The following is a 104200-nucleotide window of genomic DNA, read 5'->3' as shown; positions in this document are numbered from 1 at the left end:
CAATGCAAGTATTACTACCCCAAAAATTGGTTTCGATCAGGTTACACGAGATCAAATAAATCCCAATGTCGCAGGTACCGGTCTTACTCAAGCATCAGACGGTTCATTAGAAGTAGACCCTACAAATATTATTGGAGATAGTAATATTACCTCACCAAATAGTACCATTGATGTGGGAGGTGACGCAAACGCAATACTTGCTAATGTTCAATTGGATGTTGCCGATAATGCTATCACCCCAGCTAAAATAGTTTCGGGAGGTAACGATAAAGTATTAACCACTGATACAAGCGGCACAGTTACCTGGATTGATAAATCAGATTTCAATGCGGATGGATCGGAAACAAAAATTAATGACGGATCCAATACAACAGTCTCTGGAAACGGAACAACTGCAACGCCTTATTCAATTCAAGTTATAGCAAATGGCATTACAACAGTAGAACTTGCCGATAATGCTGTTACTACATCGAAAATCGTTAATGCCAATATAACCACTGAAAAAATTGGTAACGATCAAATTACTGCAACTAAGATTAATGCTGATGTTGCGGGTACTGGACTTATTCAAAATGCTACTACAGGGGCTTTAGAGGTGGACCCTACAACAATAACTGGAGATGGAAATATTACTTCTTCTGACCTTACTGTTACAGGTGGTACGGATGCTGCTTTTAACAATGTTACTCTTGAAATTACCGCCGGTGCCGTAGGTACTACTGAACTAGCTGATAACGCTGTTTCTACTGCTAAAATTGCTGACAACGGAGTAAACTCTATTAAAATCCAAGACGGAACTGTTGCTCCTGCTGACCTTGCTGATGGAACTGCTGCTGGACAATTATTACAATGGAATGGTACAAACTGGTACTTGTTGATGAAAGTGCTTTAAGCATTACTGAAGTTGATGGCGATGTAACCAACGAACTAGGTTCATATACTGATATGACAGCATCGGGTGCACAAAATAAAATTGGAGAGTATAAATCCTCTTCTAGCGCAACAGCTGTAGTCGTTAATGAAACTTTAACTAACATTACCCAAGCATCTGGTAACGAAACTTCAGATGTAACTGCTGGCGATGCTAGAACAATTGGTACTTATAAATCTGAAGATGGTACCGATGCAACTATAAACGAAACCGTAACCACGTTGTCGCAAGACACAGCATCAGGACAAATCACCTACACTAACGAAAGCAATACCACACAAACTGCTAATGTAGTAGCAGGGGAAACTGATAATAAGTTAACCGTGGGTGCAAATGGCGGTGCTTACTTTGCAGGACCAACTGTTACAGCTGCTGGTAAGGTAACTATGTCCTACAATAATGATACCTTTACAACATATGCTAGTCATACTGTAGCAAAAGAATACAACATAGCTACTGTAACAAGAATAGACGAAGGTGATTATGAAATTACATTCACAAATGCCATGGATGATATGAACTATATCATTCAACTAACTGTAAAAGACTGTGGTGGTAATTGTCCCGGAAATAGTAATTCCAATTATGACGATCCTGGTATTACTTATTACGATCAAACAGAAACAGGTTTCAAAGTTAATATTGGAGATAGTGATAATGGAACAAATCAAAAAGATGATATCGATTTAGAATTTATGTTTACCGTTATTGATTTTTAAGGATAAATAACATATGAAATATTTAAAATTATTCCTACTATTTTTTACAGCAACTAGTTTTGCCCAACTAGATGCAAATAGTTATACAATTGGTTTACCAAAGGTAGCTACAACTGCTGAAATGAATTCTATGACTGGAGTGCAAGAGGGTGCTATGCTGTATAATGAAGAACTAAAGGGAATATATATTTTTAACGGATCCAACTGGGGCTCTGCTAGTAAAACCAACTGGTTAATTACAGGTAACCTGGACGCTGATGACACTAACTTTTTAGGTACTATCAATGATGTAAAAATGCAGATAAGGTCTAATAACCTTCCCATGCTAGAATTTGGAAGACGTCAAACTCTTGGCTTAACACAAAATTACCCAGGCTATGAAAATAATGACCAACCTTTAGTTCATTTAAATGGTAATGGAGTAACCTCTGCTTTGCAATTTGCATCCCAAGGAGCAAACTTTTACAAGCCTATGTTTTTCACAACCGCCAATGGTAGTTTTCGTTTAAAAGGGAGTTCGGGTGGAACAGATCTTTTCGAAATTGGATCTGCTGGACCAAACAATGATGGTAGTTTAGAATTTATTATTGGTGACGATGGTGGAGAACCTATTATATTTAAAAGATACGATTACCGTCTAAGTGAGTTTTACACGGAGTTATTTCGAGTACAAGGAAGTAACAACACTGTAGATGCTAAACCACGATTTGGTATAAATATAAATCCACAACGTGAGACACTAGATCCAGACTATGATAATTCCGCTACCACTGGTGATTTTAAAATGGCTAACTCTACCCTTCAGGTTGGAGGGTCGATTTCCACGGCTATTATTCGTACAACTGGAAATTTAACTTTAACGGAAGAACATTACACGGTAATCATAACTGGTGCTCATAATATCACCCTACCAAGTGCCAATACATGTACCGGAAGAATCTATGTTATTAAAAATATTTCAGGGGGAAATAGAACTATCTCACCACCTTTTAAGAATTTAAACAATAATAATAATTCTGTATTGAATGAATCAAGTGTAAGATGGCTTCAAAGCGATGGTTTTGATTGGCAACAAATCAAATAAAAAACAACTAAAATTACATGAATAAAGCAATTGCTATCATAATTGTATTCCTTTTAACCATCAGTTCAAATGGGCAAACCCTTGACAAAAATTCGCTTATTGGATTACCCAAGGCTACTACAAACGAATTAGAAGCTTTACAAAACTTAACAGATACGGCTTCCAGGCCAGAACTTGGTAGCTTAGCATTTGACACGGATAAGGATAGAGTAATGCAATACACTACTGCTGGATGGAAGGAAGTGGTTACTGCTAGAAATATATACATGGATAGTTTTATCATTTCTAAAGCGGATGAAAACACCAATAAGGTAATCAATAGTCTTCCTTTTGTACCTACCCTTATTAAATTTGTGGCGTATACTAATGTGGAAAGTTTTGGTACCGATGATGATAATGGCGTCATAGAAAACGACGGAAACAATAACTTCGGCGTAAATAATACCTTTGGTTCACTTACCGGCTTTGCAAGACTAGATAATGACCCTGATACAATTGTGCAACAAGTTATTTACATCTCGGGTCACGGTAATTCTATTAATGATATTTCAAGATTTGCCAGTAATACCCATTGTATTGGCGCAAGGTATGGCGATCAAAACGGTAATAACTTAGGAAAAATTACAGCTTCCCTAGTTGCTTTTACGAACGACGGATTTACCTTAGATGTAGAATATAGCGATGGAACTGTTACCAATAATACCATTGGTAATATAGTAAGACCTTAGGATATCGATACTGAAAATCTCATCGTTATCTTTACTGCATTTAAGTAGTTAAAACAAGTACAGAAATAAAAAAAGAAAAGAAAATGAAAAAACTTACACTGCTTACTATATTTTTAAGTTTTCATGTATTTGGTCAAATAGATGCCAATTCCTTAATGGGAATTCCTCATACTACAGACACTGCGGAGATGAATGCTATTGAAAATGTTTCCGAGGGATCGATGATATACAATAAGGCTACGAAAAGCATGTATCTTTATGACGGTGAAAAATGGGTGCGTGGTAATAAAAATACTATAGGAGATATTAAATACAGTGCACAAACACAAGACCACAATGGTTGGTATTTACTTGATGGAAGAGCTACAACCTCCCTTTCTAATGAAGCAAAATTAAATGCCGAAAATATAGGTTTTTTAAGTAATCTACCAAATGCCGAAGATCGAGTACTGAAGCATCCTGCTTCGGGAGAAAGTATTGGAGATACCGGTGGGCAAGCAAGCACAGTTATATCTCAAGACAACCTACCAAACGTAACATTTTCAGGAATAACTGCTACGGCAGGAGCACATTCTCACACTATTAATAAATCACTAGATGATCAAAGAATATTTAATAATGTTGATGCCTCAAGAAATTTTTTTGGTGGTAATGGTACTTCTAATACAAGTGAAGATGGAGAGCATACACACACAGTAACAGTACAAAGCGGTGGAAATGATGAACCTATTGAGAACTACCAACCCTATTTGGTTTTTAATGTCTTTATTTATCTTGGGCTATGAGAATATTATTAATTATCATAACCATAATATTCTCAGTGAAAAGAGCGTTTACACAAGTTGAGGCTAATTCGCTACTCGGAGTACCAAGTTCTGCTAATATAACAGAATTAAACAATATTGCTGATGCGATGGAAGGGTCTATTGCCTTCAATAAAAGCGAAAAGAAACTTTATTTTTTTAATGGTTCCAGCTGGAATGCCATAGATTTAGATAAAAATAGTATTGGAGCCATCAAATACAGTGTAAAAGACAACGACCACGATGGATGGTATAAACTTAATGGAAGAAGTATAAATTCTCTTCCAAATACTGTAAAAAACAATGCAATATCCATTGGTTTTAACCCAGTGCTACCAAATGGAAGTAATAGAGTCCTAAAACATCCTTCTACAGCTGAAAATAACGGAGATACAGGTGGAGAGACAAATACAATTATACGACAAGAAAATCTTCCAAATATTGAGTTTAGTGGGATTACATCGGAAGATGGAAGACATAGCCACACAATAGCTAAATCTACAACCAATATTAAAATTCGATATTTTAGAGATGAGTTTATCAACTTTTTCGTAGATAATGGGAACTCAACTACAAATCAAAATGGTGCACACCAACACACTGTTGAAGTTAGTAGTGGAGGAAGTGGCACCCCTATTGAAAGATACCAACCCTATTTGGTGGTGAATACATTTGTTTATTTAGGAGAGTAAGCCATACTAAGAATTCCAAATTATTTTTTACTTAGATTCAAGACATTAAAATATGGATACAGCAAACAATGGCCACCTAAAAAGGTAGAACAATAATTAAAATATTTCAAAATCGAGAACAACGCAATAATTTTTTGGGGTCTGTAAAATAGTACAACAAGAATTATCATCGATAGATAAATGTCTTTTATCGAATAATTTATGCCTATTGTGGGTAAATAAAATACTTTTATCGTAGAATTAATTTAGGATAAAGTATACATTTAAGTTGCTTTTTTTTGCAGACTTTAAAAGAAAAAAACCAGTAGAATAATTAAAAAAAATATCACTACATTTGTAACCTTAAAATATAGTAAATTATTGATTATTAAATTTCTATAATACAATAATTACGATTAGAAACATTAGTAAAAATTACGAAGCAATACGGGGGTATTATGAAGAATTTTTTGTCTATGTTGGCTATGTGTATGTCTTTGTTCGCATACGCACAGACAGCTGTAAATAACTTTGGGAACTTCAAAATGCATGAAGATGCAAGCGTTGGATTTCACACCGATATAATAAATAACGGATCTTTAGATAACGATAACCAAGGATTTGCGGGTATCTACAGTACTAACGAGTTGAGAAGTATATCAGGGAATAACAGAGCTGTATTTTACAACGTAGAAATAGACGCTATTAATGACCTAGAATTGTATACCTCTTTAGGGGTTACCAATGAATTAAATTTTGAAAACGGCACAGTATACACTCCGAGAGATGGAGTAAACGTCTCCCTAAACTTTTTGAACGACAACGTTTATTTTGGAGCAAACAATACCAATCACGTAGACGGTTACGCTTCTGTATCACAATCGTATCAGTACACCTTTCCGGTTGGAGACAATAATTATTTGCGTCCTCTAGAAATCTTATGTGATGATAATACAATTACCTATCATGCTTCTTATAATTTCTACGACCCTAATACTCCTCCCTCTAACTTTAGCCAAGCATTTACTACTACAGACAAACAAATTTTTATTAACAAAATAAGTTCTGTTGAATTTTGGACACTTATAGGAACAGGAGAGGTACAAGCAACACTCACCTGGAATCCTAACAGTAAAATTGATGAACTAACTTCTGACCTAGAAACACTTCGCGTTGTAGGATGGAGTATTAGTGATAATAAATGGGTAGATTTAGGAGGTGTAGCATATGATGGCGATATGTTTAATGGAAAAGTTACCTCCGATTTGTTCATTCCAAATGCTTATGAGGTAATTACACTTGCATCAGGTTTCGGTGATGGAGACCTATCTAATGTCAATATCATTTTTACACCAAACAATGGTGACGATAAAAATGACACCTTGGTTTTTGAAGGTTTAGAAAAATATCAGAATAATAACTTAGTCATCTACAACAGGTGGGGAAGTGTCGTTTATACAGCTACCGACTATACAAATAATTGGCGAGGTAATTCTGAAGGAAAAATGACCATCAATGAAGACGATGATTTACCAGTAGGCACCTATTTTTACACCTTAGAATTACGCAATGACAACGTAGAATTATCAAGAAAAGGTTGGATATACATCCACCGATAAAAATAACATCTACCTATTTACTTCTTCTTGTAACTTTATACGTGGTGAGGTTGGATTGTAGCCAAAATCTTTATCGGGTAAAGCAATTCCTAACTGATGTATTATAAAACCAATGGTAGCAAAGTGATGAATGGCATGACTATTTGCCTGCGCTAGTGTAGCCTCTAGGGTATACTTCATAGTAACTTTACCCAATCCTAAATCATCAATTACATAAACCAATTGGTTTAAGTCTTTATCTTTTATGGCCTCTAGTTTCTGTAAGGTTATTTCAAAATAGTGAAGCCCATCTGCTATGTATTTTTCTGCATGCTCATTTCTCTTTCTATTTGTAAAATCAATAGTCAGATCATCCATACCATCAAAAATGCAAGTAAACATATCAAGAACATGACGCATATGTGTTCCTATACTTGAATAGTATGGTGGAATACTTTGGTCTTTATATTGCATCTCTGTAATGCTATTTAAAAGTTGTATACCACGCTGAAGATTTTTAGCAATTGCGGCAATCATATATTTTCATAATTATTATAGTCAAGGCTAAATATAGTATTTTTTTTAAGTTAGAAGCAAAAAAAAACCACTTTATAAGCTACTAAATAACAAGTGTTTGATACTTTTAAAAACCTTAGAATCATCTTCAAATATTTTTTGGCATACAATTTGAAATCTTGAATTGTATAATTTGAGCCTCGAATATCAAATAAGTAGTAACCTAAACCCAAAAAAGATGAAAACAAAAGTATTATTTCTAGTAGTCGCACTATCGGTGTTTGCAACCTCAGCGAATAGTGTAAATAACGAATATGCAAATACAACTGCGACATATCGCAATTCTAACGCTATAACATTTGTGGAAAGAGGAATTAAATTTTATGTTTTTACCAATGGAAACTTTGACTTCAATTCTCGTTATAGAAACAATAAATATGATGCATATAATGAAAGAAGAACAAACGGTAACCGTGGCATTCGTATTGTTAGAGATTATAATGGAAAAATAAGAAGAGTTGGGAATGTTTTTATAAATTATGATTACCGAGGAAATGTAACCCGAATTGGAAATATTTTCATGAGGTACAGAAGAGGGAAATTAGTGAGAATAGGAAACATGAATGTTCGCTATGATCGATGGGGTGATTTTTATTGCAATGGAAACATACGAAACAATAATCCTTTCGGAAATCCTTTTTATACCGATATAAATTTGCATTTTGGTCCTGTTTATAACTACGATAATAGTTTATTTTACAGCAATGACTTTACACGAAAGTATCGCAAATACAGAGAGGATAAAGATTATTACTATTATAAATCAAAAACAGCTAATAAAAATAAAGAACAAATAATTCGTAGAAAAAAAAACAAAGAGAGCGATACAAATAGAGCCAATACCTCTAGAAGATAAAACAAGAATATTCTACATAAAAAACAAAAGCGATGCGCTTTTGTTTTTATGTTAAATTGAAATAAGGGTATGCTTGTCTTACTTCGCTACATTAACCGATCTTGTTTCCCTAATAACCGTAACTTTTACTTGTCCTGGATAGGTCATATCATTTTGGATTTTTTGTGAGATATTAAAAGATAACTCGGCAGCTTTTGTATCATTAACCTTAGTACTTTCTACCATGACACGTAACTCTCTACCAGCCTGAATCGCATATGCTTTTTGCACACCACTAAAGCCAAATGCTATATCTTCTAAATCTTTCAGACGTTGAATATAGCTATCTAGTACTTGTCGTCTTGCTCCAGGACGTGCTCCTGAAATAGCATCACATACTTGAACAATGGGAGCAATCATACTTTTCATCTCTATTTCATCGTGGTGTGCACCAATAGCATTACAAACATTTCCTTTTTCACCATACTTTTCGGCCCATTGCATCCCAAGTAAGGCGTGTGGTAATTCACTTTCTGTCTCTGGCACTTTACCAATATCGTGGAGTAATCCTGCTCGCTTGGCAGCTTTCACATTAAGCCCCATTTCTGCAGCCATAATACCACATAAATTGGCAACCTCTCTAGAGTGCTGTAGTAAATTCTGACCATAAGACGAACGGTATTTCATTCTACCAACGGTTTTGATTAATTCAGGATGTAGACCATGAATACCTAAATCAATAACAGTTCGCTTCCCTACTTCAATTATTTCTTGGGTAATTTGTTTTTCTGTTTTACGAACAATTTCTTCAATTCTTGCAGGGTGAATTCTACCATCGGTCACTAATTTGTGCATGGAAAGCCTGGCAATTTCTCTACGAACTGGATCAAAGCAAGATAAAATAATAGCTTCAGGAGTATCGTCTACGATGATCTCAACACCAGTTGCAGCCTCTAAAGCTCTAATATTACGCCCCTCTCTACCAATAATTCTTCCTTTAACATCATCCGACTCTAAATTGAATACAGAAACACAATTCTCTACAGCTTGCTCTACTCCAACTCTTTGTATAGTGTTTAAAACAACTTTTCGAGCTTCTTGCTGGGCAGTCATTTTCGCTTCTTCAATGGTAGTTTGCACAAAACTCATAGCATCTGCTTTTGCTTCTTCCTTTAAGGATGCAACTAACTCTGTTTTTGCCTCATCGGCAGAAAGACCAGAGATTTGCTCTAACATATCCACGTGGCGTAAGTGTAACTTTTCCACTTCAGCCTGTTTCTTCTCCACAAATTGAAGTTTGTAATCAAAATCCGATTCTTTCTTCTGAATTTCTCTATTGAGTTTTTTGTTCCTATCTAACTCAGAAGACACCTGACTCTCCTTATCGCGAACTCTTTTTTCAATATCCGATACTTTCTTTTCTCTAGATAAAATTACTTTTTCGTGCTGTGCTTTTAGCTCGATAAACTTCTCTTTTGCTTGTAATATCTTATCTTTCTTGATCGCATCGGCCTCTACTTTTGCTTCTTTAAGTATCGCTTTTGCTTCTTTTTGTGTTTCTTGAATTAACTTATTTGCCTTCGTTTTTTCCAGCATTTTAGCAATAATAAATCCAATTGCTAAACCTATAATTCCTGCTAAAACAGGAAATAATACTCCTTCCATAATTTTTATTTGGTTGTATAAAAAACCTACATTAATAAGGTTTTATAAACTCCTGTTAAACAGGTTTAGGACTAACTGATTCCTCAAGGATCCAGAACAGAGCTGGCACACTTTACTAATCAAGACTTATCCTTTTTAATCTAATAGTGTTGAGTTTATTAAACAATGTACTAATGTAGGCAGTATATTAATAATTAAATTTTAAAGAACGTTATAATTGAGCGTCTAACAAATCGTTTAGCTCTTGTATTTTTTGTAATGCTTCATTTTCTTGCACCGCTTTTTTCATGCTTATAATTTCTAGTTTTGAAGCAAATTGCAATGCACTCATCGCCAAAACATCTTGTTTATCTGCTACCGCATAGTTTTGTTCAAATTCAGCAATTAATTCGTTAATATTTTTAGCTGCTTTGCGCATACCTTCCTCTTCTTCCGTATCGTTAACACTTAAGGGATACGTCCTACCAGCTATTACCACATTAACTTTTAATTTTGTCATGTTAAAGAACGATTATGTGCTCAAGAGTTTGACACAGTTATCAATTTCTCTAATTAAAGCATTTATTTTTAATTTTGTGTCTTTTGTGTTTTCGCTACTGCCATTAATAGTTTTCGCAATTTTAAGTAATTTGTATTCTTGCTCCTTAATTACTAACTGTTGCTCCTTCTCCGCTACTAAATGCAATAATCTTGAATTATCTTGAAACAAAATCTTATTTTCTTCTTGTAAGAATTCGTATTTGGAAAGTAACTCTTTAAGTTTAACTTCCAGCAATTCAATTGCTTCCTTAGTATTATTCATCTAGAATGGAGAATGTAACTATTTCCACAAAGTTATCAATATAGATGAAGTAAACAAAATTTTTAATAGTTTTTAGTTGTATTTGCACAACAGACTTCAAAAGCATTATGAAATATTTTAGTAGTTTTGTTAAAAACTATTGCCATTTTGAAATTTTACACACTAACCTTTCTTCTTTTATGTAATTTAATTTGTTCTGCCCAAGAAAAGTATCCACGCGATTATTTTGCTCCACCTCTAAAAATACCAATCGTGCTATCGGGAACTTTTGGAGAATTACGAAGCAACCACTTTCATTCCGGAATTGATATTAAAACGCAAGGAAAAGAGGGAATTCCGATCTACGCTCCTGCTGACGGATTCGTTTCAAGAATAAAAATAGGACAGTACGGCTTTGGTAAAGCATTGTATATGAAACACCCAAATGGATATACTACTGTATATGCACATCTTCAAAAATTTGAACCATCCCTGGAGGAATATATTAAAGCAGCACAATACAAAAAACAAAAATACGCTGTTGGTAATCTCTTTCCAGACACGTTACAATTCGCATTTAAGAAAGGAGAACTACTAGGATATACCGGTGATACTGGTAGTTCCGGTGGTCCACATCTTCATTACGAAATACGAGACTCTAAAACAGAGCACATTATCAACCCACTACTTTTTGGAATTACGCCAAAAGACAACCTAAAACCAACGATGCGTAAGGTAATTGTTTACCCACTGTCTGCAGATGCTACAATAAACAATACACATCAAAAAACAAGTTTAGAATTAAAGGAAATTAGTACTGGGAATTTTATCACCAACAGAATAGAGGCTGCGGGAACAATTGGTTTTGGGGTTAGTGTCTTTGACCAACTAAATGGGGCTGCAAATAAAAATGGAATTTTTAGCCTAGAAATGAAGGTAAACGGAAGTAGGGTGTATTATCATGATGTTGAAACCTTCTCCTTTAGTGAAAGTAAATACATTAATTTGCTAATTGACTATGCCCATTATAAAAGATACAAACAACGATTCCAAAAAACACACAAGTTCGACAACAATAAACTCAGTTTATACAAAGATTTAATCAACGATGGAAAACTGGAGGCGGTAGCGCAAACATCCTACAACGTTGAAATTATTGCGAAAGATATCAATGGTAATGAAGCGCGCATCAAAATACCTATTAAGGGAGTTACTAGCAAGCAAAATTTCCAGGCTAATGACAGTACAAATTACAAAATTATCGCTACCAAATTTGCTAAATTTTCGAAGGAAAATGTCACAATTGCATTTCCTAAAAACACATTTTATGAAGATCAGTATATCGATTTCAAAGTTAATAATGGTCTAATTCAAGTGCATAATACCACTATTCCTTTAGACAAGCGATATACCTTAACCATTGGCACTGAAAGGTTAAACGCTGCGCAAAAAAACCACGTCTACATTGCTAATGTAACCAACGCAAAATATCCAAGGTATGTAGCTACGAAAAAAAAGGAAAATAAGGTCTATACCTCCACCAAAGCATTAGGGGATTACAAATTAATGTTTGATTACGAAGCCCCCGAAATAGCATTGCTTAATTTTTATGACGGACAATGGATTTCTAACAACAAGACCCTGAAAGTGAAAATTAAAGATAGCGAATCAGGAATAAAAAATTACCGAGCAACCCTTGATAATAAGTGGATATTGATGGAGTTAAATCACAAAAAAGGAATATTAACCTATAACTTTAAAGATAAACCCTTGGTAGGCAGCAAACATATTTTTAACATTGTAGTTTCTGACAATGCAGGAAATACCAAAACGTTAAAAGCGACGTTTTACAAAAAGTAAACAAATCTATTTTGAAACAACTAATCATACTACTTTTATTTCCGGCGTTTCTCCTTGCGCAAAATAAAGCGGTTATAAAAGGGACGATAACCAATAAAGACAAAACCCCAATAGTAGGTGTGGCTATTACCTATCTAGGAAAAGGTACCGCTACGGACGAAAATGGATCGTACCAACTTATAATCCCAATAAAAAAACAGTATTGGTAACTTTTAGTCATATTTCTTATAAAAAAGTGTCTAAACAGTTCACTGCAAGAGGTAAAAAAACATTTACTTTCTCTCCAGTTCTTGAAAGTATTAGTGAAAATTTAGAAGAGGTTACCGTTAAAAATTATAAAAATGAAGCGGAGGGAATTACTAAAATAAAACCGCAAAAGATCCAAAATATTATTGGAGCAAATGCAGGGGTTGAAAATATTTTGATGACACTTCCTGGAGTGAGTAACAACAACGAACTAAGCACTCAGTACAATGTAAGAGGTGGTAATTTTGACGAAAACTTAGTGTATGTTAACGGCATCGAAATTTATCGCCCTTTTTTGATCCGTTCAGGACAACAAGAAGGACTTAGTTTCGTGAATTCTCACATGGTTAAAAACATAAATTTTTCAGCAGGTGGTTTTCAAGCGAAGTACGGCGACAAATTATCCTCTGTTTTAGATATTACCTACCGAACGCCGAAAACTTTTGCTGCGCAAGTAGACCTTAGTCTCTTAGGAGGGAGTATTACTGTAGAAGACACCTTTGCCAAAAACAAGTTACGCGCAATACTCGGGATTCGATACAGGGATAATAGCTTATTTGTTAATAGCAAACAAACTGAAGTAAATTTCCGTCCACAGTTTACCGATGCACAAACTTTTATTTCTTACGAAGCTAGTGAAAAATTCACTTTAAATTTTTTGGGAAATTTTTCATTAAACAATTACAACTACAAGCCATTAACCAGAAAAACCAGATTTGGAACTATTGCTAACCCTTTGGAATTAATTGTTTTTTACCAAGGACAAGAACAAGATCAATTTTTAACTTTATTCGGAGCATTTTCTGGAACTTACAAGGTAAATGAAGACTTTACAATTACCACTACCATTTCTTCCTTCAACACCCAAGAAGAAGAATATTTTGATATTGCTGCGAGTTATAATCTTGGAGAAGTAGATGCTAGCATTGGATCTGAAAACTTTGGAGAGGTTGCATTTTCGCAGGGAATAGGTGCACAAATAAACCATGCTAGAAACGATTTAGACGCCCTTATAAGTGCCGCACAAATTAGGGCTACACATAGAGATGGAAACAACGAATGGAAAGCTGGTATGAAGTTCCAAACAGAAAACATAAAAGATCGCATTAACGAATGGGAGGTTATTGATTCTTTAGGCTTTTCGGTAAGACCTCCTTTTCACAGTTCGAACAACCAACCTTACGAACCATTTACTGGCGAAATTGAACCCTATCAAAACGTCAGAGCAAAAAACAATATAGACATACAAAGACTTAGTGGATTTGTTCAATTTTCAAGAAAAACAAATTGGAAAGAACACCAAATTTGGTTTAACATGGGAATTCGAGGCCATTGGTGGAATGTGGCAACCCAAGAGCAAGGCTCCCAAAGTCATTTTGTTTTTAGCCCAAGAGCGCAATTTGCAATAAAACCAAATTGGGAAAAAGACATGCTTTTTAGAATATCCGGAGGCTGGTATGCCCAACCCCCGTTTTACAAAGAACTTCGTGACTATGACGGTGTAATTCATCCGGAGGTTAGCGCGCAAAAATCAATTCATGCAGTAGCTGGAAATGATTACAGTTTTACACTCTGGAATCGTCCTTTTAAACTCACTACGGAGGTATACTACAAAAATATCACGGACGTAAATGCGTATTCGGTAGATAACGTTCGAATTCGCTACAGAGCAGATAATGTAACCAAGGCCTATGCCTATGGTGCAGATATTCGTATTAATGGTGAATTTGTACCAGGTAGTGATAGTTGGTTTAGTTTTGGGTATCTAAAAACGGAGGAAAATATTGCAAATCAAGGGTATATCGCGAGACCTACAGACCAACGTTTAAAATTTGGTGTATTGTTTCAAGATTACGTACCGAATCTACCAGATTTAAAAGCATATTTAAATATCGTTTACAATACTGGCTTCCTGGAGGAGCTCCTGCCTATGCCGATGTTTATGCCTACCAAAGTAGACTTAATGATTATCGAAGAGCAGATTTAGGAGTATCTTATATACTTCAGGATGCCAATAAGAAAAGTCCGAACAGGTTTTTAAAAAACTTTAAAGAGTTAACCCTAGGATTGGAGTTGTTTAATGTATTTGATATAAGAAATTCTATCACGAATACCTGGGTTAGAGATGCCTACAGTAAAGTTCAGTATGGTATACCCAATTACATGACAGGAAGAGTTTTAAACTTTAAGGTAAATATGAAACTGTAATTAAAACACAATTAGAAACACCATTTATTGTCCTTTTTAACTTTACAAGAGTATCACCCTTGAATCCTTTCCGGTAATCGATTTAAACTTCCCTACAATTTTAGAAGCTTGATTATTATAATAATTCTCATAATAATTAAATTTATAAGAACCTATATTTTGTAATTTCCCCTCAAATCCTCTCGTTGAATTTGTTTTATCGTAGTAACCAATCGCTACCCCACCAATCGATCTAAATTTGCCGTAATAACTTGCCAATTCTGAGTTCGTATATTTGTTGTAATAGACAATTTTAGTATCCGAAATAGCCGAAATTTTACCCTGATATCCTGCTCTAACATTAGAATCGTAATTTATATGATAACTAATATTAATACCATTTATACTTTTTAATTTCCCAACAATACCTATAGTACTATTATTCCCTATGCGTAAATTATATTCAATTTTAACACCATCAACACCACAAACCTCACCTACTATTCCTGCCCGAGAATAATTAGAATAGTTTTTACAATATTCAATATTGGAGTAGTCACGGACGTATAACTGTACCCCTCCTGCAAGTTGTACTGCTTTAAAGTTAAAGTTCGAATTTTGAGGATTTTGCATAAAATATTTAGCCTTATCAGCAGACTGGAACACGTATACTTTTTCAATACTACCGGAAGAATGACCTACCTTAAATACCGTACTACCTTTTTTGATATAGACCGATCCAAGTATTCCATTATCTTTATCTACATTTACAGATAAATCTTGACTAAAACTCAGTAAAGGAAATAAAAAAATGATTCCTAAAAGATTGAAAAATTTCATGATAACAGTAATTTAAATTAAAAAATATAACGAACGAAAAACAACATAATGCCTTTGTTTAATATAAGTAGAAACAAAAACAATGCCATTAAAAAAAAGACTAGAGCTTTCTTTCGAAAGTATTGTCTTTGGTATAATCGTTAAGGAACTGACCAGGATCAGACTCCATAATATCTGCTTTTCGATTGTTGTAAAATTTATTGTTAGATACTTTTAGATTTGCGCCATCCCAAGAAGAAAGACCATAAGTACAATTGTAAAATTCATTATTCTCAATAATTGCATTTGTTACTCTTACTAGGCTTAAACCAAAATATCCAGAACCATCAAACTTAACATCACGGATAATTAAATCAGAAGCGTCATAAAACTCGATACAATTTTGTGAACACCACTCGCCAATTTCATGAACAACTAAAATATTAGATAACTGTACATTGGTAACATTTCTAAACTGCACAACTGGTATATCCAACAATGCTACTAAAGCGGTGTTGTTTCCGATTATTTTAATGTTATTCAAATTCGAAACAAGGAGCGAACTTGTTAACTCTACTTTTCCGGAGGAAACATATAATGTTTCATTATTTTGAAGCAAACCAAATGCCTCTTGTAATCCCATAATAGCGCTAAAGCTTCCATCGGAAGACTGAATTATGGCCTGACCTGGTGGTGCATTAGAAAGTAAAGAGGTAATAGACACACTACATGATTGCGTCAAGAAAATGAGAATAGTAATGAGGCATGCCTTTAATTTCATAATCGTAATATTAATCTAAATGCTATCCATATAACGGTTAATACTTTGTTACTTCTAAAAATACAAAAGCATAGAACTAGAAGTTGAATTAAAAGGTAAACACCAAAAAACCCAAGCTGAATGGCTTGGGTTTTACTTTATTCTGTAATGGTATTCTTACTTCGCAATACTAACCAAATGCCAATTCCCACAAGCGGAATACTCAGAACTTGCCCAGTATTTAGGGAATTAAATACCCAATCCTCTCTGCCGGCAACCTGTGGTTCTTTTAAGAACTCGATAAAAAATCGTAGCGACCACAAAACAATCATAAATACACCAAACAAAAAACCGGATTGGTGTTTTTTATCGGTCTTCCAGTAATAATACCACAATACGAAGAACAAGGCCAGATAACTAAAAGCCTCAAATAATTGGGTTGGGTAACGAGCTACAGTCTCCCCTGCTCTTTTAAAGATAACACCGAAACTTGTTCCTGTTGGTTTCCCATAAATCTCAGAGTTAAAAAAATTACCAGTTCTTATAAAAAACCAGCAAGCGCAACCATAATAGCAAGTCTATCTAGAATAAACAGCCAAGGCTTCTGTAAATGTTTTTTGGCATAAAAATACAATGCAATAGGAATTGCAATGGCGGCTCCATGGGAAGCAAAACCCGTAAAACCAGTAAATTTCCATCCTTTTAGCATGCCAAAAAGTGCGGTTGCACCCTCTTGTTTTTTAATAGGCAAAAATATTTCTAACAGATGATTTTGGTAATAATCCCAACTGTAAAAGAAAACATCTCCAAGACGCATTCCCACTAACATCGAAATAAAAACATACATAAAAAGTGGATCGAGTTTTTCTACCGATATCTTATCTTCTATGAAAATCTTTTTCATAAAATGAAGTCCAAGAAGGAATGCTAAAACAAACATTAAACTATACCATCGGATACCAAAACTACCTATTTTAAAAATTTCAGGATCTTGATCCCAAACTATGGATAAAAAAGTCATATATACTATTTATTTTTTTAGTGAAACTAACCAAAATTAGGTTAATGTTTTTATTTGTTATTGTTTTTTTTATCTCTTTTTTCGGGTACAGGATCATAGCCACATCCGCCCCATGGGTGACAACTAAAAATACGTTTTATTGCTAACCAACCTCCATAAAACAACCCGTGCCTTTGTAAAGCCTCTATTGTATACTGCGAGCACGTTGGTGAATACCTACATGTTGATGGGGTATACGGCGATATTGCGAGTTGGTAAAATCGAACCAATAAAACAAATGGATATATTAAAATTTGTCTCATTTACTGTATCGTAAAAGTTGTCCCTTCTCTTCCGTCTTTTAATTGAATTCCTAAGGCAAGTAATTCATCTCTAATTTTATCAGAAAGTGCCCAGTCTTTATTTTCTCTCGCTTCTTTTCTAAGTTTAATTAACAATGTTACCACCCCATCAATTTTAGTAGAAGCTGATTGTTCTTCTCCTTTAACTAAACCTAAAATATCAAAAACAAAGGCGTGCAAGGTTTCTTGCAATAGAAGCTTATCTTCAGAAGTGATATCTGCTTTATTATCTTTTAAAAGATTTATATACTTAACTGCTTCAAACAAATGAGAAATCAAAACAGGAGTGTTAAAATCATCGTTCATAGCATCATAACACTTTTTTCTCCAATCGTGTACATTGAAAGAAGATGCTTTCCCTGTGGAAATATTTTTAAGGGAACGAATGGCCTCCATTAATTTATTATATCCCTTTTCGGAAGCTAATAAAGCGTCGTTTGAAAAATCTAAAATACTTCGGTAATGTGCTTGCATATTAAAAAAGCGAACCACTCCTGCAGTAAATGCTTTTGGTAAAATTTCATTATTTCCCGTTAATATCTCTTCCGGCAATATAAAATTACCTGTAGACTTCGCCATTTTCTGTCCATTGAGCAGCAACATATTGGCGTGCATCCAGTAGTTTACTGGCTGTACTCCAGAACAAGTATGTGATTGGGCTATTTCACATTCATGATGTGGGAATTTTAAATCCATACCACCGCCGTGAATATCAATTTGATCCCCTAAATATTTAGAGCTCATAGCAGAACACTCTAAATGCCACCCAGGAAAACCATCACTCCAAGGAGAAGGCCACCGCATAATATGACGTTCATCTGCTTTTTTCCACAAAGCAAAATCTTGTGGATTCTTTTTATCCGATTGGCCGTCAAGAGCTCTAGTATTGTGAATTGCGTCCTCTACCGTTCTTCCAGACAAAACACCGTAATTGTGGTCTTCGTTATATTTTAATACGTCGAAGTATACCGAGCCATTTACTTCATAGGCAAATCCTTTATCCAAGATCTCCTTAATCATTTCAATTTGCTCTACAATATGACCGGTTGCAGTAGGTTCAATACTCGGTGGTAAAAAATTATATTTTGCAGCTACTGTATGAAAGTCTACAGTATAGCGCTGCACAACCTCCATGGGCTCTATTTGTTCTAATCTTGCTTTTTTTGCTATTCTATCCTCTCCTTCATCTGCATCATTTTCTAAGTGACCAGCATCGGTAATATTTCGTACATAGCGTACTTTATACCCTAAATGCAATAAATAACGAAAGACCATGTCAAAAGACATAAAGGTTCTAATATTACCAAGATGAACGTTACTATATACCGTAGGACCACATACATACATTCCAACGCTACCCTCTGTTATGGGTTTAAAAACCTCTTTACTTTTTGATAATGAGTTGTATATCTTTAACTGATTCTCTTCGAATAATTCCATAAAAAACTAGTAATTACAAGCGATAAAGATAGCTACTTTATAAGAAATAAAGAAATGGATATTGATATATGTTAGGTAAAAAAACTAAAAATTAGACTTAGGTTTTTTTCAAATATAATTGCAACCCTAACTAATAATACCATGCAAAATCGAAATCTTTTAAAAAGGAATACAATCCTACAGTTTTTATTTCTAAATTTACCATAAGAATAGGTTCTTACGTATGAGGAAAGACACAAAAAAATCGGCATTATCAGAAAAAAAGGAGTTTCGCAACCCGAAACCACCAGTAAAACTTCTGCACAAAAAATTATGCTGAAACGAAGAAAGAGCGCTTCTATATCAGAATTTACCGAAAAAATACTTGCGGGTGACATTCCTTTTTTAAGTAGAGCAATTACACTTATTGAAAGTACCAATACTAAACATCAAGCTAAAGCAACCAGAATATTGGAGGCATGTATGCCACATGCGAACAATTCTATTCGAATAGGAATTACTGGAGTTCCTGGGGTTGGAAAAAGCACTTTTATCGAAGCTTTTGGGAAACATTTAACTGGTGCAGGAAGAAAAGTAGCAGTACTAGCTGTAGATCCTAGTAGTTCGGTTAACAAAGGGAGCATACTTGGTGATAAAACCAGAATGGAACAATTAGTAACTGATAAAAATGCTTACATTCGACCATCGCCATCGGGTGAATCTTTAGGAGGAGTCGCACAAAAAACTAGAGAGAGTATCATTTTGTGTGAGGCTGCTGGGTTTGATACTATTATTATAGAAACGGTAGGCGTAGGACAATCGGAAACTGCAGTGCATTCTATGGTAGATTTTTTTCTTTTACTGAAGCTTGCTGGTGCTGGTGATGAATTACAAGGGATAAAAAGAGGAATTATCGAGATGGCAGATGCCATTGTGATTAATAAAGCAGATGGAGACACAATTCAAAGTGCAAAACTAGCAAAAGTAGAATTCAATAGAGCTTTACACCTATACCCTCCAAAAGATAATGGCTGGACCCCTAAAGTTCTTACGGCTAGCGCATTAAAAAATATTGGCATTGCAGAAACTTATGAAATGATAACTTCTTACATAGAAAAAAGTAAAAAGAACGATTATTTTGTGACAAAACGAAACGTTCAAAATAAATATTGGCTTTTAGAAACCATTAACCACCAATTAAAAACGAATTTCTACACCAATCCAAAGGTTAAAAAATCGTTGTCTATGGAAATAGAAAAACTTGAAAACGGAGAAACAACGCCGTTTAACGCTGCGAAACGATTACTAAATACAAATTAACACAAAGAAACTATGAAATCTATTGGTAATTCCGATTTAACTTGGCGTGAATTTCTAAGAGTAGAAATGAGAGTTGGAACCATACTTTCCGCAGAAATTTTTAAAGAAGCCAAAAAACCAGCCTATAAAATTCAAGTAGATTTTGGGGAATTTGGCATCCGAAAAACATCTGCACAAATAACCAAGTTATACAATACCGAGGAAATTATTGGAAGACAAGTAGTTGCAGTAATTAACTTTCCAAAAAAACAAATTGCTAACATCATGAGTGAATGCCTCATTCTTGGAGGATTGGGTTCCGAAAATGATGTAGTACTTCTAACTACGGAAAGAACAATTAAAAACGGTACTAGAATAGGGTAATATAATCTAGTAGAAATAGGAACATATTTGCAAGTATCTGTTCCTTTTGTGTTGCTCGATGAGCTACATGTATCTAAAAATTAAACAAGTATGCTCTAAAAAATAATTATAAAAATTGTAACATTTTGATCTTTTGTAGTCAAAGGGTAAAATCAATTTATAAAATTATCATGAAGCAACTAGTATTACGTTTTCTTTTCATTAGCATGTTTTTTTATGCTTTACCTACTTCGGCAGAACAACTTCAAGCAAATACAAATTCAAAAATACCAAGTAATGCAATTCAGGTTAAAACTATGGGAGAAGGGGATCCTATTTTGTGCTTTCCAGGATTTACCGTTTCCGGAGATATTTGGGAAAACACAATTAAAACACTACATTTAAATAAGAAAGCACACCTTTTTTCCTATGCAGGATTTAATGGAATTCCGGCTATAAATACACCGTGGTACGAACAAATTAAAACGGCGATTATCGCCTATGTTAAAGACAACTCTTTAAACAACATAACACTTATAGGACACAGTATGGGTGGTAATTTAGCCATAGATATCGCAACAATATTCCCCAACAAAGTGATAAAAATGATTCTTATTGACACCCTGCCTTGTATGCGTGAAGTTATGCTACCGAACGTTCCTATAGAAGCGCTAACTTACGACAGCCCGTACAACAAAAAAATGCTTGAAATGAATACTGAAACCTATGAAAATACTGCTAAAATGATGGCTTCGAACATGACGTATACAGAGAAAAAAACACAACAAATAGCAAGTTGGATACTTGCCGCTGATCGAAAAACATGGGTGTATGGATATACCGATTTGTTACACTTAGACCAAAGACCAATATTAAATAAGGTTTCTTGTAAAACTCTAATTTTAGCTGCTTCTTTTCCAAACCCTAATACGGTAAAACAAACCTTTGAAAAACAGTACAAAAACCTACGAAATAGTACTTTAAAACAGGCAAATAACAGCAAACATTTTATCATGTATGATGCACCAGAATGGATGCATTCTGAAATACAAAAATTCATCGAAAATGAAGAAAAATAAACGAGCTTTATTTGAAAGAATCTATTCCGAAAACTACGCCATGGTTATGCAAATGTGTCTAGGATATGTGAAAGGAAATCGAGCAATGGCAAAGGATTTATCGCAAGAGGTCTTCCTAAAAGTATGGAATAATTTAGATAAGTTTAGAGGAGACGCATCTCCCAAAACATGGATTTACAGAATCACAATTAACACCTGTATCCAACAAGTCAAAAAAGAACAAAAAAGAGAGTTAAAATTAACCGAAGGAATGCCACTCCAAAGCCAGTCTTATGAATCGGATGTCGCAGAAGAATTAGAAGAAAACATCTCCGAATTATACAATGCTATCGGTAGCCTCAAAGAAATAGATCGCTTAATAATCATTATGGTTTTAGAGAACGAAACCTATGAATCCATAGCAAAAATAATTGGAATATCTAGTACCAATGTGCGGGTTAAAATACACAGAATAAAAAAACGTTTGGAAAAAATTTTAAAAAATAGCAACGATGGGAAATAATTTTAAAGAGCTCCAAGAGCACTGGCAAAAAAACAAATCAAAACTCACCTCATCTACTCAGGATTTGAATGAAGTTTATGACACAATTGCAAGTAAAGAAAGAAGTAATTTCTTTTTCTATTATGGCACAATTGCCACTTTAACCTGTACGTTATTGGCATTAGCTTTATTTTTCTATTTTGTAGCTCCAGTTAGAGAGATAATGAGTAGAATCGGTGCAGGACTAATGCTTATTGGATTACTTGTGAGGATAGGGTTTGAAATTAAAAGTATCTATAAAGCAAAACAAATTAAGAATATTGATGACACCTTGAAAACAATCTCTAATACAGAAGACTTTCATAATTTCAGAAAAAAAATACACCAAATAGTAGCCCCAACAATTTTATTCTTGTATACCATTGGTTTTTATATGATAACCCCTGAGTTTAGTAATTATATAAGTTTTTGGAACCTAGTTCTTATTGACATTTCCTACCTTGTTATAGGGATAGTTTTATTTATTATAATTAGAAAAGGTGTATTAAAAGAAATGAAGATACTTCAGGAGATAATATCCTTAAAAAATGACATTATCCAAGAACAATAGCCAATATTAATACACAAATACTGCGGAGAAGCGGCGGTAACCACTACAGAATAGAAAGGGCAATAGGTAAACTGTACATTATGAATTAGTTTGGCAGACTTGACTAAAAAAGTACTGTGAAGGGAAATATTTTCTTGCAATAACGATAAATGATACTTCAATAATACTTCATCGTTAAAATCTTTCAAACATCTATCTATCTTTACCTCGAATCCGTCATATTAATGAAGATTTATGTGTCTTCTCAAAGGCACTATGACGTGGGAAAATTGCTATAGACAGAATCTCCTAGAGATTCTGTTTTTCTTTTAAATACTTTTGATACTGAGGTTGGGAAAATTGCCAACAAACAATACGCGTCACTTTATTACCTTGCTGTAATGGAATAATTCTAAATTCAGTAACCCCTAGTTTTTTTGCAGAGGCTTGTAAGCTCTGTACATTTTCTTTTTTAGAAACTAAACTAGTAAACCACCTGCTAGCATTTGGAAATAAAGAACTCTCATAAAGATAGGTGTGTAAAAAAGCCTTCTCCCCACCTTTATACCAAAGTTCATTAGAGTTCCCTGAAAAATTACGAACAGGATTATTATTTAAATTCCGAGACTTTCTTCGATTTGCTCCTCTTGCCTCTTCCTCAGATTTATAAAAAGGAGGATTACACATAGTTACTGAAAACGCATCTTCTGGTTGTATGATATTTTTTAAAATAGAACTTTCCTCTTTTTGATAGCGAAATTCTATTGCATCTTCTAACTTATTATGTCGCACTATTTGTTGCGCGTTTGCCAACGCATTTGGGTCAATATCTGTAGCCACAAAATGCCAATCGTAAACTGCATTGCCTAAAAGTGGATATATGCATGTAGCTCCGGTGCCTATATCTAAAACAGTCACTTTATCTTGTTCTGGTAATAGATCGTGAAGGTGATGTATATAATCTACTCTTCCCGGTATCGGCGGACATAAATGACTATCGGGAAACTTCCACCTAACAATTTTGTAATATACCGCTAAAAGAGCAGTATTAAGAACTTTTACAGCAGCAGGATCGGAAAAATCTATAGTTGTATGCTGGTGTTTCTCGATTAAGAAATTAGTAATTTTTGGATATTCTTTTTTTAATAAAGAAAAATCATAGCCTTTGTTATGTTTATTTTCAGTATGCAGTGTTTTCATAAAAAACAAGTTACGCGTTATGTAATTACAGTAACAAAAATTATCAACTGGCGCACTAGCACCATTACGGGAATTTTTAGCACAAATGTAAGACCAATACCCTTACCAATTGGCATGTCTAACTAAAACTATAAAACTAATGTGATAAATTGAGAATCTAATGGATGTAAACTCTCTTTTAATGCATCGATAAAATTAGGGCCATATTCTAAATAATATTCGGAGAAATTTCGTTGACGTTCTTCCAATCCTTGATTTGGTAATACATCATTTTGAAGTGCTACTATACGAGCTACAACATCTTTATGTTTTCGTTTTTCTGCTTTAAGAAGCCTTTTTTCAAGATTGATTAATCCTTTATTTTGTTTTACTTCTTGCGCGTTAACCGCTCCTAGAAAAGATACATCTGTTTTTGTTGCAACTTCTCTTAAAGTATTAAACTGGCTGTGTAAAACCTTTTTTTGCTCCGTAAAATCAACAGTAATTTTAGAAAGTTCTTTGATTTTTTTCTTGACAAGATCGTTTTGCTTAAGAAATAATTCTTCTAAACTAATATGGAGCTTTTGTGCTTTATGCAATTGTTTTTGAGAAAGAATTTGCACTGAATTACGAAGTAACAAAATAGGAAACGGGATGGATACCTCCTTAAAATAAGCTTGTAATTCGAACCAATATGCTAGTTCCCCTCCTCCACCAATATAACATAAATTGGGCAATATAACTTCTTGGTACAAAGGCCTCATTATTACATTTGGTGAAAATCGCTCTGGAAATAATCTTACATGGGCCATTAACTCTTCCTTATTCCAGGATATATCTTTGTTTTTTACCTTGTAAACCCCATTCTCTACAATAATTCTTTCTCGAAATGACTCGGTTAAGTAAAAGAGATTGATTTCACGAGGATTAACTTGGATTTTGTAGGATTTTTCCAAGGCATTAATGGTAGAAGAAACTTGCTTGTAAGATGTTTGATCATCTAATTCTTTTAGTACATAAGGAACGAATTGTCTTTTTAAATTCACATCATCTCCATCAATAACCACCAAACCATAAGCTCCAAAAAGTTCATTTGCTATGTATCTTGTTGCTGCGGCTAAATTGGTATGTTTCACATAGGCCTTTTCAAATAATTGGTGCAGAAACTCTGCATTCTTTGAGGTTCCTATATACTTTTCAAAAACCGATAAAACTTCCGATAATCCCTCTGTATTAAATCTGCCAACACCCCCCGTTTGTTGTGAGTTCCACTGGAACTTCACTCCTTTAAAATTAAAGAATTTAATTTCCTCAAAATCATGATCTTCCGAAGCCATCCAATATATGGGAACAAAATTAAACGCTGGAAAATTACGTTTTAATTCTTCACATAAATTTATAGTACTGATAATTTTATACAGAAAATACAGTGGTCCTGTAAATAGATTTAATTGATGCCCTGTCGTGATCGTGAAGGTATTTTCGGCAGCCAAGGACTCCAAATTACCCAGAGTTTGTTCACTAACAATTACATCGGCATATTGTTCGTTTAGTGCAGCTATCAAAACCTCTCTTGCGGTACTCGAAAAACTTTTATTTTTTTCGTCTATCTGTTTTCTAAATCCTGTTAGATCTGGAAAATTACCATAATAGGGCTGTAAACTCTTCGCTTTGTCTAAATAATCTGTAATAAGATCAGAGAAAAATCCAGTTTTCTGAAAAGGTGTTTTAAATACTTTCATTACTTATGTTTTCTTTGGAATAACGTGTAAATATAAGGTCGTTCACTATTGTATGGATTTACAAAAACATGCTCAAAACTTGTTAGTAATTCAAAATCATCCCCTAGTTTACGTTGTAGCATTGCAGCATTATAACGCTGTAAAGAAAGACCACAACACTTCTCTGCTCCGTGAAGGGCAAAAACAGCTAAAATTACAAATCCACCCTTCTTTACTACTTTTTTAAGGGTTTCAAAATAGGTGTTTTGATCCTTTTCCTCCGTAAAAAAATGCAGTACTGCTCTATCGTTCCAAAGAGCAACTTCTCTTAGGTTTAGTAGTTTTTCTGGGTTCGACAAATCGTCTAAGAGATAGGTTACTTTATTAGAATTTTGAGGTAATCGATTGGCAAGTACCGATAGTGCTTTCTCTGAAAAATCATGTGCAATAATATTGCTGTAACCATCGCTTAATAATTCGTCTACAACAAAAGAAGAACCGACACCAACGTTTAAAATCGGCGCATCTTTTGCTATTTTTGTTTTGTGAATCAGGTCGATTGTTTCTTTACAAGATGCCTCAAACCAACCTAGTTTTTGGGTTTCTGTTTTCGTATACGCTTCGTTCCAATGTGCTTTTAAAGGACTCTCCATTGGAATTTCACCATCACTTTCATTTATTGCCATTCTTCAAAAGTAAGAAAATTTAATTGTTGGTCGGAAAATGTCATCTGTTCTAACATATTTTTAACTTGTTTGTCTTATCCGATTCATTTTACTTATTTTTACGATAGCTTTTAAAAAAATATGCAATTTAAACATCCCGAAGTCCTTTATCTTTTAGCTTTATTAATTGTACCAATATTGGTGCATCTTTTTCAGTTACAAAAGTTTGTTAAAGTACCTTTTACAAACGTAGACTTTCTGCAAAAACTAGTACAAGAAACTCGCAAAAGCTCTCGGATTAAAAAATGGTTAATCTTAGGGACGAGAATGTTGTTACTAACGTGCTTGATTTTTGCTTTTTCGCAACCTTATTTTGGATCAAAAAAAGAAAATGACAGGAAACAAGCCTACATATACTTAGACAACTCATTGAGTACAAACACCAAAGGTAAAAAGGGAAATTTACTACAAGTAGCTGCCCGAGAACTTATCGAAAACTCTACCGATAATACAACTTATACACTAGAGACAAACAATAATGTGCACAAAGATATTAGTGCAAAAGAATTAAAAGATGTATTATTTAAAATAGAGAATACAGCAGAAACAAAAAATATAAAAGATATCTTATTAAAAGTAAAGGAAAACCAAAGAAATGTGAGTGCAAAAAATCACGAAAATATTCTTGTAAGCGACTTTCAAAATACTTCTGAAAAAACTTTTAATACTTTCGATGCAAGCACAGTACTCGTGCCACTATCAGCCGAATTACGAGAAAACCTTTCTATAGACAGTATTTATGTTCGAAAAGAAACTCCGGAAGGTCCAATTATTGCAATACGCGTAAAAAATCAAGGTGCAGCGAAAAAAAATATACCAATTGCTCTTTACAGCAAAGAGAATCTTGTTAATAAACAAACTTTTGATATTTCAAAAGACGCCGAAAAAACGGTAACTTTTCCGATGGGAAAATCCAATGATTTTTTCGGAAAGATTACCCTATCTTATGAGGATGCCTTCAGATTCGATAACACTTCCTTTTTTATTCTGAACAAAAACCCAAGAATTAAAATTCTTTCCATAGGAAAAGAAGCTGATTTTTTAACGAAAATTTTTACTGCAGAAGAATTTGATTACCAACATACCACCCTACAAAATTTAAATTACAATACAATTAATAATCAAAATCTAATTATTACAAACGAATTGGTTCGTATACCAAAACCACTTCAAAACAGCCTCGTTGAATTTACTAAGAATGGCGGTAATTTGACGGTCATCCCCTCCGTTACATCTGATGTAGCTTCTTACAATACGCTTTTTAATGAATTTAAGATTGGAAGTATAACAACCAAAAAAACAGACAGTATAAAAATAACCGATATCAACTTTAACCATCCCATTTTTAGGAACGTTTTCAAGGAGAAAATAACCAATTTTCAATACCCTTTAAGTTACTCCTATTTCGAAACTAATTTTCCCATGAGATCGAATATTTTGGCTTTAGAAAACAAGCAGCCTTTTATTTGTGATTGTACACTTTCTGGTGCGAAACTTTTCTGGGTCGCTGGTGCTTTAGACAAAGAAAACAGTAATTTTATTACTTCTCCTATTGTTGTTCCTATATTCTATAACATGGCAAAAGAGAGTATGAAAAGATCGGAACTCTATTACACAATAGGAATTAAAAATACGATAGACTTGCAGAGAAATATAGATACGGATAAAGTAGTGTCTATACGTAACTCACAACGTAATTTTATTCCACTACAGCAAAATTTTCAAAACAAAACGAGAATTACAACTATTGAGCGTCCTGTAGAGGCTGGTTTTAATGCAATAGTCTTTAAAGAAGACACCATACAAACAGTAGCATATAATTACGATAAAAAAGAAAGCCTATTGGCATTTTTAGACACGGAGAAAGTTACAAAAGACAAAAAAAATCTCGTCGTGAAAAATTCTGTAGAAAATGCGATGCAAAGCATAAATGAAAAAAATGAAGTTCAATGGCTTTGGAAATGGTTTTTAATTCTTTCCATTGTATCTTTGTTTCTTGAAATTTTGATCTTAAAATTCTTCAAACCATGAGAACGTTGCTAAAATCGGCCACAATTATTGACACTTCAAGTCCATTTCACAAGCAAAAAAAAGATATTCTAATTATAGATGGTAAGATTAAGAGCATAGCGGATGAAATAACTCCAAAAGAAAATCACAACCGTATTGAATTAGAAAACCTACACGTTTGTCAGGGTTGGTTCGACACAAGTGTCTCACTTGGTGAACCTGGTTATGAAGAAAGGGAAACCATAAAAAACGGACTAGCTGTAGCAGCAAAAAGTGGGTTTACAGATATAGCTGTAAATCCGAATACGCTCCCGATTACAGACAACAAAGCTTCCGTAGAGTTTCTTCGAAATAAAGCGCTCCACCATGCTACAAATCTACATCCAATTGGAGCTCTTACGCAAAAGAGTAAAGGGATAGAGATGGCAGAAATGTATGATATGCAAAAATCCGGAGCTATAGCCTTCGGAGACTATAAAAAACCTATTTGCAACGATAATCTCTTAAAAATTTCACTCTTATATGCCCAAAATTTTGATGGTTTAGTATTGAGTTTCCCAAAAAACGAGGCCATCGCCGGAGACGGTGTAGCCAATGAAGGTGTACAAAGTACTATTTTAGGATTGAAAGGCATACCTGCATTAGCGGAAGAATTACAAATAGCAAGGGATTTATTTTTATTGGAATACACTGGTGGTAAATTACACATTCCGACTATTTCGACAAAAAAATCTGTAGAGTTATTGAAAGAAGCCAAGAATAAGGGGCTAAATGTAAGCTGCAGTGTTGCGGTTCACAACTTATTACTAACCGATAAAGAATTAGAGAATTTTGACGGCAATAAAAAAGTTTCTCCACCATTGCGCACCGACTCAGATGTAAGTGCTTTAATCGCCGGTATTAATGAAGGTATTATAGATATTATTACCACCGACCACAACCCTGTAGATATCGAAAATAAAAAAGTTGAATTTTCTACTGCTATGGATGGAACAATAGGCTTCGAAAGCGCTTTTGGCGTACTAAACTCTATTTTTGACATAGAAACTATTGTAAAGTGTTTATGTACGAATCCAAAAAAAATATTCGGTGTTCCAATTCAAAGCATTCAAGAAAAAGAAAATGCATCGCTTACGCTTTTCAACCCTGATACAGCCTACAAATTCTCTCTAGAACATATACATTCTAGTTCCAAAAACAGTGCCTTTCTTGGCCTCCCTTTACATGGAGCCACCTACGGGGTATACAATAACAAGCAGTTATTATTACGAAAATGAAAAAATATCCAGTTAAAGTAAAAAGAAATTTTATTGCAATTCTCAGTTATCTCACCATAATTGGAACCGTAATAGCAATTGTTTTAAACAATACACAAAAAAACTCTTTCGTAAGTTTTCACATTCGTCAAAATCTTGGAATTAATATTTTTTATTTCGCAAACCAATGGATTTTATATACTTTTTTTGGGTGGTTAATAGCATTTAGTGTAGGTATTGCAATATTGGCTTTATGGGGTATTGGGTTTTTAGGTGTTCTCCAAGGAGAAACAAAACTTGTGCCAGTGGTAGGAACATATTTTCAAAAATGGTTTAAAACATTATAGTATGAGTTTAGAGTATATCGTCAGAGAACCCAAAACAAAAGTAGAAAATCCGTCTTTATTGGTGCTCCTGCACGGCTACGGGAGTAATGAAAACGATTTGTTTTCTTTTGCGGATGAGCTACCAGAAGAATTAATTATTGTAAGTGCTCGAGCCCCTTATGAAATGGGTTATGGCGGTTATGCATGGTACGCGATCAATTTTGATGCAAATAATGCAAAATTTTCAGATATTACACAAGCAAATACTTCGGTTACCATTATTGCGGATTTTATTGATACAATGCAAAGAAAATATCAAATAAATGAGGGTAAAACCTTTTTGCTTGGGTTTAGTCAAGGCGCTATTTTAAGTTATGCTTTTAGTTTAAAATACCCAAATAAAGTACAACATGTAATTGCCTTAAGTGGATATATCAATGCCGAATTACTACCGGAAAAAGTGAGTGAAGATATAAAAACAGATTACTATATATCCCACGGAACCATGGACCAAGTACTTCCTGTAACTTGGGGTAACAAAGCTCCTCAAATTTTATCGGCATACAACGTAAAAACAGACTACCACGAATACCCTATTGGGCATGGAGTATCGCCACAAAATTTTTATAGTTTTAAAAGTTGGATAGAAAACAGGCTGGAATAAAAATCTAAAAAATGTTTGATATTTTAAACCAAGATACGCTTTACATTTGGAGTGCACCGTTTTTTATAACGGTTATTCTAATTGAAATGTATTTTAGTTACAAAGCAAAAACTAAAAACTACGACTTCAAAGATACTGCAACAAATGTGTATTTTGCACTTGCAAACTTCGGATTAGACATAGTTATGAAAGCTTTCTCCTTCTTGGTAATGGGGTTTTGCTTTCAACACCGATTTGTTACTTGGGACAATGCCGTATTATATTGGATCATCGCTTTTGTAGGACAAGATTTCTTGTATTACATTCATCACTATGTAGACCACCACTCTCGTTTTTTTGGGCAGTGCACGTCACGCATCACAACTCGCAATTTTACAATATTTCTACAGGTTTTAGGTCTCCTGTTTTACAGCCACTATTTCGTTATATATTCTTTTTACCACTTGCTTTTGCTGGTGTAGCACCGTTACATATAATGTTTGCCTATGCTATGAATCAAAATTACGGTACCTTATGTCACACTAACTTTATAAATAGTAAATTAGGTTGGTGGGGATATATTTTCGTAACACCCTCACACCATAGAGTTCATCACGCCTCGAATACAAAATATTTAGATAAAAATATGGGGATGGTTTTAATTATATGGGATAGAATTTTTGGAACTTTTCAAGAGGAAAAAGAAGAAATGGAATACGAAAAATTAAAATTCGGACTCACCAAAGATGTGGAGGATAAAAATCCCGTCAATATAATTTTTCACGAATGGAAAGAAATTTACAAAGACTTTTTTATAAGAAAAAAAGACTTGCCACTTTCCACAAGGTTAAAATATATATTTCTGCCACCAGGTTGGAGTCATGACGGAAGTAGTAAAACTAGTCGACAACTGCAAAAATTAGTAAAACAAGAGGAAAACGCAGTAAAATTATAACAAAATTTAACGTAAAAAAAGGAGTGAAAAATCACTCCCTTTTTATTTAAGTATTTGACTAGCGTGCTCTTTGGTTTTAACTTTTGCGATAACCTCTTCAATTACTCCATTTTCGTCTATAACAAAAGTTGTTCTATGAATTCCATCATATTCTTTTCCCATAAATTTCTTTGGACCCCATACCCCAAACTGCGAAATAACTTCTTTATCTTCATCAGCTAGAAGTGGGAATGGTAAATCGTGTTTCGCAATCCAATTTTGCTGTCTCTTAGCACTATCTGCGCTAACGCCTAAAATTTCATACCCCTGATTCACAAAAGTCTCATAATTATCTCGAAGGTTACATGCCTCCGCGGTACAACCAGGTGTACTTGCCTTAGGATAGAAAAAAACAACTAATTTTTTTCCAGCATAATCTGCTAATTTTCTCGTATTTCCTTTTTCGTCTTTGGCTTCAAAAGCTGGAGCCTTATCTCCTATTTTTAGTGTGGTCATTAGTAAAATAAATTTAAATTATCAGTATCAAATTTACGAATTCAAAAAGAAAACCTACTATTTATAAGAACTTTGTAACTTTGTTTTTAAAATGAAATCTTTATGACCAAAGCTGAAAAAGTATCTTTTGTAATTAACACTTTAGAGAAACTATATCCAGAAACACCCGTGCCTCTTGACCATAAAGACCCTTATACCCTTTTGATAGCAGTACTTATGTCTGCCCAAAGTACAGATGCACGAGTAAATACCATAACACCCTTGCTCTTTGAAAAAGCCGATAACCCGTATGACATGATTAAATTAAGCGTAGAAGAAATTCGGGAGATTATTAAGCCTGTTGGCTTATCTCCGATGAAATCTAAAGGAATTCATGGTCTTTCTAAAATCTTAATTGAAAAACATAACGGAGAAGTCCCTGCGAATTTCGAGGATCTAGAAGAGTTACCTGCTGTAGGACATAAAACTGCTGGTGTAGTTATGGCACAAGCCTTTAACGTTCCAGCATTTCCTGTAGACACACATATCCTACGATTAATGTATCGTTGGAATTTATCGAATGGAAAAAGCGTTGCTCAAACAGAAAAAGACGCAAAACGACTGTTTCCAGAGGAATTGTGGAATAAACTACATTTACAAATTATCTTTTATGGAAGAGAATATTCTCCCGCAAGAGGTTGGGATATTGAAAAGGATATCATTACCAAAACAATTGGAAGAAAATCAATCCTAAATAAATTATAATTAAAAAGTCTCAATAATAATATTGAGACTTTTCCCTTATTTAATTCAAATTTAATTCAATGAATTGATCTGATTTGGTCTTTACAACCTGTAAGGCTTTAGAAAAACTTATCAAAAAATCAACTGTTTCTTTTTTCGGATTCATGGTAACGTCGTATGACGTATCAAGGTAGTTTTTAATCATATAAATTACTTTTTATATAGGAAACGCCTTGTTTTTCAAAATATTGTCTACTCTACCAAAATTATATTGTTTTTTTCAACTATTTTACGAAGATTGATCAATGCATAACGCATTCTACCCAAGGCTGTATTTATACTAACGCCTGTATTTTCTGAAATCTCATTAAAGCTCATATCGTTATAAATACGCATCACCAAAACCTCCTTCTGCTCCTCAGGTAATTCTTCTATTAATACTTTAACATCATTGTAAATTTGATTTTTAATAATTTTACCTTCTGCATTTATGGTTTCGTCACGAATCACAGAAAAAATATCAAACTCTTCAGAAGTATTAAATTTCGGCAACCTATTGCTTTTTCGAAAATAATCAATTACTAAGTTATGTGCTATTCGCATCACCCAAGGTAAAAACTTACCCTCCTCGTTATACTTACCTTTTTTTAATGTACGTATAACTTTGATAAACGTATCTTGAAAAATGTCTTCCGTAATATCTCTATTAGGAATTTTACTGTAAATAAAACTGTAAAGCTTATGCTGATGCCTTTTAATGAGTATTTCTAATGAATTTTGGTTACCATCCATATAGCTTTTAACCAAAATACTGTCTGCGTGGATACTTTTTTTCATAATATTACTTTAGTCGGAAAGAAGCTTTGCGTTCTATCCTTTTGTTAGGGGAATAATGTGTAAAAGTAATTTTATGAAATAGGCAAAAATTTTAAATTTAGATATACAAATATGAGTTTTTAAATGAAGAAATACAAATAATTCCCAATAGAATTACAATTTTAGAGCATAATAATTAAAATAAAAAATCAAATTACATTGTAATAATCCATACCTATTTTAAAAAAACACTAATTAGATATCCATCTATAAATAGCCATTTTTATACTTTATTTTACATCTTTCCTTTTAGTGTAAAAACCTTTGGTTACTAATGCTTACAGCGTAAACTAATCCTTGTATGCTTTGCCATTATTTTTTTCGAATAAAAAATACAGCTACTTTTCCGCTGAAAAGTGGTTTAAAAAATTTCGTAGACAGATTTAAACCTTTTACATTACATCTTTAAAAGATTGCGTATTAGGCAGGTATCACCTTAAATTCTCCACTACCATTACCAATAGGTAAAATTTCTTAAATCTCATTAAATATCGTAATTTTATAGCTTATTTTATGAGCAAATGAAAGAAGATATTTCTAAAGTTAATCCTAAAGAAAACATAATTATTAAAGGAGCAAAACTGCATAATTTAAAAGATATTGATGTAGTACTTCCTAGAAATAAACTAATTGTAATCACAGGACTTTCAGGTTCTGGAAAATCTTCTTTGGCATTTGACACATTATATGCCGAAGGACAGAGAAGGTATGTAGAAAGCCTATCTTCGTACGCAAGACAATTTTTAGGAAAATTACACAAACCAAAGGTAGACTATATTAAGGGAATCGCTCCTGCTATTGCTATTGAACAGAAAGTAAATGCAACAAATCCAAGATCTACCGTAGGAACCTCAACAGAAATATACGATTACATTAAACTCTTATATGCTCGAATCGGTAAAACCTTTTCTCCGATTTCTGGCGGCGAGGTAAAAAAACATACGGTTTCGGACGTCATAAATTTCATTTCAAATTTTGAAGAAAAAACAAAGCTTTTATTGCTAGCCCCTATAACAGTATCTGCTGAAAGAAAAATCGAAACCATTTTACAAGTCTTAAAACAGCAGGGTTATGCACGATTAAAATACGAGGATACCGTATATAGAATTGAAGATTTCCCTAGTTCTTCATTCACAGGAAATAAATTATTTTTAGTAGTGGATCGAATTGTGGTGCGACACGAAGATGATTTTTATAACAGGTTGGCAGATGCAACACAAACAGCATTTTTTGAAGGAAAAGGTGTTTGCATTATAGACAATATGGCGTCTGGTAAAACACATTCCTTTAGTAATAAATTTGAATTAGACGGTATTACATTTTTAGAGCCGAATACGCATTTATTTAGCTTTAACAATCCATATGGTGCGTGTCCTGTTTGTGAAGGTTATGGCAATGTCATAGGAATCGATGAAGAGTTAGTAATTCCAAATACTGGTCTTTCTATATACGAGAATGCAATTTTCCCCTACAAAACGGATAGTTATAAAAAATATAAAAATGACCTCATTTTACATGCAGAAGCATTCGGAATTTCGATACATAAACCGTGGTTTGAACTTTCAGAGGAACAAAAAGAGTTAGTTTGGAACGGTACACAAAAATTTAAAGGCATACACGATTTATTCCATAAACTAGAGGCAAAGAGTTATAAAATTCAAAACAGGGTTATGCTGTCTAGGTACCGAGGTAAAACGACGTGTACCTCATGCAACGGAACACGATTAAGAAAAGAAGCAAATTATGTAAAAATAGATGGAAAAACAATTTCAGAGCTCATCAACATACCTCTCGATGAATTAGCGGACTTTTTCAATACATTAACACTGCACAAACACGAGCGAAAAATTGGGGAACGCTTGCTGCAAGAAATAAGCAATAGACTGCAATTTTTAAAAGATGTAGGTTTACACTATTTAACATTAAACAGGACCTCAAACACCTTGTCTGGGGGAGAAAGCCAACGCATTAATTTAGCGACTTCTTTAGGTAGTAGTTTAGTTGGATCGATGTATATACTCGATGAACCTAGTATAGGGTTACACCCCAAAGACACAACAAGGCTAATTAAAGTATTGAAAAATCTTCGAAACTTAGGAAATACTGTAATTGTTGTCGAGCATGATGAAGATATTATGCGAGAGGCAGATTATATCATTGATATTGGTCCCGAAGCAGGTACTTATGGTGGAAAAGTGGTTGCAGAAGGGAATTTTAATGAAATTTTAAAATCTAATTCTTTAACGGCAAAATACCTATCCGAAAAACTTCAAATTAAAGTTCCAAAAACTAGAAGAGTTTCAAAAAACACCATTCAAATAAAAGGCGCAAGAGAGCATAATTTAAAAAATATTGATGTTACTTTCCCATTACATAGTCTTACTGTGATAACTGGTGTTTCAGGAAGTGGAAAAAGCACCTTGGTTAAAAAAATATTATATCCGGCTTTACAAAAAAAACTAACAGGACACGGTGCAAAACTAGGACAATTCACAGACATATCTGGGAATTTTGACACCCTAAAACACGTCGAGTTCATTGATCAGAATCCCATAGGTAGATCCTCACGATCAAATCCTGTAACATATATTAAAGCCTATGATGATATTCGTAAATTATTTGCAGCACAGAAAATATCCAAAATAAGAAACTACCAACCGAAACATTTTTCTTTTAATGTTGAAGGAGGACGATGTGAGGTATGTAAAGGAGAGGGAGAGGTAACTATTGAAATGCAGTTTATGGCAGATGTGCATTTAGAATGTGATACTTGTAAAGGAAAACGCTTTAAAAAAGAAGTTTTGGAAGTGAACTTCGAGGAGAAAGATATTGATGCTATTTTACGGTTAACCATAGACGATGCCATTGCTTTTTTTAAGGATAACCACCAAGAAAAAATAGCTAAAAAACTAAAACCTCTCCAAGATGTAGGATTGGGCTATGTGCAATTAGGTCAATCCTCCTCTACCCTGTCGGGTGGTGAAGCACAACGAATAAAGTTAGCATCATTTTTAATGAAAGGAACAACAAAAGATAAAACCTTATTTATTTTTGACGAGCCTACAACCGGATTACACTTTCACGATATAAAAAAGCTCATAAACTCCTTTAATGCGCTACTTGAAAAAGGACACTCTATCGTAGTTATCGAACACAACATAGAATTAATTAAATGTGCTGATTATATTATAGACCTAGGAATGGAGGGTGGAAAAAATGGTGGAAATCTTATTTTTGAGGGAACGCCAGAAGAATTATGTAAAAACAAAAATTCGCATACTGCCAAATATCTCGCAGAAAAGCTACTACCTTAACTATCAGTATTACCAAATAGCACAAATGAGATAGTAAAAAAGAACAGCCTAATTCTACAAGGAATTAAGCTGTTCAACGTAACAAAAACTAACAAAATTCAATAAATATATTTACTGAAGATTTTTATCCCCCGTATTGGGGTTGTATACATAATCAAATGTGTAATATCTCGCGTTTTCTCTAACAGATGGGTCGTTGTCTTTGTAATAGCTTTTTATACTCATTTTAGCGTAATTACCATCCATGGTTTTTATCACAAATACCTTTCCAGCAATTCTAGAAATTACACCATTTTCATAAGTGTACCAGCCATTACCCGATCCGTGTGGAAGCGCAAAAGTACCTGATGCGTCTTGCGCAAAGTCAGTGTCTATTGGTGCTTCGATTACATTTGCAAAAGTATCGTTAACAATAGCTAAAGAACCATCTCCAGAACGTTGTGGCTCATCCGTTAGGCCAATCATTCCTCCACCGTTTACTAAAATCATAGTTCCTCTAAAAGCAATATCCCAATCTTCACCAGTAACACTTGTCCCTTCTTTGAAGCTAAACTTAGTAAATTCACCACTGATAACCGGAGGGTTTTGGGTGTAATCCGATACCTGAGGAGCGTATAAATTACTAATCGTTACCGATTCAACAGGATCTGATGGTGTTGTTTCTTCATCGCTACACGACGTAAAAATCATTGCTGTTATCGCGAATAATGTTAAGGTTATTTTTTTCATTTTGTTTTGATTTTTATTTTGATATTATAGTTAAAAATTAAAGGTTACACGTCCATAAAAGGTTCTCCCTAATAATAGCACAGCATCGTTGACAACTCCTCCAACTTGAAAAGCATCAACATCAGCATTAGAGGAACCTGTTTCGTTACCGATATTGTCTACACCAAATTGAAGCTTGAACAGAGAGTACAATTCTTTTTCTACAACAGCATTTATTTGTAAATTACCCGATACAAACGTATCGTATTTATCGATAATACCCCTGCTATTATTGGTATCAGCTATCGCGTACTTACTTCGGTATAAAGCACGTACATTAGCAGAAAATTTATGTTCATAATTGTCGTAGAACAGCTTTATATTTCCTGTATGCTTTGATCGATTTCGCAATCCAAAGTAATCGAAAAGCGTGAGTTTAACATCAGACACATCGGTCTCTACAAAAACAGTTCCTGATTCTATTAATTTCTCCTCTTCTTTATCTCCAGTATCCAAATATTGATACCCTCCAAGGATTTTGAAATTATCATTAATTTTATAATTTACTTTTACTTCTACCCCTTGAGTATATACCTTGTTTATATTTCTGTAAGAAAAAATACGTGTTCCCTTACCCAAACCAATTTCTTCTGCATGTAATTCTGTGACATATGCGTCTTTTAAAAATTCATTCACTTCATAAGTATCTATGAGGTTTTGAATATCATTTCTAAATACATTAAGATTAAGAGAGAGATTGTTTAGTGGTTGTATTTGAAAACCAAAATTATATCCTATAGAGCTTTCCGGTTTTAGCTGCTTCTGAAGATACTCTATGCTTTCATTCCCTGCATACAAATCATGTATCGTTTCTGTGCCAAACACCACATAACCACTAGACGTGTTTCTAAAGTTAAAATACAACTGTCTAAAATCAGGTGCTTTGAATCCATACCCAACAGATCCACGTGTGCTAAGCCAATCGGTAATTTCATAGCGTGTAGAGAGCTTTGGGGAAAAGGCAGATTCATAGGCATTATGGCTATCAAATCTTGCACCGATAACAACATTTAATTTTTCTAGAGGATTAAAGTCATATTGCCCGAAAACATAATATGCCTCGTAGTTTTTTTCACTTTCAAAAGAGGTTCTCGCTAAAGCGTCATAATTTGCACCTAAACCTGCAATTAGCGTAGCGCGATCAGAAACCGACAAAGTTGTTTTAATCTCCGGTCGCAACAAACTCCTATTATACAATGCCGTTTCACCATTGAATACACTCTCCGTTTTATTTCTGGTAGCGTAAAATGTATAATCAAAGCTCCAAGTATCAGAAATAGTATGTTTGAACATCGTATTCCAATTCCAATCTGTTTCTAAGTTATCCGAAAACGGTGTATTCTGTTCTTGATGGTATAATCTTCCAGAAACAAACGCCTCTAAATGTTGCGAGAAAGTATATCCTAATCGTAGATTTCCAGTATAGTTTTGATACGGATACATTGTTCTATTTTCTGGAGTTTCTGTTGTTAAATCAAAACCTCCACTAGAATTCAAATTAATTCCTGCTACAAAACTAAGCCTATCTAATTTAGCCATAGTATTGGCATTAATATCTAGCTCGTTCATAGCTCCTCCTCTTGTTAGTATACTGAAGGAACTTTTTATCCTATCTGTAGTAGGTTGCTCTGTGATTATATTGATAACTCCTCCCATAGCCTCGGAACCGTATAAGGATGACGCAGGGCCCTTTACAATTTCAATTTGTTTTATGTTATTAACCGTTAGTTTATTTAAATCAATGTTTCCTGCAGTTCGCCCTACAATTGGTAGACCATCTATCAAAATAAGGATATAATCGGCAGCAATACCTTGCATTTGAACTCCCTCTGAATTCCCATTATCTTTTACCATTACGATACCTGCCTGTTCTAATAAAATATCTCGCAAGCGAACAGAACCTGCTTGCTGTAGTTGTTTTTTAGAAATTAAGGTAACTGGCATTGGTAGAGAAGACAATTGCCTTGGTGACCTTGTGGCGGTAACAACTACTTCGTCTAAAGATGTATTGCTAATGGTATCGTTAGCTATTCTATCTTTTTTCTTGTGAAAAAAGACAAACGTTAACCAACCCAACAACAAAAAGCAAACTTCTATTTAGAAACATTCTTAATAATTTTCGGCAAATATATAGTATTATTTTTATTCATTCTTAATAAAATTTATATTTTTGTAAAAAATTTAAAACTTAAATAAATACAGAATGAAAAAAGCACTTTTATTAGGCTTGGTAGCAATGGGTCTTATCCATGTATCCTACGGACAAAGCAAGAAGAAAAAAGATAGAGAAGCCATCAAGCAAATGTGTGGTTGTTTTGAAGTAACTTTTAACTTTACCGAAACTTTCAATTACAGTAAAGATTCGCTATACCAACCTTCCAAAACGAAAACAGATAAAGGCTTGGAGTGGGCACAATTAGTAACAGATGAAAATAACAAAATTTCAATTCAGCATTTATTACAAGTAGGAAGCCCGGATAACCCATACATCGTAAAACATTGGAGACAAGATTGGATATTTCAAAACGAAGACTTTTATATGTACAATGGAGATAACAATTGGAAGTTTGAGCACAAACCAAAATCAGCTGTAAAAAAACAATGGACCCAAAAAGTATTCCAAGTAGACGATAGCCCCAGATATGAAGGCTCTGGATCTTGGGTGCATGTAGATGGAAAAAGTTATTGGGAAAACACTACCGACGCTCCGTTACCTCGAAGAGAATACACCAAAAGAAGCGACTACAACATAACCGTTAGGGGAAACAGACAAGAAATTACAGCGTATGGTTGGTTGCATGACCAAGACAATAAAAAAGTTATTCGAAAACCCGGGGAAAAAGATTTTGTATTAGCGGTTGAAAAAGGGTATAACACCTATGTTAGAGTACCAGATAGTAGATGTAAAGGAGCTGCAGACTGGTGGGTAAAAAATGAAAAAAAGTGGGAAATTGTTAGAAATAAATGGGATAAAGTTTACGGTAGAAATACTGACCTTTCACTAGAGAAAAAAGTTGAAAATAAACCTCTATACAAGTACTTGTTCTCGGATAAAATTGAAAAAGAAGAGGAAATAAATGAAATTATAGAATCTTTTGTTAAGAAATAAATGATTAAATGTTGATGTTTCCACAAATTGAAAATTTTATGTATACTAAAAAGTTACTTTTTGTTTTGCCCCTTCTTTTTTTAATGAAATTGAATGCACAGGATAAAAATATTTTTCTAGACCGAGCATTCTGGAAAACAGCCCCGTCTATTGCAACGATAAAAACAAAAATCTCTGAAGGAAATGATCCAACAGCATTAAATAGATATGCCTTCGATGCAGTTGGATATGCAATATTAGAAGAAGCACCGAATAGTTCGATTCATTATTTGTTATCCTTAGAAGGGAATCCAATTGATAAAATTACGCATGATAAAAGAACTTATGTATTCTGGGCAGCCTACAAGGGTAATGTTGCCCTTATGGAATATTTAATTGGAAAAAATGCGAGAATGGACCTTAAAGATTCCCATGGGTATTCGGTACTTACTTTTGCTGCTGCAACAGGACAGAAAAACACAAAAGTATACGATTTATGTTTGGAAAATGGAAGCAGCATAACCGAAACAGATGATCATGGTGCGAACGCTCTTTTACTTATAATGCCGCATTTAAATGATCTCAAAATGCTCGACTATTTTACCGAAAAAGGCCTGCGCTTATCCAGCAAAGACAATGACGGTAACGGAGCTTTTAATTACGGTACTAAAAATGGAAACAGTGCCATACTTAAAGAATTAATTGCAGCAGGAGTTCCTTACAAAGGCCTAAATAACAATGGAGGAAATGCTATGTTTATGGCAACACAACGCGCAAGAAAAGGATACAATCTATTGTCTTTTTATAAAGAACTAGAAGCACTTGGTGTAGCACCTAATATCGTAAACAAGCAAGGTAAAACACCGTTGCACAATATAGCATATGCAAATAAAGATAAAGAGACTATTGCCTATTTCATAGAGAAAGGTACAAATATTAATCAAGAAGATATCGATGGAAACACTCCATTGTTAAATGCCTCAAGCGTAAACTCTTTAGAGGTCATAACCTTATTAATAGATGACAATACCGATATTAATCACCAAAACAAACAGGGAAAAACTGCCATATCAAACGCTATCGAGCGAAATAGTATGGATGTGGTTTCTTATCTATTAAAACAAGGTGCTAAAACAAACGTAAAGGACCAGAAAGGAAATTCTCTCGCGTACTATCTTGTGCACGGCTACAATGCTCAAAAACCAAAGGATTTTCAGGATAAAAAATCAGCTTTGATAGCGAAAGGTGTTCCAATGAAAGAAGTTCAGCATAATGCAAATACACTTTTTCATATCGGATTAGAAAAAAACAGTATCGCCTTATTAAAAGAAATTCATGCAATGGGGATCGATGTAAATGCGATAAATAGTGACGGATTAACGGTTTTGCATAAAGCAGTCATGCAAGCAAAAGATCTTACTGTTGTAAACTATCTTTTAAGTATCGGTGCTGACAAAACAATGGTAACTAGTTTTGGTGAAAACGTATTCGATTTAGCAAAAGAAAATGAGCAATTAAATGCTCAAAATATAGACCTAACATTTTTAAAATAAATATGAAAGCAAACAATGTAATAAAAACTATTTTTTTAGTTTGTATATTGGTTTTGGGTCTCTGCAGTTTCAATACCATTACCGAAAGTAAAACGTTTAAGTGTATGATTCAGATGAAGAATTATACGGGTGAAGGAGCTTATGTTGTCATATCTTTAATTAAAGATGGAAAATATGTAGAAACGCTTTATGTGCAAGGGGATGACGATGAGTGGTATTCAGACATCACAGAATGGTGGAACTTTTATGGAAAAAAACGAACAGATATTGACGCTATTACAGGAGCTACAATTAGTGGGGGTAACCGAACTATTAGCATACTTTCTATCGATGAAAATAAAATAGACGCTGGATATCGTATTCGTTTTGAATCTGCAGTTGAAGATCAAGAATACTATAAAGACGATATTGAATTTGAGTTAACCTCAGAAAACATTAAGAATAAAGTGGAAGGAAAAGGCTTTATTCGTTACATACGATTATTACCACAATAAGATTGTACGTATATGACACTTTCAATATGGAGATATAGCCACCTAACTTTGGCTATATCTTCTTTCCTTTTTATAACTATTGCTGCTATAACTGGAATAATTCTAGCGCTAGAACCTATTTCTAAAGAAGTATCTCCGTATGCAATAGATAATTTAGAGACTATTACTATTGGAGAAACTATTGCCAAATTAGAGAAAAATTATGATGAAATCATAACTTTAGAGCTGGCAAAAAACAACACCGTAAAAGCTTCTGCTGTAGATGCTAATGAAGGCAATACTTCTTTTTACATAAATCCTTTTACCGGAGAAAAAATAGGCGAATTAGAAAAAAGAAAATCGATTTTTAAATTTGCCACAACACTGCATCGTTCATTATTTTTAAAATCAACTGGAAGAATTATTGTTGGAGTTGTTTCTTTTTTACTATTACTCTTAACATGTACAGGTTTTATGCTTATTTGCAAAAGGCAAGGCGGTATACGATATCTTTTCTCTACAGTAGTAAAAGAGAAAAACGAACAATATTATCACGTAACGATAGGAAGAATCACAAGTATTCCTATTGTGATACTAACCGTTACTGGAATCTACCTATCCTTAGATAAATTTGCAGTACTCCCAAAAGACCAAAAACGCCATAAAATAGTAACTAAGACGCCCCCAAGCAGCAGCGATAAACAAAGAAAAGATTTTACTATTTTCCAAACAACAGCAATGCAACAGCTGCAGCGTTTAGAGTTTCCTTTTTCAGAGGATCCTGAAGATTATTTCACCCTAAAACTACGCGATAAAGAAGTATTAATACAACAAAATTCTGGAATAGAAATAAGCAGCTTACCAAAGACAACAATTGAAAAATTAATAGATTGGAGTTTCGTTCTTCATACTGGAGATGGCACATTAGTCTGGGCATTAATATTACTTCTCTCGTGTTTCGCCATACTCTATTTTATCTATTCTGGCTTTGTAATGACGATCGATAGAATAAAAAAAAGAGTTTCTATTAAAAACACCTACTCAAAAGAGGAGGCCAACTATATACTACTGGTAGGATCAGAAACTGGAAGTACATTTACCTTTGCCAAGTCGCTGTATAATGCTTTGATAGCGACAGAACAAAAGCCCTTTATGGATAGCTTAAATAATTACACTACGTATAAAACTGCCAAATATGTTTTTGTTTTAACCGCCACCTATGGGGATGGAGATGCACCTTCTAATGCTAATACAGCAATTGAAAAGATGAATCTTGTACCACAAAATCACACCATTAAATTTGCTGTAGTTGGCTTCGGTTCGCTTGCATACCCTAAATATTGTGCTTTTGCTTTGGAAATTGACAACGTGCTAGCGAAAAACAAAAACTTCTCTCGTATTCTACCATTGCACAAAGTAAACAACCAATCGTTTGCGAGTTTTACAGCATGGAATACTGCTATCAATACAGCAACAGACACTACATTTACTGTACAACCAATGGTAGAAAAAAAACCTAAGGAATATAGTTTTAAGGTAGTATCCAAAACAGAAATTAACACCGATAAAAGTTTTATAATTCGTTTCAAACCCGAGAGGAAATTAAAATTTCAATCAGGAGACTTATTAGGAATTCGACCAAAAAAAGATGGCGTAGAGCGGCTTTATTCTATTGCCAAAATAGGTAAGGATATACTATTGAGTATTAAAAAGCATGAGTATGGTATATGCTCTACCTATTTATCAGAATTACAAAAATCCAGTTCTGTAAAAGCCTATATTAAAAAGAATACGGCTTTTCATTTCCCACAAAATTCCAAAGAAGTTATTTTGATTTCTAATGGTACTGGAATAGCCCTTTTATTGATGATACATGCGGCGAAACCAAGCACTAAAATACATTTATTTTGGGGAGGAAGAACTAAAGAGTCATTTAACCTGTACAGAGAAACGATAGAAAAGGCGCTAGAGATACAACAACTAAATTCGTTACATATTGCGTATTCACGTGAAAATGCTAAAAAAGAATACGTACAGGATTCTGTACTTAAAAATAAAGATCTAATAATTTCCACACTACAAAAAAAAGGAAATATTATGATTTGTGGGTCTGTAAAAATGCAAAACGAAATTCTTAAAGTATTACACGAGATAACTACAAAAGAACTGAATACTTCCATAGAAAGCCTACAAAAAAATAATAAAATCCTTACCGACTGTTACTAAAATATAGGGTTAAATAGTGCCCTAATAATTTTCAAATTTTAAGACTTATATAGTATCGACAACGAATTCTAAATTAATCGTGACGAATTCTAAATATCTGAAAATTTAACCATTTTCCATTTCTACATTTAGGGTATCAAAACTACTATATTATGTATTTAGAAAATAGATTTATGAAAGTTGTATTACTGTATCTACAAAAATATTCTCAAATAAAAATACACATTAACCAAAACGGTAAAATCACTAAAACAGAAACAGAATTAAACAGCACTTGGATACTAAATAGAAACTTGAGAAAAATACTAAATAAAATACAACAAATAGAAACAAAGAAAGCAATAGTAATAACCTTAAAAAAGTAAATTATGAAAACACCTACAAAACAATTCGTAATGGCAATTGGATTGGCATTACTATCAGTAAACTTTACTTCATGTAAAAACGAGAAAGAAAACACAGGTAAACATGAGGCAAACAATAGTGTAAAAAAAGTAGTAAAACCAATAGTAAAAGAGGTACACAAACCTATTGTATTTATTACGGGCCATGATCGTGACGCGACTACATTTTATTCGGATGCAACAGAGTACTTCACGAATAAAAATTACAAAATTGTACAAGGTGTGTATTCTTTGGAAGAAATGCTTACTTGGTTAAACAATAACGCTTACCATAAGACCTACGGAGAGATACATATTGTGAATAATAACAGTCCATGGCTAGGAATGGATTTAGAAACAAGAATTAATGGAACAAGGGTAAACAGTACTTCTTTAGAAAAATGTTTAGACAATGAAAAATTACCTGTTTTAGAGAATCATTTTAATGCAAACTCTAAAATTATTTTCCACAGTAACGCATTAGCCGAAGACACAAAGTTAATTCAAGCATTACAAAGAGTATTTACCACAGAAAATAACGCTGAGATAATAGCCTCTCCGTATTTTAATGTTTTTGGGGGAGAGTTTTCAGCACATTATTTAGCAAAACCATACTATGTCTTTTATCCTACTGCTAAATCACCAGGAAAGGTAGATCTCTCTAAAGAGATTGCAAAAAAATATCCTGAAGAGGAGTTCGAATGGTACGATGCATTAAACAATGAAAGAGAGAGATATGTCGGCGAACCCTACACTATTCAGCAAAATATCCCAATAGTTTTTGAAATAGATTACCACAACTCTGATGACGAAATACCAGATTTCACCTCTTCTGAAGAAATAATGCAATGGGTTATCAATGATGAAGATATGACACAAAAAGTAAAATCCCTTAACATACCAATAGAAAAGTTAGATGGAGTTATACGGTAAAAAATAGTAAAGTAACAATTAAAGGCATAACAACTGTTCTATGTGTGCTAAAACCATTAGTAAAACCCTATGGAGATTTAGAACATATTACCCCAGACGTTTCCAATAAAAGACTCTATGCAATGCAATAAAAATAGACCGGTAGAAACACAAAACTCTACCGGTTTTGTAATTTGCAGTACAATACAGTAGAATGAAGTGTGCTATAATTTAAGTATGTTTGTTTTATGAATTCTTTAAAAGTCCTATTTTCTCTATTATTTTTAATTTGTTTACAAGTTTTCAAAAGCTTAGGGCAAAATAGCGACACATTAAACAACTATACTATTGCAAAAGGCAAAGAAGAAGAAATCTTTTTAAAGACCAAATTATATAACAAAGCAAATGGCCTTTTAAGTAATTATATTACTGCAATTCGACAAGACCCAAGTGGATACCTTTGGTTTGCTTCCAATATGGGTATCTCGAGATTTGACGGCAATACCTTCACAGAATATACAATCAACAGTAAACATGACCCAACCTTTATATCTGAGATATATCCAACTTTAGATAGTCTTTTGATAGGAACTCCAACTTCCTTTATTTTACAAAGTGCAAAAGACTTGAAACAAATTGATGATAAGGGAATACATTGCATATCTAAAATAGCAGAAACTTTTTATCTCGGAACCAACAAGGGCATCTATAAGATGAAAGATGGCTTTATTGCCGCATTGCGTTTGCATTACAAAATTGATTTGGCACAAATAAACGATATCAAATACGATGAAAAACACTACTGGATTGCAACGCAAGAAGCCCTATGGAAGATAGACAATATCGAAGAACCGAGTACCATTAAAAAAATTAAAGATGGGGTTTTCACCGATATTCTAATCACTAAAAATAAAATTCTTGCAACAAGTAAAAACAGCGGACTGATTATTTATAAAGACGAAAAATTATTTACGGTTCCTGTTACGACAAAAAATATATTAGGAATACGAGAAATTAATAAAAGATTTTGGCTTTTTTCAAATACAAACGGCATTGAAATTTTAAATAATAATCTTTCCTTTCATCGAAAAATCACGAAATACAATACCAGAATATCAAATGCAATTACAGATGTTTTTCAAGACATGCAAAAAAATATTTGGATTGGGACTAAAAATAATGGAATCTTAAAATACGAAAATAAAAATGAAGCTATTCCCCAAAGACCTATAGTTCGCTTCGAAAATATAGAGGTAGTATTCGAAAGCTTAGACAGTATCAATATTAATACCTACCAAAACACTTTACAACTACCATACGACAAAAACCACTTGGCATTTTCATTTAATTCTATAGACATAAATCACCCCGAAACAATCCTATATCGCTATGGATTTGGAAAAGAATACAGTCCGTGGTCAAGTAAAAAAATGGTAAATCTGATAGATTTAAAACCCGGAGACTACACTTTTAGTGTGCAATCTAAAACCTCGTTTACCAAAAATAGCAAGCCGTTACAATTCCATTTTGTTATAGCGCAGCCTTGGTATGACAGGTGGTGGGTTCGCATGCTATTTATACTACTGTTAGCTAGTGTGATCCTAATAGTTATAGCGAGGTACGCCAAAAATATACGAACTAAAAATCGCAAAGAAATAGAGCAATTAAAACTGAAAAACAAACTTCTAACTTTAGAGCAAAAAGCCCTACAGTTACAGATGAATCCTCACTTTATATTTAATATTTTAAACAGTATAAAAGCCCAAGGGAAATTGGGAAAAACAAAGGATTTAGAAAGTACAATTACAACTTTTTCTTCGTTATTAAGAGGTATTTTACACAGCTCAAGGAAAGAAGAAGTTGCATTGCAAACAGAATTAAAAACTCTAGAAAACTATATTATCTTAGAACAACAGATAAGTGCAATTCCATTTAAGTATACTATTGAAACAAATCTATCAATAGCAAGTGAAGAAATAATAGTCCCGCCAATGTTATTACAACCGTTTGTGGAGAATAGTATTAAACATGGGATTAATGGAACTAGTGGTTCTATTCGCATATATGTTTACGATAAGGACAACTATTTACATTGTGAGATTTATGATAATGGTATCGGCATTGTTACCGCCCAGAAAAAAAAGAAAGGCAACGATCATAACTCCATAGCAATAGAAGTTACTAAAACACGTATTGAAAGTCTCGGTAGCACCGCAACTTTACATCTAAATGAAATTATCGAAAATGGCATTGTAAAAGGAACCAAGGTTTGGTTTAAAATACCATTAAAAACAGATTTTTAAAATGGAAAAACTAACAGCAGTACTTGTAGATGATATCCCAACAGCACTAGAAATGTTAAAGAATGATTTGGAAATAGACTATCCTGAAATCTCTATACTCGGAACTGCTTCTAGTGTAGTTGAGGCTTCCAAGCTACTGAGGAGTAAACAACCCGATATCTTATTCTTAGATATTATGCTCGGAGATGGAACTGGATTTGATATACTTGAAATTCATCCGGATATCAGTTCAAAAGTAATTTTCGTGACTGCCAGTGATGAATTTGCAATAAAAGCCTTTAAATTTGCTGCAATAGACTACCTTTTAAAACCCTACAGTTCTTCAGAATTAGAACAAGCGATTCGGAAAGTTAAACAGCATTTACCACCGTCTACAGAACAATTAAACATCTTGCACAACTCTTTCCTACAACCGAATAAAAAACCTACAAAAATATCGTTACATACCGGAAATAAAATACTCGTAATAGATATTGAGACGATTATGTATTGTAAATCTGATAATAATTACACGGAATTTTACACGACTAATAAAGAAAAAATTTTGGTAGCTAAAACGCTAAAGTACTTTACAGACATTCTACAAGCATGTCAATTTTTGAGAGTACACCAAAGCTACCTTGTTAATTTACAGTGTCTTAAAGAATTCCATAAGACCGATGGCGGCTATATTGTTTTAGATAACAACCAAACAATTCCGGTTTCTGTTCGAAAAAAAGCCGAAGTAATACAAGCAATTGACAACTTATAAATCTATATATTTCGCTAATTATGTTAAATTTTTATTAAATTTTTATATATTAGTATTCTAAATATGTTTTTTATGGGTGCGAGTGTTATTGAACTAGAAAAAGGAAAATTACTTATTGCGGAGCCGTCCATTTTAAATGATAAAACATTTAATAGGTCTATCATTTTACTAACAGAACACTCTAAAACTAGCTCTGTGGGATTTATATTGAATCGTCCATTATCGTATACGCTAAAAGATTTAATTCCTGATATTGATTGTGATTTTAGAATCTATGAAGGAGGCCCTGTAGAACAAGACAATTTATATTTTATACACAAAACTCCAGATTTGCTTCCAAATAGTATCGAGGTAACCAATGGAATTTATTGGGGTGGTAATTTTAGTTTTTTAAAAGAACATTTAAACAACCAAACCATTAAAGCCAGTGACATAAGATTCTTTCTTGGTTATTCGGGATGGGAACCTAAACAACTAGCCAATGAGGTAAAAACCAATTCATGGTTTGTTTCGAAAAATCAATATGATAATATATTTAGCATTGACAACAAAACCTTATGGAAAAATCAATTACTCAATAGAGGTGGTGAATATAGGTTTTGGGCCAATGCACCTGATGACATTTCAATGAATTAGCTTTCTGTAATACTCTTTACTCTTAAACTACTTTTTAACTTATTGGTAATGGTTTTTTGAAATGTTTTTTTGCGATAATTCGTTACCGATTGAATCCCTGTTATTGCATTAGTTATAAATACCTCATCTGCTTTTTGAATTTCAAATGGAGATATAGCTGTTTCTTCAATAGTATATTCAGGGTGTTTTTCTAGAATTTCGATTATTTTCTTTCTAGTAACTCCTTTTATACACCCCTCTGACAAAGCAGGAGTTTTCACCAGATTTCCTTTAATAATAAAGATATTACCATTAGCAGCCTCAACAACTCCCTTTCTTTCGTTTAATAAAATACAGGTATCCAAGTCATTGTCATCTGCAAAAACAGAAGCCAAAACATTTAGCATTCTATTGGTTGTTTTTACGGTAGATAATAAGCTAGAATAGTTATAAAAATCTTTAAACAAATCAATGCTGTATACTTCTTTTTCTTGAACGTTGACCTTTTTTGCCTCTATGAGATAGTCCACTTCATTAGATGTTGGTGCATATAAACCACCGTCTTTTCGAAATACAGTTATTCGAACTCGGAATATATCATTTTGTGGCTGCTCTAATTGTAGTGTTTTTAAGATTTCCTCTTGTAAAAATTCAAGGGTAAATTTCATTGGTATTTTCATACGTAGCATGCGCATGGAAGCCATCAATCTAAAATAATGATCTTCTAAAAAGATTATTTTATTGTTGGATACTTTGATGGTTTCAAAGACACCATCTCCGTATTTAAAGGCTCTATTTGCAGAGGAGATAGAAACGATTTCAGCAGTACTAAGTACGCCATTAAAATTTACCATTGTTTGTTTTTTTACATTTGCAAAATTACTAATTTCACACAGTTATAAAAACAAAAACACTCGACAAAATAGCCGAGTGTTTTTGTTTTATTTTTTCACAAAATACTATGCTCCAATAGTGTGTTTTAGTTCATCTATTTGATTTTCCCACAACATTTTTGCTTCCTCTACCTCGTCTTCTCCATCGGCAAAATCGGTAACCAGTACTACTACATCTTTGGTTAACGGATCTTTTTGGATACGAAATTCAAAATAACTTTCATCGCCTTCGCTCTCGGTCCACTTAAACTTTATCCGTTCATCTGATTTACTAGTAATAATCTTTGCTTCTTCCTCAGAATCATCCCATTCAAAGGTTATCAGCTTCCCTCGAGAATTTACTCTATCCGCAAACCACTCCTCTAAACCTGCTGGTGTAGCTAAGTATTGGTACAACATGCTCGGAGAAGCATGGATTGGAAACTCTAATTCAAATTTTACTTTACTCATGTAATTTCAGATTTGCACGCCAAGATATATATTTTTTATTTAAAAAAAAAATCATTTTTTTTATCCTTGAAATAAAAAAACATATATATTTGCACCCGCAATCAGGCGAGGTAGCTCAGTTGGTTAGAGCGCAGGATTCATAACCCTGAGGTCGGCAGTTCAAATCTGCTCCTCGCTACATAGTGGAAATACCAATAAAAATGCGCTTTACGGCGCATTTTTTTATAGTAAAAACCTAATTTATTGAAATCCATTTTAAAAAGGCAATAAAAAATCCACAACCAATTAAGTACCTAAATTATGTGATCGTTAAATTGAAGAAAAAACAATTTCAGTTCGTTTATCTATGGCTTAAAAAATTGTGGATATTTTGTAAAACTAGATTCATTTTATTTTTTATAGAAGTAGTTTTCATACACTAACATACAGTAGTTCTTACACTAAAATCCTAGGTGACCCTAATAATTACTCGAATAAAATAGCTATGCTATAACTAAGATTCTTCGCCTTTGCATTTTTCAATAAACTAAAAGAACCAATGGTACTAAAATTTGAAAACACCAAAAATACCAATAAAAATATCCTTTATTGTGAAGATCACCTAAAGTTAATTTTTTTAAGCCATAACAATTATTGCAATACGAATGAAATCTTAAAAAAATCACAAATCAAATACCTAAACTAGAAAACATAAAAAAAACACGCAACCTTTTTATATATTTAAAATCTTTAAATAAAAATTCTAAAAACCTAAAAAAAAATCACAATTATGAAGAAGACATTATTGCTCACGGTACTTTTCACAAGCCTTATAGTTAATGCACAAGACAGGCAAGAAAGTACTGAAACTGAAAGTCAAAAACGAATTACCGAATTCTCAGAGAGAAAAAGACACAATCTTAGTTTGGATGTAATTGCTGCCCTTACCTTTCCGGCATTTAACCCTAGGTATGAATATGTTTTAAACAAACACAGTAGTATTGGAGCAGATTTAAACATCAACTTTGATGATAATAATGGGACGGAAATATTAGAAAAGTTTTCGTTTTCACCATTTTATCGTCAATACTTTTTTTCCAAGGAAGATTACGGTGCAAAAGGGTTCTACGGAGAAGGCTTTTTAAAGTTTTATACCTATGAAGACGATATTAGTTATGATGTTTATTCTAATGAAATTGCCAGTTCTAAAAATTACTTTGAAACAGCTATTGGTGTTGGTATCGGTTGGAAATGGGTAAGTAACTCTGGATTTTTTATCGACATAAGCGGTGGTTTAGGTCGTAATCTTGGTTTTGCAGATGGCCCTAGTGAACGAGAATTAGCTGGGAAATTTGGCCTGAATTTTGGATGGCAGTTTTAGACCAATACTAAGCGGAAATTAATTGACGAAATCTGTGAAATTATATTATAATAATTTCGGTATTTTTTTCGAAAAATAATGCATTTTGTTTCTCTAATAGGACATTATGATTTAACTCTATCAAAATTAAATTTTTATTAAAAACTTTTTTTCCATATTTTGGCAGTTAATAAATTTAAATAAATACATTATGAAAAAATTTTTATTATTAGCTTCCTTTCTCGCTTTGGGCTTTACTGCTAATGCACAATTTAGTGCGGGCGCAACTTTTGGTTTACCTGTAGGTGATGCAGATAATGGTTACACATTTGCACTTGGATTAGATGCAAATTATATGTTTGAATCCGATTCAGCGTTTAAATATGGTGTGGCGGCAGGCTTTTTAACCTATTTTGGTGATGAAATTGCCGGATTCGAAATTGACAATGCTTCCTTTTTACCAATTGCAGCAGCCGGAAGGTACGGTATTTCAGATAAATTCACATTAGGAGCTGATATTGGATATGCTATAGGTTTGTCTCCAGACGGCAACGACGGTGGTTTTTATTACAGACCTATGCTTATTTATGGTTTGAATGAAAGAATATCCTTTAACCTTTCATATTCAGGAGTTAGTGTTGACGGAGGCACATTTTCGAATATTGGTTTGGGCGTAATGTTTAATCTTTAACGATAAGAAACTAACACAAAAAGGAGCTTTATGCTCCTTTTTTTATTTAACACAAATCGTATTTGCAAAAACAATATAAAAAATGAGAGAACTCTTATTATTTTTATTATTACATACAGGATTCACTGCTTCCTAAAAATCAAGCAATTTTCTCTATACAAATTCTACTATTTATTTATATATTTTTTATTCATAAACTCTAAAGAATAATATGTATTTAAACTACTTAGATTTATGTTCCATACAATGCTTTCAAAAACAGTCCATATCTTAATGATAACTTACCTTTTTTTGATGTTGGATCTAATACAAGCAACACATTTTTAACATTTTTTTTGTATTTTAAGCAATACTCAAAATGCTTTTTTATAAACTCGTAATGCTTGTAACTTATACCTCTTTTCAAATATCATACCCATTGCCCCTTCTCAGACAAAAGAAAACTAATACTGTAGAGCAGTATTCAATTTAATAGTTGGTAATCAAGTTGTTTTATTTTAGTATATGTTGTAATTTACCTCCAACTATAGTACCCTAAATCATTAGGTAACATAGCATAAAATCATTTTAATTATAAGAAAAACTTAAAGGAAAATTATGAAAAAATTAGTAGCAGAATTTATTGGAACTATGTGGTTAGTTCTCGGTGGTTGTGGAAGCGCAGTTATAGCCTCAGGAATACCTGATATTGGCATAGGACTTGTTGGGGTATCGCTTGCCTTTGGTTTAACCGTTTTAACAGGAGCTTATGCTCTAGGACATATCTCCGGAGGACATTTTAACCCAGCTGTATCTGTAGGCTTATGGATTGGAGGAAGGTTTGACAAAAAAGAAGTTGCCCCATACATAGGGGCGCAAGTATTGGGAGGGACTCTTGGAGCAGCCATTTTATTTCTAATTGTTCGTAGTGCTACAGATTTTTCTGGTGTGGGTTCCTCTCCTGGTGCTTTTGCTACCAATTTTTATGACGCAAATGTTTATGGTGTAAACTATGGTTTGATAGGAGCACTTGTCACCGAAGTAATAATGACATTCATGTTCTTAATTGTCATTTTGGGTGCGACTCACAAAAATGCTTCTCCCGGATTCGGTGGCATTGCTATTGGACTCGCGCTAACCTTGATTCATCTGATAAGCATACCTGTTACCAATACCTCGGTTAACCCTGCAAGAAGTACTGCTGTTGCTATTTTTGCAGAAGCAAATGCCATGGGGCAACTATGGTTGTTTTGGGTCGCTCCTATTATTGGGGCTTCTTTAGCTGGATTAGTGTACAAATTCCTTACTACTGAGAAATAATCAAACTAGAATTGGGTATTGCTATTCATTTTGTTTGTTAATAACAATAACTAAAGATCATTGATACAAAAAAGGCTGCATCTAAATGCAGCCTTTTTCTTCAAAGGATTCAAACTACTACTACTATAATTAAAATCAATATCAAAAGTACGAGATGTATTCACATCTAGTATGCATGTAGTACATATGAAGTATAAAAACTCATAAATTAGAACTAGTAATAAAAAAAAAGAGTAGAAACTAAACTTAAAAAAACCAAACAGATATATTACATAGCGTATTTTACCACTTGTACAACTGCAAAAAAGCGAGACAATACATCGCAAATTGTATCGGCACAAAACTAATCTACAATATCGAACCATTTACCGAAAAAAAATGACTAATTATCGAATGAGTAAAAGAATCGGAAAATATTAAAACTAACTTTAAGAAAAGTTTCAGAGCTTTTACATTGTTTAGTTAGTTTGAATAGATGAGTATTTTTTTAGTAATAGAAAAATACTCATTATTTTTTAAAGCTTCATTATAAGTTCCCAGATATAATTGCAAAATTGTGTTGTAAAATTTATCAAAACAGTAGCCAAATAATAAAAATAGGAGATGATTTTATACCTTAAAAAGAATAACGCGACAATATTCAGTACGCTACCATAATTTTAGGGTATTTAAAATACAAATATGAAAAAAATGTTTTGTAAATTTAGGAATGTTATCGATACAGACACTTAAAAATAATAAGTAGAATTTAAGGGGCTTTGGTATATATTTTAGTACCATTGTTAAAAATAAAAAAATAAACACATCGTAATAAAAGAATAATTGATAGTTTAAATACGCAATAAAACACAACGCAAATTATATTTCTTTTAAAATTATGGCATAATATTTGATATTTTTTTCAAAACAATTAAAACTTCATATTATGAATCACTACATAATGAATGAAAGACACAAGAGGGGATAATTGTTATTGAAAAAGACCAAAAAGCTGAAGAATAATACCTTCAGCTTTTTATTTTTTCAAATACCCTGCGTCACAACCAATTACTTCAGAATACTTCACTTAAAGACACCAAAATGGACAAGTATTATAAAAAAAATAGTATTTTCTTTGAAAAAATGATGAAATAAATTACTTTCGGAATTTATAACTCGACCCACTTAAATATTCAAAAATGAAAAAATTAGTACTTTTAACCCTAATAGGAGCTACAATGTTTTCATGTAAGAACGAACCTGAGAAAGATTATTTAGTTTTATCTGGTGACATTCAAAATTACAAGAAAAGAGATATCAAATTAGAAGCATTTCGATTAGAAGATAAAATAAAATTTGATAGAAAAGCAAATACCTTTTCAGACACTCTAAAAATTGAAAAAGACGGATTCTACACTATTACTTTCAATAAAAGAAAATTCAACCTGTACCTATCTCCCAAGGAAGATTTAAAAATAATTATGGATTATAAAAATCCAGACTCTATTAAGTTTGAAGGGAAAAATGCTGTCATTAATGATTATTTTGTAAAAAAGTCAAAGGTATTTAAAGATGAAATAGGAAATCTAAGAGACTTATTATCGTTAGAAGAAGAGGAGTTCCTTGAAAAATTAGGAGATTATAAAAATGCTTTAACAGATTTAGCCTTAGACAGCCAACTACCAGAGAATTTCTTAAAAAAAGAAATCAAAAATATTGATTATGAATATCGAAGAGATTTAAATTATTACCCGGCATACTATCCTGTTTTAAGCGGTGAGAAAGATTTTGTTGTTTCTGAGAATTTTCCAAATGTCATAGAGCAAACTAGTTTAAACAACGGAACTGATTATGCGGACTTTGATTATTACAGAACTATTTTGGTGGATAATTTAAAGAAAAAAGTAAACGATAAAACCACAGAAGAAGATAATTTCTATTTAACCTACCTGGAAACCATACAGACAGAGATTTCGGATACACTAATCAAAAATGATTTACTATTTCACGAAACTGGTAAAAATGGAATTACGTATGCAGATGATTTGGATGAGTATTACAGAAAATTTATGGCTTACTCGTCAAATAATGCACATAAATCAAGAATAACTGAAATATACAATTCCTTAAAGTTAACTGCTAAAGGAAATCCTTCCCCTAAATTCAATAATTACGAAAATTATGAAGGAGGAACTACTTCACTAGATGACCTAACAGGACACGGAAAATACCTTTACATTGACGTATGGGCTACTTGGTGCGGCTTTTGTAAACGGGAAACACCACTATTAAAACGATTAGAACAACAATACCAGGATAAAGACATCGAATTCGTAAGCATTAGCGTGGATAATGTAAATCTAAAAGATAAATGGAAAGAAACAATAGCCCAAAAAGAAATGGGGGGTGTGCAGTTATTTGCTGACAAATCGTTTGGTTCTGATTTCATCAAAAAGTTTGCCATTAAAGGACTACCTCGCTTTATATTAGTTGACCCAGAAGGAAATATTGTTAGCCCTAACGCACCGAGACCTTCAGACGGAGAAAAACTAACGAACCTCTTTGCTGAATTAGGAATTTAAACAAAACGTATAATAAAAACCGCTGCTAGCGGTTTTTTATTTTAATTATAAAATTTATTAAAAAATTCAGAAAGTATTATCGCCGTCTAATATATTTCCTAAACCTCCCAAAACACTTCCTTCACCTTTTCCACCCATTCCTCGCTGGGGAGCACTAGACAAAACCCTTCCTGCTAACCTACTAAAAGGAAGCGATTGAATATAAACTTCGCCAGGACCTTTAAGGGTGGCGAAAAATAATCCTTCCCCTCCAAATACAGAATTCTTAATACCTCCAACAAACTCGATATCATATTGCACGTTTTGCGTAAACCCAATAATACACCCTGTATCCACTTTCAAAACTTCGCCTGGTTGTAAAATTTTTTTTGCTAGAGTTCCACCAGCATGAATAAACCCCATTCCATCACCTTCCATTTTTTGCATTATAAAACCTTCGCCACCGAAGAGACCTCGTGCCATTTTTTTTGAGAATTCAATACCAATTGAAACACCTTTAGCAGCGCATAAAAAAGCGTCTTTTTGACAAATAAACTTCCCCCTACTTCAGACAAATCAATTGGGATTATTTTCCCTGGATACGGAGAGGCAAAGGAAACTTGCTTTTTACCATGATCAGTGTTTGTGAAAACCGTCATAAACAAATTTTCTCCGGTTAGAATTCTTTTTCCAGCGGAAAAGATTTTGCCGAGCAATCCTGTTTCATGATTAGATCCGTCTCCAAATATGGTATTCATGGTTATTCCAGAGCTCATCATCATAAAACTTCCACTTTCAGCAACAATACTCTCTTGAGGATCTAATTCAATTTCAACATATTGCATTTCTTCCCCAAAAATTTTATAATCTATTTCATGTGCATTCATAAAATTATCGTTTTTTAATAGGACGCTAAGAAGATAATTTTGTTACGATTTCACCTTTAAACTCCATTCGAAAGTAAAACTAGAAACGGTGTCTCCATTCGAATCAATACCAGAAGCTTTTGCAATTACAGTTTGACCATCCCCCGTTGCAATAGCGGTTTTAATTGCTTCTTTGATTACAACACCATCAAAGCATGAAAATACAATAGTTCCTTTTGCTTTTTTAGCAAAGGTTGCACTCATATTGGTTACTAACATCGAAATATTAGTATTTGATGCTGCAATGGCATGCATCACTAAAATCCCAGTGGCTAGTTCCGCTGCCATTCCTTGTACGGCCCAAAACATAGATCGGAATGGATTCTGATTGACCCATCTAAACTTTACTGCAACAGTAGCCTCTGTGGTAGAAAACTGTTTTACTCTTACTCCAACTATATATGCAGAAGGTAACTTAAAAAGAAGATAGGTGTTTATTTTAGACGGTGTTAATTTCATTATATATGGTTTTTTGCAAAATACAACAACGGCAACAATAAAAACAAGAAGAGTAATTGTTAAAAAAATGTTAATTACAGTACTATGTATTGCACAATACCTTTTTAAAGACATATATTTGCATAGTAAAGTATTATATAAAACAAAATAACATGCAAAAGAATACCGATAACACCAATGCTTTTCTCCTTCATATTTCATCCTTTGCCGGATATTTATTCCCGCTTGGAAGTATTATAACGCCTTTAATAATTTGGCAAACATTAAAAGATAAGAGTCCAATATTAGACGAGCATGGAAAAGAAGCTGTTAATTTCAATATTAGTTTTGGTATCTATATATTTATTTTAAGTGCTTCCTTTTTTACATTTATCTTCAGAAATCTTTTTGATATTATTGATGGAGTAAATGTTGATTTTGGAAATCACCACTCCTACCACGGAATATTTAATTTCTTTGGAGTTGCCTCAGTTGTAGCCATAATAGGACTTATTAAGGTAGCTCTTGTTATTATTGCTGCAATGAAGGCAAGTAATGGAGAAGTTTATAAATATCCATTAACCATAAATTTTATTAAATAAAACACACCACTATTTATGAAAATAGAAAATACAAAAGCGCAAATGCGTAAGGGTGTGCTAGAATATTGTATACTCTCAATTTTAAATAAAGGAGACGCCTATACCTCTGAAATTCTATCCACACTAAAAAACGCCCATATGATAGTGGTAGAAGGTACTATCTACCCATTATTAACGCGATTAAAAAACGCAGGATTATTATCCTACAGATGGGAGGAGTCTACCTCCGGACCACCACGAAAATATTATGTTTTAACTGAAAACGGCCAGTTATTCCTAAAGGAACTAGATAAAACCTGGGAAAATTTAGTAAATGCAGTAAACCAAGTCACTACCATAAAATCAACGGAAAATGAATAAGACACTCAACATAAATTTAGGCGGATTTTTCTTCCACATCGATGAAAATGCCTACCAAAAATTAAAACGATATTTAGATGCCATCGCAAAATCTTTAGGAGACGATCCACAGGGTAAAAGTGAAATTATAGCGGATATAGAAACACGTATTAGCGAACTTTTATCAGAAAGAATCACTGATGTGAGACAGGTAGTAAATGAAAGTGATATAGAGGAAATTATTGCTATAATGGGACAGCCAGAAGATTATGCCGAGGCAGAGGAAGGATATACCGAAACTACGAGTTCCTATTCATCGAAAAAAAGAAATACAAAAAAATTATTTCGAGACGGAGACGATAAGTTCCTCGGAGGAGTTTGTTCTGGTTTAGGACATTTTATCGGAATCGATTCTATATGGATCCGCCTGACTTTTATACTGTTAACCTTCAGTGGTTTTTCGCCATTGGTTTACATCATTTTATGGATTCTGCTTCCAGAGGCTAAGACAACCTCAGAAAAATTACAAATGGAAGGAGAAGCTGTAAATATTGATAACATAGAAAAAAAAATTCGTAACGAGTTTGAAAACCTGTCTACGAAATTAAAAGATGGTGCTAGTGAAATTGGAGACAAAATCTCCAATACAGATTTTTCAGAAATGCGCAACAAATCAAAATCAGGCATACAAGATCTCCTAGATACCGTAGGTAAGATTTTACTTGCTGTTTTTAAAGTACTGGGTAAGTTCATTGGAGTTGTGTTAATAATAACCTCTGCAATAACTTTAATTTCACTCGTGTTTGGTTTGTTTTCCTTTGGGAGTATTGAAGTATTAACCCTAGATAATGATATTACTATTTATCCACCTTTTATCTATGATGCTACCATACCAAAATGGATTTTAGCCATCGTTCTTTTTATCTTAATTGGAATTCCTTTCGTGATCTTACTAATTTTAGGTTTACGAATTTTATCCCCAAATATCAAGAGAATAAGTACAACAACTGCGATAACATTGTTTGGAATATGGTTAATTAGTTTGTTTACAATAATATTTACTGCGATTGAGCAAGAGTACCAAAATGCCTATGATGGTACAAAGATTGAAAAACACAGTTTGGGTTTCGATCAAAACGAACCTTTAAAAATTAAAGTAATTAATGATGATGAATTACATTACCTAGAAAATCTATATCAAAAAAGTAATGCTATTAGGGTATTTGAGAACGACAAAGAGGTTAAATATTCAAACGACATTAGAATAGATGTAAGAAAAAGTGAATCAGAAGAAGCATACATACGAGTTAAAAAAATGTCGGAAGGTAAAAAAAGAATAAAAGCAAATAATAATGCTGCTGCCATCAAATATAATTTCAAACAAAACAATAACACCATAACTTTCGATGCATTTTTCCTAAGCGACCTCAACAATTTATGGAAAGATGAAGAGATAAAAGTAATTGTATACGTTCCGGAAAATACAGTACTCTATTTTGAAAATTCATCTAAATATTTCCTAGATAGAAATATTAACACGGTAAATGATAGGTACTACAGAGATATAGTAAATCATAAATTTAAAATGACAGAAAAAGGACTTGAGTGTGAAGATTGTGAGGCGAAAGAATCTTCAGGATCTGATGATAATGAGAAGGTCTCAGTAAATACAACCAACAATAGCTTCTTATACGACAGTACTATAAATGATTACAAAGCAGAATTAATTATTACAAAAGAAACAACAAGAAGCCAACTACAAAAGCTTGCGAGGTGGTTTAAAGAACGAAAAAACATTAGCATAGATTATTCTGATTCTGAATTTTATCCAAATGGTAAAATAAAGAACTACAATTTAAAAGTAAATTGTAACGATGGATTCGAGGGAACCTCTTCTTCAAAAGGGATAAGTATCGGCAATAAAACGCATGGTTTTATTAGAATTTATGACAGTGAAGATGATAAAACACCATTTAAAATCTGGTAAAATTGATAGAAAAATAATAAAATGGACGCAATATTCGACTTCTTTTTTAAAGGTAATGTTTTTATAAAAATAGCAATGTTTTTATGGGCGATACTAGTTATGTGTGCAGCGGGTGAAGAAATAGAAAGTTTCTCTGCATCAGAAATCTTTGATAGAATAAACCAACAAGAAATTGTTGCCACCAACAAGATGCACGACATCAATAACACTAGTACAATAGATAGGAAATAAAAAAATTAGGACATTAGTTAGCTAACACCTGATGTCACTAATACTTGGTTTTATTAGTTTACAAGCCGAAGCTTTTTGCTTCGGTTTTTTTTATAAATAGTCTAGAACAAACCAGTAGTTAAAATTGATAATTTGTCTGATCAATTACAATAAATTCTTATTATTTAATTTATTTTAGCAAATTTAAATACTATGGCAGATGCATAAAAAGTATATTTATCTTAGTTTTGGACTGGTTTTAATAGTTACTATTGCTGGTTTATTTTTAGATATCATGGCACCAGATGGTGCTCTTTATGCCTCTATTGCTAAAACGATGTCTCTTAATAACGATTTTATTAATTTATACTCGTTAGGTAATGATTGGTTAGACAAACCTCATTTTCCGTTTTGGATTACCGCGTTAACATTTCAAATTTTAGGCATAAGTAGTTTTACGTATAAACTTCCAGCAGTTATATTTTTCTTTTTTGCTGTTTGGATCACCTATAAATTTACCAAAGAAAACTACACTAAAGAAACGGCAGTATATGCGGCAATTATTTTAGCAACTTCTTTGCATAGTGTTATCTCAAATTTCGATGTAAGAGCAGAACCATTTTTAACCGCAACTATTATAGCGGCAGTTTATTATTTTCATTTGTACATTCGACAAAAGAAACTATTATTTTTAATTTTAGGTAGCGCATTTGCTGCCTTCTCACTAATGACAAAGGGAATGTTTACGCTCATTCCAATAATCGCTGCATTAGTAGGGGAATTGACATTAAAAAGAAACTGGAAAACATTATTCTCTCCTTATTGGCTTTTGGCCATAGTGTTGGTGTTTATTTTTACAATACCAGAACTATATTCCTTGTACCAACAGTTTGATAGTCACCCAGAAAAAATAGTTTTTGGAAGAAACAATGTATCCGGAATAAAATTTTTCTTTTGGGACAGTCAATTCGGACGTTTTTTTAACAACGGCCCTATTGTAAAAAGCAAGGGTGATATTTTTTTCTTTTTACACACCATACTTTGGGCGTTTTTACCCTGGAGTATCTTATTTTATTTGGCTACATTTTTGAAGATAAAAAGAAATGTAAAAAAGGTCTCTAAAACAGAGGAATACTATAGTCTTTTTGGAAGTTTAGCCACTATCTTAGTATTTTCTTTAAGTAAATTTCAATTAGCACATTACACCAATATTGTCTTTCCATTCATGGCGATTATAACAGCTGATTTTATTGTAAAACTCAAAGAACAATACAAAAACTACATTCGGTCCTACACCGTTATTCAATTTTTTATTATTGCAGTTGGAATAGTAGTAATTCCAATCTTAGCAATTTATATGTTTGGTTCGGTTAGCGTATACTTTATTACAGGATTACTAGTCATAGCAGGTGTTTCCTATATGGTCTTTAAAGATCAAAAATTAAGTCAAATCAATAAAACTTTTTTATACAGCACACTTTCATATATTTTGCTGTACTGGTTTATGATGACTGATTTTTACCCAAATCTTTTACCGTATCAAGGGGGAGTTAAAGCGGCTCGATATGTAAATAAAAATTTACCTGAAATAAATGTTATTAAAAAGGAATTGAATAGTGATTTGGTGTACAAATTATACAACAGTAAAGGATTTGAATTTTATACCGATAAGAAGATAAATAGAGTCCCTGTAAAAGAAATTAAAAATCATAAAAACGAGATATTTTTCATCAATGAGGGGCAGTTTGAATGGCTGCAAAAAAAGGCAGTTCCTATGGAAATTGTGGAGAAAATTGACTATTACCCAATCACCCGATTGAATATTAAGTTCATTGACAAAAACACAAGAGAAACCCAATTATCTAACAATTACATAGTAAAAATTAAATAGATGATAAAACGTTTTATTTTTCTTTTAGGATATCTCTATTTTTCATCACCAATATTTAGCCAACTACCTCCAGGCTTCTCTTATGTGAAAGATATTGCACCAACCATTGCAACGGATTTAAGATACCTTGGAAGTACTAATTTTGTTGGAATGAAGATAGACGGTTACGAGGAAGACGTTCTTATTACCTCTACGGCAACGGCTAAAGCCTTAAAAAATGTACAAAGCGAGCTTTTAAAAAAAGGATTCAGTTTAAAAGTATTTGACGCTTACCGCCCGCAACAAGCTGTGAATCATTTTGTTCGATGGGCAAGAGTAGTCGATGACACACTAATGAAAAGGGTGTATTACCCAAATGTAGAAAAAAAAAACCTTTTTAAACTAGGCTATATTGCCTCAAAATCAGGGCATTCAAGAGGGAGTTCAGTAGATGTAACCATCATAGACTTCGTAACTAAACAAGATTTAGACATGGGTAGTCCCTTTGATTTTTTTGGAGAAATTTCACACATAAGTAATGAAAATTTAACTGCGCAGCAGATAGAAAATCGGTCCTTATTGCAAAAGGTGATGCAAAAGTATGGTTTTAGACCATATAAAAATGAATGGTGGCATTTTACACTCCGAAAAGAACCTTTCCCGAACACCTACTTTGATTTTAAAATAAAATGAGTTTTTAACGGTTCCTTTAGATAAAAAAAGAAAATCCGTAGTATCTTTGTTAGGGTAATAATTGTAATTTTGAATTTGTTTAGAATTTTACTTTGTGTTTTTTGCTTTTGCTTTTCTTTATCGGGTAAAGCACAATTAGATAATCCATCCAATGGTACTAAAAAGGGAAATGTACCTTCAGGGTCTTTCTCCGTTTCTGCAAAACCATTAGAAAAACCAAAAACCTTAGACTTTGAGAATGACAATGGATTTAAAACCGCTCATCAAGAGGAACAAAAAAGACTAAAAAAGCAACAGAAAGAAAACCAATATCTAAACCAGGGAATACTTACAAAAGCTAAAGTCGCAGAAGAACAATATTTGAAATCTTTTCAAAAGATAAATGGTCAATTTCAATACCCGGTTGTAGACCAAGATTTAGGTAGCTTTTCTACCAAATCTGGTAGTGTAAATATCATTTGTAGAGATTTTCAATATCCGGATGGAGATAAAGTAACTATCTTCATAAATGGCATTCCAGTTGTTTCTAATATAGTTTTAAAACAAAGCTTTCAATCCTTTAATATTCCATTAGATGATGGTATAAATACCATAGAAATTTTAGCGTTAAATCAAGGGACCTCTGGCCCAAACACAGCAGCCTTTAAAATATTTAATGATGCTGGAATGCTGCTATCCTCTAACCAATGGAATTTAGCTACAGGCGCTAAAGCATCTATTATTATTGCAAAGGAAAAGTAAACCACATATTTCTAGCGTAATCGTTAAAAGTTTTATTGCAACTTTTTTTTTAGTTATCAAAAACTACTATTTTTGTAGCTTAGTTTTGAAACATTCAGGACAAACAATAAATAAACAACTAATATATAATGAAAGAAATCACCAAGGAAACCTATATCAATTGGTATAGAGACATGTTATTTTGGAGGAAATTTGAAGATAAACTAGCAGCGGTTTACATCCAACAAAAAGTAAGAGGTTTTTTACACTTATATAACGGTCAGGAGGCTGTTTTAGCAGGGTCATTACACGCGATGGATTTATCCAAAGACAAAATGATTACTGCGTACCGTAATCACGTACAACCTATCGGTATGGGAGAGGACCCTAAAAGAGTTATGGCCGAACTATACGGAAAAGCTACCGGTACTTCACACGGAATGGGAGGTTCCATGCACATATTCTCAAAAGAACATCGTTTTTACGGAGGACATGGAATTGTTGGCGGACAGATTCCTCTAGGAGCTGGTATTGCTTTTGGTGATAAATACAAAGGAAATGACGCAGTAACTTTATGTTATTTTGGAGATGGAGCGTCCAGACAAGGGTCTTTACACGAGACGTTCAATATGGCAATGAATTGGAAATTACCAGTTGTTTTTATAGTGGAAAACAATGGGTATGCCATGGGAACATCGGTAGAGAGAACCGCAAATCACACCGATATTTGGAAACTTGGTTTAGGGTACGAAATGCCTTGTGGCCCCGTAGATGGAATGAATCCGATTAAAGTAGCAGAGGCAGTTGATGAGGCGATTCAGAGGGCACGAAGAGGAGAAGGACCTACCTTCTTAGAAATGAAAACCTACCGATATAGAGGTCATTCTATGTCGGATGCACAGCATTACAGAACGAAAGAAGAGGTGGAAGAATACAAAAAAATTGACCCGATTACGCAGGTATTAGACATCATTAAAGAAAACAAATATGCTTCAGAAGAAGATATAGACGCCATAAATAAAGAAGTAAAAGAATTGGTAAAGGAGTGTGAGAAATTCGCAGAAGAATCACCTTATCCAGATGCGAACCTTTTACATGACATGGTTTACGAACAAGAAGACTATCCTTTCATCAAATAATTAATCCAACAAAAGAAAAATTATATGGCAACAGTTATTAATATGCCTCGTTTAAGTGACACAATGGAAGAGGGTGTTGTGGCACAATGGTTAAAGAGTGTTGGAGATAAGGTAGAGGAAGGAGATATTTTAGCAGAAATTGAGACCGATAAAGCTACAATGGAATTTGAATCCTTTTATGAAGGAACATTGCTTCATATTGGTGTACAGGAAGGAGAAACAGCACCAGTAGACAGTCTATTAGCTATCATTGGTGAAGAAGGAGAAGACTATGCTGCCCTACTTAATGCTACGAATAATACCAAAGAGGAATCTGAAGTTCCCAATACTGAAGAAGTGGTTTCGGCTCCAAAAAATCATGAAACAATAGCGATTCCAGAAGGAGTTCAAATTGTTACCATGCCACGTCTCAGTGATACAATGACAGAAGGTACAGTTGCTTCGTGGTTAAAAGCCATAGGGGATAAAATAGAAGAAGGTGATATATTGGCTGAAATTGAAACTGATAAAGCTACTATGGAGTTTGAATCTTTTTACGAGGGTACATTACTACATATTGGAGTCCAAGAAGGAGATGCAGCACCTGTAGATAGCCTACTGGCTATTATTGGAGCGGAAGGAACCGATGTTGCTCCAATCTTAGCGGCGCATCAAACTGGTGATTTAAATACAAACGAGTCTACTACTACAGAAAGCAATACAAATGATACAAAAGACTCGACTGTAGCTGCAACTGAACAAAGTAATAGTGTTTCTGATGCAAAGATTACAACCAACAATGGTGGTAGAATTCTAGCCTCTCCTTTGGCAAAAAAAATAGCGAAAGACAAAGGTATTAATCTTGCGGCTATTACTGGTACCGGAGAAAATGGTAGAATCATAAAAAAAGATGTTGAAAATTACACTCCTTCCTTTGTAAAAACAGAAACCGAGAGTGCACCAACCAGTGTTTCACCAGTGTCTAATTTTTCGATTGCAGGAGAAGAAGGTTTTGAAGAAATAAAGAATTCATCCATGCGAAAAGCAATCGCAAAGTCATTGGGGAATTCAAAATTCAGTGCGCCTCATTTCTACTTGAATATTGAAGTAGATATGGACAATGCAATAGCTTCAAGAAAAACCATTAATGAGATGCCAGATGTAAAAGTTTCTTTTAATGATATGGTGGTAAAAGCCTGTGCTATGGCATTACGAAAACATCCACAAGTTAATACTACCTGGAACGAAACCGCGATCAAAGTGCATAAGGCAATAAATATAGGTGTAGCTGTTGCTGTACCTGATGGATTGGTAGTTCCTGTGCTTAGACATACAGATTACATGAATGTTAATGAAATTGATATTCAAGTTAAAGATCTAGCCACACGTGCAAGAAATAAAAAATTAACGCCTAACGAAATGCAAGGTAGCACGTTCACTGTATCCAATTTAGGTATGTTTGGTATAGAGAGTTTTACATCCATTATAAACCAACCAAACTCTGCAATACTATCTGTTGGTGCCATTGTGGAGAAACCTGTAGTAAAAAATGGTGCTATTGTAGTCGGTAATACCATGAAATTAACTTTAGCATGCGATCATAGAACTGTAGATGGTGCCATTGGTGCACAATTTTTACAAACACTTAAAACGTACATAGAGAATCCCGTTACGATGCTAGCATAAAGTATTATCATTAGAATAAAAAAGCCAGAGAATTTAAATCTCTGGCTTTTTTATTTTCATAAAAGGTATTCGCATTATATAAATACCTACTAAATTATATGTACCTCTTAATAATTAGCACCATGAAAAGCATGATACTAGTTTAACTTTCGCGTTTTATGAAGTAACCAAAAGTCGGCTAAAACAAGTGCAGCCATAGCTTCAACAATAGGTACAGCTCTCGGCACAACACAAGGATCGTGTCTTCCTTTACCTTGTATTTCTGTACTTTTTCCTTCCGCGTCTATGGTAGGCTGGTTTTGCATAATAGTTGCAACCGGCTTGAAGGCAACTCTAAAATAAATATCCATACCATTAGATATTCCTCCTGTATACCACCAGATAAATTAGATTCGGTAGAACCATCTTTATTAAAAATATCGTTGTGCTCTGAACCAGTCATTTTAGCACCACAAAAGCCACTCCCGAACTCAAATCCTTTAACTGCATTAATAGATAACATCGCTCTACCTAATTCTGCATGTAATTTCGAAAAGATTGGTTCTCCAAGACCTAATGGAACATTTTGTACCACACAAGTAATAGTTCCACCAATAGTATCGCCTTGTTTTCTTATATCCTTTATTTTATCAATCATCTTAGTCGCAAACTCCACATCAGGACAACGAACTATATTCTCTTCAATTTTTGAAAAATCAAGGGATTGATAAGGCTTTTCTAAAAAAATATCTCCGACAGAGGAAGTATAAGCATTGATTGAAATATGCGCAATTAATTGCTTTGCAAGAGCTCCAGCAACAACCCAATTGGCAGTTTCTCTAGCAGAAGTTCTACCTCCCCCACGATAATCTCTCACACCAAACTTTTTATCGTAAGTATAATCTGCATGGGAGGGGCGGTAAACATTCGTATTGTGGTTATAATCTTTACTTTTCTGATTTGTATTCTTAATTATAAAACCAATCGAGGTACCGGTGGTAACACCATCAAAGATACCGGACAGAAATTCTACTTGATCTGGTTCTTTTCGCTGCGTTACAATTTTAGATTGACCTGGCTTCCGCCTGTTTAACTCTTGTTGAATAGCTTCAAAGTTCACCTTTAATCCTGCAGGAAAACCGTCAATTACGCCGCCAATAGCAACACCATGTGACTCACCAAATGTGGTTAGTTTTAAAATATTTCCAAACGTGTTAAACATATCTACTAAATTTAAAACGAAAGTAGAATTATTTATGATAATAACATCACTAAATAGTAAAAAAAAGAGTGCAAAGTGGAATATCTATGCTAATATAATAAAACAAGAAAAGAGTAATTAATAAGTAAAAAGACTAAATCTATTGATATTAAAATACTTAACGATGAAAGAAAAAATAAGTAAAAAAAAAGCATTTAAAATTTGTTGTTATCTAAAAAAAGGTTCTATATTTGCATCCGCATTAGGGAAATAACTAATGTATGTCTAAGGAGAAATGGCAGAGTGGTCGAATGCGGCGGTCTTGAAAACCGTTGTCTGTAACAGGACCGGGGGTTCGAATCCCTCTTTCTCCGCAAATCCGGAGCTATTGCTTCGGATTTTTTTAGGGGATTAAAGAAAACTTGCACACGCAAGTTTTTTTTTGTCTTTACCGTAAAGAATTTTTTTTATACTTATAGAATTTCACAGGTACTTATTTTTCAATAGGTAATAAAAACACAATTAGTAATTCAAAATAGAATATCTGAATGTATTTTTTTTTATAAATTACACCGAACAAAACAATAACTAATGAAGGAACTCAAAGCCAAATTTCAAAAACAAACAGGCAGCAACATTGCAACAGACTTCACTAATTCATCCTATGAAAAATGGCTGGAAACAGAACTAATACAATACCAAAAAAAAGAGAACTATTACAAAAGAGAATTCTTAAAAGAAGTAGCTAACGAACTGCATAGCGCAGAAAAAAAACACCCGAAATATCCAAAATGTGATTTTAAAAAACTTGCTATTTTATCTGAAGAAGCAGGTGAGGTAGCAAAAGCAGTGCTTCATTACCATTATGAAAATGGTTCGCTAGAGGATATTAAAACTGAATTAACCCAAACCGCTGCTATGTGCATGAGAATGTATAACAGTCTACTGTAAAAAAATAGGTTTCAAAAAAAACCCACTCAAAAAATTGAGTGGGAAAATTGCTATGAAAAAGAACTTAGGACGTCTCCTAAGTAAAACAAATATACGTAAATATTTAAAAATAAATCTACTTTTAAAAAATAAAATGCTTTCAATATTAAGCAACTATAACAATCTAGCTTTATTACTAGAGAAAAAATATAACCGTAGCCATTATACAAAATAGCACTTGGGGAAATAATCGAAAGGCATAATAATACAAATCACTAGAATAGTTATTTATGATCCACAGTAAAAAAGCGTTTATACTGTATTAATAGCTTATAAAAATTGGCTCAAAATTTAATACAATTCAATTGAAAAAAAGTTCTATAGAGAATTATACTATATACATTCATCTCCAAATTAACTAATAGTTTTCTTGAATAAAATTTTACAAGAAGGACAAAATAATTTCTTATTTATTTACATGTAACTAACCTTCTAAAATAAATTTTATTAACATTTTCTTTAACAAAAAATTAACAATAAAGAATGAAATTTTGTATCTTGCAAAACTTCTTAAAGTAGAAGAAGAAAGGAAATAATAAAAAATTAGTTAAAAAACTTAATTATGAAAAACACTTTATTGAGTGCTGCGCTACTAATGTTTGGCGGTGTAGCTTTTGCACAAGATTTACCTGAAAATCCAGAACCTGGAAAATGTTATGTTCGGTGTAAAACTCCTGAAGTATGGAAAAACGAAGATGTTACTATTGAGGTAGCTCCAGCCTACAAAAAAATCGTTACCTATCCGGCAGAATACAAAACTGTGACCGAAAGGGTAATAGTTAAAGAAGCAGGACAACGTCTTGAAATTGTACCACCAGTTTGGGAAACAAAAACTGTTTCTTATACCGCAAAAGAAGATGCTAATGCATTGCGTGTAATAAAAGCCACTTTTTCACCAGATACTGAAACGATAGAAACTAAAGCCGCATCTGCAAACTGGGAAATGAGTGAAAAAGCTCCCGATTGTGAATCTAGTGATCCTAACGATTGTAGATATTGGTGCTACAAGCCTGTTCCTGCTAAATATGTAACCATACCGTTATCTAAGTTAGCACAAGATGCATCTACTACTTCTTCTCCAGTTCCTGGATACGAAAAGACCTATACTAAAAGGGTAATGGTAACACCTCCAACTACAAGAACCGTAGAAATTCCTGCGGAATATGGAACTATTAAAAAAATCGTTCTTGTAAAAGATGCGTGGCAAGAAGAAGTTACTGTTCCTGCTGTTTACAAAACAGTTACGAAAGAGGTTCTTGTTAACAAGGGTGGATTAACTACATGGAAAGAGGTAGAATGTACTCTTGTAGATAACACTTTGTTACCGATAACCTGGAACTTAGGAAGTTCTACCTTAACCTCTGAAGCAAAAACAATAATTGACGGTACCTTACTACCGATCCTTAAAGATGGTGTTGCAGTAGCAATTGAATCGCATACCGACTCTAGAGCTCCGCTGAATTCAACCAAGAGTTATCGGAAAAAAGAGCGCAAGCAGTTTCCAATTATTTAATCTCGAAAGGTGTTAACCCTAGTCAAATAACGGCAAATGGTTATGGTGAGTCTAGATTAACTAACAGATGTTCGGATGGTGTTTCATGTACAGAGGCAGAACACAGAAAAAACAGAAGAACGACATTTAGAGTTATTAACCAATAGTTACTGTTTTTAGTGACAGAAATAAAAACCGAAGTAGATACTTCGGTTTTTTATATGTTGTATTTTTAATAGTTTTCGATAACAGACTGGATAAATGGATAGTAATATTCTGTTAAGATTAATCCTTTTTTAGAATCGATCATCTTACCGCGATGATTCACAAAAACAAGAGCTGGATAAGAACTTATCTTATACTTCTTTTTTAAATTATTATTAACTTTTAATTTATCGGGTGTCACTAAATTTTTATTTCTTGGGTTGTCTGCTTCATAAAGTATTAGATCTTTGTCTGCAATAGTTTTAAATTTTTCAGTATGAAATAACTTTTTATCTAAAACCATACAAGGACCACACCAATCCGAACCAGTAAAATAAATTAGCACCGGTTTATTTTCCTTTTTAGACTTTTTTATAGCTTCTTTAAAAGTAGGAGCCCAATTTAAATGAATTTCTTCTGTTACTGCTAAATCAGAGCTATCTTTCTTTTCTTGGCTAAAAATAGTTCCGTTTAAAACAAAAAGAGCTAAAAGAAATACAATATTATTTTTCATAAATACTAGTTTTCTCAAAAATATCAAAAAAACAATACATTATGAAATGTAATTTTACAAGAAAAATCTCCTGTTAGATTAACGATATTATAATTCCACAAAAAATAGAAAACAAAACATATTCTAAAATAGGATAACTTTAATTCTATATGTGAAGGAATTTTAAAGCTGATAACTCGCCTACCTTTCATTATGTATCCTTCGCTCTTTGTAAAGGACTTATATTTGACTAACTTAACGAATTAACTTCTTATATTTTATTCGTTTTGGCATTAAATCGCCTCCTAAACGTTTCTTTTTATTTTCTTCATACTCCGAAAAAGAGCCTTCAAAGAAATACACCTGACTATCTCCCTCAAAAGCAAGAATATGCGTACAAATCCTATCTAAAAACCATCGGTCATGGGAAATAACAACCGCACATCCAGCAAAATTCTCAAGTCCTTCTTCCAATGCTCGAAGCGTATTAACATCTAAATCGTTTGTAGGCTCATCCAACAACAATACATTTCCTTCCTCCTTTAGGGTCATGGCCAAATGCAGTCTATTGCGCTCTCCTCCAGACAAAGTAGCCACTTTCTTATTCTGTTCGTTTCCAGAAAAATTAAATCTGCTCAAATAGGCTCTTGAATTTACCTGTTTTCCACCCATCATTACAAGGTCTTGACTATCCGAAAAATTCTCCCAAATAGTCTTATTGGGATCTATATTAGAATGGCTTTGATCTACATAAGCTATTTTGGCAGTATCTCCTACCGAAAAAGTTCCAGAATCTGGTTTCTCCTCTCCCATTATCATCCGGAAAATAGTAGTTTTTCCAGCTCCATTAGGTCCAATAACTCCAACAATACCTGCTTGCGGTAAATTAAACTCTAACTTTTCATATAGTAATTTATCCCCATAGGCCTTTGCTACTTGTGTTGCCTCGATGACATTGGTACCTAATCGAGGTCCATTGGGAATAAATATTTCTAGTTTTTCTTCTGCTTGTTTCTGGTCTTGATTTAATAATTTGTCGTAGTTCTTTAATCTAGCCTTAGATTTTGCTTGACGCCCTTTTGCCCCTTGTCGAACCCATTCCAACTCTCGTTCTAATGTTTTTTGTCTTTTAGAGGCAGTTTTACTTTCTTGTGCCAAACGCTTTGACTTTTGATCTAACCAAGAAGAATAATTACCTTTCCAAGGAATTCCTTCTCCTCTATCTAATTCGAGTATCCACCCTGCTACATTATCCAAGAAATAACGATCGTGTGTTACAGCAATCACGGTACCCTTGTATTGCGCCAGATGATGCTCTAACCAATGTACCGATTCCGCATCCAAATGGTTTGTTGGCTCATCTAGAAGTAAGATCTCTGGTTCTTGCAATAACAATCTACACAGTGCAACCCTTCTTCTCTCCCCTCCGGATAGAACTCCAATCTTTTTATCCGGTTCTGGAGTTCTAAGTGCATCCATGGCTATTTCTAATTTGGTGTCTAATTCCCAAGCGTTTGAGGCATCAATTTTATCTTGAAGCTCTGCTTGCCTGTCCATTAGTTTTTGCATCTTATCTGCATCAGAGTATACTTCCTCCAAACCAAACATGTCATTAATTTTATTGTATTCGTCCAAAACTGCTACCACATCTGCAACCCCCTCTTTTACAATCTCTAATACTGTTTTATCTTCATCTAGTTTTGGTTCTTGTTCTAAATAACCCACTTTATAACCTGGAGAAAAAACTACATCTCCTTGAAAGTTTTTTTCAACTCCTGCAATGATCTTTAGTAGAGTTGATTTACCAGAACCATTTAGTCCTAAAATCCCAATTTTAGCTCCGTAAAAAAAGCTTAAATAAATATCCTTTAAAACTTGCTTTCCCGTACTTTGATAGGTCTTTGAAACCTTATTCATGGAAAAGATAACTTTTTTATCGTCGCTCATAATATTTATATTTGTTATATGTTATTTAGACTCTTCCTTTTAGCGCATTGAAAACCCATGCATTCGCAAAAAAACCAAGACCCACAGCCCCAAAACCATATCCTGCAATTTCGTCATATTTAAAGACTGCTAAAGCAACTAATAAAACCCCCATAAAAATCATTATAAAAGTTGCCCATCCGAGCACTGTATTTTTATTCATACTCATAATACTAAATTTTATTTTCTATCGCGAAAAGGTAAAATTACCCAGCTATATATTGAAAGTAAAAACAAATATCGTAATTATTTAAAAAATAAAATAGAAAAGAAGAATATATGTTACAATTGGCAGCTATTTTAGCTTGGAAATTTACTTTTAACAGGTACGCATAATAGAACTTTATTCGAACAAAAAACCATGCGTAATTGCAATCACATGGTTGTTTTATGTTAAAAAGTAATTTATATTTTAGAGTATTGCACCCAACCTACTGCCTTGATTAATAGCCTCCTTTGCATCTAACTCTGCAGCGACATGTGCTCCACCAATCACATGCACTGTTGCTCCTTTTGCTACCAATGGGTCGTGTAATTCTTTGAAAGGAAGCTGCCCTGCACAAACAATAATGTGATCTACTTCCAGCAATTGCTCTTGCTCATCTTTTATATAATGTAATCCTCTATCATCAATTTTAGTATACTGTACTTCATTGATAAATTGTACTTTTTTCTTTTTCAAAGTAGCGCGATGAATCCAACCGGTTGTTTTTCCGAGGTTTCCTCCAAACTTACCTTTACTTCTTTTGAACATAAAAATTTCTCTCGGCGATGGATGTACTTCAGGCGAAACACCCTCGATACCACTTCGTGCCTGTAAAGATTTATCTATTCCCCACTCTTGAAGCCAAGCATCGATATTCTGACTTGTACTTTCTCCTTTGTGGGATAAATATTCTGAAACGTCAAAACCTATCCCTCCTGCACCAATGACAGCAACTCTTTTACCAACCTCTTTTTTATGCTTAATTACATCAATATAACTCAGCACTTTTTCATGGTCGATTCCAGCAATCGGGGGTTTTCTTGGTACAATTCCGGTAGCCAGTACAATTTCGTCATAACCTGCCGCTAACAATTCTTGGGAGGTAACTTTAGTATTTAAATGAACCGTTACATTATGAAGCTCTATCTGTTTGTTAAAATATCGAATAGTCTCGTAGAATTCTTCTTTCCCTGGAATTTGTTTGGCAATGTTAAATTGCCCTCCTATTTCACTTTCTGCATCGTATAAAGTAACATCATGTCCACGCATTGCTGCGATAGTAGATGCTGCTAGACCAGCAGGGCCAGCCCCAACTACAGCGATTCGCTTCTTTTCTGTCGTTGGATTATAATTTAATTCTGTTTCATGACATGCTCTTGGATTTACGAGACAACTGGCAATTTTCTTCTGGAATACGTGATCCAAACATGCCTGGTTACATGCGATACAGGTGTTAATTTCGTCTTCTCTTTCTTCTTCTGCTTTTTTAACCCACTCCGGGTCCGCCAAAAATGGTCTTGCCATAGAAACCATATCCGCATGCCCTTGTGCTAAAATATCTTCTGCAACATCTGGCATATTAATCCGATTAGAGGTAATTAAAGGAATGGATACTTCCGCTTTCATTTTTTGCGTTACCCAAGAAAAAGCAGCCCGAGGTACCGAGGTAGCAATTGTTGGAATTCTTGCTTCATGCCATCCAATACCGGTATTTATAATTGTTGCTCCCGCTTTTTCAATGGCTTTTCCTAATTGTACAACCTCCTGCCAAGAACTTCCCTGTTCCACCAAATCTAACATAGACAAACGATAAATGATAATAAAGTTTGGTCCTACTGCCTCTCTAGTTTCTGTAACTAATTGTACCGGTAACTTAATTCTATTTTCATATTCTCCCCCCCAGCTATCCATTCTTTTATTGGTTCTCTTTACAATAAATTGGTTGATTAAGTATCCTTCTGAACCCATTATTTCTATACCGTCATACCCAGCCTCCTTGGCTAATTTTGCAGAATTAATAAAATCTCTTATGGTTCTTTTTATTCCTGATTGCTTCAGTTTAAAAGGCTTAAAGGGAGATATGGGAGCTTGTATTGCGGAAGGCGCTACACTAAATGGATGGTATGCATATCGTCCGGTGTGTAAGATTTGCATGCAAATCTTACCCCCTTCTCGATGAACTGCCTCTGTTATAACTTTATGCTCTCTCACATGTTTTCTAGTACTCATTCTTGCAGAAAATGGCGCAGTCCATCCTTGAACGTTCGGAGAGATGCCTCCGGTAACTATAAGTCCAACACCGCCTCTTGCTCGTTCAGCATAGTAGGTAGCTATTTTTTGAACCCCCTTCTTTTCTTCTTCTAATCCAGTATGCATAGACCCCATTAAAACCCTGTTTTTAAGCGTAGTAAATCCAAGATCTAAAGGTTTAAATATATGCTTATACTTTGTCATAATTCTATAGTTTTTGTTTTTTTATTATGCACGCATAACAAATGCAAGATAGTACAAATTACTTATATATTAAAAAAAAAGCATTTTCGTTCGAAAATGCTTAGCAATGCTTATTAACTTTTTAAAAGTAGGGTTGTTTAAATATTTTTTGATGCAGTATGCGATAAAGTCTAAAAAATAACCACCCCAAAATAATTCCAGAAATATATCCCATGGTAACATCTAATGGATAATGTACTCCTAAATATATTCTACTATATCCAAAGAATAATGGAAAAACGAGAAGTGCATAAATACTTTTGGATCTCGTTCGAAACATTAGAATCATAAAAACAGTAAAAGTAGTAGACAAGGATGCATGTCCTGACCAAAAACTGTAGCCTTTAGGCTTGTAGGAAAAATAGCGCAGATGGTCTTGTAAAGCATCTGTATTACATGGTCTTGTTCTCGAGGTGATACCCTTTATAAAATTAGTGAACTGATCAGAAAAAGCGACAAGAAAAATTAAAAAGACTAAGGTAAACACCCCTTTTTTAACTCCTAATTGCCGAAACATATATACTAAAACCAGCAAAAAAACCGGTGCCCAATTAAATTGTTTGGTTATTGCTAACCAAAAGGAGTCAAAACGAGGACTTCCTAAACTATTTAGAAATAATAGTAACTCTGTATCTAATTCAAATAAACTCTCCATCAATTTACTTTCCTACCTTAAGAATTTCAACCTCTAATACCAAATCCGTTTTTGGAGGAATTGGCCCTATGCCTCTTTCTCCATACCCAAGGTAATATGGAATGAAAAATACAGCCTTATCTCCTTCGCGCATGGTCTTCACTCCTTCTTTCCAACCGGCGATTAAACTCATCTCATCTATTACAAAACTTAGAGGTTCTCCTTTCTCTATACTAGAGTCTACCTTTTTTCCATTAGCGGTATAAATTTCATAGTGTGCTTGCGTAAGCAATGCTGGATTGACTTTTTTACCTTTTCCTTTTTGAAGATAGCGTATTTTTAGGCCTGAAGCGGTCTCTGTCGCTTTCTGAATACCCATACTATCCAAAAATTCTTGCTTCAATTTTTCGAGCATACGCTTTCTTTCGGCTTCCCTTTCTTCCGCATTTGCCAATTCCGTTTCAAAAACAAGAGGAGCGTCGAAAGCTTTCGCATCTTTTCCTACTCGAAGTATCTCAATGTGATTGATGATATTGTTTTTTGAATGGTATCTACGATTTCTTGTCCTTTGAGAACCATACCAAATACCGTATGCTTCCCATCTAACCATGGTGTTGCTTTGTGGGTTATGAAAAATTGACTGGAGTTGGTATTAACTCCAGAATTTGCCATAGACAAAACACCTTTTTTATCGTGTTTGAATAGTAATTCCCCTTTTTCGTTCATTGGAAATTCATCTGGGAAACGGTATCCAGCATTTCCTTTACCCGTTCCAGTAATGTCACCTCCTTGAATCATAAAATCTTTAATCACACGATGAAATACAGTAGCATCGTAATATGGTTTTCCTTTCAAGGAATCTGTCATTTGCGGATTGTTACCTTCGGCTAATGCAATAAAATTTGCAACAGTCATTGGCACTTCATCTTTATGTAATTTTAAAAGAATATCTCCTCTATTTGTTTGGATATCTGCGTATATACCACTTTCTAAGTCTGGATATTTAACAGACTTACAAGAAAAAAATAAAGTGGTGACTAGAACAAAAATAGCAGTATTAAATTTCATTTTAATTAGGTATTTGTATAAATCTACTAAAAACTAGGCTAGCACAATACTAGCCTAAAAAATACTTTTTATTAACTCTATTTTACTTCTAAAAGCTCCACTTCAAAAACCAAGGTTGAAAATGGTTTAATTTTATCTCCCTTTTGAAGATAACCATACGCTAATTCTTGCGGAATAAAGAATTTATATTTCGCTCCTGGCTTCATTAACTGAAGTCCCTCAGTCCATCCTTTGATAACTTGAGTAACACCAAATTCAGCAGGTTGGTTTCTCTCCACAGAACTATCAAAAACGGTACCGTCAATTAAAGTTCCTGTATAATGTACTTTAACCCTAGCGCTTTCTTTAGGTGCTTCTCCTTCTCCCTCTTTTAATACCGAATATTGTAATCCTGAAGCCGTCGTTACGACACCAGAATTATTTTTATTTTTCTCTAAAAAGTCTTCATTTACTTTTTTATACTCTCCAAACTTTCTTATGGCCTCAATCTCCTGCTTCTCCTGCATCAACTTCATCTTATCCTCTTGTGCTTTTCTAAAATAATTAGATATGACAATATTGGCATCCTTGGGATCGATTTTCAAGTCTGTAGAATCTAATACACTTTTAAAACCTTGTAAAAACATATCATAGTCTGCTTCTTTAAAATTCACGGTAATTTTAGTAGCCATATCTACACCAATAGCATAACTGACAGAATCGATATCCGAATTCAGCGAACTGTTTGTTTTAAGCTGTCCGTTACTACATGATACAATAGTTAGTCCGACAATCGCAGCGGCAATAATTTTAGTTATTCTCATTTTAATATAATTTACTTTTTAATATTTATGTTGTGTAAAGTTACTGTACTAATAAGAGACTCGTTTACTCCTATTTTGTTTCCATCTCCTACCACCCCAAAAGCACTGTAAGATGGAATCAAAAAAGTAACTGTTTCTCCTATTTTCATTCTCTTTACACCGTCTTGCAGAGCAGGTATAAAATCCTCTTTATCTACGGTGTAAAATCGTTTTTGTTTTTTATAAACTAGTTCGTTCTGTAAATTCCTGATATCAAATTCGATTTCTATTTGATCATTTGTCTTCGGAGTAAGACTAGCCAAACTATCTTTTTTCTGGTAAAAGTACCAGTATCCATTGGTACTGGTAAGGTAAACATTTACGGTATCTCTTGCTATTAACAATTCTAATTTTTTCTTTTCAGCAGCATTTAGCTTCTTATTTTTCTCAATCAATTCATTATAAAAAATTGTTTTCCCTGCTGCTTAGGTTTTCGTGCTACTTCTTCCTTACACGAAAGTAAAACAAATGCAAAAACTAGAAAAATAACAGGTCTAAAGTGTCGCATATGAGGTTTGTAATTCGTTGGCATAGTTAGGTAATAAACTGGTAAACTTCTTCACGGTTTCTTCGATAGATAAATTGCTCTTTCCTCCTGCTGCATTGTCATGACCGCCACCATTAAAATACTTTCGAGCAAATTGATTAACAGAGAAAGTACCTTTAGAACGAAATGAAATTTTCGTAATTCCTTGTTCCGCATCTTCTATAAAGATTACACCAAAAACAATTCCTTTAATCGATAGTGCATAGTTAACAATACCCTCTGTATCACCTTTCGAGTAATTAAATTTTCGCTTTTCTTCTTCAGATATGGTTATGTACGCTGTTTTAAACTCTGGTAATACCTGTAAATTAGATAGCGCTTGCCCGAGAAGTAGCAAGCGACTTTGCGAATTTGCGTCATTTACATTACTGTGAATTCTATCATTTGCAGCACCCTTGTCAATTAAATCTGCTATAACGCGATGGGTTTGGCTTGTTGTTGATCTAAAACGAAAAGAGCCGGTATCGGTCATAATACCAGTATACAAACAAGTTGCTATATCTTTATTAATCATACCCTTGTCTCCCATTTTAGCAATAAAGTTGTACACCATCTGACAAGTTGATGACATTTCTGTATCGGAATACATGTAGGTAAAATCGTCGGGTTGTTGGTGATGGTCAATGAGAACGAAATCACAACGCATGGTTTCCAATGTATTTTGCATATCTGTTCCTACCCTGTGAAAAGCATTAAAGTCTAATAAAAATATTATATCTACTTTACGCAAAGCACGTAAGCATTGTTTATTTTGTCTATCGAAACGATAAACTGTTTCAGAACCCGGAATCCAATGTAAAAAATCAGGATATTCATTAGGCATTAAAACTTGCGTTTGATGGCCTTTTAAATCAAAATAATGCTTTAACCCAAGCGTAGACCCAATAGCGTCACCATCGGGATTTCTATGCCCTATGACAACTATGTTTCTAGGTTGTAAAAGATATTCTTTTAACTTGTCAAATTGTTTTAAAATCATAAGTGGCGAATATACAAATTAATGTTTTATCTACCTTTTGCCATTACCTATTTCTTGATTATACAAGACTTAACTTGCTCATAACATTAAAAGTCGTAAATTTGCGCCGATTTAAAAAAGAAGATTGATAAAATGGCAACAAATAGAACATTTACAATGATTAAACCAGATGCAGTTGAAAACGGACATACTGGTGCTATATTAGAAAAAATCAATGCTGCAGGTTTTAGAATTGTAGCAATGAAAAAAACACACATGACAAAGCGCGACGCAGAAACGTTTTATGCAATCCATAGCGAGCGTCCATTCTTTGGAGAGCTAGTGGAATTCATGACAAGAGGACCAATTGTTGCAGCTATATTAGAAAAAGATAATGCTGTGGAAGACTTCAGAACTTTAATTGGCGCGACCAATCCTGCAGAAGCAGCGGAAGGAACAATCCGTAAATTATTTGCAACTTCTATAGGTGAGAACGCAGTACATGGTTCAGATTCTGATGACAATGCAGCTATTGAAGGAGCTTTTCACTTCTCAGGTAGAGAAATGTTTTAATCCAATTTGGCAAGAATCACTATTTATTTATCATAAAAAAACTCGTCATAAATTTTGACGAGTTTTTTATGAAAACTAGTTTTACTCAAGTTTTTATCTCTAATCTACACCAGCAATAGTCTTTTCACCACTTCCTCGCGCATTTCTTCGTTCAACATTCCTTTAATTTTTTCTTTTCCATGGCTTAGTTCTTCTCGCAACACTGAGGAACGCAATCGAATAAATAAGGTTCCACTTTGCAACTTTATCTCCTCGGTATACGATGCAACACCGGGTCCCATTATTTTATACCAAGCTTCTTCAATATGAATTTTATGAAATCCTTTTTCTAATTTATTTTCTTTGATAAAACTCTTCATTAAATCCTTTACGGAGTGGCTGTCGTTTTCTCTTTTCGCCATCAAAAATCGTGTGTTAAAGTTTAAACATTTGATATTCTTTGTCACTTTTTCTCAAAACATTTTCAGTTCTATCTGCATGGGTATCGGTTATAAAAATTTGGCCAAAATCATCATTGTTTACCAAATCGATAATTTGAGAAACTCGCTGCTCATCTAATTTATCAAAAATATCATCTAACAGTAAAATTGGTGTTCGTTTTGCTTGTTTTTTTATAAAGTCAAATTGTGCAAATTTCAGGGCAATTAAATAGGATTTTTGTTGCCCTTGTGATCCGAATTTTTTAATCGGGTAACTTTCTATTTCAAAAACCAAATCATCTTTGTGAACGCCAACTGTAGAATATTGCATTATTTTATCTTTCTCTAAATGTAATTGCAACAATTCTTCAAACGAAGTACTATTTAGCTGGCTTTTATACACTAGATTCACAGTTTCAGCTGCACCGGTAATAACTTTGTGCTTCTCGATAAAGATAGGTAAAAACTCTTTTAAAAAAGAGCTTCGTTTTTCATAAATAACAGTTCCATGCTGAACTAACTGTTGGTCATAAATCTTCAAATTAAGTGCATCAAAGGTGCGATTTGCTGCAAAGTATTTCAAAAGAGCATTTCTTTGGGTTAGCGTTTTATTGTAGGCAATTAAATGCGACAAATAGGTTTTGTCTTGTTGCGAAATAACACCATCCATAAACTTTCTGCGCGTATCACTTCCTTCAATTATTAAATCGCGATCGGCAGGAGAGATGATTACCAAAGGTAATTGCCCAATATGATCGGAAATCTTATCATATACCTTCCCATTTCTTTTTAACACCTTCTTTTGTCCCTTTTTCAAAGAACACAAAACAGATTCTGGACGGTTTTCGATAAGATAATCTCCTTCGATCATAAAAAAACCTTCTCCATGCCGTATGTTTTGACCAGCAATGGCATTAAAATAACTTTTGGTAAAAGACAGATAATAAATAGCGTCTAACACATTTGTTTTACCGACTCCATTAGCTCCCACAAAACAATTAATTTTCTTTTGAAATGTGAAGGATTTTGATTCAATGTTTTTAAAATTCACCAAGGAAATTCGCTGCAAATACATGTAAAAAAAATGTTTCTTAAAAGGTAGCGCAAATTATTGAAATTTTACTAAAAATCGGTTTTTAATTCCAATTAAAAAAACTATTTTTGTCGGCACCAATTTTTTAAGCAATTATGGCAACATACAAGAAAAGAGGTTATAAACCTAAGAAAGAAAAAAACGCACAAGAAGTAGAGGAAACTTTTGACGAATCACAAAGTACAACTGCTGAGGTGTTTAACAACTTAGACGATGCAGCTAATAAATCAGAACAATGGATTGAAAAAAACAGCCAACCATTGTTTTACGGATTGGTTGGGATTGCGGCCGTAATTTTGGTTTTCTTGGCCTACAATAAATTTGTAGCAGAACCAGCAGAGCTTGACGCATCAAACGAGCTTGCATACCCTCGTACCTTTTTTGATGAAGCCACAACTTCTACAGGTAAAACGGCGGATTCTTTATATACGCTTGGGTTAGAAGGTGGTGAAGGAAAATACGGATTTCTTGATATTGCAGATAGTTTTTCAGGTACCAAAGCAGGAAATTTAGCGAACTATTACGCCGGTATCTCATATCTAAAAATGAAAAAATACGAAGATGCTATCGAGTATTTGAGTAAATACTCGTCAGAGGATGAACTATTAGGTCCTACTGCATTAGGAGCTATAGGGGATGCTTTTGCGGATATCAACCAATTAGAGGATGCTCTTGACTATTATGAAAAAGCCGCAAATAAAAAAGATAATGACTTTACATCACCGTTATTCTTATTTAAAGCTGGTCAAATAGCAATGAACTTAAAAGATTTCAGCAGAGCAGAGCGTTTGTTTACCACGATTAAAGAAAGATATAGCGAATCTTCTCAGGGTAGAGATATAGAAAAGTACATCAACGGGGCTAAGTACGCGCAATAATTGCGTGGCTAAAATTGAGTTTACGTATCTTTACAGTATCAATTTTACAGTACGTTAATACAAAATAAATGGCAACAACAAATTTATCTTATTACGATAAAGCTTCAATCCCAAATGCGAAAGATTTTCGATTTGGGATTGTTGTTTCAGAATGGAACCCTGAAATAACTAATAACCTACACCAAGGAGCAATAGATACCCTTATAGATTGCGGAACACTTAAAGAAAACATCATATCGTGGGATGTTCCGGGTAGTTTTGAACTGGTATATGGATGTAAAAAAATAATTGAAACCCATAAGTTAGACGCTGTAATTGCCATCGGGAACGTTATACAAGGAGAAACGAAACACTTTGATTTTGTATGTGATGGGGTAACTCAAGGAATTACCAATCTAAATATTAAATATGATGTTCCGGTTATTTTTTGTGTATTAACCGATAACACAAAACAACAATCTATAGATAGATCTGGAGGAAAACTTGGAAATAAAGGAATTGAATGTGCTGTAGCTGCCGTAAAAATGGCCGCATTAAAACAACAAAAAAGAACATCCAATTCTTTAGGTTTTTAACAGACTATCCAATAGCGCTTGCGCTACTACTAGTTCCTGTAAAGAAAAAGAAGCAAACGCTTAAAAACACAAGTTCCCAAGGGTAACTTAGATGTTAAGATTTTTTACCAACCGATGTAAATTCAGTATTTTTGGATATGGTGGTGTAATTTTTGTGCACTTAAACGCAAAACAAAACTTTTATGGGATTTATAAAAAAAGAAAATAAAAAATTTGATTATACTCCTCGTTACTACAAGGGAGAGGGAAACCCTTATGAGGTAAAACATAAATTTGACAAATTCAGAACCACTGTTGGGAAAAAGAAAAGTTTAAAAGGTAAATTTAATGCTGCCATTGACGAATTTAAAAATTCTAAAAACGGTGGATTTAACAAAACGCATGCCATTATCATTATCATTTTGATTTTTATATTTCTGTACATTATCGACTTTGAACTATCCATTTTTTTATCGTAATAACCACTTATGTCAAACATCATTCAACTACTACCCGACCATGTGGCCAATCAAATCGCTGCTGGTGAGGTAGTGCAAAGACCTGCCTCTGTAGTGAAAGAATTAATGGAAAATTCTATAGACGCTGGAGCCACATCTGTAAAGTTAATCCTAAAAGATGCAGGAAAAACCCTAATTCAAGTAATTGACAATGGAAAAGGGATGAGCCCAACCGATGCAGCATTGTCTTTTGAAAGACACGCCACGTCTAAAATATCGCATGCAAAAGATTTATTTAACCTGAATACAAAAGGATTTAGAGGGGAAGCACTTGCATCGATTGCTGCCATTGCGCAGGTAAAATTAAAAACCAAACAAGAGACACAGGAACTTGGAACATACATTAAAATTGAGGGTAGTAAGATTACAACCCAAGAGCCAGTATCTTTTGGAAAAGGAACAAGTATAGCAGTAAAAAATTTATTTTACAACATTCCTGCTAGGAGGAATTTTCTAAAATCAGACACCATAGAAACACGTCACATTGTTGACGAATTCCAACGCATTGCTCTAGCACATCCTGACATTACTTTTTTATTACACCATAATAACAATGAGATCTACCATTTAAAAGAAAGCAACTTACGAAAGCGAATTGTTAACATTTTTGGAACTAAAATGAATGAAAAATTAGTTCCAATAAGCGAACAAACAGACATTGTATCTGTAAAAGGTTTTATTGCAAAACCTGCTTTTGCTAAGAAAAAGAGAGGAGAACAATTTTTCTTTGTCAATAACAGGTTTATAAAAAGTTCTTACTTAAACCATGCCGTTGTAAATGCATTTGAAGGACTATTGGACCATGGAGCGCATCCTTCTTATTTTTTATATTTAGAAGTCCCTACAGACTCTATTGACATAAATATACATCCGACAAAAACAGAAATAAAATTCGACAATGAAAAAGCACTGTATGCTATATTGAGAGCCACTGTAAAACACAGTTTAGGACAATATAGCATTGCTCCCGTTTTAGATTTTGATCGAGATGCTAATCTTGATACGCCATATGCGTATAATAGAAAAGAGGTAACAAAAACACCTCCTATTGCTGTTGACCCTAGCTTTAATCCTTTTAAAATAAGTGAAACAAAAAGTAGCACTTCTGGTAATTCTTTTACGCCAAGAACTTCTACCCCTAAAAATAACAGTTACCAACATTCCTTTACAAAAGAGCAAGGAAGTTGGGAAGCATTATACAGTTCTGTTGCGTCAGAAACACAGCAAGAACAATTATTTACTTCGGAAAAAGAGAACAACACAAGTAAAAGTTTTCAAATTCAAAAAAAATACATTCTTAGTTCCATAAAATCTGGCGTAGTACTCATTCACCAATCCCAAGCACATCAGCGCATTTTATACGAAAACTTTTTAGAAAATATTACTGTAAAAGAAGCCAGTAGCCAACAATTACTCTTTCCTGTTTCCATTTCTTTTAGTCCTTCCGACATAGAGACAATCTGTAGCATTAAAGCTGACTTAGAAAGTGCAGGATTTTTATTTAAGGAAATAGGCAAAGATAATTTAAGTATCGAAGGCATACCAACTTCTATTACGGAGAGTCAAATTTCTCTAATTTTAGAACAATTGTTAGATGATATAAAAATGGAAGTTCCAGACGCTAGTTTTAGCCATTTTGACGTTATGGCAAAATCCTTTGCTAAATCGCTCGCAATAAAAACAGGAGTTCCTTTAACCACCAGAGAACAAGACAATCTCGTTAATAATTTATTCTCTTGCAAAGAACCCACGGTTTCTCCTTTTGGAAAGCCAACTTTTAAAACCTTAACTTTACAGGAAATTGATGGAATTTTTAACAGGTAAAACATTTTATACCTTGAAAAGATTAGTTAATTTTATAGCTGTAGATTAACATCAAAAAAAATACCTATGCCAAGATTAACCGATGCTATAAAGCATTTACTAATTTTAAATGTAGTCATGTTCTTGGGGCCACAGCTCATTAATGTAGACCTAACCAATATACTTGCACTACATTTTCCAGAAAACGGGCACTTCGGTGTTTGGCAATATGTAACCCATATGTTTATGCATGGTAGCCTATGCACCTAATATTTAATATGTATGCGCTATGGGCTTTTGGTACTCCATTGGAACAGATGTGGGGTACTAAAAAATTTGTTTTCTTTTACTTTAGTGCAGGAATAGGTGCTGGTTTAATTTACACCTTAGTAAACTACTACCAATTTAACGGCTTATATGAAATATTTGCCAACGCTGGATTGAATCACAATGAAATCATTTCAATTCTGGAAGCGGGAAAAACTAACGACTCCAGAATAACAGGTATGATTACCCAAGATCAATTTAATCAAATTGTAAGTTTATTCAATACACCAGCAGTAGGTGCCTCAGGAGCAATATACGGCGTTTTAGTAGCGTTTGGGATCGCTTTCCCAAATGCAAAATTAGCGCTGATATTTTTCCCAGTCCCAATTGCAGCAAAATACTTTATACCCATAATCATTTTAAGTGATCTGTTTTTTGGTTTAACAAAGTATTCAATAGGTAATGTTGCGCACTTCGCCCATATTGGGGGTGCTATTATTGGATTTTTAATTGCCTGGTATTGGAAGAAAAATCAATTTAAAATAATGTAACTACTAAAATTCTGTCAATTAGAACCACTATGAGTATACTTGAAGACCTAAAAAATAGATTTAAATATGCAGGGGTTGTTGAAAAATTGATCTATGTAAATATTGGTGTATTTCTATTTGTATTTATTGTAAATACATTTAGTTTTTTATTTCAAGCTCCATCTAATTTTATGTTAGAATGGTTTGCCCTACCAGCAAGTTTTAGCGAGTTTTTGAGTAAGCCTTGGACTATTATAACCTATGGTTTTTTACATACGGGCTTTATTCATATACTGTTTAATCTAATAGCGTTGTACTACATCGGTAATTTGTTCAAACAATACTTTACCGCAAAGCAACTGCTAAATTTTTATCTACTAGGAACCTTTTTTGGTGGTTTAATATTTGTTTTAAGTTATAATATATTTCCAGCTTTTCAAAGTCAGGTTCACAACAATATACTTATAGGCGCATCGGCGGGAATATCGGCTATTTTCATTGGAGTTGCCACTTACATCCCTAACTACGAAGTTCGATTTCCTCTTATTGGCTATGTAAAACTATGGATTCTAGCATGTATATGGATTGCTATTGATGTGATTCAAATACCTGTGAGTAATGCCGGCGGACATTTAGCGCATATAGGAGGAGCTTTGTTTGGGTATTTATACGTCTTTTACAATAGTAACAAACAACTTACCATCTACTTTAACACGCCTAAAATATTTCAAAAGAAAAGAAAAAAAACGCCATTAAAAACCGTACATAAAACCGAACGCAGAGCAACCTACTCATCGCAAAAATCAAAATCTACAAATCAAAAAGAAATTGACAATATTTTAGATAAAATAGGGAAATCTGGGTATGATACCTTAACAAAAGAAGAAAAGGAATTTTTATTTAAACAAGGTAAAAAATAAATGAAACAATTCTCCTTATTTAGAAAATTATTGTTTTTTATCAATTCGATTTTAGCATGTGCTTTAGTACTCGCATATTTCCTTCCTCATATTTCTCCAAAAACCATACCTGCTCTAACTGTTTTTAGTTTATTTGTGCCATTCTTGATCTTTTGTAATTTATTCTTTTGCATCTACTGGATATTGAAGTTGCATAAAAACGTATTATTACCAGCTTTTGTATTAGTTATTGGATGGTTTTTTGCCCCTCCCATCGTAAAATTCTCCAACAAAGAAATTGTTTTAACAGATGACCTTAAAGTAATGAGCTACAACGTACGCATGTTTAACCATTACAAATGGAATGATCAAGAGGATATTGAAGAACAAATATTTAGTTTTGTCAATAGTGAAAATCCAGACATTATTGCATTTCAAGAGTTTTACCAATCCGATAAATTGAATATAAAACTACCCTATAGTTACATCAAAACAAAATCCAAAAGCAATAAATTTGGCTTGGCCATTTATTCCAAATTACCAATTGTAAATAAAGGCTCTTTAAACTTTCAAGATAGCGCCAACAATACCATATTTATTGATGTTGTTAAGGGAAAAGACACCATTCGGGTATACAATGTACATTTAGAGTCCTTAAAATTAAATCCTAGTAAAGAAAATTTTGGAGAAAAAGATTCAGAGCGTTTATACCAGCGCTTATCTAATGGATTTAAAAAACAAGAAGACCAGACAAAACTTATTCTAAAAAATGAGTTAGAGTGGAAAGGAAAAAAAATACTGTGCGGTGATTTTAACAATACATCTTATTCATGGGTATATAAAAAGTTAGCCACCAATAAACAAGACGCTTTTATTAAAAGCGGTATCGGATTAGGTAAAACGTTCCGTTATATATATCCGATTAGAATTGACTTTATTCTTACCGATAAAAATGCAGATATACACCAATTTAAAACCTATTCAGAGATAAAGCTCTCCGACCACTATCCAATAATGAGTCGTTTAAATTGGAAATAATATCGCTTCTGAAAAATTTTAAAATTATATTTGTTTTTGTAAAAACACAAATCAATGACACACTTTGACGTAGCCATTATAGGAAGTGGCCCATCCGGAGCATCTACAGCATTTCAATTAGCAGCTAAGGGAATTAAAACCGTTATAATTGAAAAAAGTATTTTACCTCGATATAAAACTTGTGGTGGCGGATTTGTGTACCGCGGCAGAAAACTATTGCCATTCGCTTTGGATAATGTCATCGAAAAAGAATTTAACACCGTTGAAGTTCACCTAGGAAAAAAACTACATTTTTCTACCAAAAGAGAAGAACCTACAATTTCAATGGTAATGCGGGATAGTTTTGACCATTTAATTACTCAAAAAGCACAAGAACTAGGAGCTACACTATTGGAAAATCATAAACTTACAGGACTTGCGTTGCATCCGGAGCACCTGGTATTGGAAACCTCAAAAGGAAACTACACTACCAATTTTGTTATTGCAGCAGATGGTGCACTTAGTCCTACAGCAAAAATGGCTGGATGGAAAGAAGATACGAGAAAGCTAATCCCTGCTCTTGAATATGAAGTAGAAGTTTCGGAAGAGGATTTTAAACGCTGGTCTGAAATTGTTCGTTTTGATATTGATGCCATACCTTATGGTTATGCCTGGAGTTTCCCCAAGAAAAACCACTTATCCATAGGAGTAGCCTCTACCAAAAGAACCAGGCTAAATTTAAAAAAATACTATCAAGAATACTTGGAAAACACCCTTGGTATCAAAAATGTTTTAAACGAGGCACAACACGGTTTTCAAATCCCCATAGCCCCACGAACAGATGGTTTCGTTAAAAACAATGTTTTTTTGATTGGTGATGCTGCAGGCTTTGCAGATCCCATTACAGCAGAGGGGATTTCTAATGCTATTTTAAGTGGTAACCTAGTTGCAGAGGCTATTCTTGAGAGTAAACTAAACCCAGACAAAGCAAAAGCACTGTACCTTTCAAAATTAGAAAAAAACTTGCTTCCTGAATTACAATCAGGACTTTGGCTCTCAAAATGGTTTTACGAACAAAAAACTATTCGAAATATACTACTTAAAAAATACGGGCAACACTTTAGCGAAGCAATGGCAGATATATTTCACGGCAATCGAAGTTACCCAAAAGACATCAAAAATAGAATAGCACAAAAATTAAAAGGATTTGTATCTCTACAAAATTAGATTGCAACAGAATTGAAATTTAGTTTATGGAAACGATCTACACATTAGAGGTGCGCGTTTTTTTTGAAAACCTAAAATAAAATATGGCTTATGCCTTTACTCCTTGTTATTGTTAAATTTTCAGATAACAAAAAGTGCAGCGTAAAAAAATGTGATAACTACACAATCTTTTGTTTAAAAAATGGAACTAAAATATATTTATTGTAGTGCAACATGTAGTATAAAACAAAGCTAAAAATGTATACTATTTTTTAACAACGTGCTTTAAATGTAGCATATCAATCGGGTTCATTCCTAATCCTTCTATATTTTTTTGTCTAAAACGAATAACCTCATCATAGTATAAGGGTACTATTGGCGCTTCACTTATGAGAATACTATCCATTTTTTGATACAACAGAAACCGTTTCTCTAGAGTAGTTTCTTTTGTAGCCATCTCGTATAATTGATCAAAACGAACATTTTTAAAATGGGTGTAATTTGGGCCATTAGGTGCAAAATTTTTACTGTAAAATAGCGACAAATAATTTTCAGCATCTGGATAGTCTGCAATCCAACTTGCCCTGAACACAGCTAGTTTCCCGCTCGCTCGTGCTTGCCGTAAACTGGATGGTGGCATTACGTCAATACGAACTGTTATACCAATTCGTTGTAATTCTCTTTGAATAAATTCACATAAGTCTAGATAATTACTATTGGTTGTGATTGTGACCCTAGGATTGGCTATTCCTGTTTCCCTTTGGAATTGCAATACAAGATCCTTTGCTTTTTCGGGTTGGTAAGTATAACCTTTTTGTGCATTAAAAGAGGGCAATCCGTTTGGCACGAATCCGTTGGAAGCTGGAAAACCGATTCCATTACGTAAGAATTTAATCATTTTCGCTCTATCAAAACCATAATTAATCGCTTTTCTAAGTAAGTGGGATTGCAGCGTGGAATCGGACGCTGCATCTACATAAATACCTAAATATTCGGTGTTTAAATAAGGACCTGTCTGCATTTTAATTCGATCGGAATACTTCTCCTTTAAACTACCATCGGTATTTAAAATATCATCTTTGTAAGAGGCATCTAAACTCTTCATGAAATCAATATTTCCTTGAATAAATTGAAGAAATTCACTTTGTTTATCGGGTAAAAATGTAATGGCAACCGCTTCCAAATAAGGCAAAGCAACACCCTGGCTATCTTTTTCAAAATATCCTGGATTCTTTCGCAGTACTAATTTTGTATTCTCTACCCAAAGTTTAAATTGAAATGGGCCTGTTCCTACGGGGTTAGCTCTAAAGTTAGCTCCGTAATACTCTACTGCCTCTTTGGGAACAACAGAACAATATTTCATTGCTAATAATCCTAAAAAAGGGGGAAAGGCTTGTTTTAATTGAATTTTAAATACAGAATCATTTACCGCCGCATAGGACGCTACTTTTTGCAACACCCAGCCACCAGGGGAGGCTACATTTTTATCTTGCAATCTATCGAAAGAAAACGCAAAATCGCTGGCCGTTACTTTTCTTGTTTCCTCGTTACCGAACGCGCTGTTTTTATGGTAAAAAACATCATCCCGCAAGGTAAACACATATTCCTTACCATCATCGGATACACGCCATTCTTTAGCGATATCAGGACGAACATATAAGCTATCATCTAATTGTACAAGACCATTGTACAGTTGATTGACCACCCAAATATTTCTTTGGTCTTTGGCAAAAGCGGGGTCTAACGAAGATACATTAGAATGTTCGTTATATCTAAAGACATCTTTAGCAGCGTATTCATTTTTCTTTTCTGAACAAGCTAAGGATAGCACGAGTGTTAGTACTAACGAATAACTAAGAAACTTTCTTTCGTTTATTCTTGTAATATTTTTTGTTTGCAATATATATAGTTTTTGAAACGGTTGCGAAAATATCGTGACGATTTTTATCGGTAATCGCAAGCTCTTTTACAATGTCTATTTCATTCTCTAAAGCTACTCGATTTTTTATATATTCAATTTCTTCTTTGGTAAAACTAAAATCAGCATATACATCTTTCTTTGCGGGCCTTCTATAGTTTATACTAGCTGCTTTATCCCAGACTACATAATCTTTACCTAAAATTTGCATCAATTGAATCATGTAAATGGGATCTGTCGCAGTAAATAAGCTTCCTCCAAATATAGAATTCACATAATTCCTATTTTTATAACTTATTGGAATTTTTACTCTTGCAAAGAATAAATCCGCCGACAATTCAGAAATTCTGCCTGTTGTTCGCCGGTACATTGGAGAAAGATTAAAGCCATATTTGAAGATAGTCTTTTTCTTAAAAAAAATTTCCAGAAATGCTGTAATTGTAGCATACATAATTTTGATTATATCTGATTTTTAAATTTTGTTACATTTTCTTGTTCAACCCTACAAATACACAATTGATAGCTTTTATACCATTGCTTTACACCTTGTTTTTTGCTTTCGTATGCTATATATTGTTTTTCCATGCGATAATCGCTTCCATACTTTTCCAATACGATATCGTAATTCCTAGCGCACTTCTGACACTATCCATTCCTAAAAACTCATCTTGTTTTTTTAGTAACTCCTCCATTTGTTGTGCAATTTCATAGTATCCATTACTGTCTTCGGATAACTCTGATGTGAAAATAACCGCATAATAGGGTTACTTATTTCTAATTTTCATTTGATAAAAATACTCCAAATTTTAATTTTATAACTATAAATAGGGTGTTTCCCTCTTTTATTTTTTCACCTATGCTGTAAGTAACTTTTACCAACTACCTCGATAATTTTTATTTCCTATTCTGAGGCACTATAGAAGTTAACTTTTACTAAATCAGTACTAGTTATAGCAACTAATATGGTGATACTTAAAACATACGTTTAACTTTTATAGTACTATCACGGTTTCCTTTGACCATAGATTGTTTTGTGTGGTAGGTACCATGTGAAAATTACAATTTCGATAAGGTCTTGAACTGAACAATGTTAAAAAATCTATGAAAGATATTGCAAAGCCTTACCAAAAAGTAAAATCAATGTGGAAACCTCTTATGCAAATACAATAGCCAGAAACAGTTAAGACACTATAAATCATATAACTAGCACACTTACAACTAAACGTTAATCTATTTCAAAAATCACTATAAATTAAGTATTTTTGCATTCTAAATTTTGAATCTCCATGATTTAGTATTTACAGGTTAACTAGCCTGTAAAAATGATATACTTTGAACAAAGTATATTTTTTAAACAATAAAGAATGAACGTAGATAAAAGAGTTGCTTTTTATACTTTAGGTTGTAAATTAAATTTTTCAGAAACCTCCACTATTGCAAGAAACTTTGTTAATGAGGGGTTTGAACGTGTAGAATTTGAAGAATCTGCAGATGTATATGTGATAAACACATGTTCAGTTACAGAAAATGCGGATAAACGCTTTAAAAGTGTGGTCAAATCTGCATTAAAAACAAATGAAAATGCCTTTGTTATTGGTGTTGGGTGTTATGCACAATTAAAACCGAAAGAATTAGCTGCTGTAGATGGGGTAGATCTTGTACTTGGAGCAACGGAGAAATTTAATGTAACCAGTTATATTAACGACCTCACCAAAAACGAAATTGGCGAAGTGCATTCCTGTGAAATTGAAGAAGCCGATTTTTACGTTGGCTCCTACTCTATTGGAGACAGAACAAGAGCCTTTTTAAAAGTACAGGACGGTTGCGACTACAAATGCACCTATTGCACCATACCATTAGCTAGAGGTATTTCTAGAAGTGATACGCTAGAAAATGTTCTTAAAAACGCTACAGAAATAGCTGAGAAAGGTATTAAGGAAATTGTTTTAACAGGCGTAAATATTGGGGATTATGGAAAAGGTGAATTTGGAAATAAAAGACATGAGCATACGTTTTTAGACCTTGTAAAAGCATTAGATAATGTATCAGGTATAGATCGTTTGCGTATTTCTTCTATAGAACCAAATCTTTTAAAAGACGAAACAATTAGTTTTGTTGCAAATTCAAAAACTTTTGTACCGCACTTTCACATTCCTTTGCAATCGGGAAGCGACACTTTGCTCAAAAAAATGAAGCGTCGCTACTTGAAAAGAATATATACAGATAGAGTAACTAAAATTAAATCGGTTATGCCAAATGCATGTATCGGCGTAGATGTAATTGTTGGTTTTCCGGGAGAAACAGACGAATTATTTTTAGAAACCTACAATTATCTCAGTGAAATGGATATTTCGTATCTGCACGTTTTTACGTATTCTGAAAGACCAAATACAGAAGCCATCACTATGGAAGATACTGTACCTAAAAAGATCCGAGCAAAACGCAGTAAAATGTTGCGTGGCTTATCTGTTAAAAAACGGAGGGCTTTTTATGAAAGTCAGTTGGGGAACACCTTGTCTGTCTTGTTCGAAGGAGAAAATAAAGAAGGATACATTCATGGTTTCACAGAAAATTATGTAAAGGTAAAAACACCATGGAATCCAGAACTCGTAAATACTATTCATTCTATTAGACTTACTAAAATTGATGAAGATGGCCTAGTACGATTTGAATTTTGTTAAAATCTACTGCACGATATGCTTTCTAAGCATAAATAAAAACACGAAGACAGCACCCTATAAAAATTAAAAATCCGTAATTTTACGTATAAAATAGTGTATTTTTAAGGCGTTATTTAAAACTAAAAAATACAAATATGAAATACTTATTAATTCCTATTTTGGCGCTTGTAGTGAGCTGCGATGCTTTCAAAAAAAAGTCACCTAAAGAAGTCCTAACCCCTGAAGCAACAAAAGAAATTGTAATAGAAGAGAAAAATACTGCTATTCCTGAGAAAAAAGAAAGAAAGGAAAACACCATTTTAGTGGTATTAACAAATCCTAAAGCAGTAGACTCTGTAAAAGCCCTGTTAACAAAAAAAGATTTACTATGGGATAAAATGGCCTATGAGAAAGGAGCAACTCGCATTGGTATAGTAAAGGTTCCTGACGGTAAGAAAGACTTTTGGATTGAAGAACTCAAAAATGAAGATGCATTTAATGCAGTAAAACCGTACAATGAAGAAACCCTAAAGGAAAGTATTGCCACAGAGAATAATAAGCTAATAAGTTTTAGAAAAACCGCATGTTTTGGAGATTGCCCAGTGTATGATTTAATTATTAATAAAGACGGAAATGCTATTTTTAGTGGAAAAGAATATGTAAAAGTTACTGGAACTGAAAAATTCCAACTTACAGATACGGAACTTCAAAAACTTAATGGTTATTTAGCGAATGAAGCATTACAAAATCTTCAGGAGGTATACGATGACCCCAATGTTGTAGATTTAGGAAGTACCTATCTAATTTTTAACAACCAACAAGTTCAAATTAGATTATGGAGGGATATTCCTGATGCTTTAATTGACGTACATGAATACGTTCAAGGCCTATTACTCTCTAAAAAATTAATTGAATAATGCCAAAGGTACCTATATATTTTGTACCTGGTTTAGCGGCCAACCCCAGAATATTTGAACATCTTAATTTATCAAAAGCGCTATTTGAATGTCATTACTTAGAATGGATCATTCCAAAAGCTTCTGATGAAAGTATTTCAGAATACGCAAAACGAATGTGTACTTTTGTAAAAGAGGAAAACCCCATACTAGTTGGGGTTTCCTTTGGTGGTATTATGGTACAAGAAATGAGTAAGCACATTGCTTGCAGGAAAGTAATTATCGTCTCTAGCATTAAAAGTAATGCGGAATTACCAAAACGATTGAAACTTGCACAAATTACAAAAGCCTATAAATTATTCCCGGCGTCAATAGTTGCAAACATTGAGAAATACGAAACCTATTTTTTTAACGATTACCTAAAAAAAAGAGCAGAACTGTATAAGATTTACTTATCGGTTAGGGAAAAAGAATATCTGCATTGGGCCATTTACAATGTGCTCCATTGGAAACAAACTAAACCCATGGTTAATACAATTCATATCCATGGAAACAAAGATGAAATATTTCCTATAAAAAATATAGCTAATACTATAATCGTTGAAAACGGGACCCATATTATGATTCTTAATAAAGCAAAAATTATCACAAATATTTTAGAAAGGGAATGTTTTTGATTACCTTGGTAAAAAGAAAAGAAAAATGCGCATACCACTACGATTTACCTACGCTATTGCTACATTAATTGTTACATATTTTTTAGTAAACGCAATTAGCAAAGACAAAGAACCTATTGTAAAAAAAGTTGCTGAAAACTATGCTATTAAAGCAATAAAAATTCCTCAAAATATGGATTTAGCTGGGGAAAAAGTTCCTCTAGAGAGGGAAGATATAAGAGAACGAATGGATCGTGAACTTCTTGTAAATACCTATTGGCAGTCGAATGGATTACTATTAATCAAAAGAGCGAACAAATTCTTTCCAATTATCGAGCCTTTACTAAAAAAATACGGAATTCCTGACGATTTTAAGTATCTCTGTGTTGCAGAAAGTGCCTTAACAAACATTCCGTCCTCCAAAGGAGCTGCAGGGTATTGGCACTTCATGCCAAGTACCGGAAGAGAATATGGTTTAGAGGTAAATAAAAATGTCGATGAGCGATACGATATTAAAAAATCAACTAGAGTGGCTGCAGAGTATCTAAAAAAAGCAAAGAAAAAGTTCGGCACCTGGACTTTAGCAGCTGCTGCTTATAATGCTGGCAGTGGAAGAATTTCGCAACGCATGGAACAACAACAAGTTACCGACTATTACGATTTACTGTTAAACTCGGAAACCTCTAGGTATATTTTTAGGATTCTTGCTTTAAAAGAAATCCTATCCAATCCCAAAGATTATGGCTTCGTTTTTGACCAACAAGATTTATATCAACCGGTCAAAACCTATGAAGTAGAAGTGGATACGGCCATTGCTAATATTGCAGATTTTGCAGAGCGTTTTAACGTTACTTACAAAGAATTAAAATTAGTAAATCCATGGCTACGGCAAACAAAACTGAATAACAAAAGTAGAAAACAATACTACATAAATATTCCAGTAAAGTGATACGCAAAATAATACCTTACCTATATATCGCCATTGGTCTGATTATAATAACAACAAGTTTTTATGAATTATTTCAAGAAAAAAGTAGTTATCGTGTTATATTTAATTTTACAACAAAATATAAAGTTGTCTTTATAATAGTGCGTGGCTTGTTCGCTAGTTGGTTTTTGTTTGATGGGATTAAAAAATGGAAATCTGAACAACAAAATCACTAGTACGGTTATTATACTTCACACGTTTTTAAAATTTGCTCTTTTTTTATAAGAAAAGAGCTTTCTCTTTTAAAAGATACTTAATTTTGCAGCGTATACTATGGCTGTATATAACCAATACAATATTCAATTATAGTTTCTGAAAGAGTATCAAATACTGTAATTTTACAATGAAATTAGCCATTTTGAAATAACTGTCATAGGACTAAACAAATGTATACTTAACAATGAAATTGAACTATAAGACAATTAACAAAGAAGATATAGAAATTATACTTCCTCTTTTACGCGTTGTAAATACCACTACACCGATAGATATTTTACGAAAGAGACTTCACGAAATGAGTGCCTACTCGAATTATGAGTGTGTTGGTGTGTTTGACCAAGAAACGCTGATTGGAATATCCGGATTATGGTATGCAACCAGGCATTACATCGGAAAAAGTGTAGAACCCGATCATGTAGTTATTGATGAAAAATATCGTGGAAAAAATGTAGGAAAGTTGTTTTTTGCATGGATTTACGAGTATACAAAGAAAAAAGGCTGTGAAGCAATGGAGTTAAACACCTATACTTCTAATAGGAAGTCCCATAAATTCTACTACAATGAAGGTTTTGAAATATACGGATTTCACTTTTTAAAAATACTTAGAGAAAATACTGAATTTTACTAGTTCAGTGCTGGAAGATATTTTTTTAGGTTCTGTAATTTGTACTAAAGGAAATAAATTGTGATGTTACCCATATATAAATTATTTAAAAAACTTCCATCTCAGGTTGAATGCCATCTTTTCCTTTATGAGGTATCAAAAAGATATGTGTTTTTTTAGTACCTGTTATAGTTAGTTCTATCGTAGTAGCATATTTCTTGAAAAAATTACACAGAACCATAAGAAAGTTATAATAACAATTCTCAAAGAACATATTTCTTAGACATCTTTATTTATATATCTTATTTATCATATAAAAAAGCTACGAAAACATTTTACGGGTATAGCCTCTCCCAGAGAACGTTAGTTATCAAAATAAATTTACATTTAAAAAAAAGAAAAAAACCATTTGCTATTTCTATAAAGAATTATATATTTGCAACCGCTTTACTGCGGGAGTAGCTCAGTTGGTAGAGCGTCAGCCTTCCAAGCTGAATGTCGCCAGTTCGAACCTGGTCTCCCGCTCAAATTAAACAGCAAGTCATTGCAAAAAGTCTTTACCGCGAGAGTAGCTCAGTTGGTAGAGCGTCAGCCTTCCAAGCTGAATGTCGCCAGTTCGAACCTGGTCTCTCGCTCAAAAAACCACCTTATTAGGTGGTTTTTTATTTATTGGATGCGTTTAAGCGCACAGTAGAGCGTTTATATTCTTTTTATAATTAGTAATTACATTCTCGATAAAAGCTTCTTTGTTACTTACGATAAATTCAAGTTCGTCACTTGAAATCATGCTTGGGTTGAACTCTCTTAAGTGGGTATTCCCCCATGAAACCATTTCTATTATAATAGGAGCAAGAGAAATTCCTTTCTCGGTTAAATGGTAATAGATAGTTTTGTGATTTGAAGGTAGTTTTGTTTTGAGAACTAATCCTAAATCTAGTAATTTTTTCATTCTAGAGGATAAAATATTTGTAGCAATAGCCTCTTCACTTTCTGTAAAGTCTTTAAAGGTTTGTTTTCCTTGCAATAACATTTGTTTGATAATGACGAGTGTCCATTTATCACCTAAAACGTCTATCGCGGTTGTAACAGGACAACCACATCGAAATGAATGTCTCATATCTAATACATTGTGGCACAAAGTTACACAATAATTTATTATTACCTCTTTACTAATATTACTATGTTTTTTTACTTGCAAAACACAAGTTATTTATTAACTTTGTTTCAGTGTAAATTTTTAATAGAAAATTAAAGTAATGAGTAAAAAGGTATTAATCACAGGAATCTCGGGATTCGTTGGACAACATTGCGCCGTAGAATTATTAAAAAATGGCTACCAAGTAAGAGGATCTATCCGAAACCTCTCCAAAGAAAATGAAGTTAGAAATGGAATTGCAAAAGAGATTGATGCCAAAGACAATTTAGAATTTTGCGAGCTCAATTTACTAAAGGAATCTGGATGGAATGATGCCATGCAAAATATCGATTATGTACTACATGTAGCATCTCCATTTATTATTGCAGAGCCAAAAGACGAAAACGAAATGATTAAACCTGCTGTAGAGGGAACACTTCGTGCACTAAAAGCAGCTAAAAAAGCTGGTGTAAAAAAAGTGGTATTGACTTCTTCTACCGTCGCCATGGCAGGCGATAAGAAAAAAATAAATTTAACGCAAGAAAGCTGGACCAATCCAGCAAAAGATAAAGTTACCGCGTATATTAAAAGTAAAACACTCGCGGAAAAAGCTGCATGGGATTTCTACAACACTCAAGAGCCAACCGATAAACTAGAACTAACAGTGGTAAATCCTGGCCCCATATATGGTCCAACACTTACTGGAAATTTATCCGGTGCTTCTATGGGTATGATTAAAAATATTATTACCGGAAAAGTACCAATGCTTCCAAATGCTCATTACGTCATGTCTGATGTACGTGATATTGCAAAAATCCATGTGCAAGCCATGGAAAATGAAGCCTCAAATGGAGAGAGGTTTATTGTAACCTCGGAAAAACCGCATTCTTTTGTTAGTGTTGCAGCAATTCTAAAGCAAAATAATTATGAAAAAGCGAGTCCAAAAAAAGCACCAAGTCTCTTGGTAAAATTCATGAGCATATTTGATCCTGAAATGAAAGGAATGCTACCTTTTGTAGATGCGGAAATAAGTGCTGATATACGACCAACACAAAAAGTATTTAATTGGAAACCTATTCCCTTTGAAAAAACAATTATAGACAGTGCAAAATCAGTAGAACCTTATTTATAAATTAATAAGCAAAGTAAGTCCATTCAGTTCTTACTTTGCTTCTATCGATGGTAACTTTTTAAAACTTACATTTCTAGTTCTTCCATTAGATATAAGTATTCCTTGTATATCTCCACTTTCGGAACGCTCTATCTCTACAATATTTACAGGCCAATAACTAGAAAAAATATCGTTATATAATTGCTGTAGCTCCATAATTCCATGTTTCACATGATGAATATACAATCTAGAATTAGATTCTGAAATAGTATAACAAGAATGTAATTCCTTACTGTAGTAATCCCCAACAAGTTCAGTTGGATTTGGGAAAACTATTTGAAAATCCTTTTGACATAAGGAAAAATTTCCGTGCGCCATATCTCTATAACGAATCACCATCCTTTTCGAATTAGGGTAAAACATTACCTCCGGCATGTCTTTACTTTTTAACATACGAAAAGTATGCAAACCAATTGGCACTAAAGGAAATATATTTTTAGATCCTCCAACGTAACGCAAAGTATCATTTTTAAAATAAACCTTTCTTCCAATCTTTTCTGAAGAACTCCAATAAATTCCTTCATATTTTTGCAATTGCTTTTTAGACACTGTAACTGGGTATATTTTCTCATTCGGAGAGATAGGAGAGACACTGCGTATTTCAGGTCTGTTTGGAAATAAAATATCACAAAGCTCTCGTATTTTATTTGACATATTGATGGCATTGTAATTAGAGAGAATTACAATATGTATTTTATCTTCTGGAAATACGATTACAGCAGATCTAAAACCACCAATAGACCCACCGTGCGAAATACTTTTTCTGCCGTGTATATCAATTGTTCTCACTCCCATCCCGTAATTTGTATATTGTCCGGTAGACAAATAACTATTGGTTTGTAATTTTAAAAATAAAGGATACCAAGGTCCCTTCGGATTAGAAAAATTTTGCAACCAAATATGCAAATCAATTGCATTGGAATAGACGTTCCCAGATCCATAATAATCCCAATACTCTAGTTGCTTAACATATTTAGTTCCCTTTAAACTATAGGAATTTGCCATACTAGGGATGGAAAATTTATTTCTTTGATATACTTTGGTATGGAACATTCCTAATGGTTTAAAAATAAAATCTTCCATCCATTTTGCAAAAGGCATTAAAGTTATATTTTCTATAATTCTTGCTAACAGAATATACCCAGAATTGGAATATAAAAATTCTGATTCTGGTACAAAATTCAATTCTTTTTGCTGCCGTAAAATACGTAAAATGTCGGTCTGTGATTCTATATCACCCTTTTTCCAACCAGCTAAAGCAAGTAAACCATGAGAATCTCTCAAGCCACTTGTGTGCTGTAAAAGCTGTCGAATAGTAATCTTAAAACCAAAATCAGGAAAATCGGGGAGATAACTATTGATACTATCTTCTATCAATAGCTTCCCTTCTGCCTCTAAAAGCAGTATACCTAGTGCAGTAAATTGTTTTGCAATAGATCCGACATTATAAACGGTCGCTTTGGTATTTGATATACGGTGCTCTATGTTAGAGAAACCATAGTCTTTGGAAAAAATAATATCTCCATCTCTTGCAATCAAAACAGAACCTCCAGGACTACTTGTTCTAATGGGAACCATAAATAAGGGCTCTATTTCTTTTGATATTGGTATATCGGTTTGTGAAAAATGGGATGCTGTAAGGCATGAGAATACCCAAAATAAAATTATTTTAACTTGCATATCTAACAGATTATATCTGTATGCAAATTTTGTAAATATTTAGAATATATGATAAATTTTAGACACGCCAATCATCCGCCAACAACCGCCAATATTGAGTTTATAAGGGTGGAATTAAAAAAAATAAAAACCGGGATCAAAATACAAGCCTTTCGTCTTTTGGATTGCTACTCCATTTCTTAATATAATAAAGGTATTTAGTAAAATTAAAACTAACATAATACCAATGGTTATATTCCGCCCAAGTTCTTCGAAGTTAGCTACCAAACCAATTAAAAAAACAACAATAATAAGCAAAGCATGTAAAATTTGAATTGCAATAATTTTTTTGATTATTACATCATTTTGTTTTTTGAGACGCGCAATCAATATTGGTACTACAAAATTTAAAATAGGAATAAACACAAAAAATAAAGAAGAAAAATTAATAATACCAACCATATAGGACGTATACTCTTTTTTTATCTCTTCTTCATGAAACAGCTCTTCTTGGTCTTTTTCTAATATTCTGTTAAGGGTCTTTAACGTGTAGCCTTTAGGCGGCACACCAGATTCTATGCGTTGAATAGTTCTTACTGAAATACCCGTTATTTCCGATAATTCTTTTTGGGTTAAATTATGTTTTTCTCTATATGCAATCAAATTCATAATTTCTTTAACTTAAATAATTGCCACCAACATGAACCAACGTAAAGTACCATTTTTTCGGTAATAAAAAGTAGTTACTTTAAAACTATTATAGCTCTTTTTTTAAAATTATAATTCCTACAGTAATTTCTAATAGTAATTAGGTTCTTTAATTTTATAAGGGATATAAGAAATAGGATGCATTGAACTATTCAATTTTAACGGAAATTGGTCCACCATGGGATAAATAACCACCACCAATTTCATCTATGTTAATATCCAATTCATCATAGGTATCTATTCCGACAATATTTACATCAATTGCTTTAGAGTTAGTAAGTGAAACGCTAATAGTGCCATCTGCATTTAATGGTACCAAACCATAGTTAGTTCTGGGTACAAATTCAGAACTATCAATAGATGTACTGGCATGAATACTTGGGATTACATTCAAATCTTTAATAGTTATAATCGTTAGATTAACAGCAATTACTGTTAATAGAATTTTAGTGTAGATATCAATTTTCATAATAGTATCATTTGAAATTATTAGATTATATTTAGATAAAAAACTGCTTTGGATGTAATATATTTTTGGTTCTACAAGTAAGTAATAGTTAATTTACTAATACATATAGCTTACCTTTACAATAAAGCAAGTAATTTGTCCAATCGAATCTAAGATAAAAAATAATTTTGGTAAGACATTAAGAAAGTCAGAACCAGTCTATAACTTACCATCTATTAGTTGTAATGACAACATTAATCCAGCAAAATTTTACACAGAATTTATATTCATTACTATCAAATTCTAATTCATTTCATTGATTTAATGTTAGAAAATAATTTTAGACTCAATGAAATTACTAAAAATCATTATAGATTATACTTGCTAATCCAAAATAAGAAGCAGTAAAAAACAAGATGCTAATTAAGGATATCTATTACTTTTACAGAATTTATAAGGAATAAAAAATAAAAATCTAGACCGACGAAGAACCATTTGACATTTCGTTGTATCAGACAGGAGTCTGTAAAGATTTAAAGTACACCTGAAAAATGCGC

Annotated in this window: 98 protein-coding genes, 4 tRNA genes, 1 other RNA gene and 5 pseudogenes; 66 read left to right on the top strand and 42 right to left on the bottom strand. The window is 33.5% G+C overall.

The features are described 5' to 3' along the window. From BSU00_RS12960 to BSU00_RS12255, 7 genes are all read left to right on the top strand, one after another. Positions 1-892 (top strand): hypothetical protein (locus BSU00_RS12960; RefSeq protein ID WP_199176798.1); only part of this gene is annotated, 892 nt, incomplete at its 5' end. After that, entirely contained in the window at positions 850-1650 is an 801-nt protein-coding gene (locus BSU00_RS12280; RefSeq protein WP_105004633.1) for a hypothetical protein, read from the top strand. The genes BSU00_RS12960 and BSU00_RS12280, both read left to right, overlap by 43 nt. Before the next feature lie 13 nt (positions 1651-1663). Then, positions 1664-2734, top strand: a complete 1071-nt coding sequence (locus BSU00_RS12275; RefSeq protein WP_105004632.1) for a hypothetical protein — start codon at positions 1664-1666, stop codon at positions 2732-2734. Positions 2735-2751: 17 nt separating this feature from the next. After that, positions 2752-3462: a hypothetical protein gene (locus BSU00_RS12270; RefSeq protein ID WP_105004631.1), complete on the top strand. Its 711-nt coding sequence runs from the start codon at positions 2752-2754 to the stop codon at positions 3460-3462. Between the two features lie 83 nt (positions 3463-3545). Further along, entirely contained in the window at positions 3546-4247 is a 702-nt protein-coding gene (locus BSU00_RS12265) for a hypothetical protein (protein WP_105004630.1), read from the top strand. Next, positions 4244-4957, top strand: coding sequence for a hypothetical protein (locus tag BSU00_RS12260; RefSeq protein ID WP_105004629.1), 714 nt, complete (start codon positions 4244-4246; stop codon positions 4955-4957). Before BSU00_RS12265 ends, BSU00_RS12260 begins: the two co-directional genes overlap by 4 nt. A 437-nt stretch (positions 4958-5394) precedes the next feature. Beyond that, positions 5395-6555, top strand: coding sequence for a gliding motility-associated C-terminal domain-containing protein (locus BSU00_RS12255; protein ID WP_105004628.1), 1161 nt, complete (start codon positions 5395-5397; stop codon positions 6553-6555). 9 nt (positions 6556-6564) lie between these two features. On the opposite strand, the gene BSU00_RS12250 is transcribed toward BSU00_RS12255, so the two are convergent. Then, on the bottom strand, positions 6565-7071 hold the full coding sequence (locus tag BSU00_RS12250; protein ID WP_105004627.1) for a DinB family protein: 507 nt from the start codon (positions 7069-7071) through the stop codon (positions 6565-6567). A 217-nt stretch (positions 7072-7288) separates the two neighbouring features. Here BSU00_RS12250 and BSU00_RS12245 point away from each other — a divergent pair, with 217 nt between their 5' ends. Beyond that, positions 7289-7966, top strand: a complete 678-nt coding sequence (locus tag BSU00_RS12245) for a hypothetical protein (protein ID WP_146104857.1) — start codon at positions 7289-7291, stop codon at positions 7964-7966. Between the two features lie 78 nt (positions 7967-8044). On the opposite strand, the gene rny is transcribed toward BSU00_RS12245, so the two are convergent. The 4 genes from rny to BSU00_RS12225 all read right to left on the bottom strand — a co-directional run bounded on the left by rny (position 8045) and on the right by BSU00_RS12225 (position 10412). Then, positions 8045-9610, bottom strand: a complete 1566-nt coding sequence (gene rny / locus BSU00_RS12240; RefSeq protein WP_105004625.1) for a ribonuclease Y — start codon at positions 9608-9610, stop codon at positions 8045-8047. A gap of 46 nt (positions 9611-9656) precedes the next feature. Further along, positions 9657-9765, bottom strand: a non-coding RNA gene (gene ssrS, locus BSU00_RS12235) — 6S RNA. A 56-nt stretch (positions 9766-9821) separates the two neighbouring features. Further along, positions 9822-10109 carry a cell division protein ZapA gene (locus BSU00_RS12230; RefSeq protein WP_105004624.1) on the bottom strand — a complete coding sequence of 96 codons (288 nt, stop codon included), beginning with the start codon at positions 10107-10109 and terminating at the stop codon, positions 9822-9824. 12 nt (positions 10110-10121) lie between these two features. Beyond that, positions 10122-10412, bottom strand: coding sequence for a hypothetical protein (locus BSU00_RS12225; RefSeq protein WP_105004623.1), 291 nt, complete (start codon positions 10410-10412; stop codon positions 10122-10124). Between the two features lie 147 nt (positions 10413-10559). Here BSU00_RS12225 and BSU00_RS12220 point away from each other — a divergent pair, with 147 nt between their 5' ends. Together BSU00_RS12220 and BSU00_RS12215 are read left to right on the top strand one after the other, a co-directional pair. Then, a complete protein-coding gene (locus BSU00_RS12220; protein ID WP_199176797.1) occupies positions 10560-12251 on the top strand; it encodes a M23 family metallopeptidase in 1692 nt (563 codons plus the stop codon). An 11-nt stretch (positions 12252-12262) separates the two neighbouring features. Then, positions 12263-14705: pseudogene (locus tag BSU00_RS12215) on the top strand (carboxypeptidase-like regulatory domain-containing protein). A gap of 42 nt (positions 14706-14747) precedes the next feature. On the opposite strand, the gene BSU00_RS12210 reads toward BSU00_RS12215, so the two are convergent. The 5 genes and pseudogenes from BSU00_RS12210 to cysS all read right to left on the bottom strand — a co-directional run bounded on the left by BSU00_RS12210 (position 14748) and on the right by cysS (position 19065). After that, entirely contained in the window at positions 14748-15524 is a 777-nt protein-coding gene (locus tag BSU00_RS12210) for a hypothetical protein (protein WP_105004622.1), read from the bottom strand. Between the two features lie 100 nt (positions 15525-15624). After that, positions 15625-16284, bottom strand: coding sequence for a right-handed parallel beta-helix repeat-containing protein (locus tag BSU00_RS12205; RefSeq protein WP_105004621.1), 660 nt, complete (start codon positions 16282-16284; stop codon positions 15625-15627). Between the two features lie 137 nt (positions 16285-16421). Further along, positions 16422-17284, bottom strand: a pseudogene (gene lgt / locus BSU00_RS12200) (prolipoprotein diacylglyceryl transferase). Positions 17285-17334: 50 nt separating this feature from the next. Continuing rightward, on the bottom strand, positions 17335-17586 hold the full coding sequence (gene yidD, locus BSU00_RS12195) for a membrane protein insertion efficiency factor YidD (protein WP_105004620.1): 252 nt from the start codon (positions 17584-17586) through the stop codon (positions 17335-17337). After that, positions 17587-19065, bottom strand: a complete 1479-nt coding sequence (cysS, locus tag BSU00_RS12190) for a cysteine--tRNA ligase (protein ID WP_105004619.1) — start codon at positions 19063-19065, stop codon at positions 17587-17589. Between the two features lie 312 nt (positions 19066-19377). Here cysS and meaB point away from each other — a divergent pair, with 312 nt between their 5' ends. The 5 genes from meaB (at position 19378) to BSU00_RS12165 (ending at position 22876) form a co-directional block, all read left to right on the top strand. Continuing rightward, on the top strand, positions 19378-20364 hold the full coding sequence (gene meaB, locus BSU00_RS12185; protein ID WP_105004618.1) for a methylmalonyl Co-A mutase-associated GTPase MeaB: 987 nt from the start codon (positions 19378-19380) through the stop codon (positions 20362-20364). A gap of 12 nt (positions 20365-20376) precedes the next feature. After that, entirely contained in the window at positions 20377-20727 is a 351-nt protein-coding gene (locus tag BSU00_RS12180; protein WP_105004617.1) for a tRNA-binding protein, read from the top strand. A 170-nt stretch (positions 20728-20897) separates the two neighbouring features. After that, positions 20898-21785 (top strand): alpha/beta fold hydrolase, encoded by an 888-nt coding sequence (locus tag BSU00_RS12175; RefSeq protein WP_105004616.1) that lies wholly within the window; start codon positions 20898-20900, stop codon positions 21783-21785. Further along, on the top strand, positions 21772-22287 hold the full coding sequence (locus tag BSU00_RS12170; protein WP_158254436.1) for an RNA polymerase sigma factor: 516 nt from the start codon (positions 21772-21774) through the stop codon (positions 22285-22287). Before BSU00_RS12175 ends, BSU00_RS12170 begins: the two co-directional genes overlap by 14 nt. Beyond that, positions 22277-22876: a hypothetical protein gene (locus BSU00_RS12165; protein ID WP_105004614.1), complete on the top strand. Its 600-nt coding sequence runs from the start codon at positions 22277-22279 to the stop codon at positions 22874-22876. The genes BSU00_RS12170 and BSU00_RS12165 overlap by 11 nt, the downstream gene beginning before the upstream one ends. Before the next feature lie 288 nt (positions 22877-23164). Here the strand turns inward: BSU00_RS12165 and rlmF are convergent, their stop codons facing one another. The 3 genes from rlmF to BSU00_RS12150 form a co-directional block, all read right to left on the bottom strand. Next, positions 23165-24055, bottom strand: coding sequence for a 23S rRNA (adenine(1618)-N(6))-methyltransferase RlmF (rlmF, locus tag BSU00_RS12160; protein WP_105004613.1), 891 nt, complete (start codon positions 24053-24055; stop codon positions 23165-23167). 128 nt (positions 24056-24183) lie between these two features. Then, entirely contained in the window at positions 24184-25776 is a 1593-nt protein-coding gene (gene bshC, locus BSU00_RS12155; RefSeq protein ID WP_105004612.1) for a bacillithiol biosynthesis cysteine-adding enzyme BshC, read from the bottom strand. Next, positions 25776-26441 (bottom strand): class I SAM-dependent methyltransferase, encoded by a 666-nt coding sequence (locus BSU00_RS12150; protein WP_233188731.1) that lies wholly within the window; start codon positions 26439-26441, stop codon positions 25776-25778. The genes bshC and BSU00_RS12150 overlap by 1 nt, the downstream gene beginning before the upstream one ends. Positions 26442-26561: 120 nt before the next feature. Between BSU00_RS12150 and BSU00_RS12145 the strand changes: the two genes are divergently transcribed. From BSU00_RS12145 to BSU00_RS13525, 6 genes are read left to right on the top strand one after another with little or no spacing between them, the layout of a single operon-like run. Then, complete coding sequence (locus BSU00_RS12145) at positions 26562-28511, top strand: BatA domain-containing protein (RefSeq protein WP_105004611.1); 1950 nt, start codon at positions 26562-26564, stop codon at positions 28509-28511. Beyond that, complete coding sequence (locus BSU00_RS12140) at positions 28508-29767, top strand: dihydroorotase family protein (protein ID WP_105004610.1); 1260 nt, start codon at positions 28508-28510, stop codon at positions 29765-29767. Before BSU00_RS12145 ends, BSU00_RS12140 begins: the two co-directional genes overlap by 4 nt. After that, positions 29764-30093, top strand: a complete 330-nt coding sequence (locus tag BSU00_RS12135) for a hypothetical protein (protein WP_105004609.1) — start codon at positions 29764-29766, stop codon at positions 30091-30093. Before BSU00_RS12140 ends, BSU00_RS12135 begins: the two co-directional genes overlap by 4 nt. A gap of 1 nt (position 30094) precedes the next feature. Continuing rightward, the gene (locus BSU00_RS12130) at positions 30095-30736 is read left to right on the top strand and encodes an alpha/beta hydrolase (RefSeq protein ID WP_105004608.1); all 642 of its coding nucleotides are present in this window, start codon (positions 30095-30097) and stop codon (positions 30734-30736) included. 11 nt (positions 30737-30747) lie between these two features. After that, positions 30748-31197 carry a hypothetical protein gene (locus BSU00_RS13530; RefSeq protein WP_233188734.1) on the top strand — a complete coding sequence of 150 codons (450 nt, stop codon included), beginning with the start codon at positions 30748-30750 and terminating at the stop codon, positions 31195-31197. Next, entirely contained in the window at positions 31080-31670 is a 591-nt protein-coding gene (locus tag BSU00_RS13525) for a sterol desaturase family protein (protein WP_233188733.1), read from the top strand. Before BSU00_RS13530 ends, BSU00_RS13525 begins: the two co-directional genes overlap by 118 nt. 42 nt (positions 31671-31712) lie before the next feature. Here BSU00_RS13525 and bcp read toward each other — a convergent pair whose 3' ends face one another. Then, entirely contained in the window at positions 31713-32165 is a 453-nt protein-coding gene (bcp, locus tag BSU00_RS12120) for a thioredoxin-dependent thiol peroxidase (RefSeq protein WP_105004607.1), read from the bottom strand. A gap of 102 nt (positions 32166-32267) precedes the next feature. Here bcp and nth point away from each other — a divergent pair, with 102 nt between their 5' ends. Continuing rightward, positions 32268-32909 carry an endonuclease III gene (gene nth / locus BSU00_RS12115; protein ID WP_105004606.1) on the top strand — a complete coding sequence of 214 codons (642 nt, stop codon included), beginning with the start codon at positions 32268-32270 and terminating at the stop codon, positions 32907-32909. 40 nt (positions 32910-32949) lie between these two features. Here nth and BSU00_RS13025 read toward each other — a convergent pair whose 3' ends face one another. Both BSU00_RS13025 and BSU00_RS12110 read right to left on the bottom strand, forming a co-directional pair. Then, positions 32950-33093 carry a hypothetical protein gene (locus BSU00_RS13025; RefSeq protein ID WP_199176796.1) on the bottom strand — a complete coding sequence of 48 codons (144 nt, stop codon included), beginning with the start codon at positions 33091-33093 and terminating at the stop codon, positions 32950-32952. A gap of 47 nt (positions 33094-33140) precedes the next feature. Beyond that, entirely contained in the window at positions 33141-33725 is a 585-nt protein-coding gene (locus tag BSU00_RS12110; protein ID WP_199176795.1) for an RNA polymerase sigma factor, read from the bottom strand. 560 nt (positions 33726-34285) lie between these two features. Here BSU00_RS12110 and uvrA point away from each other — a divergent pair. Beyond that, the gene (gene uvrA, locus BSU00_RS12105) at positions 34286-37078 is read left to right on the top strand and encodes an excinuclease ABC subunit UvrA (RefSeq protein WP_105004604.1); all 2793 of its coding nucleotides are present in this window, start codon (positions 34286-34288) and stop codon (positions 37076-37078) included. Between the two features lie 111 nt (positions 37079-37189). Here the strand turns inward: uvrA and BSU00_RS12100 are convergent, their stop codons facing one another. After that, a complete protein-coding gene (locus BSU00_RS12100) occupies positions 37190-37807 on the bottom strand; it encodes an HmuY family protein (protein ID WP_105004603.1) in 618 nt (205 codons plus the stop codon). Positions 37808-37837: 30 nt separating this feature from the next. Then, positions 37838-39922 (bottom strand): TonB-dependent siderophore receptor, encoded by a 2085-nt coding sequence (locus BSU00_RS12095; RefSeq protein WP_233188730.1) that lies wholly within the window; start codon positions 39920-39922, stop codon positions 37838-37840. A 127-nt stretch (positions 39923-40049) separates the two neighbouring features. Between BSU00_RS12095 and BSU00_RS12090 the strand changes: the two genes are divergently transcribed. The 8 genes from BSU00_RS12090 (at position 40050) to BSU00_RS12050 (ending at position 50171) form a co-directional block, all read left to right on the top strand. Next, the gene (locus BSU00_RS12090; RefSeq protein WP_199176794.1) at positions 40050-40955 is read left to right on the top strand and encodes a DUF6607 family protein; all 906 of its coding nucleotides are present in this window, start codon (positions 40050-40052) and stop codon (positions 40953-40955) included. 83 nt (positions 40956-41038) lie between these two features. Further along, entirely contained in the window at positions 41039-42487 is a 1449-nt protein-coding gene (locus BSU00_RS12085) for an ankyrin repeat domain-containing protein (protein WP_233188729.1), read from the top strand. A gap of 104 nt (positions 42488-42591) precedes the next feature. Continuing rightward, positions 42592-42981 (top strand): DUF2271 domain-containing protein, encoded by a 390-nt coding sequence (locus BSU00_RS12080; RefSeq protein ID WP_105004638.1) that lies wholly within the window; start codon positions 42592-42594, stop codon positions 42979-42981. A gap of 12 nt (positions 42982-42993) precedes the next feature. Further along, positions 42994-45186: a PepSY domain-containing protein gene (locus BSU00_RS12075; protein ID WP_105004602.1), complete on the top strand. Its 2193-nt coding sequence runs from the start codon at positions 42994-42996 to the stop codon at positions 45184-45186. 368 nt (positions 45187-45554) lie between these two features. Continuing rightward, positions 45555-46502, top strand: a complete 948-nt coding sequence (locus tag BSU00_RS12065; RefSeq protein ID WP_105004600.1) for a hypothetical protein — start codon at positions 45555-45557, stop codon at positions 46500-46502. Positions 46503-46729: 227 nt separating this feature from the next. Next, positions 46730-48784 carry a histidine kinase gene (locus tag BSU00_RS12060; protein WP_105004599.1) on the top strand — a complete coding sequence of 685 codons (2055 nt, stop codon included), beginning with the start codon at positions 46730-46732 and terminating at the stop codon, positions 48782-48784. A gap of 1 nt (position 48785) precedes the next feature. Continuing rightward, on the top strand, positions 48786-49535 hold the full coding sequence (locus tag BSU00_RS12055; protein ID WP_105004598.1) for a LytTR family DNA-binding domain-containing protein: 750 nt from the start codon (positions 48786-48788) through the stop codon (positions 49533-49535). A 72-nt stretch (positions 49536-49607) separates the two neighbouring features. Further along, complete coding sequence (locus BSU00_RS12050) at positions 49608-50171, top strand: YqgE/AlgH family protein (protein WP_105004637.1); 564 nt, start codon at positions 49608-49610, stop codon at positions 50169-50171. Here the strand turns inward: BSU00_RS12050 and BSU00_RS12045 are convergent. After that, a complete protein-coding gene (locus BSU00_RS12045) occupies positions 50168-51004 on the bottom strand; it encodes an aminotransferase class IV (protein ID WP_105004597.1) in 837 nt (278 codons plus the stop codon). The genes BSU00_RS12050 and BSU00_RS12045 overlap by 4 nt on opposite strands. Positions 51005-51109: 105 nt before the next feature. Next, the gene (locus BSU00_RS12040; protein ID WP_105004596.1) at positions 51110-51493 is read right to left on the bottom strand and encodes an START-like domain-containing protein; all 384 of its coding nucleotides are present in this window, start codon (positions 51491-51493) and stop codon (positions 51110-51112) included. Positions 51494-51597: 104 nt separating this feature from the next. On the opposite strand from BSU00_RS12040, the gene BSU00_RS12035 reads away from it, so the two are divergent. From BSU00_RS12035 to BSU00_RS12015, 5 genes are all read left to right on the top strand, one after another. Further along, positions 51598-51671, top strand: a tRNA-Met gene (locus BSU00_RS12035). A gap of 591 nt (positions 51672-52262) precedes the next feature. Next, on the top strand, positions 52263-52853 hold the full coding sequence (locus BSU00_RS12030; protein ID WP_105004595.1) for a hypothetical protein: 591 nt from the start codon (positions 52263-52265) through the stop codon (positions 52851-52853). Positions 52854-53043: 190 nt separating this feature from the next. Beyond that, positions 53044-53523, top strand: coding sequence for a hypothetical protein (locus tag BSU00_RS12025; RefSeq protein ID WP_105004594.1), 480 nt, complete (start codon positions 53044-53046; stop codon positions 53521-53523). Positions 53524-54120: 597 nt separating this feature from the next. Further along, positions 54121-54822: an aquaporin Z gene (gene aqpZ / locus BSU00_RS12020; RefSeq protein ID WP_105004593.1), complete on the top strand. Its 702-nt coding sequence runs from the start codon at positions 54121-54123 to the stop codon at positions 54820-54822. Positions 54823-56000: 1178 nt separating this feature from the next. After that, positions 56001-57383 carry a thioredoxin family protein gene (locus BSU00_RS12015; RefSeq protein WP_105004592.1) on the top strand — a complete coding sequence of 461 codons (1383 nt, stop codon included), beginning with the start codon at positions 56001-56003 and terminating at the stop codon, positions 57381-57383. A 66-nt stretch (positions 57384-57449) separates the two neighbouring features. Here BSU00_RS12015 and BSU00_RS12010 read toward each other — a convergent pair. Beyond that, positions 57450-58249: pseudogene (locus BSU00_RS12010) on the bottom strand (TIGR00266 family protein). 42 nt (positions 58250-58291) lie between these two features. Continuing rightward, the gene (locus tag BSU00_RS12005; protein ID WP_105004636.1) at positions 58292-58747 is read right to left on the bottom strand and encodes a DUF4442 domain-containing protein; all 456 of its coding nucleotides are present in this window, start codon (positions 58745-58747) and stop codon (positions 58292-58294) included. A gap of 152 nt (positions 58748-58899) precedes the next feature. Here BSU00_RS12005 and BSU00_RS12000 point away from each other — a divergent pair, with 152 nt between their 5' ends. The 9 genes from BSU00_RS12000 to BSU00_RS11960 all read left to right on the top strand — a co-directional run bounded on the left by BSU00_RS12000 (position 58900) and on the right by BSU00_RS11960 (position 67951). Next, complete coding sequence (locus BSU00_RS12000; protein ID WP_105004591.1) at positions 58900-59328, top strand: DUF4870 domain-containing protein; 429 nt, start codon at positions 58900-58902, stop codon at positions 59326-59328. Positions 59329-59343: 15 nt separating this feature from the next. Further along, positions 59344-59688 carry a PadR family transcriptional regulator gene (locus BSU00_RS11995; RefSeq protein ID WP_105004590.1) on the top strand — a complete coding sequence of 115 codons (345 nt, stop codon included), beginning with the start codon at positions 59344-59346 and terminating at the stop codon, positions 59686-59688. Further along, positions 59681-61654, top strand: coding sequence for a PspC domain-containing protein (locus tag BSU00_RS11990; protein ID WP_105004589.1), 1974 nt, complete (start codon positions 59681-59683; stop codon positions 61652-61654). Before BSU00_RS11995 ends, BSU00_RS11990 begins: the two co-directional genes overlap by 8 nt. A 21-nt stretch (positions 61655-61675) precedes the next feature. Continuing rightward, the gene (locus tag BSU00_RS11985) at positions 61676-61885 is read left to right on the top strand and encodes a hypothetical protein (RefSeq protein ID WP_105004588.1); all 210 of its coding nucleotides are present in this window, start codon (positions 61676-61678) and stop codon (positions 61883-61885) included. A 199-nt stretch (positions 61886-62084) separates the two neighbouring features. Then, positions 62085-63755: a glycosyltransferase family 39 protein gene (locus BSU00_RS11980; RefSeq protein WP_105004587.1), complete on the top strand. Its 1671-nt coding sequence runs from the start codon at positions 62085-62087 to the stop codon at positions 63753-63755. Further along, positions 63756-64427 (top strand): M15 family metallopeptidase, encoded by a 672-nt coding sequence (locus tag BSU00_RS11975; RefSeq protein WP_105004586.1) that lies wholly within the window; start codon positions 63756-63758, stop codon positions 64425-64427. It begins immediately after the preceding gene. 69 nt (positions 64428-64496) lie between these two features. Then, the gene (locus BSU00_RS11970; protein ID WP_233188727.1) at positions 64497-65168 is read left to right on the top strand and encodes a hypothetical protein; all 672 of its coding nucleotides are present in this window, start codon (positions 64497-64499) and stop codon (positions 65166-65168) included. Between the two features lie 128 nt (positions 65169-65296). Further along, positions 65297-66286 carry a pyruvate dehydrogenase (acetyl-transferring) E1 component subunit alpha gene (gene pdhA / locus BSU00_RS11965; RefSeq protein WP_105004585.1) on the top strand — a complete coding sequence of 330 codons (990 nt, stop codon included), beginning with the start codon at positions 65297-65299 and terminating at the stop codon, positions 66284-66286. A gap of 24 nt (positions 66287-66310) precedes the next feature. Further along, positions 66311-67951: a pyruvate dehydrogenase complex dihydrolipoamide acetyltransferase gene (locus BSU00_RS11960; protein ID WP_105004584.1), complete on the top strand. Its 1641-nt coding sequence runs from the start codon at positions 66311-66313 to the stop codon at positions 67949-67951. A gap of 137 nt (positions 67952-68088) precedes the next feature. Here BSU00_RS11960 and aroC read toward each other — a convergent pair. Next, positions 68089-69152, bottom strand: a pseudogene (gene aroC / locus BSU00_RS11955) (chorismate synthase). 268 nt (positions 69153-69420) lie between these two features. Here aroC and BSU00_RS11950 point away from each other — a divergent pair. From BSU00_RS11950 to BSU00_RS14135, 4 genes are all read left to right on the top strand, one after another. Then, positions 69421-69505: transfer RNA gene (locus BSU00_RS11950), tRNA-Ser, on the top strand. A gap of 217 nt (positions 69506-69722) precedes the next feature. Continuing rightward, positions 69723-70082, top strand: a complete 360-nt coding sequence (locus BSU00_RS11945) for a hypothetical protein (protein ID WP_105004583.1) — start codon at positions 69723-69725, stop codon at positions 70080-70082. Between the two features lie 601 nt (positions 70083-70683). Beyond that, a complete protein-coding gene (locus BSU00_RS11940) occupies positions 70684-71634 on the top strand; it encodes an OmpA family protein (protein ID WP_369820338.1) in 951 nt (316 codons plus the stop codon). Next, positions 71634-71780 (top strand): OmpA family protein, encoded by a 147-nt coding sequence (locus BSU00_RS14135; RefSeq protein WP_369820339.1) that lies wholly within the window; start codon positions 71634-71636, stop codon positions 71778-71780. Before BSU00_RS11940 ends, BSU00_RS14135 begins: the two co-directional genes overlap by 1 nt. 65 nt (positions 71781-71845) lie before the next feature. Here BSU00_RS14135 and BSU00_RS11935 read toward each other — a convergent pair whose 3' ends face one another. From BSU00_RS11935 to BSU00_RS11895, 10 genes are all read right to left on the bottom strand, one after another. After that, positions 71846-72331, bottom strand: coding sequence for a thioredoxin family protein (locus BSU00_RS11935; protein WP_105004582.1), 486 nt, complete (start codon positions 72329-72331; stop codon positions 71846-71848). Between the two features lie 234 nt (positions 72332-72565). Continuing rightward, positions 72566-74257: an energy-dependent translational throttle protein EttA gene (gene ettA, locus BSU00_RS11930; RefSeq protein WP_105004581.1), complete on the bottom strand. Its 1692-nt coding sequence runs from the start codon at positions 74255-74257 to the stop codon at positions 72566-72568. Positions 74258-74282: 25 nt separating this feature from the next. Beyond that, positions 74283-74465 carry a CAL67264 family membrane protein gene (locus tag BSU00_RS11925; RefSeq protein WP_105004580.1) on the bottom strand — a complete coding sequence of 61 codons (183 nt, stop codon included), beginning with the start codon at positions 74463-74465 and terminating at the stop codon, positions 74283-74285. A 243-nt stretch (positions 74466-74708) separates the two neighbouring features. Then, a complete protein-coding gene (locus BSU00_RS11920; protein ID WP_105004579.1) occupies positions 74709-76736 on the bottom strand; it encodes an NADPH-dependent 2,4-dienoyl-CoA reductase in 2028 nt (675 codons plus the stop codon). A gap of 121 nt (positions 76737-76857) precedes the next feature. Next, positions 76858-77430, bottom strand: a complete 573-nt coding sequence (locus tag BSU00_RS11915) for a phosphatase PAP2 family protein (protein ID WP_105004578.1) — start codon at positions 77428-77430, stop codon at positions 76858-76860. 4 nt (positions 77431-77434) lie between these two features. After that, on the bottom strand, positions 77435-78019 hold the full coding sequence (locus BSU00_RS14130; protein WP_369820337.1) for an FKBP-type peptidyl-prolyl cis-trans isomerase: 585 nt from the start codon (positions 78017-78019) through the stop codon (positions 77435-77437). Next, positions 77911-78477 (bottom strand): peptidylprolyl isomerase, encoded by a 567-nt coding sequence (locus tag BSU00_RS14125; protein WP_369820336.1) that lies wholly within the window; start codon positions 78475-78477, stop codon positions 77911-77913. Before BSU00_RS14125 ends, BSU00_RS14130 begins: the two co-directional genes overlap by 109 nt. A gap of 77 nt (positions 78478-78554) precedes the next feature. Next, the gene (locus BSU00_RS14120) at positions 78555-79280 is read right to left on the bottom strand and encodes an FKBP-type peptidyl-prolyl cis-trans isomerase (RefSeq protein ID WP_105004577.1); all 726 of its coding nucleotides are present in this window, start codon (positions 79278-79280) and stop codon (positions 78555-78557) included. Between the two features lie 11 nt (positions 79281-79291). Continuing rightward, entirely contained in the window at positions 79292-79714 is a 423-nt protein-coding gene (locus BSU00_RS11900; protein WP_158254435.1) for an FKBP-type peptidyl-prolyl cis-trans isomerase, read from the bottom strand. 99 nt (positions 79715-79813) lie between these two features. Next, positions 79814-80845, bottom strand: coding sequence for a bifunctional oligoribonuclease/PAP phosphatase NrnA (locus BSU00_RS11895; protein ID WP_105004575.1), 1032 nt, complete (start codon positions 80843-80845; stop codon positions 79814-79816). A gap of 132 nt (positions 80846-80977) precedes the next feature. Here BSU00_RS11895 and BSU00_RS11890 point away from each other — a divergent pair, with 132 nt between their 5' ends. Beyond that, positions 80978-81397 carry a nucleoside-diphosphate kinase gene (locus tag BSU00_RS11890; RefSeq protein ID WP_105004574.1) on the top strand — a complete coding sequence of 140 codons (420 nt, stop codon included), beginning with the start codon at positions 80978-80980 and terminating at the stop codon, positions 81395-81397. Between the two features lie 104 nt (positions 81398-81501). On the opposite strand, the gene BSU00_RS11885 is transcribed toward BSU00_RS11890, so the two are convergent. Next, positions 81502-81798 carry a DUF721 domain-containing protein gene (locus tag BSU00_RS11885; protein WP_105004573.1) on the bottom strand — a complete coding sequence of 99 codons (297 nt, stop codon included), beginning with the start codon at positions 81796-81798 and terminating at the stop codon, positions 81502-81504. 13 nt (positions 81799-81811) lie between these two features. After that, positions 81812-82891 (bottom strand): DNA replication/repair protein RecF, encoded by a 1080-nt coding sequence (locus tag BSU00_RS11880; RefSeq protein ID WP_105004572.1) that lies wholly within the window; start codon positions 82889-82891, stop codon positions 81812-81814. A gap of 113 nt (positions 82892-83004) precedes the next feature. On the opposite strand from BSU00_RS11880, the gene BSU00_RS11875 reads away from it, so the two are divergent. The 8 genes and pseudogenes from BSU00_RS11875 (at position 83005) to BSU00_RS11840 (ending at position 90602) form a co-directional block, all read left to right on the top strand. Continuing rightward, positions 83005-83787, top strand: a complete 783-nt coding sequence (locus tag BSU00_RS11875; protein WP_105004571.1) for a tol-pal system YbgF family protein — start codon at positions 83005-83007, stop codon at positions 83785-83787. 68 nt (positions 83788-83855) lie between these two features. Continuing rightward, the gene (gene ribH / locus BSU00_RS11870) at positions 83856-84362 is read left to right on the top strand and encodes a 6,7-dimethyl-8-ribityllumazine synthase (RefSeq protein ID WP_105004570.1); all 507 of its coding nucleotides are present in this window, start codon (positions 83856-83858) and stop codon (positions 84360-84362) included. Between the two features lie 182 nt (positions 84363-84544). Beyond that, on the top strand, positions 84545-84820 hold the full coding sequence (locus BSU00_RS11865; RefSeq protein ID WP_105004569.1) for a riboflavin synthase subunit beta: 276 nt from the start codon (positions 84545-84547) through the stop codon (positions 84818-84820). Positions 84821-84829: 9 nt separating this feature from the next. Continuing rightward, positions 84830-86683, top strand: coding sequence for a DNA mismatch repair endonuclease MutL (mutL, locus tag BSU00_RS11860; protein WP_105004568.1), 1854 nt, complete (start codon positions 84830-84832; stop codon positions 86681-86683). 66 nt (positions 86684-86749) lie between these two features. Further along, positions 86750-87480 (top strand): annotated as a pseudogene (locus BSU00_RS11855) (rhomboid family intramembrane serine protease). Positions 87481-87509: 29 nt separating this feature from the next. Further along, the gene (locus BSU00_RS11850; protein ID WP_105004567.1) at positions 87510-88379 is read left to right on the top strand and encodes a rhomboid family intramembrane serine protease; all 870 of its coding nucleotides are present in this window, start codon (positions 87510-87512) and stop codon (positions 88377-88379) included. Positions 88380-88562: 183 nt separating this feature from the next. Further along, positions 88563-89396: an endonuclease/exonuclease/phosphatase family protein gene (locus BSU00_RS11845; RefSeq protein ID WP_233188726.1), complete on the top strand. Its 834-nt coding sequence runs from the start codon at positions 88563-88565 to the stop codon at positions 89394-89396. A 54-nt stretch (positions 89397-89450) separates the two neighbouring features. Then, positions 89451-90602: a geranylgeranyl reductase family protein gene (locus tag BSU00_RS11840; protein ID WP_105004565.1), complete on the top strand. Its 1152-nt coding sequence runs from the start codon at positions 89451-89453 to the stop codon at positions 90600-90602. Between the two features lie 244 nt (positions 90603-90846). On the opposite strand, the gene BSU00_RS11835 is transcribed toward BSU00_RS11840, so the two are convergent. From BSU00_RS11835 to BSU00_RS14115, 3 genes are all read right to left on the bottom strand, one after another. Beyond that, on the bottom strand, positions 90847-92481 hold the full coding sequence (locus BSU00_RS11835) for an ABC transporter substrate-binding protein (RefSeq protein ID WP_369820335.1): 1635 nt from the start codon (positions 92479-92481) through the stop codon (positions 90847-90849). Beyond that, complete coding sequence (locus BSU00_RS11830) at positions 92435-92950, bottom strand: DUF4442 domain-containing protein (RefSeq protein WP_105004564.1); 516 nt, start codon at positions 92948-92950, stop codon at positions 92435-92437. The genes BSU00_RS11835 and BSU00_RS11830 overlap by 47 nt, the downstream gene beginning before the upstream one ends. A gap of 115 nt (positions 92951-93065) precedes the next feature. Then, on the bottom strand, positions 93066-93191 hold the full coding sequence (locus BSU00_RS14115) for an antibiotic biosynthesis monooxygenase (protein WP_369820334.1): 126 nt from the start codon (positions 93189-93191) through the stop codon (positions 93066-93068). 672 nt (positions 93192-93863) lie between these two features. Here BSU00_RS14115 and mtaB point away from each other — a divergent pair. The 7 genes from mtaB to BSU00_RS11790 all read left to right on the top strand — a co-directional run bounded on the left by mtaB (position 93864) and on the right by BSU00_RS11790 (position 99157). After that, entirely contained in the window at positions 93864-95180 is a 1317-nt protein-coding gene (mtaB, locus tag BSU00_RS11820; RefSeq protein WP_105004563.1) for a tRNA (N(6)-L-threonylcarbamoyladenosine(37)-C(2))-methylthiotransferase MtaB, read from the top strand. 134 nt (positions 95181-95314) lie between these two features. Continuing rightward, entirely contained in the window at positions 95315-96076 is a 762-nt protein-coding gene (locus tag BSU00_RS11815; protein ID WP_105004562.1) for a DUF6438 domain-containing protein, read from the top strand. After that, positions 96076-96732: an alpha/beta hydrolase gene (locus BSU00_RS11810; RefSeq protein ID WP_105004561.1), complete on the top strand. Its 657-nt coding sequence runs from the start codon at positions 96076-96078 to the stop codon at positions 96730-96732. Before BSU00_RS11815 ends, BSU00_RS11810 begins: the two co-directional genes overlap by 1 nt. 25 nt (positions 96733-96757) lie before the next feature. After that, complete coding sequence (locus BSU00_RS11805; protein WP_105004560.1) at positions 96758-97660, top strand: lytic transglycosylase domain-containing protein; 903 nt, start codon at positions 96758-96760, stop codon at positions 97658-97660. A 439-nt stretch (positions 97661-98099) separates the two neighbouring features. Then, positions 98100-98546, top strand: coding sequence for a GNAT family N-acetyltransferase (locus BSU00_RS11800; protein ID WP_105004559.1), 447 nt, complete (start codon positions 98100-98102; stop codon positions 98544-98546). Positions 98547-98974: 428 nt separating this feature from the next. Then, positions 98975-99047 (top strand) — tRNA-Gly (locus BSU00_RS11795). A gap of 37 nt (positions 99048-99084) precedes the next feature. After that, positions 99085-99157 (top strand) — tRNA-Gly (locus BSU00_RS11790). 44 nt (positions 99158-99201) lie between these two features. Here the strand turns inward: BSU00_RS11790 and BSU00_RS11785 are convergent. Beyond that, the gene (locus BSU00_RS11785) at positions 99202-99639 is read right to left on the bottom strand and encodes a helix-turn-helix domain-containing protein (protein WP_105004558.1); all 438 of its coding nucleotides are present in this window, start codon (positions 99637-99639) and stop codon (positions 99202-99204) included. A 139-nt stretch (positions 99640-99778) separates the two neighbouring features. Here BSU00_RS11785 and BSU00_RS11780 point away from each other — a divergent pair, with 139 nt between their 5' ends. Continuing rightward, positions 99779-100789 (top strand): NAD-dependent epimerase/dehydratase family protein, encoded by a 1011-nt coding sequence (locus tag BSU00_RS11780; RefSeq protein WP_105004557.1) that lies wholly within the window; start codon positions 99779-99781, stop codon positions 100787-100789. A 30-nt stretch (positions 100790-100819) separates the two neighbouring features. On the opposite strand, the gene BSU00_RS11775 is transcribed toward BSU00_RS11780, so the two are convergent. The 3 genes from BSU00_RS11775 to BSU00_RS11765 all read right to left on the bottom strand — a co-directional run bounded on the left by BSU00_RS11775 (position 100820) and on the right by BSU00_RS11765 (position 103664). Continuing rightward, entirely contained in the window at positions 100820-102508 is a 1689-nt protein-coding gene (locus BSU00_RS11775; protein WP_105004556.1) for a serine hydrolase, read from the bottom strand. Between the two features lie 114 nt (positions 102509-102622). Next, complete coding sequence (locus tag BSU00_RS11770; protein WP_105004555.1) at positions 102623-103156, bottom strand: helix-turn-helix domain-containing protein; 534 nt, start codon at positions 103154-103156, stop codon at positions 102623-102625. A 187-nt stretch (positions 103157-103343) separates the two neighbouring features. Next, the gene (locus BSU00_RS11765; protein WP_105004554.1) at positions 103344-103664 is read right to left on the bottom strand and encodes a hypothetical protein; all 321 of its coding nucleotides are present in this window, start codon (positions 103662-103664) and stop codon (positions 103344-103346) included. Between the last annotated feature and the right edge of the window lie 536 nt (positions 103665-104200).

This window comes from Tenacibaculum sp. SG-28 (genome assembly GCF_002954385.1).
In the GTDB taxonomy this organism is placed as follows: domain Bacteria; phylum Bacteroidota; class Bacteroidia; order Flavobacteriales; family Flavobacteriaceae; genus Polaribacter.
Note: the sequence above shows the minus strand (reverse complement) of the source record. Positions and strands in the feature narration are given on the sequence as shown.

Coding starts and splice junctions, on each gene's coding strand:
- BSU00_RS12080 (WP_105004638.1), top strand. CDS start 42,592: ATGATTCAGATGAAGAATTATACGGGTGAAGGAGCTTATGTTGTCATA.
- BSU00_RS12280 (WP_105004633.1), top strand. CDS start 850: ATGGAATGGTACAAACTGGTACTTGTTGATGAAAGTGCTTTAAGCATT.
- BSU00_RS11915 (WP_105004578.1), bottom strand. CDS start 77,430: ATGGAGAGTTTATTTGAATTAGATACAGAGTTACTATTATTTCTAAAT.
- BSU00_RS12090 (WP_199176794.1), top strand. CDS start 40,050: ATGAAAAAAGCACTTTTATTAGGCTTGGTAGCAATGGGTCTTATCCAT.
- BSU00_RS12005 (WP_105004636.1), bottom strand. CDS start 58,747: ATGAAATTAACACCGTCTAAAATAAACACCTATCTTCTTTTTAAGTTA.
- BSU00_RS12050 (WP_105004637.1), top strand. CDS start 49,608: ATGGGTGCGAGTGTTATTGAACTAGAAAAAGGAAAATTACTTATTGCG.
- BSU00_RS12110 (WP_199176795.1), bottom strand. CDS start 33,725: ATGAAAAAAAGTATCCACGCAGACAGTATTTTGGTTAAAAGCTATATG.
- BSU00_RS12275 (WP_105004632.1), top strand. CDS start 1,664: ATGAAATATTTAAAATTATTCCTACTATTTTTTACAGCAACTAGTTTT.
- BSU00_RS12030 (WP_105004595.1), top strand. CDS start 52,263: ATGAAGAAGACATTATTGCTCACGGTACTTTTCACAAGCCTTATAGTT.
- mutL (WP_105004568.1), top strand. CDS start 84,830: ATGTCAAACATCATTCAACTACTACCCGACCATGTGGCCAATCAAATC.
- BSU00_RS14115 (WP_369820334.1), bottom strand. CDS start 93,191: ATGGAGGAGTTACTAAAAAAACAAGATGAGTTTTTAGGAATGGATAGT.
- BSU00_RS12245 (WP_146104857.1), top strand. CDS start 7,289: ATGAAAACAAAAGTATTATTTCTAGTAGTCGCACTATCGGTGTTTGCA.
- BSU00_RS11785 (WP_105004558.1), bottom strand. CDS start 99,639: ATGAGACATTCATTTCGATGTGGTTGTCCTGTTACAACCGCGATAGAC.
- BSU00_RS11800 (WP_105004559.1), top strand. CDS start 98,100: ATGAAATTGAACTATAAGACAATTAACAAAGAAGATATAGAAATTATA.
- uvrA (WP_105004604.1), top strand. CDS start 34,286: ATGAAAGAAGATATTTCTAAAGTTAATCCTAAAGAAAACATAATTATT.
- BSU00_RS12145 (WP_105004611.1), top strand. CDS start 26,562: ATGCAATTTAAACATCCCGAAGTCCTTTATCTTTTAGCTTTATTAATT.
- BSU00_RS14130 (WP_369820337.1), bottom strand. CDS start 78,019: ATGGTTAGATGGGAAGCATACGGTATTTGGTATGGTTCTCAAAGGACA.
- BSU00_RS13530 (WP_233188734.1), top strand. CDS start 30,748: ATGTTTGATATTTTAAACCAAGATACGCTTTACATTTGGAGTGCACCG.
- nth (WP_105004606.1), top strand. CDS start 32,268: ATGACCAAAGCTGAAAAAGTATCTTTTGTAATTAACACTTTAGAGAAA.
- bshC (WP_105004612.1), bottom strand. CDS start 25,776: ATGAAAGTATTTAAAACACCTTTTCAGAAAACTGGATTTTTCTCTGAT.
- BSU00_RS12180 (WP_105004617.1), top strand. CDS start 20,377: ATGAAATCTATTGGTAATTCCGATTTAACTTGGCGTGAATTTCTAAGA.
- BSU00_RS12150 (WP_233188731.1), bottom strand. CDS start 26,441: ATGGCAATAAATGAAAGTGATGGTGAAATTCCAATGGAGAGTCCTTTA.
- BSU00_RS12135 (WP_105004609.1), top strand. CDS start 29,764: ATGAAAAAATATCCAGTTAAAGTAAAAAGAAATTTTATTGCAATTCTC.
- pdhA (WP_105004585.1), top strand. CDS start 65,297: ATGAAAGAAATCACCAAGGAAACCTATATCAATTGGTATAGAGACATG.
- BSU00_RS14120 (WP_105004577.1), bottom strand. CDS start 79,280: ATGAGAATAACTAAAATTATTGCCGCTGCGATTGTCGGACTAACTATT.
- meaB (WP_105004618.1), top strand. CDS start 19,378: ATGCTGAAACGAAGAAAGAGCGCTTCTATATCAGAATTTACCGAAAAA.
- BSU00_RS11815 (WP_105004562.1), top strand. CDS start 95,315: ATGAAATACTTATTAATTCCTATTTTGGCGCTTGTAGTGAGCTGCGAT.
- BSU00_RS11885 (WP_105004573.1), bottom strand. CDS start 81,798: ATGGCGAAAAGAGAAAACGACAGCCACTCCGTAAAGGATTTAATGAAG.
- bcp (WP_105004607.1), bottom strand. CDS start 32,165: ATGACCACACTAAAAATAGGAGATAAGGCTCCAGCTTTTGAAGCCAAA.
- BSU00_RS12140 (WP_105004610.1), top strand. CDS start 28,508: ATGAGAACGTTGCTAAAATCGGCCACAATTATTGACACTTCAAGTCCA.
- BSU00_RS11945 (WP_105004583.1), top strand. CDS start 69,723: ATGAAGGAACTCAAAGCCAAATTTCAAAAACAAACAGGCAGCAACATT.
- BSU00_RS12250 (WP_105004627.1), bottom strand. CDS start 7,071: ATGATTGCCGCAATTGCTAAAAATCTTCAGCGTGGTATACAACTTTTA.
- BSU00_RS11840 (WP_105004565.1), top strand. CDS start 89,451: ATGACACACTTTGACGTAGCCATTATAGGAAGTGGCCCATCCGGAGCA.
- BSU00_RS11850 (WP_105004567.1), top strand. CDS start 87,510: ATGAGTATACTTGAAGACCTAAAAAATAGATTTAAATATGCAGGGGTT.
- BSU00_RS12085 (WP_233188729.1), top strand. CDS start 41,039: ATGAAATTGAATGCACAGGATAAAAATATTTTTCTAGACCGAGCATTC.
- BSU00_RS11865 (WP_105004569.1), top strand. CDS start 84,545: ATGGGATTTATAAAAAAAGAAAATAAAAAATTTGATTATACTCCTCGT.
- BSU00_RS12170 (WP_158254436.1), top strand. CDS start 21,772: ATGAAGAAAAATAAACGAGCTTTATTTGAAAGAATCTATTCCGAAAAC.
- BSU00_RS11980 (WP_105004587.1), top strand. CDS start 62,085: ATGCATAAAAAGTATATTTATCTTAGTTTTGGACTGGTTTTAATAGTT.
- BSU00_RS11960 (WP_105004584.1), top strand. CDS start 66,311: ATGGCAACAGTTATTAATATGCCTCGTTTAAGTGACACAATGGAAGAG.
- BSU00_RS12225 (WP_105004623.1), bottom strand. CDS start 10,412: ATGAATAATACTAAGGAAGCAATTGAATTGCTGGAAGTTAAACTTAAA.
- BSU00_RS12130 (WP_105004608.1), top strand. CDS start 30,095: ATGAGTTTAGAGTATATCGTCAGAGAACCCAAAACAAAAGTAGAAAAT.
- BSU00_RS12065 (WP_105004600.1), top strand. CDS start 45,555: ATGAAAACACCTACAAAACAATTCGTAATGGCAATTGGATTGGCATTA.
- BSU00_RS11995 (WP_105004590.1), top strand. CDS start 59,344: ATGAAAATAGAAAATACAAAAGCGCAAATGCGTAAGGGTGTGCTAGAA.
- BSU00_RS12210 (WP_105004622.1), bottom strand. CDS start 15,524: ATGAAATTTTTCAATCTTTTAGGAATCATTTTTTTATTTCCTTTACTG.
- ettA (WP_105004581.1), bottom strand. CDS start 74,257: ATGAGCGACGATAAAAAAGTTATCTTTTCCATGAATAAGGTTTCAAAG.
- BSU00_RS11975 (WP_105004586.1), top strand. CDS start 63,756: ATGATAAAACGTTTTATTTTTCTTTTAGGATATCTCTATTTTTCATCA.
- BSU00_RS11880 (WP_105004572.1), bottom strand. CDS start 82,891: ATGTATTTGCAGCGAATTTCCTTGGTGAATTTTAAAAACATTGAATCA.
- rny (WP_105004625.1), bottom strand. CDS start 9,610: ATGGAAGGAGTATTATTTCCTGTTTTAGCAGGAATTATAGGTTTAGCA.
- BSU00_RS12040 (WP_105004596.1), bottom strand. CDS start 51,493: ATGAGTAAAGTAAAATTTGAATTAGAGTTTCCAATCCATGCTTCTCCG.
- ribH (WP_105004570.1), top strand. CDS start 83,856: ATGGCAACAACAAATTTATCTTATTACGATAAAGCTTCAATCCCAAAT.
- BSU00_RS12015 (WP_105004592.1), top strand. CDS start 56,001: ATGAAAAAATTAGTACTTTTAACCCTAATAGGAGCTACAATGTTTTCA.
- BSU00_RS11940 (WP_369820338.1), top strand. CDS start 70,684: ATGAAAAACACTTTATTGAGTGCTGCGCTACTAATGTTTGGCGGTGTA.
- BSU00_RS11770 (WP_105004555.1), bottom strand. CDS start 103,156: ATGAATTTGATTGCATATAGAGAAAAACATAATTTAACCCAAAAAGAA.
- BSU00_RS12000 (WP_105004591.1), top strand. CDS start 58,900: ATGCAAAAGAATACCGATAACACCAATGCTTTTCTCCTTCATATTTCA.
- yidD (WP_105004620.1), bottom strand. CDS start 17,586: ATGAGACAAATTTTAATATATCCATTTGTTTTATTGGTTCGATTTTAC.
- cysS (WP_105004619.1), bottom strand. CDS start 19,065: ATGGAATTATTCGAAGAGAATCAGTTAAAGATATACAACTCATTATCA.
- BSU00_RS11810 (WP_105004561.1), top strand. CDS start 96,076: ATGCCAAAGGTACCTATATATTTTGTACCTGGTTTAGCGGCCAACCCC.
- BSU00_RS12175 (WP_105004616.1), top strand. CDS start 20,898: ATGAAGCAACTAGTATTACGTTTTCTTTTCATTAGCATGTTTTTTTAT.
- aqpZ (WP_105004593.1), top strand. CDS start 54,121: ATGAAAAAATTAGTAGCAGAATTTATTGGAACTATGTGGTTAGTTCTC.
- BSU00_RS11805 (WP_105004560.1), top strand. CDS start 96,758: ATGCGCATACCACTACGATTTACCTACGCTATTGCTACATTAATTGTT.
- BSU00_RS12265 (WP_105004630.1), top strand. CDS start 3,546: ATGAAAAAACTTACACTGCTTACTATATTTTTAAGTTTTCATGTATTT.
- BSU00_RS12205 (WP_105004621.1), bottom strand. CDS start 16,284: ATGAAATTAAAGGCATGCCTCATTACTATTCTCATTTTCTTGACGCAA.
- BSU00_RS11775 (WP_105004556.1), bottom strand. CDS start 102,508: ATGCAAGTTAAAATAATTTTATTTTGGGTATTCTCATGCCTTACAGCA.
- BSU00_RS12055 (WP_105004598.1), top strand. CDS start 48,786: ATGGAAAAACTAACAGCAGTACTTGTAGATGATATCCCAACAGCACTA.
- BSU00_RS11925 (WP_105004580.1), bottom strand. CDS start 74,465: ATGAGTATGAATAAAAATACAGTGCTCGGATGGGCAACTTTTATAATG.
- BSU00_RS11890 (WP_105004574.1), top strand. CDS start 80,978: ATGGCAACAAATAGAACATTTACAATGATTAAACCAGATGCAGTTGAA.
- BSU00_RS14125 (WP_369820336.1), bottom strand. CDS start 78,477: ATGAAATTTAATACTGCTATTTTTGTTCTAGTCACCACTTTATTTTTT.
- BSU00_RS11780 (WP_105004557.1), top strand. CDS start 99,779: ATGAGTAAAAAGGTATTAATCACAGGAATCTCGGGATTCGTTGGACAA.
- BSU00_RS12260 (WP_105004629.1), top strand. CDS start 4,244: ATGAGAATATTATTAATTATCATAACCATAATATTCTCAGTGAAAAGA.
- BSU00_RS11895 (WP_105004575.1), bottom strand. CDS start 80,845: ATGATTTTAAAACAATTTGACAAGTTAAAAGAATATCTTTTACAACCT.
- BSU00_RS12165 (WP_105004614.1), top strand. CDS start 22,277: ATGGGAAATAATTTTAAAGAGCTCCAAGAGCACTGGCAAAAAAACAAA.
- BSU00_RS11935 (WP_105004582.1), bottom strand. CDS start 72,331: ATGAAAAATAATATTGTATTTCTTTTAGCTCTTTTTGTTTTAAACGGA.
- BSU00_RS12045 (WP_105004597.1), bottom strand. CDS start 51,004: ATGGTAAATTTTAATGGCGTACTTAGTACTGCTGAAATCGTTTCTATC.
- BSU00_RS12255 (WP_105004628.1), top strand. CDS start 5,395: ATGAAGAATTTTTTGTCTATGTTGGCTATGTGTATGTCTTTGTTCGCA.
- BSU00_RS13025 (WP_199176796.1), bottom strand. CDS start 33,093: ATGATTAAAAACTACCTTGATACGTCATACGACGTTACCATGAATCCG.
- BSU00_RS12100 (WP_105004603.1), bottom strand. CDS start 37,807: ATGAAAAAAATAACCTTAACATTATTCGCGATAACAGCAATGATTTTT.
- rlmF (WP_105004613.1), bottom strand. CDS start 24,055: ATGAAAACACTGCATACTGAAAATAAACATAACAAAGGCTATGATTTT.
- BSU00_RS12270 (WP_105004631.1), top strand. CDS start 2,752: ATGAATAAAGCAATTGCTATCATAATTGTATTCCTTTTAACCATCAGT.
- BSU00_RS12025 (WP_105004594.1), top strand. CDS start 53,044: ATGAAAAAATTTTTATTATTAGCTTCCTTTCTCGCTTTGGGCTTTACT.
- BSU00_RS12230 (WP_105004624.1), bottom strand. CDS start 10,109: ATGACAAAATTAAAAGTTAATGTGGTAATAGCTGGTAGGACGTATCCC.
- BSU00_RS11875 (WP_105004571.1), top strand. CDS start 83,005: ATGGCAACATACAAGAAAAGAGGTTATAAACCTAAGAAAGAAAAAAAC.
- BSU00_RS11920 (WP_105004579.1), bottom strand. CDS start 76,736: ATGACAAAGTATAAGCATATATTTAAACCTTTAGATCTTGGATTTACT.
- BSU00_RS11765 (WP_105004554.1), bottom strand. CDS start 103,664: ATGAAAATTGATATCTACACTAAAATTCTATTAACAGTAATTGCTGTT.
- BSU00_RS11985 (WP_105004588.1), top strand. CDS start 61,676: ATGGACGCAATATTCGACTTCTTTTTTAAAGGTAATGTTTTTATAAAA.
- BSU00_RS12075 (WP_105004602.1), top strand. CDS start 42,994: ATGACACTTTCAATATGGAGATATAGCCACCTAACTTTGGCTATATCT.
- BSU00_RS12060 (WP_105004599.1), top strand. CDS start 46,730: ATGAATTCTTTAAAAGTCCTATTTTCTCTATTATTTTTAATTTGTTTA.
- BSU00_RS11990 (WP_105004589.1), top strand. CDS start 59,681: ATGAATAAGACACTCAACATAAATTTAGGCGGATTTTTCTTCCACATC.
- BSU00_RS11830 (WP_105004564.1), bottom strand. CDS start 92,950: ATGTATGCTACAATTACAGCATTTCTGGAAATTTTTTTTAAGAAAAAG.
- mtaB (WP_105004563.1), top strand. CDS start 93,864: ATGAACGTAGATAAAAGAGTTGCTTTTTATACTTTAGGTTGTAAATTA.